General features: G+C 40.4%; 86 protein-coding genes and 2 pseudogenes (2 of these 88 running past the window's edge). 43 read left to right on the top strand and 45 right to left on the bottom strand.

Annotated elements, in window-relative coordinates:
* Together MJX77_RS18820 and MJX77_RS18815 are read right to left on the bottom strand one after the other, a co-directional pair.
* A protein-coding gene (locus MJX77_RS18820) for a formylglycine-generating enzyme family protein (RefSeq protein WP_252061360.1) crosses the window boundary here: on the bottom strand, positions 1 to 617 show its 5' portion. Its footprint begins 337 nt before the window's first position; 617 of the gene's 954 nt are visible here — the first part of the coding sequence; its start codon is at positions 615 to 617; its stop codon lies off the left edge, out of view.
* A gap of 25 nt (positions 618 to 642) precedes the next feature.
* A complete protein-coding gene (locus tag MJX77_RS18815) occupies positions 643 to 2,328 on the bottom strand; it encodes an arylsulfatase (RefSeq protein ID WP_252060160.1) in 1,686 nt (561 codons plus the stop codon).
* 373 nt (positions 2,329 to 2,701) lie between these two features.
* Here MJX77_RS18815 and MJX77_RS18810 point away from each other — a divergent pair, with 373 nt between their 5' ends.
* The 3 genes from MJX77_RS18810 to MJX77_RS18800 all read left to right on the top strand — a co-directional run bounded on the left by MJX77_RS18810 (position 2,702) and on the right by MJX77_RS18800 (position 7,810).
* On the top strand, positions 2,702 to 4,048 hold the full coding sequence (locus MJX77_RS18810; RefSeq protein ID WP_252060159.1) for an MFS transporter: 1,347 nt from the start codon (positions 2,702 to 2,704) through the stop codon (positions 4,046 to 4,048).
* 31 nt (positions 4,049 to 4,079) lie between these two features.
* Positions 4,080 to 5,360, top strand: a complete 1,281-nt coding sequence (locus MJX77_RS18805) for an OprD family outer membrane porin (RefSeq protein ID WP_252060158.1) — start codon at positions 4,080 to 4,082, stop codon at positions 5,358 to 5,360.
* A 251-nt stretch (positions 5,361 to 5,611) separates the two neighbouring features.
* Positions 5,612 to 7,810: an OsmC domain/YcaO domain-containing protein gene (locus MJX77_RS18800; protein ID WP_216985418.1), complete on the top strand. Its 2,199-nt coding sequence runs from the start codon at positions 5,612 to 5,614 to the stop codon at positions 7,808 to 7,810.
* 65 nt (positions 7,811 to 7,875) lie between these two features.
* Here the strand turns inward: MJX77_RS18800 and choxAB are convergent, their stop codons facing one another.
* From choxAB to MJX77_RS18780, 4 genes are all read right to left on the bottom strand, one after another.
* Positions 7,876 to 9,546, bottom strand: a complete 1,671-nt coding sequence (gene choxAB / locus MJX77_RS18795) for a cholesterol oxidase (RefSeq protein WP_252060157.1) — start codon at positions 9,544 to 9,546, stop codon at positions 7,876 to 7,878.
* A gap of 27 nt (positions 9,547 to 9,573) precedes the next feature.
* Positions 9,574 to 10,467 carry an alpha/beta hydrolase gene (locus MJX77_RS18790; RefSeq protein ID WP_252060156.1) on the bottom strand — a complete coding sequence of 298 codons (894 nt, stop codon included), beginning with the start codon at positions 10,465 to 10,467 and terminating at the stop codon, positions 9,574 to 9,576.
* A gap of 72 nt (positions 10,468 to 10,539) precedes the next feature.
* Positions 10,540 to 11,394: an SDR family NAD(P)-dependent oxidoreductase gene (locus MJX77_RS18785; RefSeq protein WP_017386380.1), complete on the bottom strand. Its 855-nt coding sequence runs from the start codon at positions 11,392 to 11,394 to the stop codon at positions 10,540 to 10,542.
* A gap of 44 nt (positions 11,395 to 11,438) precedes the next feature.
* Positions 11,439 to 12,926, bottom strand: a complete 1,488-nt coding sequence (locus tag MJX77_RS18780; protein WP_252060155.1) for a flavin-containing monooxygenase — start codon at positions 12,924 to 12,926, stop codon at positions 11,439 to 11,441.
* Positions 12,927 to 13,061: 135 nt separating this feature from the next.
* On the opposite strand from MJX77_RS18780, the gene MJX77_RS18775 reads away from it, so the two are divergent.
* Positions 13,062 to 14,075, top strand: coding sequence for an AraC family transcriptional regulator (locus tag MJX77_RS18775; RefSeq protein WP_252060153.1), 1,014 nt, complete (start codon positions 13,062 to 13,064; stop codon positions 14,073 to 14,075).
* Between the two features lie 44 nt (positions 14,076 to 14,119).
* Here the strand turns inward: MJX77_RS18775 and ttdB are convergent, their stop codons facing one another.
* Genes ttdB through MJX77_RS18760 form a run of 3 tightly spaced genes read right to left on the bottom strand, consistent with a single transcriptional unit; the run spans position 14,120 to position 16,972 of the window.
* Entirely contained in the window at positions 14,120 to 14,728 is a 609-nt protein-coding gene (gene ttdB / locus MJX77_RS18770) for a L(+)-tartrate dehydratase subunit beta (RefSeq protein ID WP_000722967.1), read from the bottom strand.
* Positions 14,725 to 15,624 carry a L(+)-tartrate dehydratase subunit alpha gene (gene ttdA, locus MJX77_RS18765; RefSeq protein WP_000356537.1) on the bottom strand — a complete coding sequence of 300 codons (900 nt, stop codon included), beginning with the start codon at positions 15,622 to 15,624 and terminating at the stop codon, positions 14,725 to 14,727. The genes ttdB and ttdA overlap by 4 nt, the downstream gene beginning before the upstream one ends.
* Positions 15,625 to 15,673: 49 nt before the next feature.
* Complete coding sequence (locus tag MJX77_RS18760) at positions 15,674 to 16,972, bottom strand: MFS transporter (RefSeq protein WP_252060152.1); 1,299 nt, start codon at positions 16,970 to 16,972, stop codon at positions 15,674 to 15,676.
* A 238-nt stretch (positions 16,973 to 17,210) separates the two neighbouring features.
* Between MJX77_RS18760 and MJX77_RS18755 the strand changes: the two genes are divergently transcribed.
* Positions 17,211 to 18,131, top strand: coding sequence for a LysR family transcriptional regulator (locus MJX77_RS18755; protein ID WP_252060151.1), 921 nt, complete (start codon positions 17,211 to 17,213; stop codon positions 18,129 to 18,131).
* Between the two features lie 57 nt (positions 18,132 to 18,188).
* Here MJX77_RS18755 and MJX77_RS18750 read toward each other — a convergent pair whose 3' ends face one another.
* The 4 genes from MJX77_RS18750 to MJX77_RS18735 all read right to left on the bottom strand — a co-directional run bounded on the left by MJX77_RS18750 (position 18,189) and on the right by MJX77_RS18735 (position 22,585).
* Positions 18,189 to 19,067: a class I SAM-dependent methyltransferase gene (locus tag MJX77_RS18750; RefSeq protein WP_252060149.1), complete on the bottom strand. Its 879-nt coding sequence runs from the start codon at positions 19,065 to 19,067 to the stop codon at positions 18,189 to 18,191.
* Positions 19,068 to 19,180: 113 nt separating this feature from the next.
* Complete coding sequence (locus MJX77_RS18745; protein WP_252060147.1) at positions 19,181 to 20,704, bottom strand: flavin-containing monooxygenase; 1,524 nt, start codon at positions 20,702 to 20,704, stop codon at positions 19,181 to 19,183.
* Positions 20,705 to 20,726: 22 nt separating this feature from the next.
* Positions 20,727 to 21,560 (bottom strand): SDR family NAD(P)-dependent oxidoreductase, encoded by an 834-nt coding sequence (locus MJX77_RS18740; protein ID WP_005299298.1) that lies wholly within the window; start codon positions 21,558 to 21,560, stop codon positions 20,727 to 20,729.
* 65 nt (positions 21,561 to 21,625) lie between these two features.
* Positions 21,626 to 22,585 (bottom strand): metal-dependent hydrolase, encoded by a 960-nt coding sequence (locus tag MJX77_RS18735; RefSeq protein ID WP_005299295.1) that lies wholly within the window; start codon positions 22,583 to 22,585, stop codon positions 21,626 to 21,628.
* A 522-nt stretch (positions 22,586 to 23,107) separates the two neighbouring features.
* Here MJX77_RS18735 and MJX77_RS18730 point away from each other — a divergent pair.
* Positions 23,108 to 23,728: a TetR/AcrR family transcriptional regulator gene (locus tag MJX77_RS18730; protein WP_002163161.1), complete on the top strand. Its 621-nt coding sequence runs from the start codon at positions 23,108 to 23,110 to the stop codon at positions 23,726 to 23,728.
* Between the two features lie 76 nt (positions 23,729 to 23,804).
* Here MJX77_RS18730 and MJX77_RS18725 read toward each other — a convergent pair whose 3' ends face one another.
* Positions 23,805 to 24,527 carry a pirin family protein gene (locus MJX77_RS18725; RefSeq protein WP_192455780.1) on the bottom strand — a complete coding sequence of 241 codons (723 nt, stop codon included), beginning with the start codon at positions 24,525 to 24,527 and terminating at the stop codon, positions 23,805 to 23,807.
* A gap of 572 nt (positions 24,528 to 25,099) precedes the next feature.
* Between MJX77_RS18725 and MJX77_RS18720 the strand changes: the two genes are divergently transcribed.
* The 3 genes from MJX77_RS18720 to MJX77_RS18710 all read left to right on the top strand — a co-directional run bounded on the left by MJX77_RS18720 (position 25,100) and on the right by MJX77_RS18710 (position 28,082).
* Entirely contained in the window at positions 25,100 to 25,327 is a 228-nt protein-coding gene (locus MJX77_RS18720; protein ID WP_013198505.1) for a hypothetical protein, read from the top strand.
* A gap of 320 nt (positions 25,328 to 25,647) precedes the next feature.
* Entirely contained in the window at positions 25,648 to 26,967 is a 1,320-nt protein-coding gene (locus MJX77_RS18715; RefSeq protein WP_004793782.1) for an NCS2 family permease, read from the top strand.
* A 116-nt stretch (positions 26,968 to 27,083) separates the two neighbouring features.
* Positions 27,084 to 28,082 (top strand): adenosine deaminase, encoded by a 999-nt coding sequence (locus tag MJX77_RS18710; protein ID WP_252060145.1) that lies wholly within the window; start codon positions 27,084 to 27,086, stop codon positions 28,080 to 28,082.
* A gap of 44 nt (positions 28,083 to 28,126) precedes the next feature.
* Here the strand turns inward: MJX77_RS18710 and MJX77_RS18705 are convergent, their stop codons facing one another.
* Positions 28,127 to 28,684, bottom strand: coding sequence for a cytochrome b (locus MJX77_RS18705; protein WP_252060143.1), 558 nt, complete (start codon positions 28,682 to 28,684; stop codon positions 28,127 to 28,129).
* Positions 28,685 to 28,921: 237 nt separating this feature from the next.
* Here MJX77_RS18705 and MJX77_RS18700 point away from each other — a divergent pair, with 237 nt between their 5' ends.
* Entirely contained in the window at positions 28,922 to 29,311 is a 390-nt protein-coding gene (locus tag MJX77_RS18700; RefSeq protein ID WP_004793775.1) for a hypothetical protein, read from the top strand.
* Between the two features lie 70 nt (positions 29,312 to 29,381).
* Complete coding sequence (rnhB, locus tag MJX77_RS18695) at positions 29,382 to 29,948, top strand: ribonuclease HII (protein WP_250374526.1); 567 nt, start codon at positions 29,382 to 29,384, stop codon at positions 29,946 to 29,948.
* A 67-nt stretch (positions 29,949 to 30,015) separates the two neighbouring features.
* Here rnhB and csrA read toward each other — a convergent pair whose 3' ends face one another.
* From csrA to alaS, 3 genes are all read right to left on the bottom strand, one after another.
* Complete coding sequence (gene csrA / locus MJX77_RS18690) at positions 30,016 to 30,270, bottom strand: carbon storage regulator CsrA (protein WP_004793773.1); 255 nt, start codon at positions 30,268 to 30,270, stop codon at positions 30,016 to 30,018.
* Between the two features lie 245 nt (positions 30,271 to 30,515).
* Positions 30,516 to 31,796, bottom strand: a complete 1,281-nt coding sequence (locus MJX77_RS18685) for an aspartate kinase (RefSeq protein WP_004793772.1) — start codon at positions 31,794 to 31,796, stop codon at positions 30,516 to 30,518.
* 65 nt (positions 31,797 to 31,861) lie between these two features.
* Positions 31,862 to 34,498, bottom strand: coding sequence for an alanine--tRNA ligase (gene alaS, locus MJX77_RS18680; protein ID WP_252061359.1), 2,637 nt, complete (start codon positions 34,496 to 34,498; stop codon positions 31,862 to 31,864).
* A 270-nt stretch (positions 34,499 to 34,768) separates the two neighbouring features.
* On the opposite strand from alaS, the gene gap reads away from it, so the two are divergent.
* The 5 genes from gap to MJX77_RS18655 all read left to right on the top strand — a co-directional run bounded on the left by gap (position 34,769) and on the right by MJX77_RS18655 (position 39,985).
* Positions 34,769 to 35,788 (top strand): type I glyceraldehyde-3-phosphate dehydrogenase, encoded by a 1,020-nt coding sequence (gap, locus tag MJX77_RS18675; protein WP_252060141.1) that lies wholly within the window; start codon positions 34,769 to 34,771, stop codon positions 35,786 to 35,788.
* 311 nt (positions 35,789 to 36,099) lie between these two features.
* Positions 36,100 to 37,266, top strand: coding sequence for an ATP phosphoribosyltransferase regulatory subunit (locus tag MJX77_RS18670; RefSeq protein ID WP_003652693.1), 1,167 nt, complete (start codon positions 36,100 to 36,102; stop codon positions 37,264 to 37,266).
* A gap of 63 nt (positions 37,267 to 37,329) precedes the next feature.
* The gene (locus MJX77_RS18665) at positions 37,330 to 38,649 is read left to right on the top strand and encodes an adenylosuccinate synthase (protein WP_151767711.1); all 1,320 of its coding nucleotides are present in this window, start codon (positions 37,330 to 37,332) and stop codon (positions 38,647 to 38,649) included.
* 120 nt (positions 38,650 to 38,769) lie between these two features.
* The gene (locus MJX77_RS18660) at positions 38,770 to 39,087 is read left to right on the top strand and encodes a hypothetical protein (protein ID WP_005299047.1); all 318 of its coding nucleotides are present in this window, start codon (positions 38,770 to 38,772) and stop codon (positions 39,085 to 39,087) included.
* A 115-nt stretch (positions 39,088 to 39,202) separates the two neighbouring features.
* Complete coding sequence (locus MJX77_RS18655; RefSeq protein ID WP_005299044.1) at positions 39,203 to 39,985, top strand: M48 family metallopeptidase; 783 nt, start codon at positions 39,203 to 39,205, stop codon at positions 39,983 to 39,985.
* A 53-nt stretch (positions 39,986 to 40,038) separates the two neighbouring features.
* Here MJX77_RS18655 and MJX77_RS18650 read toward each other — a convergent pair whose 3' ends face one another.
* Together MJX77_RS18650 and crp are read right to left on the bottom strand one after the other, a co-directional pair.
* A complete protein-coding gene (locus MJX77_RS18650; RefSeq protein ID WP_252060139.1) occupies positions 40,039 to 41,088 on the bottom strand; it encodes an NADP(H)-dependent aldo-keto reductase in 1,050 nt (349 codons plus the stop codon).
* Between the two features lie 159 nt (positions 41,089 to 41,247).
* On the bottom strand, positions 41,248 to 41,955 hold the full coding sequence (crp, locus tag MJX77_RS18645) for a cAMP-activated global transcriptional regulator CRP (RefSeq protein ID WP_004793675.1): 708 nt from the start codon (positions 41,953 to 41,955) through the stop codon (positions 41,248 to 41,250).
* A gap of 241 nt (positions 41,956 to 42,196) precedes the next feature.
* Between crp and MJX77_RS18640 the strand changes: the two are divergent.
* The 3 genes and pseudogenes from MJX77_RS18640 to MJX77_RS18630 all read left to right on the top strand — a co-directional run.
* Positions 42,197 to 42,259 (top strand): annotated as a pseudogene (locus MJX77_RS18640) (hypothetical protein); the annotation flags it as partial.
* A gap of 135 nt (positions 42,260 to 42,394) precedes the next feature.
* Entirely contained in the window at positions 42,395 to 42,817 is a 423-nt protein-coding gene (locus MJX77_RS18635; protein ID WP_252060137.1) for an OsmC family protein, read from the top strand.
* A gap of 95 nt (positions 42,818 to 42,912) precedes the next feature.
* Entirely contained in the window at positions 42,913 to 43,338 is a 426-nt protein-coding gene (locus tag MJX77_RS18630) for a GNAT family N-acetyltransferase (RefSeq protein WP_252060135.1), read from the top strand.
* On the opposite strand, the gene MJX77_RS18625 is transcribed toward MJX77_RS18630, so the two are convergent.
* The gene (locus tag MJX77_RS18625; protein WP_252060134.1) at positions 43,335 to 44,144 is read right to left on the bottom strand and encodes a M23 family metallopeptidase; all 810 of its coding nucleotides are present in this window, start codon (positions 44,142 to 44,144) and stop codon (positions 43,335 to 43,337) included. The genes MJX77_RS18630 and MJX77_RS18625 overlap by 4 nt on opposite strands.
* Before the next feature lie 343 nt (positions 44,145 to 44,487).
* Between MJX77_RS18625 and MJX77_RS18620 the strand changes: the two genes are divergently transcribed.
* From MJX77_RS18620 to clpB, 3 genes are all read left to right on the top strand, one after another.
* A complete protein-coding gene (locus MJX77_RS18620) occupies positions 44,488 to 45,306 on the top strand; it encodes a Dyp-type peroxidase (protein WP_252060132.1) in 819 nt (272 codons plus the stop codon).
* Positions 45,257 to 48,397 (top strand): pyruvate formate lyase family protein, encoded by a 3,141-nt coding sequence (locus MJX77_RS18615; RefSeq protein ID WP_252060130.1) that lies wholly within the window; start codon positions 45,257 to 45,259, stop codon positions 48,395 to 48,397. The genes MJX77_RS18620 and MJX77_RS18615 overlap by 50 nt, the downstream gene beginning before the upstream one ends.
* Positions 48,398 to 48,721: 324 nt before the next feature.
* A complete protein-coding gene (gene clpB / locus MJX77_RS18610) occupies positions 48,722 to 51,301 on the top strand; it encodes an ATP-dependent chaperone ClpB (protein WP_252060128.1) in 2,580 nt (859 codons plus the stop codon).
* A gap of 49 nt (positions 51,302 to 51,350) precedes the next feature.
* Here the strand turns inward: clpB and MJX77_RS18605 are convergent, their stop codons facing one another.
* Complete coding sequence (locus MJX77_RS18605) at positions 51,351 to 51,845, bottom strand: CinA family protein (RefSeq protein WP_252060127.1); 495 nt, start codon at positions 51,843 to 51,845, stop codon at positions 51,351 to 51,353.
* A gap of 268 nt (positions 51,846 to 52,113) precedes the next feature.
* Between MJX77_RS18605 and MJX77_RS18600 the strand changes: the two genes are divergently transcribed.
* Positions 52,114 to 52,530, top strand: coding sequence for a hypothetical protein (locus MJX77_RS18600; RefSeq protein ID WP_151768662.1), 417 nt, complete (start codon positions 52,114 to 52,116; stop codon positions 52,528 to 52,530).
* Between the two features lie 18 nt (positions 52,531 to 52,548).
* Here MJX77_RS18600 and rlmKL read toward each other — a convergent pair whose 3' ends face one another.
* Entirely contained in the window at positions 52,549 to 54,759 is a 2,211-nt protein-coding gene (gene rlmKL, locus MJX77_RS18595; protein WP_034596304.1) for a bifunctional 23S rRNA (guanine(2069)-N(7))-methyltransferase RlmK/23S rRNA (guanine(2445)-N(2))-methyltransferase RlmL, read from the bottom strand.
* 239 nt (positions 54,760 to 54,998) lie between these two features.
* On the opposite strand from rlmKL, the gene MJX77_RS18590 reads away from it, so the two are divergent.
* The 5 genes from MJX77_RS18590 to MJX77_RS18570 all read left to right on the top strand — a co-directional run bounded on the left by MJX77_RS18590 (position 54,999) and on the right by MJX77_RS18570 (position 60,234).
* The gene (locus MJX77_RS18590) at positions 54,999 to 55,343 is read left to right on the top strand and encodes a hypothetical protein (protein WP_151768661.1); all 345 of its coding nucleotides are present in this window, start codon (positions 54,999 to 55,001) and stop codon (positions 55,341 to 55,343) included.
* A gap of 122 nt (positions 55,344 to 55,465) precedes the next feature.
* Positions 55,466 to 56,482, top strand: a complete 1,017-nt coding sequence (locus tag MJX77_RS18585) for an aspartate carbamoyltransferase catalytic subunit (RefSeq protein WP_003652674.1) — start codon at positions 55,466 to 55,468, stop codon at positions 56,480 to 56,482.
* Between the two features lie 12 nt (positions 56,483 to 56,494).
* Positions 56,495 to 57,730, top strand: a complete 1,236-nt coding sequence (locus MJX77_RS18580) for a dihydroorotase (protein ID WP_224973383.1) — start codon at positions 56,495 to 56,497, stop codon at positions 57,728 to 57,730.
* 213 nt (positions 57,731 to 57,943) lie between these two features.
* A complete protein-coding gene (locus tag MJX77_RS18575; RefSeq protein WP_252060126.1) occupies positions 57,944 to 59,359 on the top strand; it encodes an OmpA family protein in 1,416 nt (471 codons plus the stop codon).
* A 95-nt stretch (positions 59,360 to 59,454) separates the two neighbouring features.
* A complete protein-coding gene (locus tag MJX77_RS18570) occupies positions 59,455 to 60,234 on the top strand; it encodes a Rossmann-like and DUF2520 domain-containing protein (RefSeq protein WP_252060125.1) in 780 nt (259 codons plus the stop codon).
* Between the two features lie 13 nt (positions 60,235 to 60,247).
* Here MJX77_RS18570 and MJX77_RS18565 read toward each other — a convergent pair whose 3' ends face one another.
* Positions 60,248 to 60,874 (bottom strand): glutathione S-transferase family protein, encoded by a 627-nt coding sequence (locus tag MJX77_RS18565; protein ID WP_252060124.1) that lies wholly within the window; start codon positions 60,872 to 60,874, stop codon positions 60,248 to 60,250.
* 510 nt (positions 60,875 to 61,384) lie between these two features.
* Between MJX77_RS18565 and MJX77_RS18560 the strand changes: the two genes are divergently transcribed.
* Both MJX77_RS18560 and MJX77_RS18555 read left to right on the top strand, forming a co-directional pair.
* Positions 61,385 to 77,401 (top strand): DNA/RNA non-specific endonuclease, encoded by a 16,017-nt coding sequence (locus MJX77_RS18560; protein ID WP_252060123.1) that lies wholly within the window; start codon positions 61,385 to 61,387, stop codon positions 77,399 to 77,401.
* Between the two features lie 3 nt (positions 77,402 to 77,404).
* On the top strand, positions 77,405 to 77,803 hold the full coding sequence (locus tag MJX77_RS18555) for a hypothetical protein (RefSeq protein ID WP_252060122.1): 399 nt from the start codon (positions 77,405 to 77,407) through the stop codon (positions 77,801 to 77,803).
* A gap of 280 nt (positions 77,804 to 78,083) precedes the next feature.
* Here MJX77_RS18555 and trmB read toward each other — a convergent pair whose 3' ends face one another.
* Positions 78,084 to 78,800, bottom strand: a complete 717-nt coding sequence (gene trmB, locus MJX77_RS18550) for a tRNA (guanosine(46)-N7)-methyltransferase TrmB (protein WP_004642023.1) — start codon at positions 78,798 to 78,800, stop codon at positions 78,084 to 78,086.
* Positions 78,801 to 78,945: 145 nt separating this feature from the next.
* On the opposite strand from trmB, the gene MJX77_RS18545 reads away from it, so the two are divergent.
* Both MJX77_RS18545 and MJX77_RS18540 read left to right on the top strand, forming a co-directional pair.
* Positions 78,946 to 81,384 (top strand): ExeM/NucH family extracellular endonuclease, encoded by a 2,439-nt coding sequence (locus MJX77_RS18545; protein ID WP_252060121.1) that lies wholly within the window; start codon positions 78,946 to 78,948, stop codon positions 81,382 to 81,384.
* Between the two features lie 207 nt (positions 81,385 to 81,591).
* Positions 81,592 to 82,203 carry a glutathione binding-like protein gene (locus tag MJX77_RS18540; protein WP_005303579.1) on the top strand — a complete coding sequence of 204 codons (612 nt, stop codon included), beginning with the start codon at positions 81,592 to 81,594 and terminating at the stop codon, positions 82,201 to 82,203.
* Positions 82,204 to 82,271: 68 nt separating this feature from the next.
* Here the strand turns inward: MJX77_RS18540 and MJX77_RS18535 are convergent, their stop codons facing one another.
* Together MJX77_RS18535 and ahpF are read right to left on the bottom strand one after the other, a co-directional pair.
* The gene (locus MJX77_RS18535) at positions 82,272 to 82,616 is read right to left on the bottom strand and encodes a hypothetical protein (RefSeq protein ID WP_005303582.1); all 345 of its coding nucleotides are present in this window, start codon (positions 82,614 to 82,616) and stop codon (positions 82,272 to 82,274) included.
* Positions 82,617 to 82,788: 172 nt separating this feature from the next.
* The gene (ahpF, locus tag MJX77_RS18530; RefSeq protein ID WP_252060120.1) at positions 82,789 to 84,354 is read right to left on the bottom strand and encodes an alkyl hydroperoxide reductase subunit F; all 1,566 of its coding nucleotides are present in this window, start codon (positions 84,352 to 84,354) and stop codon (positions 82,789 to 82,791) included.
* A gap of 267 nt (positions 84,355 to 84,621) precedes the next feature.
* Here ahpF and MJX77_RS18525 point away from each other — a divergent pair, with 267 nt between their 5' ends.
* Together MJX77_RS18525 and MJX77_RS18520 are read left to right on the top strand one after the other, a co-directional pair.
* Positions 84,622 to 84,840, top strand: coding sequence for a DUF1653 domain-containing protein (locus MJX77_RS18525; protein ID WP_049837791.1), 219 nt, complete (start codon positions 84,622 to 84,624; stop codon positions 84,838 to 84,840).
* A 45-nt stretch (positions 84,841 to 84,885) separates the two neighbouring features.
* Positions 84,886 to 85,473, top strand: a complete 588-nt coding sequence (locus tag MJX77_RS18520) for an O-methyltransferase (protein ID WP_252060118.1) — start codon at positions 84,886 to 84,888, stop codon at positions 85,471 to 85,473.
* On the opposite strand, the gene MJX77_RS18515 is transcribed toward MJX77_RS18520, so the two are convergent.
* Positions 85,465 to 86,499 carry a helix-turn-helix domain-containing protein gene (locus MJX77_RS18515; RefSeq protein ID WP_252060115.1) on the bottom strand — a complete coding sequence of 345 codons (1,035 nt, stop codon included), beginning with the start codon at positions 86,497 to 86,499 and terminating at the stop codon, positions 85,465 to 85,467. The two genes, MJX77_RS18520 and MJX77_RS18515, sit on opposite strands and share 9 nt — an antisense overlap.
* 120 nt (positions 86,500 to 86,619) lie before the next feature.
* On the opposite strand from MJX77_RS18515, the gene MJX77_RS18510 reads away from it, so the two are divergent.
* The gene (locus MJX77_RS18510) at positions 86,620 to 87,813 is read left to right on the top strand and encodes an alkane 1-monooxygenase (protein WP_252060113.1); all 1,194 of its coding nucleotides are present in this window, start codon (positions 86,620 to 86,622) and stop codon (positions 87,811 to 87,813) included.
* A 51-nt stretch (positions 87,814 to 87,864) separates the two neighbouring features.
* Here MJX77_RS18510 and MJX77_RS18505 read toward each other — a convergent pair whose 3' ends face one another.
* Together MJX77_RS18505 and ahpC are read right to left on the bottom strand one after the other, a co-directional pair.
* Entirely contained in the window at positions 87,865 to 88,074 is a 210-nt protein-coding gene (locus MJX77_RS18505; RefSeq protein WP_004793625.1) for a KTSC domain-containing protein, read from the bottom strand.
* 253 nt (positions 88,075 to 88,327) lie between these two features.
* Positions 88,328 to 88,891 carry an alkyl hydroperoxide reductase subunit C gene (ahpC, locus tag MJX77_RS18500; protein ID WP_003652649.1) on the bottom strand — a complete coding sequence of 188 codons (564 nt, stop codon included), beginning with the start codon at positions 88,889 to 88,891 and terminating at the stop codon, positions 88,328 to 88,330.
* Positions 88,892 to 89,243: 352 nt separating this feature from the next.
* Between ahpC and hrpA the strand changes: the two genes are divergently transcribed.
* Both hrpA and MJX77_RS18490 read left to right on the top strand, forming a co-directional pair.
* On the top strand, positions 89,244 to 93,101 hold the full coding sequence (gene hrpA / locus MJX77_RS18495) for an ATP-dependent RNA helicase HrpA (RefSeq protein WP_252060111.1): 3,858 nt from the start codon (positions 89,244 to 89,246) through the stop codon (positions 93,099 to 93,101).
* A gap of 95 nt (positions 93,102 to 93,196) precedes the next feature.
* The gene (locus MJX77_RS18490) at positions 93,197 to 94,303 is read left to right on the top strand and encodes a beta-ketoacyl-ACP synthase III (RefSeq protein ID WP_013198471.1); all 1,107 of its coding nucleotides are present in this window, start codon (positions 93,197 to 93,199) and stop codon (positions 94,301 to 94,303) included.
* Between the two features lie 103 nt (positions 94,304 to 94,406).
* On the opposite strand, the gene MJX77_RS18485 is transcribed toward MJX77_RS18490, so the two are convergent.
* The 7 genes from MJX77_RS18485 to benA all read right to left on the bottom strand — a co-directional run bounded on the left by MJX77_RS18485 (position 94,407) and on the right by benA (position 102,568).
* Positions 94,407 to 95,663 carry an OprD family outer membrane porin gene (locus MJX77_RS18485; protein WP_252060110.1) on the bottom strand — a complete coding sequence of 419 codons (1,257 nt, stop codon included), beginning with the start codon at positions 95,661 to 95,663 and terminating at the stop codon, positions 94,407 to 94,409.
* Between the two features lie 44 nt (positions 95,664 to 95,707).
* A complete protein-coding gene (locus MJX77_RS18480; protein WP_198307166.1) occupies positions 95,708 to 97,066 on the bottom strand; it encodes an aromatic acid/H+ symport family MFS transporter in 1,359 nt (452 codons plus the stop codon).
* Between the two features lie 475 nt (positions 97,067 to 97,541).
* Entirely contained in the window at positions 97,542 to 98,735 is a 1,194-nt protein-coding gene (benE, locus tag MJX77_RS18475) for a benzoate/H(+) symporter BenE (protein WP_077168210.1), read from the bottom strand.
* Between the two features lie 57 nt (positions 98,736 to 98,792).
* Entirely contained in the window at positions 98,793 to 99,578 is a 786-nt protein-coding gene (locus tag MJX77_RS18470; RefSeq protein WP_252060108.1) for a 1,6-dihydroxycyclohexa-2,4-diene-1-carboxylate dehydrogenase, read from the bottom strand.
* A 21-nt stretch (positions 99,579 to 99,599) separates the two neighbouring features.
* Positions 99,600 to 100,616: a benzoate 1,2-dioxygenase electron transfer component BenC gene (gene benC, locus MJX77_RS18465; RefSeq protein WP_252060107.1), complete on the bottom strand. Its 1,017-nt coding sequence runs from the start codon at positions 100,614 to 100,616 to the stop codon at positions 99,600 to 99,602.
* Between the two features lie 72 nt (positions 100,617 to 100,688).
* Positions 100,689 to 101,189 carry a benzoate 1,2-dioxygenase small subunit gene (gene benB / locus MJX77_RS18460; protein ID WP_004702723.1) on the bottom strand — a complete coding sequence of 167 codons (501 nt, stop codon included), beginning with the start codon at positions 101,187 to 101,189 and terminating at the stop codon, positions 100,689 to 100,691.
* Positions 101,186 to 102,568 carry a benzoate 1,2-dioxygenase large subunit gene (gene benA / locus MJX77_RS18455; protein ID WP_004793610.1) on the bottom strand — a complete coding sequence of 461 codons (1,383 nt, stop codon included), beginning with the start codon at positions 102,566 to 102,568 and terminating at the stop codon, positions 101,186 to 101,188. The genes benB and benA overlap by 4 nt, the downstream gene beginning before the upstream one ends.
* A gap of 106 nt (positions 102,569 to 102,674) precedes the next feature.
* On the opposite strand from benA, the pseudogene MJX77_RS18450 reads away from it, so the two are divergent.
* Positions 102,675 to 102,804: pseudogene (locus tag MJX77_RS18450) on the top strand (hypothetical protein).
* Between the two features lie 44 nt (positions 102,805 to 102,848).
* Positions 102,849 to 103,808 (top strand): LysR family transcriptional regulator, encoded by a 960-nt coding sequence (locus MJX77_RS18445; protein ID WP_004702719.1) that lies wholly within the window; start codon positions 102,849 to 102,851, stop codon positions 103,806 to 103,808.
* A gap of 48 nt (positions 103,809 to 103,856) precedes the next feature.
* Here the strand turns inward: MJX77_RS18445 and MJX77_RS18440 are convergent, their stop codons facing one another.
* The 7 genes from MJX77_RS18440 to MJX77_RS18410 form a co-directional block, all read right to left on the bottom strand.
* Positions 103,857 to 104,738, bottom strand: a complete 882-nt coding sequence (locus tag MJX77_RS18440; protein ID WP_252060105.1) for a SphA family protein — start codon at positions 104,736 to 104,738, stop codon at positions 103,857 to 103,859.
* A 185-nt stretch (positions 104,739 to 104,923) separates the two neighbouring features.
* Positions 104,924 to 105,985 carry an NADH:ubiquinone reductase (Na(+)-transporting) subunit F gene (locus tag MJX77_RS18435; protein WP_252060104.1) on the bottom strand — a complete coding sequence of 354 codons (1,062 nt, stop codon included), beginning with the start codon at positions 105,983 to 105,985 and terminating at the stop codon, positions 104,924 to 104,926.
* A gap of 14 nt (positions 105,986 to 105,999) precedes the next feature.
* The gene (locus MJX77_RS18430) at positions 106,000 to 106,362 is read right to left on the bottom strand and encodes a phenol hydroxylase subunit P4 (RefSeq protein WP_031966456.1); all 363 of its coding nucleotides are present in this window, start codon (positions 106,360 to 106,362) and stop codon (positions 106,000 to 106,002) included.
* 59 nt (positions 106,363 to 106,421) lie between these two features.
* On the bottom strand, positions 106,422 to 107,948 hold the full coding sequence (locus MJX77_RS18425) for an aromatic/alkene/methane monooxygenase hydroxylase/oxygenase subunit alpha (RefSeq protein ID WP_000211828.1): 1,527 nt from the start codon (positions 107,946 to 107,948) through the stop codon (positions 106,422 to 106,424).
* A gap of 45 nt (positions 107,949 to 107,993) precedes the next feature.
* Positions 107,994 to 108,260: an MmoB/DmpM family protein gene (locus tag MJX77_RS18420; RefSeq protein ID WP_000049450.1), complete on the bottom strand. Its 267-nt coding sequence runs from the start codon at positions 108,258 to 108,260 to the stop codon at positions 107,994 to 107,996.
* A gap of 11 nt (positions 108,261 to 108,271) precedes the next feature.
* On the bottom strand, positions 108,272 to 109,273 hold the full coding sequence (locus MJX77_RS18415; protein WP_252060103.1) for an aromatic/alkene monooxygenase hydroxylase subunit beta: 1,002 nt from the start codon (positions 109,271 to 109,273) through the stop codon (positions 108,272 to 108,274).
* A 21-nt stretch (positions 109,274 to 109,294) separates the two neighbouring features.
* On the bottom strand, positions 109,295 to 109,582 hold the full coding sequence (locus MJX77_RS18410) for a phenol hydroxylase subunit (RefSeq protein WP_077168217.1): 288 nt from the start codon (positions 109,580 to 109,582) through the stop codon (positions 109,295 to 109,297).
* Positions 109,583 to 109,951: 369 nt separating this feature from the next.
* Here MJX77_RS18410 and mobR point away from each other — a divergent pair, with 369 nt between their 5' ends.
* On the top strand, positions 109,952 to 111,622 hold the full coding sequence (gene mobR, locus MJX77_RS18400) for a phenol degradation transcriptional regulator MobR (protein ID WP_252060102.1): 1,671 nt from the start codon (positions 109,952 to 109,954) through the stop codon (positions 111,620 to 111,622).
* A 57-nt stretch (positions 111,623 to 111,679) separates the two neighbouring features.
* Here the strand turns inward: mobR and MJX77_RS18395 are convergent, their stop codons facing one another.
* On the bottom strand, positions 111,680 to 111,880 hold the full coding sequence (locus MJX77_RS18395) for a heavy-metal-associated domain-containing protein (RefSeq protein ID WP_077162564.1): 201 nt from the start codon (positions 111,878 to 111,880) through the stop codon (positions 111,680 to 111,682).
* Positions 111,881 to 112,047: 167 nt separating this feature from the next.
* Here MJX77_RS18395 and MJX77_RS18390 point away from each other — a divergent pair, with 167 nt between their 5' ends.
* The 3 genes from MJX77_RS18390 to MJX77_RS18380 form a co-directional block, all read left to right on the top strand.
* Positions 112,048 to 114,519, top strand: coding sequence for a heavy metal translocating P-type ATPase (locus MJX77_RS18390; RefSeq protein WP_252060101.1), 2,472 nt, complete (start codon positions 112,048 to 112,050; stop codon positions 114,517 to 114,519).
* Between the two features lie 75 nt (positions 114,520 to 114,594).
* Positions 114,595 to 114,996 carry a Cu(I)-responsive transcriptional regulator gene (cueR, locus tag MJX77_RS18385; protein WP_004642046.1) on the top strand — a complete coding sequence of 134 codons (402 nt, stop codon included), beginning with the start codon at positions 114,595 to 114,597 and terminating at the stop codon, positions 114,994 to 114,996.
* Positions 114,997 to 115,025: 29 nt separating this feature from the next.
* Positions 115,026 to 115,343, top strand: partial view of a GFA family protein gene (locus MJX77_RS18380; protein WP_252060100.1) — the 5' portion only. 90 nt of this gene lie beyond the right edge of the window; only the first 318 of its 408 coding nucleotides appear in the window; the start codon lies at positions 115,026 to 115,028; its stop codon lies off the right edge, out of view.

Genomic DNA, 115,343 nt, shown 5'->3' with positions numbered 1-115,343 from the left:
CAGAAATTGGCTACAATATGGCCTTCATGGGTCGGGCCAATATCGGAATTTTGCTGAAAACCTTTGGCTGCATATTCCCATTCAAGTTCGGTCGGTAAGTCATGACCCAGCCAATTTGCATAAGCGTAGGCATCATTCCATGTCACCATGCGAACAGGCTCATGAGGTGCAGGTTGTTTAGGGTTGTTTGGGCCCCATGGATGTTTCCAATTGGCCCCTTTTTCAAATTTCCACCATTGTAATTCTTCAACTGGATGATCTGGTTGTACAAACATAGCTGCGCCGCCTTGCTTCTCTGCATCGGTGACATAACCCGTTTGTTTAACAAACTCTTGAAATTGAGCATTGGTGACTTCAGTCGCATCAATTAAAAAAGCGGGAACTGAAGTTGCCTGTAAATTTAATGGGCGTTCATCTTCATAACCTTGTGTGGTGCCTAAAACAATCTTTCCTTGATGAAGTTTGACCATGCCTGCTTCTTTATTTTTAGGCCAACCCGAAGGAAGGCCCGAATAAGAATTACATTTAGCTTTACTGCCTAAGTCAGGCAAGGTGGTCTGTTGTAGTTGAGGTGTGGTTTTTTGGCATGCACAAAGTAAGAGGAACGATGAAAGCATCATGATCTGTTTCATCTGGTTTTCCCTACTTTTTATTGTATTGCTCAAAATCCACAACACCATTTTCATCAGCATATCTTAAATATTTGTCATTTAAGACTTTAACGATTTCAGGATGTTCTGCGTAAACATTATGTTGTTCATTAAAATCTGTTTTTAAATTGTAGAGTTCCCAACCATGGCTCTTAAATTTAGAAGGTGAGTTTTCAACAAGTTTCCATTCGTCAGTTTTAGCGTAGCGGCTGCCATGTAATTCTTTAAAGTCATAATAATTAACAGGACGAATACGGGCAGTATTATCTTTAAACGCAGGGATCAGACTAAAACCAGATGGTTTAATTTTGGTGCTTGAAGTTGGATAAACCTGACTATTTTGAATACCAGCTAGCTCCATCACAGTTGGGAATATATCTCTGACTGTCGCAAAGTTATTGTTAATTCCATGTTGTTTAGAAACCTGAGTTGGTGATTTAACAATAAATGGAACTCGAACTCCGCCTTCTGAAGCAGCTGACTTCCAGTACGTAAATGGAGTGCTGCTCACTTCGGCCCAGCGTGGTCCCATGTAAACATATGAGCTGGCGTTGCCTATATTTTCATAGCGATTGTCGGCATCACCCATTGGAAAATTATGATCACCACCTTCAGCGCCGTTATCTGACATAAACACAATCAAAGTATTGTCATATAAATGATGCTTTTTAAGATATTGAATGACATCGCCCACACGGTCGTCTAACTGGGTAACCATGCCAGCATAAACTTCCATTTTACGCGCTTCATATTTGCGCTCTTGTGGGGTGAGTTCATTCCAGCTTTTGGTACCTAAAGCTTGATTGCCACGTTCGACTGGATATTCTGCATTTGCAGGAATTAATCCTAGTTGCTTTTGTCTCTCAAAGCGTTGCTTGCGAATTGCATCGTAGCCTTGATCATATTTACCTTTATATAAGTCTCTGTAATGAGCGGGTGCCTGTATCGGCCAGTGTGGAGCAGTATAGGCTAGGTAGGCAAAAAATGGTTTTTGCGATTTATTTTTGTCTAAGTACTCAAACGCTTTTTGTGTAAAAAAGTCGGTTGAGTAGTAGTTGTCTGGCAATGTAACCTTTTGACCATTTTCTGTGTATTGAGTATTACGCGGATAGTTTTTAGGCTGGTCTTTAAAGTGTAAATCGAAGCCATCGAGTAGAGCAAAAGATTGATCAAAACCACGGGCTTTAGGGTTTTGGTCGGGAGCATAGCCTAAGTGCCATTTACCGACCATGAAAGTGTAATAATCTTTTGTCTTTAAAATCTCTGCGAGTGTGTAAGCATTTTGCGTTAAGTGTCCTGAATAGCCATCAATTTTGAGGAGTGCATGAGGGCTATCGGCTCCAACTAATTGTTCTTGTCGTTTTGAAGTTTCATACATCGCACCTAAACCTACCAAGTGGTTATCGGCACCTGTCATAAGCTGTGCACGAGTAGGTGAACACATTGATGAAGCATGAAAATTAAAAAGCATTTTTCCTTGCTTTAACAGGCTATCAATATGAGGGGTTTTAATTTCACCACCATAAGCACCGATATCTGAAAATCCAAGATCATCGGCCAAAATAATCATGATGTTAGGTGATTGTTGATTTTTTGGAGGTGCTGCTTGCGTTGTGTAAAACAATTGGCTGGCAAAAAAAAGTCCCAATGTAAGCTGACTTACTCTTTTGAGTTTCATAACAACAATCCTTTGATGTTTCATAAATGCGTCTTGCATTTCCTGGAAATAAACTGAGCTTTTTTTGGCTAAAAAATGCTCTGTAATCGATCATAATGGATTTTTTAATATGGATCCATAAAAATATTCAAGCATTCTAATTTTATGTTTTTAATAATTTTATACTTATATAATTTATGTATTTATATACTTTTTAATAATCTGTTTATAATTTTAGTTGATTTTTTGGATCCAAATATTCAGTATAGAAAAAGAGCAGGATGCTCAAAAAACAAATATTCCTCTAGGTCATTATGGATACGGATGTGCATAACCACCCAATCGCTCATATCAGCAATGTCGTGTGTATGTCTTATCCAAGGGAGATACACAAATGGAAAGAGACGTTCTAAGTGAGATTAATCAAAACAACATGAGCCGCTACCAATGGTTCGTCATTTTGATCTGTATTTGTCTCAATATTATTGATGGCTTTGACGTGATGGTAATGGCATTTACCGCTCCATCTGTTTCGGCAGAATGGTCACTTTCAGGCGCACAAATTGGCTTGTTGTTAAGTGCTGGCCTTTTTGGAATGGCTGCCGGTTCCATTTTCCTCGCGCCTTTAGCCGATAAAATCGGTCGTCGTTTACTCATCTTAGTTTGTCTTGTTATTGCAGGTCTGAGCATGTTGGGCTGTGCTTTTGTACAAAGCCATGGCATGTTGGCAGCACTTCGGTTTATTACCGGAATTGGGGTAGGCGGAATTCTTGCGAGTAGTAATGTGCTGGCAAGTGAATATGCCAATGCTCGCTGGCGCAGTCTCGCAGTGAGCTTAATGTCTACAGGTTATGGAATTGGCGCGACACTGGGCGGAATACTATCACTAGCATTGATTGAGCATTTGGGTTGGCGTTCAATCTTTTTAGCAGGTGGGGTGACTACCATTGCAATGCTACTGATCAGCGCATGGTTATTACCTGAATCTTTAGATTATTTACTCGCGAAACGACCAAAACAGGCACTAGAACGTATTAATGCAGCTGTAAATCGTATGGGGCTTAACGAATTACCAGTTATGCCGCGTTATGAAAAGATCAGCACGCAAAATGGCAGTGAACTGGGCAAATTATTTGCTGGACAACTTAGATTTCAAACACTTTGTTTGTGGTTTGCATTCTTTTTAGTGATGTTTGGCTTTTATTTCGTGATGAGCTGGACACCAAAAATTCTTATTTCAATGGGGATGTCGCCACACCAGGGCGTAAGTACAGGCATTTTAATTAGTATTGGCGGTATTTTCGGGGCAGCTATTATTGGTTTATTGGCATCACGCATGAAAATTTTCTATGCCTTAAGTCTATTTTTAGGGCTAACCTCGGCATGTGTTTTCCTATTTGTCGCAGTCTCATCTCAAGTCAGTATTGCACTCATGGTGGGGTTATTACTTGGCACTCTCATCAATGGCTGTGTAGCAGGTTTATATTCGATTTCTCCAACAATTTATGATGCTGAAATTCGTAGTCGTGGCGTGGGCTATGCAATTGGTTTTGGACGAATTGGGGCAATTTTATCGCCAACGGTCGCAGGCATTTTTCTGGATAAAGGTATAGCACCCGCAACGCTTTATGCCTATTACGGTGTGGTGTTTATTTTGGCTATTTTCCTGATTTTAAGTTTGGGTAGTGCTTTTTACCGCAGTCAAAAAGAGCAGAACTACTCGCTTAAAACAGCACCTTAATCCATTAAAAATTAAATAGTTGAGATAAAAAATGAAAAAGACACCAGTATGGGTGGGGGTATGCTTGTGCCCATTATTTAGTCAAGTTGTGCATGCCGAATTTCTTGCAGACAGTAAAGCTGAGCTAACACTACGTAATTTTTACTTTGACCGAGACTATAAAAAGGACCCATATCCCTATACAGCAGGTAGAGATTGGGCGCAGGGTTTAATTTTTAAAGGACAGTCTGGCTATACTGAAGGTGCGGTTGGGTTTGGTGTTGATGTACTGGCAATGGCAGGTTTTAACCTGATGGGAAGCCGTGCTGATGACTATGCGCGTAGTGGCTTATTACCAGTGAATACCGATAACTCGCGTGATGATTATTATGGAAAAATAGGCATTACTGGGAAGGCTAAATTTAGAAAAAATGAGCTTTTTGTGGGCGATTTAGTTCCGCAATTACCGACCATATTTTCATCGCCAGCGCGTTTGTTCCCTCAGACTTACCGTGGTATCCGCTTTGTTTTAAATGAAATTCCAAATCTTCAACTCGAAGGCTTTTATGTCGATGAAGTGCGCCAGCGCGATTCAATTCGTTATACCGATGTTGGAACAGACAATATCAACCATCGTTTTGACAAAGCGGCAACTACCGATTCTTTTTATACATTAGGTGGAAGCTATCAGTTAAAGGATTACCGTTTACGTGCTTATCATGCTGAACTCAAAGATATTTATCAGCAACAGTTTTTAGGTTTTAACGGCAAACAGCCTTTAAATGACCAGCTTAACTTTTTAAGCGACGTGCGTTTTTTTAATAGTGAAGAAACTGGAAGTAAAAAAATAGGAGAGGTCGATAACCGACATATTAGTGGCTTATTTGGTTTGAACTATCAAAACCATACAGTTTCTTTGGGCTACATGCAGTCGTTTGGTTCAACTGGTCTGCCATTTTTGTCGGGAACTGAAAGTCCAGTCGTGCTTGATTTTATGAGTTCGGACTATTCAAATAAAGACGAAAAAGTCTATTCGATTCGTTATGAATATGACTTTAAAAATGCGCGGATAGGTGATATTTCATTAAATGGACTACGCTTTATGTCTCGCTACGCAAAAGGTGAAGATATTGATTTATTGCAATATGGCGACCAACGTTTTAAAGAAGAGTCGATGGAATTTGATTTGGGCTATAAAATTCCTGAAGGTAAGTTAAAAGGTTTGGGAGTGCGAGCTCGTTTTTCTCACTATCGCAACGATATGCCTACCAATATGACCTTTCATTCGACCAATGAAACGCGGTTGAATATTGATTACACTTTTAAGTTTTAACACTCAATATTTATTAAATTAAAGACAAGTTAAAACATTGTAAGCAGCAATGTTTTAACTTTAGTTATCAACTGCACAAAATCCCTCTATAATACCGCCAATCTTATTAAAGCCACTTGAGTCGTTCATTAAACACATGGCTTTAATCTCTCATTTTTTTAAGTCAATTTCTTCGCTGTGATTCGGCTTATTTTTCAATATTTAGAATTTTATGTGTCTGTGCTGACACATAAAAATATTTAGGTGCCAGCATGGAAATCAAGGTTAATTATCTCGACAATCTTCGACAGGAAGCTAAGTTCGATGACTTTACGGTAATTGCCGATCAACCAATTCGCTACAAGGGTGACGGTTCGGCACCGGGCCCATTTGACTATTTTTTAGCATCGTCAGCATTGTGTGCAGCGTACTTTGTAAAAGTGTATTGTGCCGCTCGAGATATTCCAACCGATAATATTCGTTTATCGCAAAATAATATTGTTGATCCTGAAAACCGCTATAAGCAAACCTTTAAAATTCAAATTGAATTACCAGCCGATATTTCAGAGAAAGATCGCCAAGGGATTTTACGTTCGATTGACCGTTGTACTGTTAAAAAAGTGATTCAAACGGGTCCTGAATTTATTATTGAAGAAGTTGAAAGCATCGATGCAGATGCACAAGCATTGTTATTGCCAAGCCTAACTTCAGAAAGCCATACTTTTATTCAAGGTAAAGACCTGCCGTTAGAAGAAACCATTGCCAATATGTCTGCCATTTTGGCAAATTTAGGCATGAAGATTGAAATCGCGTCTTGGCGTAATATTGTTCCAAATGTATGGTCGTTACACATTCGTGATGCACAGTCTCCGATGTGTTTTACCAATGGTAAAGGTGCCACCAAAGAAAGTGCTTTAGCATCTGCATTAGGCGAGTTTATTGAGCGTTTAAACTGTAACTTCTTCTATAACGACCAGTTCTGGGGTGAAGAAATTGCCAATGCTGAATTTGTACATTATCCAGATGAAAAATGGTTTAAACCGGGTCCAAATGGTGAATTACCTAAAGAAATCCTAGATGAATACTGTCTTGAGATTTACAACCCAGATGATGAGTTACTTGGCACACATTTATATGACACCAACTCAGGCAACGTAGAGCGCGGCATTTGCTCGCTACCTTTTGTGCGCCAGTCTGACGATGAAGTTGTCTATTTCCCATCAAATTTAATTGAAAACTTGTACTTAAGTAATGGTATGAGTGCAGGCAACACTTTGGCAGAAGCCCAAGTTCAATGCTTGTCAGAAATTTTTGAACGTGCTGTAAAACGTGAAATTTTAGAAGGTGAAATTGCACTTCCAGATGTTCCTGAAGACGTATTAGCAAAATACCCAAGTATTGTTGCTGGTATTAAAGGTCTAGAAGAGCAAGGTTTCCCTGTATTAGTTAAAGATGCATCGTTAGGCGGTCAGTTCCCTGTAATGTGTGTAACTTTAATGAACCCGCGTACAGGTGGGGTGTTTGCATCTTTCGGTGCACACCCAAGTTTTGAAGTTGCGTTGGAACGTAGTCTGACCGAATTACTTCAAGGTCGTAGTTTTGAAGGCTTAAATGATTTACCACAACCGACTTTCCAAAGTAATGCGGTCACTGAGCCGAACAACTTTGTTGAGCACTTTATTGACTCAAGCGGTTTGGTATCTTGGCGCTTCTTTAGCTCTAAATCTGACTATGACTTTGTTGAATGGGATTTTTCTGGCGAAGGCGAAGAGTCGAATGCAGAAGAAGCTGCAACATTGTTCGGCATTCTCGAAGAGATGGGCAAAGAAGTATATATGGCAGTTTATGAGCACTTAGGTGCGACTGCTTGCCGTATTTTAGTACCGGATTACTCAGAAATTTATCTGGTTGAAGATTTGATTTGGGACAATACCAATAAAGCACTTTCATTCCGTGAAGATATTCTAAATCTGCATCGTTTGGATGATGAACAGCTTGAGGCATTGGTTGAGCGTTTAGAAGAATGTGAGCTAGATGATTACACTGAAATCACCACGCTGATTGGCATCGAATTTGATGACAATACAGTTTGGGGGCAGCTCACAATCTTAGAGTTAAAGTTGCTGATTTATGTTGCTTTACAACAGTTTGAAGAAGCAAAAGAGCTTGTCGAAACTTACTTGCAATATAACACCAACACCGTTGAGCGTGGCTTGTTCTATCAGTGCATGAACGTGGTGCTTGAAGTGATGTTAGATGAAGAACTAGAGCTTGAAGACTACCTGACTAATTTCCGCCGTATGTTTGGTGATACACGAATGGATGCAGTATTAGGTTCTGTCGATGGTAGCGTTCGTTTCTATGGCTTAACACCAACAAGCATGAAACTAGAAGGACTTGATCGCCATTTACGTCTGATTGAGAGCTATAAAAAATTGCATGCAGCTCGCGCTAAAGCCGTAGCGATGTAATTTAAAAAGCGAAATAAAAAAGCCTATTTTTAAATAGGCTTTTTTTTATAAAACAACTTGCTGGTTTAAGCAGAAGCTTTGGTGATCTCTATGGTTTCTGCATCTACTCTATGATCTTGCTGCTCATCCAAAGTATGTTTAGCTGGAATATAAGACATTGCACGTTCCGCAAGAGCTGTAATGGTAAGGCTTGGGTTAACCCCCAAATTTGCACCTAACATTGAGCCATCTACAACATATAAGTTTTTATAGTTAAAGACACGGTTTTGTCCATCTACCACGCCACGTTCTGGACTTGAAGCAATTGCACAACCTCCCATACAGTGGGCTGTAAAAGGTACGTTAAACAAAATTTCGGTAATGGTCGTCATTGGGTGACCATTAAACATTTTGGCAACTTTTTCGGTAAATGCATTGGCCTGCGGAATATACACAGGTAGCTTTTTACCTTCGCTCGATAACACCTTACCAAAAGGCCAGAACCAATTACGTTTCAAGCGCATGTTAATTGAGGCATCAGCTGTTTGCATCACCAAGAAAATTAAAGTCTGACGCGCAAAACTGACAGGATTACTCATGCGAAGAAAAATAAATGGATGGCAGATTAAAGCCCATAACCAAAAGAAGATACGCGTCCAACCCGGTTTGCCTTTAGCCATGTAAGTACACATGAGGCCCATGGCATCTGAACCAGTTTGGTAACGAGTCGCTTCAATGTGAGTGTCATGGTCAAGGTAAATACTTGAACCAATCGCAACCCCTTTACTCATGTCGACATCTTTACCAAAAAAGCGAACGCCTAAAATCGACTCGGCATTGGTACGAACCCGATTGCCCAAATCATCAGAGATATTTGGCAGTGAACCAGACTGTTTTAAACGGAATAACATCTCTTGCGTACCTAAAGACGATGCCGAGAAAATCACATTTCGAACACCCCATGTACGACGCTGTTTGTTAAACCATGAGCTTGAACATTCAGTCGTAACTTCATAGCCATCGCTGCCATCGGCTTTACCATTAAGTGGTTTAACGTCAACGACTTTGGTTTCTTCGTAAACCTTGGCACCATTTTTTTCGGCAAAGTACAAATAGTTTTTATCTAAAGTATTTTTTGCGTTGTGTTTACAGCCCGTCATACAGCCGCCACATGCAGTACAGGTTCCGCGGTCTGGACCTTCGCCATTAAAATACGGATCAGGGTAGGTCTTTCCACCTTGCTCACCTTCGGGTGGAAAAAAGGTTGCAACACGAGTCGGTTTAAACGTATGTCCCACCCCAACTGCATCGCCCATTTTTTTTAGCATGTGGTCGGCAGGGCCAAAAATTTTATTATCCGTCACCCCAAGCATACGTTCTGCTTCAGCATAGTGCTGTGGCATTTCATTTTTCCAGTCTGCTGCATCTGCCCACGTGCCTTCATCCCAAATATGTTCAGGTGGAACAAGTAGGGTATTGGCGTAGGTGATTGAGCCGCCACCTACAGCATTACCGCAAATAATGGTGACATGGCGAAAAAAACGCATGTTGAAATAACCGAAAAGTTTCATGCCCGGGCGCCAAATCCAACGACGGGTATTCCAGTTATTTTTAGCAAAATCTTTAGCTTCCCAGCGTCGCCCCATTTCCATTACAGCAACAGAGTAGCCCTTTTCGGTTAGACGGCAAGCAGAAACACTACCACCAAAGCCTGAACCAATAATGAGGTAATCATAGTCATAATTGTTTGTTGTCATGCCGAGGACTCCTCTCTGGCGATATTTTTATATTGACTGTGTATGTTTATCAATGAATTGCCCAATGCGCTCAATCGAGTCATTAGATTCATTTAGTATACCCGCGTGGAACTGAAAAACATGTCCGACTCGGTCATAAACCTTCAAATTCGTCGGAATACCATACTTTTCGGTTTGTTTAGCAAGCCGTTTTGCATCGTCTAATAATACTTCTTCGGTACCGACATGAATTAAAACAGGTGGTAATCCAGTTAAGTCGGCATAGAGTGGGGAACAGGTTGGATCGTTTGCCGATTTTTGTCCGCAATAGTTTTTTGCACACCAAACTAACCAGTCTTCTGACAGCATTGCATCTTGAGCAGCATGAGTTTTGATGCTACTTCCAGAAAGGCTTAAGTCAACCCAAGGTGAAAGTAAAACTAACGCCGCTGGTAACGGTAACCCTGCATTCCGTATTGCAATTGCAGTACTTAAACTCAGTCCGCCACCAGCTGAGTCACCAGCGATTACGAGTTTTTTCGGGTCTTGCCCTTGGGCAAGTAAAGCTTTGTAGACTGCAACTACATCTTCAATAGCAGCAGGGTTGGTATGCTCTGGGGCTAGGCGATATTCAGGTAACCAGACTTGTGCTTGAGCTGCATGTCCAATTTGAGCAGCAAGCTTAGTGTGACTTTTTGAGCTACCCACCACATAGCCACCGCCATGTAAATACAAGATGCCGAGGCCTGATTGAGTCATTTTGGGTTGAATGTGAACTGTCGGTACTTGAGCAATTGTTTGCTTTTTTGTTTTATAGCCACGTGGCCCAAGCACAATAGCACTGGCTGCATCGCTACAAAAACGTTGTAGCTTAAGTGGTGTTTTAGGGGATAAAGCTGGACGTAGCGTGGTACGAATAGTCCATGCAAGAAGCTGCTTCATAATAAGGACTCATACTGAGCAATTAATGTCAGTCAGCATCTCTTAAAATGAAGAGTATGCTGACCAGTGTTTTTATTTTGCTGATTTGTTGAGTAGACGAGTTTGCAAGGCAGTCGCAGTTGCAAAAATCTTTTGGTAACCCTGCGGAAGAATACGTTGAATCACATCAACGGCTTTCGCATCGGCTCCAATGAGTAAGCGGCGACGGTCTTTACGAACAGCTTCTAAAATTTGTTGAGCAGCATCATCCGCAGGGGTACGAAGTAATTTATCGAAAGCATCCTGACTTTTTAAAGGATCCATTCCTAAAGACTGGACGCTATTATTCATGCGGGCAGCTTTGGCAATATTGGTACGAATACCACCTGGATGGACACAGGTCGCACTCACTCCAGCATTTTGTAGATCGAGTTCTTGGCGCAATGATTCAGTAAAACCACGAACGGCAAATTTACTAGCGTTATAAGCACTTTGAGTTGGTTGAGCTGTTAAGCCAAACATACTGGAAATATTAATAATATGTCCGTCACCACTTTGCTTTAAGTAAGGCAAAAATTCTTTAGTGCCATAAACCACGCCCCAAAAATTAATCCCAATGAGCCATTCAAGATCTTCATAGCTCACACCTTCAGCCGTACTACCTATTGCGACACCAGCATTATTAAAAATCAGGTTAACTTGGCCATGTTCATCGACAACGGCCTTTGCCCAAGTTGCAACTTCATCACGCTTAGCCACATCGACTTTTTGTGTAGTTACTTTGACTGAATAAGGCGTTAACAGTTCGACTGTTTTAGCTAATCCAGCTTCACTAATATCGGAAAGTGCCAGATGGCAACCTTGTTTTGCGAGAGCTATAGCAAGTGCTTGTCCAATACCAGAGCCAGCACCTGTCACAGCTGCGACTTTATTTTTAAAAGACTTCATAAAATTCTCCGTTTATTTTTCTCATTTCCTATGGTGAAGCTTGTTTAAGAAATAGCCGAAACCTGAGTGTAGTTTTCAACATCGAAGCGACGAGTACGTTGTCGATATTCAAGGGTAAAACCCGGCCAGTTATTGGTATTTTTGCCATCAGCAGTTTGATACCAACTGGTACAACCTTGTGACCAGACAGTTTTTTTCATTTTTTCTTGAATGCTTTGATTAAACTCATGTTGAACTTCTGCACGAACATTGGTGAACAGAAGTTTGTTTTGTAGGGTTGTTTGAACGGCATCTAAAATATAATTCACTTGGCTTTCAATCATATACACAATTGAGTTGTGCCCAAGATTGGTATTTGGACCATAGAGCATAAAGAAATTTGGAAAGCCGCTCACAGTTAAACCGAGATAAGCTTCTGCACCATCTTTCCATGTGTCTTTTAAGGTGCGACCATCAAGACCTGTAATCTGCATTGGCGCCATAAACTCTGTTGCGGCAAAGCCCGTACCATAAATAATGGTATCGATTTCACGCAGCTTTCCTTCCGTATCTAAAATGCCGTTTTCGGTAATTTCTTGAATGCCCGTATTAATCACATCGACATGAGGTTGAGTCAGTGTTTCATACCACTGGTTAGAGATTAAAATACGCTTACAACCAATTGGATAATCCGGCATTAAACGGTGGCGTAATTTCCCATTTTTAACGACTTTACGAATGTGACGTTGGAATAAATATTCCACCAAAGGCATTTCATTTAAAGAAGTTGTAAAAGCAAGTAGGCGAATTTCATGATGACCATATTGCAAAGCACGATCTAGACTTTGCAAAATAGGTAATTTACGGAAAGCCTTTTTCTCTAAAGGTTGGTAAACCCGATCTGGTTTTGGAATCACGTAAGGTGCTGAACGTTGATAAACGTCTAGATGTGCTACTTGTTTTGCAATTTCAGGTACAAATTGAATTGCGCTTGCACCTGTACCGATCACTGCAACACGTTTGCCAGTTAAGTCATAGTCATGATCCCAACGTGCTGAGTGAAATGCCTTACCTTTAAAGTTTTCAATACCTTTAAGTTTTGGATAGGCAGGGCGGTTGAGTTGGCCTACAGCGCCTACTAAGAATTCAGCTTCAAACTGTTCACCAGTTGTACTTTGGATGTGCCATACACCTTGCAGCGCGTCAAATTCGGCACTGGCTATTTCAGTATTAAATTGAACATGTGGACGAATGTCATATTTATCGGCACAGTGACGTAAATATTGATAAATCTCTTGAGATGTACCGTAGCGATTTTTCCAACCTAGCTCTTGTTCAAAAGAAAAAGAATACAGATGAGAAGGCACGTCGCATGCAGCGCCCGGATACGTATTGTCACGCCAAACACCACCAACATCGGCAGCTTTTTCAAATAGGGTAAATTGTTCAAAACCTGCTTGTTTGAGACGAATGGCAAGTCCTAGACCACCAAAGCCAGTGCCAATAATGGCGATGCGTACATTTTTATTTGAATTAGTCGACGAATTAAACATAGGCTGCTCTAAATCCTTAAAAACAGTGGGCGAAAGAATCGCAATTTCCTGTATGCAGAATAGACGTTTATTAACTTGATTTAGAGGATGGATGAGGACAAAATATTGTGATTCGAGGACATTTTGGAAAGTACAGTGACGTACGCTTGGGCATTTGAACGCAGCATACATAGTGTCCGACTCATGGCTGATTTTGCAGTAGAAGCAGGTACTTCTTATCAGACCATTTTAGATGGAACAGGATTGAGTCAGCAGCAGTTGCTTGACCCGAATATGGTGGTGTCAGGGCAACAGGAATTACAGCTCATTCATAATCTGGTTGCACAGTTTCCAGACCGACCAGTGTTGGGTTTAGAAGTAGGTACACGCTATCATTTCACAACATTTGGGCCATTAGGTATGGCACTGATGAGTAGTGCTAGCATTCGTGAAGCACTAGATTTAGCTCTCACTTATTTTTCACTTACTTTTGCGTTTACCCGTTTTTTAGTTTCAGATACTGATGCAGGAACACGTGTCGATATTGAAGATGAAGGAATTCCATCTTTGGTTAGGCAATTTATTATTGAACGCGATGCTGCGGCTCTTATTACGGTACAACGCGACTTAGTAAAAGATAACTTTTGCCAATATTTGGCTTTTTCTTTTGAACCTATAGATCATTTAGAAGCTTATGAAAAATTATTTGGGGTGATGCCTAAATTTGGTTCTAGCAAAAGTTTTGTTCTGCTTGATGCACAGAAAATTAATCAAAAGCTGCAAATGGCAAATGAGCTGGTGCTACATACAGCCGAAGAACAATGTCGACAAATTTTAGATAAACGTCAAACCCAAAAGAAATTTATTAATTTAGTACAACAGCAATTGATGACTGTGCGAGGTGAAATGCCTTCTATGGAAATCGTGGCTGAACGTTTGCATTTAAATGTCCGTACTTTACGCCGTCACTTGGCATCTGAAGGAATGACTTTTATTCAAATACGTGAAGAAGTGAGGCAAGTTTTAGCTGAGCAATATCTAGCTTTGCCTAAAGTATCTATCGAGCAGATTGCCGAGTGGTTAGGCTATGCGGAACCTGCCAGTTTTATTCATGCCTATAAAAGATGGCATGGGAAAACACCTCATGCCATGCGTTTAGTACAAAAATAAAAAAGATGAAGGGTGCTTTTGCTTCCCTTCATCTAAAGAGTGGTTTATTTAATAAAGCTCAGTTGTTTGCTGATTTTTTCTAAAATCGGGGCTTTCTTGGCTTGAAATTCAACTTTGTTTTGTTGAATCAGGTTATTACCTTTAGTGTCGATAGAAATAATGAGCGGACCAAATTCTCTTACACGATTTATCCAAAGAGTTTCTGGCATTCCTAAATCCTGCCATTCAGCGCCTTCAATCTCTTCAACTAAGGTTGCTGCGAGTACTGCGCACCCACCTGGGAAAATCGCATGAACGGCAATATTTTCCTGACATCCAGCAGCTGTTTCTGGTCCCATGCCACCTTTACCTACAATAAGCTTTACGCCAGTTTGCTTGATAAATTCCCGTTCGAATTTCTCCATCCGCATACTGGTTGTTGGACCAATCGAAACCATTTCGAAGTCGTTTTCACCTTTCTTACGCACAATAGGGCCAGCGTGAAAAATCGCTCCGCCTTCAAGGTTAACTGGTAGTTCTCGACCTTGTTCGATCAGTCTACGATGGGCAACGTCACGACAAGTTACCAAACGGCCAGTCAAATAAACGACATCACCGACTTTAAGGTCTAAAAGATCTTCATCTTTAATAGGAGTTGTCAGAATTTTTTTCATAGTACAACTCCTTCATGAGATAAGATTTCATAAGACATATCTGGGTTAATCTTAATTTTGCCACGACGATGTGCCCAGCAACCTGTATTTACGGCAACCCCAATGGTTGATGGGTGGCGTGCTGAAGATTCAATATTGACTCCCATCACACTGTTATTACCTGTGAGTCCTTGCGGGCCAATACCAATTTCATTAAGACCTTGTTCTAACAGTTGTTCCATTAAGGCAGCGCGTGGGTTCTCACTTGTTGAGTCAACCGGACGCATAATCGCGAGTTTAGAAAGACGAGCTGCGGTTTCAACCGAAGTTGATACGCCAACACCAACCAGTAACGGTGGACAAGCATTTACACCGCGTTCGGTAATAACATCCATCACAAATTCAGCAACACCTTCGTAGCCTTGACCTGGCATTAAAACTTTTGCTGCACCCGGTAGGGTACAACCACCACCAGCCATATAGACATCAATGGTACAAGTGTCGAGTTCAGGCACAATACGCCAGTCTAACCATGGAATTTGGGTACCTGTATTGGTGCCCGTATTTTTTTCATCGAAGGTTTCAACAGCGTTGTGACGTAATGGACCTATGCGTGTTGCTTCAGCAGTTGCTTCGCTCAAAATATCTTGAAGTTCACCAAGCAAAGGGAAGTTAGCACCTGCTTCAACGAAATATTGAATGACACCCGTGTCTTGACAGCTTGGGCGGTTGAGCTTATCTGCTGCTTGCTGATTTTCCTCCATCGAATCATAAACTGATTTAGCCAAAGGATTAGTTTCTAAAGTACGCAGTTCAATTAACTTGCTTTTCACATCTTTAGGTAGGCGTTTTCCAATATAAGCCGTAAATTTGGCCATGGTGTCCGTAAGGGACTGGACTGCAATATCTTTGTCCATGTTGTGCTCCTTGAAGAAACTTGTTCAGATCTAATTGATGTAAATAGGGTTAGTGGGTGGCTTTGGCAGTGTTTACTTTCACTTTTTGGGAGAAGCTCAGCACTAGTGTCAGTAAGGTCGAGATAATGAGTAGTCCGGCAACAAAATAGAGTCCACCTGTGAAATCTCCAGTTTGATCTTTAATCCAGCCGATCATGGCAGGGCCTGCAAACCCACCTAAATTTCCAATTGAGTTAATCGTGGCAATGCCTGCTGCTGCGGCTGATCCTGACAAGAACATGGTTGGCATGCTCCATAGCGGTGGTTTGGCACAGCTAATACCGACATTCACAATGGTAAGTGCTGCAATTAATCCAATGACGTTGTGTGTGCCTGCTGCAATTGCGAGACCAACCGCTGCGGTTAAACACGCAAGAGCAACATGCCATGTACGTTCATTGGTGCGGTCAGAGTGTCGAGACCATAAAACCATGGCAATGACAGAAACGATTGGTGGAATGGCATTTAAAAGCCCCACAGTCATAGACGTTACGCCAAGCTGTTTAATAATTTGTGGTGCCCAGATACCGAGGGTATAAAGCCCAGCCGATGTTCCGAAATAAATCAACGCAAGGGCAAGTACCCGTGGGTTAGCAAGACCGCGAAGAATGCTGTGATGCTGAGGTGCATTTTTCCCGACATCTTCTTCTTTCATGGTTTTTACAAGCCATTCGCGTTCATCCTGTTTTAACCAAGTAGCTTGTTCAGGGCGGTCAGTCATATATTTAAAAACCACAACGCCTAAGATGAGTGCTGGTATTGCTTCAATAATGAACATCCATTGCCAGCCAGCGAGTCCCCAAATTCCATGCATTTCAAGTAACGCGGCTGAGATTGGTGAACCAACTGCTGTGGCAATTGGGGCGGCTGCCATAAATAAAGCAATCACACCCGCGCGATGGCGTGCAGGAAACCAGTAAGTTAAGTACAAAATAATGCCGGGAAAGAAACCTGCTTCGGCAACACCGAGTAAAAATCGCATAACGTAAAAGCCGGTTGAGCTTTCTACAAATGCCATGCCTGCTGCAATCAGACCCCAACTCACCATGACTCGAGCAATCCAGATACGGGCACCGACTTTATGCAAAATAATGTTGGATGGGACTTCAAATAAGAAATAGCCCAAAAAGAAAATTCCGGCACCAAACCCGAGAACTGAGGCAGTAAAGCCTAGATCTTCTTTCATGGTGAGTGCTGCAAAGCCAATATTGACGCGGTCGATATAGGCTACAAGGTATAACAACATAATAAACGGTACGATTCTCCATGTGATCCGACGTAACGTTCGCTTTTCAATATCCATTTCCATGTCATGACTCCATATTCATGACTACCAATCCTGATTGGTAGTTTTCGCTTTCTTTACCGCTATTCATTCGGTTAGATGGCTTTTTCCCGTTCATCCACAGCATTCCTTCTGCGGACGTTTTTATGCTCTTAAACAAGAGGCGACTTATGTCGGGAAACAATGAAATGGATGTTAATCCCTTTAAAAAACTGATGAATCGATATAAAGTTAAATCACTATTGCAAAAAACTTAATAATCATGAACGCAGATACGGAATTAGCTTTCTTTTGTTTATTGGTTAAACAAGGAAGTCTTGTGGCGACGGCTCGAGAGTTAAACTTGACTCCACCTGCGGTTTCTAGACGTTTAACTCAACTTGAAGAGCGTTTAGGAGTAAGGCTTTTAAATAGAACAACACGGCGAATTAGTTTAACCAGTGAAGGTGAGATCTACTTTGAAAATGCAGTTCGTATTTTAAAAGAGATTGATGAAATGGAGCGCTTGGTTTCAAGTAGTCGGGCAGCACCCAAAGGGGTATTGCGTGTGAATGCTCCTTTAGGCTTTGGTCGTTCTTATATTGCGCCAGCGATTTCTACATTTGCCAAAATCTATCCTGATGTCGATGTCCAACTGCATTTAACTGACCGCCCGATTAATCTGCCAGATGAAGCCATTGATGTGTCAATCCGCTTTGGCGAAATACCCGATTCACGTCTCATTGCCAAAAAATTGGCAGCCAACCGCCGTTTATTATGTGCATCACCTAGCTATTTAAAAATGGCAGGGCAACCGCTCACTCCCCATGATTTAACACAGCATCAGTGTATTGTGATTCGGCAAAATGATTCTGCTTATGGTAATTGGCGGTTAAGTCATGGCAAACAAGTTGAAACTGTTAAAGTTCATGGGCAACTGAGTACGAATGATGGGGCAGTCGCATTAAATTGGGCTTTAGAAGGCTACGGTATTTTGATGCGAGCAGAGTGGGACGTAGCAAAATATTTAAGAAGTGGCAGATTGGTTCAAGTGCTAGAGGATTATGAAACACCACCAGCAGATGTCTATGCGGTGTATTTAGAGAGACTGAATTTGTCACCTAAAGTCGCGCACTTTTTAGATCATTTACGTCAATTTTTAAATCAGCATGTCGATGGGCCAGAGCCGCGTTCAAGCTGGTGATGATGGTATTCACCTTGATTAAAAAAGCCAACTTAAAGTCTAAGTTGGCTTTCAACATTATTTTCTATTTAAACGTAAATGTAATAAGCGTGTTGCTGAGGTGTGGCGAATTTCATCGATTCGTGCATTAAAATATCGTTCAGTAATGGCTTCACCTGAAAGATCTTCGACCACTTCAAATCCCATCTGTTCCACTGCATGATGTAAATCTATTGGTTTAAATTGACCTAATAAAGGTTCTTTCAGCAAATGGGTAAACTGTGCAACGCCCATACTTCCAAGTCGCTCAATACCGTTTAATTCCTGAAAATCAGTCGAATAGTCGAGTACCATTTCACTACCGTTTGCAGCAAATTCGGCAATACTTTTTAAAGTTCCTAAGGTCGTTTGCGGGTTTAAATAGTGAGTTGTGCCTAACCATGAAAAAAATGCAGGAGCAGATGAATCATAGACACTTCTGGTCAGGGCTTCCGAAATAGACTCTTTTTCAAAGTTAATCGCGACAAACTCAACGGTAGTAGGAATATTTCCTAACTTTTTTAGCTTGGCTTGTTTGGCCGCTTGAGTATCAGGATGATCGACTTCAAAAATTTTCAAAGTAGGGTAATGGTGTGATTCACGTAGTGCAAAAGAGTCTAGACCAGCACCGACTAACACATATTGTTGAATATTTTGTTGAACTGCCTGATCAAGTAAATCTTCGGCATAACGAGAGCGTCCGACCACTTGCCCAGTAAGTAAACCTAAAGTGCGGTTTAAAACCGAAGAATTCATGACTTTAACAATCAGTGGGTTAGAGAGCAGTTTTTTCCAGCCTTTACTGGTTAGTTCAAAAGCATAAGGGTCTGAAAATACAGGGTTCTTCGTATTTTGAAAATGATTGGCCCGTAATGCAGCAGCAGCTTCGGCGGTACGACTTGATTGTCCTTCTTTCATCTTTATCCTGTTTTTTTATTTCTTGAAGATACTCAACGAAGAAGGCAGTGTATTTCATGAAAGTCAAAAATACACTGCCTATTTCTTACAACGGATTTGATCGAAACTACAAATTAGTGAGTTTTTGTCGTTTGATACGTCACTTCATAATCTTTCAAATCTACTTTTTTCAAACGTTGTTTAAGTTTTTTCAGTGACCAAGGCCATGCAGCAAAGTTACGACCGTTGGCATCAAGGTAGTAACTCTTACAGCCGCCGCTATTAAATACAGTCGTTTGTAAGTGCTTTTGCACTAAATCGTTATGCTTTTTAATCACATCAGATTTAACATTTAATTTGCTAATTCCTTTGTTTTTAATTTTCAATAAGCCATCTACGATATAGTCGAGCTGCGCTTCAGCCAAACCAATGAAAGAGTCATAAACCAGTACATTCGGTCCCAAAACTAAAAATGCATTTGGTACATTTTCAATGTTGGTGCCTAAGTAAGCTTCTGGTGAACTATTTTTCCAGATATCTTGTAAACATTGACCTTTTTCATTGTGAACACGTTTACCAATTGGTGGGTGGGACACTTCAAAGCCTGTACCCCAAATAATCACATCAACTTCGTGGCGTTCACCGTTAGCAGCAACCACCGTATTGCCTTCAACTTTCACTAAACCATGAGGGATTAGGGTGGTGTTTGGTGCTTGTAGCGCTGGATAATAATTGTTAGCGAATAAAATACGTTTACAACCAATATCAAAGTTTGGCGTTACGTTTTTACGTAGTACAGGGTCATTAATTTGCAATTTAAGTAATTGCTTACCCAATACATTGACTGGTTTTAGGGCAAGTGGATTGCGTAAACCAAAGTTAATTGCATTCAGCGTTAACGCTACACTTTTACGCCAGCTCGCCTGAATAGACGGATATTTAGCAATGACTGATTTACTAAATTCACCCAAGTCGGTATCTGGTTTCGGTAGTACCCAAGGTGCTGTACGTTGAAACACAAAAAGCTCTTTCGCTTTTGGTTGAATTTGTGGCACAAACTGAATAGCAGATGCACCAGTACCAATCACGGCAATGCGTTTACCAGTTAAATCATAATCATGGTTCCATTTAGCAGAATGGAACATCTCGCCTTTAAATGTTTCTAAGCCTTCAAGACGTGGAATTTGAGCTTCGGTAATTGGACCTGTAGCAAAAATAACGGTTTTAGATAAATATTGACCAGTCGTGGTATCCAGTACCCACACATGACGTGAGTCATCCCATGCTGCGTTGAGCAGTTCGCTATTAAACTCGATTTTAGACGTAACATTAAACTCGTTACTCACATCTTCCAGATAACTTAAGATTTCTGGTTGGCGCGCAAATAAATGGCTCCATTTTGCACTTGGTGCAAATGAATAAGAGTAAAGAGCAGAAGGTACATCACAACCACAACCTGGATAGGTATTTTCACGCCATGTTCCACCAACACGGCCAGCTTTTTCAATAATCTTATAATTGGTATAACCAACTTGATCTAGGCGAATAGCAGCGGCAATACCTGAAATGCCAGCACCCACAATAAAAGTATCGAAAATATGGTTTGGTGATTTGACAGCTTTTTTTGCTGAAGCATTTGTTTTCATTTGAGCAGTCATATGTGTACTACCTATAAATTTCTTATTTAAATAATTTGTACGATGTGCCAAGGAACTTGTTATACAAGCTTGGAGATGCACGTTTCATGAGCCAGAATAACTTCGCATCAATTTGAGGAATGGTATACAGCTCATCCTGATCAAGGCGATTAAGCGTTAATCTTGCGACATCATCACTTGTCGTGAAGGCATAGTTCATCAGCGCATGGTCTGCTAGCTTTGAATAGCGTCCTGGAATTCGACCATTTTTAATGATATTGGTTGGAACCAGCGTCGGGCAGAGTACATTCACTTTAATATTAAACTTATGCAGTTCAGCTGAAAGCGTTTCTGAAAGCGCACGCACACCCGCTTTAGTCACGTTATAAGCGGTCATTTCTGGTGCAGCAGTGTAAGATGCAGCAGATGCCACATTAATAATCGCACCGTAACCTAGCTTTTTAAACTTGGGAACAAATGCATGGCAACCGTGAATAACACCCCAAAGGTTAATATTCATAACCCAGTTCCAGTCTTCTAGGCTTAGCTCGTCAAACTTGCCACCCAAACCCACACCAGCATTATTAATGACAAGAGTTACAGGGTGTCCAAGTAAGATTTCAGCAGTTTCAGCTAGATGATTAACCTGTTCAGCATTACCCACATCACAACGCATAGCAAAAGCTTTGGCACCTTCTTGTTCAAGAAGTTTTACTGTTTCTTCAGCAGCTTCGAGATTAATATCTGCACACACTACGCTGCCACCACGTTTTGCCAGTTCAAGTGCAAAACTTCGACCAATCCCACTGCCTGCACCCGTCACTACGGCATAAGCTTTTTGGCTTGGTTTAACTTTCTTTTTGCCAAATAAAATCATGATTCATCCATAAATAGCTTGAAGAGATACCAGCTATCTGTTCGATAGCTGGAAATACAGGACGATTAAGACATGCGTACTGGTGGGGTAAATTCTTTAACAAAGTAAGGTGCAATCGCACCGCCTTCGTTCAGTAATTTCTGTTTGTAATACTCAAGATATTCAGTCGTATCATGATCATTTGGATGAAAATCTGGACGTAAGTAGTCAAGAATTTGACCAATCGTACTGCCAAACACACCATCTTTTGGACCAAAAATTAAGCCTACACCACGACGAGCATCTTTCCAGAATTTTAAGGTCAACATCTCTTGTGGCTTTCTTAACACAGGGACAAATAATGTAGTCGCAGGGATTAAGCCTAAAATCGTAAATAGTGCAAGGAAAAAACCAGATGCGCGCAGTGGATAGCTACCATTTAATATTTGATAAACATCGTAGGCAATGTCTTTATGTTCAGATTCTTCAAGCATATGCCACATCCACAACGCACGGCTTTTTGCATCATCTGAATAATAGAAATTCTTTTCATGCTTCATCATGTATTCAGCAAGTACCGCAGTAAAGTGCTCAATACCCGCCATCATTGACAATTTTAGTGGTTGTGGAAATTTCAAAAATACATATTTAAAGAAGTTCGAACCAAGAAAGCGATATAGCGCAACAGGATATTCAGCATCTTGAAGAGCATCGTTATATTCATTGTGCAATTTAGAATGAATTGCTTCTTGGCCAATCAGTGAGGTAACACGTTGCTTTAAAACTGGGTCTTTAATAAATTCGCGGTGATGGCGAGCGGTTTCAATAACCAGATCTTCACCATAGGTTAAAAACACCGAAAGTGTGGCAAAAAACAAAGTAGCAAATTGATTGTCCATATAGAATCTGACATCAATTTCCTTTCCATCAAAACCAATATTTAAATGTCGGATTGGAATTGAGCTTTTGCTAGAAAAATCCGGTAACTCAATTTCACGCTGAAATTTAAGTTTGTTGAATGATTTTTTAACTGCGGTCGAGATCATGGCGACACCCTGAGGCAAAGTAGTGGTGCATTTTGATGAAAATCAATAAACTCAATGATCAACAAAGCACTGTAAAATTCCATTTTCAAAAGCAGATGATTCTCTGCATTGACTACGGTGTTGTTGCTCCGTTATTTGTTTGATTATTTGGCTGAATAACGGAAAGAAGAGTAGAGATAGACAAACTATTTAGTGACTCTTCTTTAATTTTTTCATATTAATCTGACTTTATGTTCGGATTCAATTCGGGTAAATTTTTAAAAATATCAAAGTATTTTATAGACATTCTTTGTAATAATAATTTTAAATAAATTTGATTTATATTTTTGAAATATAATAAATTAAATTTATTTCTGATCTCGGAAAATAGTAAATAAAAGCATCCATTGATTGATAAGTTGAGATCTGTTTTTCTCGGTTTTTTGACTAAGTTTGACAACTATTCGGATTTTGTTTTTATATTTCTTCTGAGTCAAATTACATGCTAATCTGACTTTATGTTCGGATTATTGATTAGATCGTATGACTACGCGTAAACCTCGTCAAACTCGAGCCAAAGTCACTGTCGACACGATTATTGAAGCAGGTTTTATTGCAGTGGCACTTCACGGACCGAGTGGCACTACAACACGCCATATTGCAGAGATTGCAGGGGTGAGTGTCGGGTCTTTATACGAATATTTTAAAAATAAAGAAGAAATTTATGATGCGATGAATCACTTTTTTGTTCGGGAAATTCTGGACATGATTACAGAGCTTACACCGACGATTTTACAGTTGGAGTTAGAGCCTGTCATCGAAATGATTTTTTATACTTTTAGTGATTTATTAAAGAAAAATAATGACCGCTATTTGACTGTTTTGCGTTATGCAGGGGAGTTACAGTACGACAAATACATTCCCAAAATTGAACAGGCTTTAATGGAAGTGATCATGAAATATATGATGCACAATCCTAAATACCTAAAAATCAATAATTTGCCTGTAATTACCTACATTTGTATCAATAGCGGAATTTTTAATGTCGCGCGGCATCTTATTTTGCCAAACCCTTATATTAGTTTTGATGAAATGGTGCAGGGGCTAACCACGATGATTATGAGCTATATCAATACAGAGATGGCACGTTCAGAAGAACATTGAGCTGAGTAAGAATTTTATAAGTCCGATCAACAATAAAAAAGCCCTCGCATAAATTTTATGCGAGGGCTTAGTTACATTATGGCATGGTTGGAACTTCTTCAGGACGCATATCGAAAATCAAAATTTCGGCGTTATCACCATTGGTAAACGATAAACTTCCGCCTTCACGAATACGTGCAGCATCGCCAGTGTTAAATGTTTTACCATTTACATCAACACGACCTTTGGCAACGTGTAGGTAAACATATCGATCCTCAGGAATCACAAATTCAGCAGTTTCTTCACCGTCAAAAAGACCTGAGTAAATATTAATGTCTTGTTTGATCGATAAAGTTTTCTCGCCACCTTTCGGTGAGATGATCAAATGCAATTTACCGCGTTTGTCTGCTTCATCAATATGAACTTGTTGATAGCCCGGATCTGTATTCACTTCATTTGGAACAACCCAAATTTGCAAGAAATGAACGCCTTCTTGAGCTGAATGGTTAAATTCACTATGAGCAACGCCACGACCTGCACTCATGAGCTGAATGTCACCCGGCACAATAACCGAACCTGTACCCATTGAGTCTTTATGCTCTAATGCACCTTCAAGCACATAGGAAATAATTTCCATATTGCGGTGAGGGTGAGTACCAAAGCCTTTAGATGGAGCAACGTTATCATCATTAATTACAAGTAGATCAGAAAAACCAACTTGTTTAGGGTCCCAATAGTTAGCGAATGAAAAGCTATGTTTTGATTGTAACCAACCATGATGTGCTGCACCACGCTCGTGAGATAAACGCATATCAAACATGATGTATTCTCCTGATTTAATTTTCTATCTGAGCGTAGTTTATCGTAGCGTTTATCGTAATAAAGCACTGAAAATGGAAAGCTTGGTACGATTTTTAGAACGATTAAATGAAAATTATTTGTTAACTAAGAAAAAGAGCTCTTTGGGTTAAAATTGAAATTTTACTTTTAAAGCTAAAGATGAAAATCGAGAAATAGCGAGATCGCCAAACACTTTTAAATAGAACAATTGAAAGAAAAATGAATCTTTTTATCCTATTTAATTGGTAGAAAATTTAGAGATATTTCATGCGATATACACATTAGTCTACCCTGTGTCTTTAAATGAACTTAATAATAAAAATGAATGAAAAGCTAATATTAAAAATAACTAAAGCTAAACTGTTTTGAAATAAAGTTACTTTTCAATGGAAATGTTTTGTATTTATCACATATTGAAATGATGAATTTAAAATCACCTTTCTTTTCAATAATTTGAGTAAGAGTGTATTATTGTAAATAAATGTGAAAATATTCACAAAGCTATAATTTTTTGTTAAGATCATTAACATTAAAAACATAGAGATAATAATAATGATCAATAAAGTATTAATAGTGTTGTGCGTGGGTATCGTCTTTGTATTGGGATATTGGGCCTATTTAGATACTCAAAATAAAAGACATCAAGAGCTAATGCGGATCATTCAAGAAGCAGAACAAAATTTACAAAGTATCGAACGCAATCCTAATCATGCTCACCACAGCAATTTGGCTTCTTATAATTTGCAAGGATATATAAGTGAGAAAAGAATTATTTTCTAAAAATATTGAATGATAAATTTCTGAATTTTACTTTGTCATTGGTCATATCTTTTCATAAATTTTGATCATGTTTCTGTTGAATCTGTTAAACTTATTTAACGTATAGTAAAAAAGCTGCATAGGGGTTATGCAGCTTTTTTGTGTTTCAAGAGGGGCTGTGGCTATTTCCTATGTAAGAACTAGAAACCAAATGAGTGGCATATTTGTTGCTTCATAAGTTTGAGATTCTTGTTTATAGGGCTGAACAGAAAAACAATATTGTTCAGCGACCTATATAGACGTAAATATTCCACAGTTCAGATTTTGCATAGAGGCTACTTATGGCGGCGCCCAATTCTTCGGCAGGCTGGTTAGAGCGTTTATTTAAGTTAAGCGACAATAAAACCACTTTCCGAACTGAAGTTCTTGCTGGTGTAACTACATTCCTAACGATGTGTTACATCATTATTGTCAATCCACTCATTTTATCTGAAACCGGCATGGATCATGGTGCCGTATTCGTTGCGACCTGTTTGGCAGCAGCAATCGGATGTTTAGTAATGGGGATCATTGCAAATTATCCAATCGCACTGGCCCCTGGTATGGGTTTAAACGCTTACTTTACCTACTCGGTTTGTATGGGGATGGGCGTGCCGTGGCAAACAGCTTTAGCGGCTGTTTTTGTTTCAGGCCTTGTTTTTCTTGCAATTAGCTTCTTTAAAATTCGTGAAGCGATTGTCAATGCGATTCCGATGTCACTTAAGTTTGCAATCGGTGGGGGTATTGGTTTATTCCTGGCACTGATTGCACTAAAAAATGCTGGAATCATTGTTGATAACCAAGCGACATTAGTTGGTTTGGGCGATATCAAACAACCTACAGTATTGTTAGCGCTTTTCGGATTTTTAATGATTGTAGTTTTACACCAGTTGAAGATTCGCGGTGCAATCATTATTAGTATTTTAGTCGTTACAGGCATTGCTACTGCTTTAGGTCTAAACGAATTTAAAGGTGTAGTGGGTCAAATCCCTTCAATTGCACCAACTTTCATGCAAATGGACTTTAAAGGTCTATTTACAGCAAGTATGGTCGGCGTCATCTTTGTATTCTTTATTGTCGATTTATTTGACAGTACGGGTACTTTAGTTGGTGTTTCACACCGGGCGGGTCTTTTACAAGACGGTAAATTACCTCGTTTGAAGAAAGCATTATTTGCAGACTCTACTGCAATTGTTGCTGGTGCTGCATTAGGTACATCTTCAACTACGCCATATATTGAATCAGCTTCAGGTGTAGCAGCGGGTGGACGTACTGGTTTAACTGCTGTTGTGGTTGCTGTCCTATTTATCTGCTGTTTATTTTTAGCACCTCTTGCTCAATCTGTACCAGGTTTTGCAACAGCGCCAGCTTTATTGTTCATTGGTGTGTTGATGATTCAAGGTATCACTCATATCGATTGGGATGATATTACTGAAGCTGTTCCAGCCTTTTTAACTATTGTATTTATGCCATTTACCTATTCAATTGCTGATGGTATTGCAATGGGCTTTATTAGCTATGCATTAGTTAAATTATTCACGGGTAAGGCAAAAACTGTACCGTACATGGTATGGATTATTGCTGCACTTTGGGTATTTAAATTTATCGCGTTTGGCGGTTAATATGATTTTTTATAATTTTCTTCTTGAGCTATCTTAGTCATAGTTTCTAATAAGAAGAAAGTTATAGAAGGGTGTGATTTTGACCACACCCTTTTTTCTTTAGATGTGGAGTTAATATGAATCAAGTCGAGCTGATTCGCGCCTTACCAAAAGCCGAATTGCATGTGCATATTGAAGGGACTTTTGAACCTGAATTAATGTTTGCAATTGCCCAGCGCAATCAGATTCAGATTCCTTACAAATCTGTTGAAGAAGTAAAGCAAGCTTATAACTTTCATAATCTTCAATCATTCTTAGATATTTACTATGCTGGTGCGAATGTTCTTGTACATGAACAAGACTTTTATGATTTAGCATGGGCCTATTTTGAGAAATGTGCCGAAGATCATGTCGTTCATACAGAAATGTTCTTTGACCCGCAAACTCACACTGATCGTGGTGTTGCGTTCTCAACAGTGATTAGCGGTTTAAAGCGTGCTTGTACAGATGCTAAAGCTAAGTTTGGTATCAGCTCTCAACTGATTATGTGTTTCTTACGTCATTTAAGTGAAGAAGCTGCATTTGAAACACTTGAACAAGCTTTACCATTTAAACAAGACATTATTGCTGTCGGCCTCGATTCAAGTGAAGTAGGGCATCCGCCAGCTAAATTTGAACGTGTTTTTGCTAAGGCTCGTGAAGAAGGTTTCTTAATCGTTGCCCACGCTGGCGAAGAAGGTCCACCTGAATATGTATGGGAAGCTTTAGATCTACTCAAAGTGAACCGTATTGATCATGGTGTACGTTCTGAAGAAGACGAACAATTAATGGCGCGTTTAATTAACGAAAAAATGCCTTTAACTGTTTGCCCTTTAAGTAACTTAAAGCTATGTGTTGTTAAGGATATGAAAGATCATAATATCCGTCGTCTATTGCAAAAAGGCGTACACGTGACGGTTAACTCAGATGATCCTTCATATTTCGGTGGATATATGAATGATAATTTCTTTGCTATCCAACAAGCTTTAGACTTAAATAATGATGAGTTGAAGCAACTCGCAATTAACTCTTTTGAAGCCTCTTTCATTTCAGATGAAGAAAAACAAAAGTGGATTGCAGAAATCCAAAAAATCTAAATAAAAAAACCGCCTATCTTAGGCGGTTTTTTTATACATACGTTTTATTTAGGTTGTTTAGTCATGCTATTTAAAATATTGTCTTTATCAACAAAGTGATGTTTTAAAGCTGCAAGCACATGCCCAACAATCAGCAAGCCTGCAAACCAAGAAATATAAACGTGTAATGGTTTAACAACAGCTAAAAGTTCTGGGTTATCTTGTACTAAACGCGGAATTTCAAATAAATATAAAACAGGCGCAGGGTGACCAGCGCTCCAGCTAAATAAACAACCAGTGACAGGTAAAGCCACCAAAATCACATAAAGCAATAGATGACCAATGTGAGCCAAAGTTTTCATCATTGGAGACATGCTGTCAGGTAGTTTTGGAGCTGGGTGTGTGTAGCGCCATAAAATCCGGATAATCACCAAAAAGATAATGGTGGTCGCAATATTTTTGTGCAGCGTAATGACATCGCCTTTAAAGGGACCATCAACGTCATAACTTAAAAAATTTCCACTATAGAAACCAATAGCCCATGCTGCGATGAAAATGATTGCCATCACCCAATGCAGGATTTGTGCGGTACGGGTGTAATACTGAGATGAAACAGCAGGCATAAAAAACCTATTTTTTTGTCGTTTTGATTTTCAATTTTATGAGAAAGCACTGATTTTGAGAAATGTTTTAAATGTAACAGAGCGTGCTAAAAACAGAACGTTTAAGGAAAAATGCATTTGATGAGCTGAGTTATGCTGGGGAAAAAAGATTGCATAAATGCATCAAATTATTTGTTTCTTCTAAAGTCGAGTTTAGGCACAATACGCGCTGCCAACGTTCAATCAAAGGAAAAAATGATGAAAAAATTGATGCTCGCTCTAGCGCCAGTTGTTTTAGCTTTAACAGCGTGTGCAACGACTACAGGTACGGGTACAGGCGCTACTTCTGCACAAACAACAACTCAGCAGTTGGGTGTGGCTGCATTAAAAGTTGCTGTAAATGCGAAATGTATTACAGAGATTAATAATGTTGCCGCTTGGAAAACAGCAACAAAGCTTATGACTGCTGAGCAACGTGATAGCATTCAAACTAATGTTTGTGGTTGTGTGAGCGAAAAAGCACCAAATAGTGTAACTGCAGTAGAATTGGCAGCGGCTGCATTTGATGTAAATGCACGTGCTACAATTGTAAACCAAGTGGTTTCAAAAACTGTAAATGAGTGTGTGGCAGAAGCTTTACAAAAGTAATTAATGATTTTTGTATTAAAGAAGGCTGATTACTATTGATCAGCCTCTTTTGTTTAAAGGTGAAGAGTAAATGTTTATTGCTGGTGTAGATGAGGCGGGACGTGGCCCATTAGTAGGTTCCGTTGTGGCAGCGGCTGTTATTTTAGATCCGAATAATCCAATTGAGGGATTAAATGATTCTAAAAAATTAACTGAAAAGAAACGTGAAAAGTTGTTTATTGAAATACAAGAAAAAGCCTTAGCTTGGTCAATTGCAGAAGCAACGCATGCTGAAATCGATGAATTAAATATTTTACAAGCGACTTTTTTGGCCATGCAGCGCGCAGTTGATGGTTTAAAAGCTCAACCACAAAAAGTGATTGTAGACGGGAATCAAATTCCAAAAGGAATCATTATTCCTTGTGAAGCTATTGTTGGGGGAGATGCGAGTCATCCAGAGATCAGTGCTGCGAGTATTCTGGCAAAGGTTACACGTGACCGACAAATGGAGGAATTAGATCAGCAATATCCATTATTTGGTTTTGCCAAACATAAAGGATACCCAACTAAAGCGCATTTTGAAGCGATTGCAGCGCATGGGGTAATCGATCAGCACCGCCGTAGCTATGCTCCTGTTAAACGTGCTCTAGGTCTATAAATACAAAGTCCTAAAAAATTTAAAGCGACTAGAAAGTCGCTTTAATTAGGGAGAGAATAACTTCATATTAACGATTGAAGTTTTTCTGTGCATAATTATCATCTTCAAAAGAAACTTGATAATCTTGATCAAGATGTTGAAGGTGTTCATGCATTGCACGTTCATGTTGAATACGTTGATAAATTTCTTCACGATGAACAGAAACCTCTTTTGGTGCATTCACACCAATACGAACTTGGTTTCCTTTGACGCCAAGCACAGTAACACTGACTTGATCCCCAATCATTAATGTTTCCCCGACACGGCGGGTCAGAATCAGCATGTTTATCTCCTTGCTAAACGCTTAAAACTGCAATATTGGTACCCAAATAAAAGCTCAACCTCAGTTTTCAGTCAGATTCTAACAGAAATATGAGAACAAAGTCATATTTTGATAATCACTGCCAAAAAACTTTCCGTTTAATATAACAGAGCCGCTATAAAAAAAACTATAGCGGCTCTGTGTTTTCTTTGATTATTGTCGGACAAGTAAACATTTTTTAATGAATTATTGACCGTTTGGTAAAATTAAGCGCGGGCGCTGCTTTCACCATGTTCACGATCTAAACCAAAAGCGGTATGTAGACAACGAACAGCAAGTTCAAGATATTTCTCGTCAATAATGACAGAAACTTTAATTTCAGAAGTTGAAATCATAAGAATGTTGATGCCTTCGTCAGCTAGGGCAGTGAACATTTTGCTCGCTACGCCTGCATGTGAACGCATACCTACACCTACAATAGACACTTTAACGATGTCATCACGTGTTGAAACTTCACGTGCGCCAATATTTTTGGCAGTTTCATTTAAGATTTTTTCAGCTTTCGCTAAATCAACACGGTTTACAGTGAAAGTGAAATCTGTTGTGCCATCTTCTTCAACATTTTGCACTATCATGTCGACTTCAATATTGGCATCACTTACTGGTGATAAAATTTTAGAAGCAATACCTGGTTCATCAGGTACACCTAAAATCGTTAATTTTGCTTCGTCACGGTTAAAAGCAATACCTGCAATAATTGGCTGTTCCATAGTATCTTCCGCCTCAGTCGTAATGAGTGTACCTACATTTTCTTTAAATTCTTCGTCAAACGCGCCGTCGTTATCATTATCAAAACTTGATAATACACGTAAAGGAACTTGATATTTCCCGGCAAATTCTACTGAGCGAATTTGTAAAACTTTTGAACCTAATGAAGCCATTTCTAGCATTTCTTCAAAAGAAATACGGTCGATTTTTTTAGCTTTAGGAGCAACACGCGGGTCAGTGGTGTAAACGCCATCTACATCAGTGTAAATTTGGCATTCATCTGCTTTTAGAGCAGCAGCAAGAGCAACACCAGAAGTATCTGAACCACCGCGACCTAGCGTTGTGATATTTCCGTTAGCGTCAAAGCCTTGGAAACCTGCAACAACAATAACACGGCCTGCATCTAGGTCATTGGTCATGACATCTGTATCAATAGACTCAATACGCGCCTTGGTAAATGCACTGTCAGTTTTAATACCGACTTGACGTCCGGTATAGGATTTAGCTTCCACACCAATCGAATTAAGTGCCATAGCTAACATGGAAATCGTCACCTGTTCACCGGTTGAAACCATTTGGTCTAACTCGCGTGGGTCAGGTGTTTCGGTAATGGCTTTAGCGAGAGCAAGTAAGCGGTTTGTTTCACCACTCATTGCAGATACGACCACAACAACCTTGTGACCGTGATCATGCCAACGCTTAACACGACGAGCAACATTTAAAATGCGCTCGGGGGTACCCATAGAAGTACCGCCATATTTTTGAACGATTAATGCCATAGTTTTTCCATATAAGCCATGACCCTGAGAGGCTTTTCAGGGTCAGTTACACAAAAAGTGAAGTCTTATTTTTGTTCAAGCCATGCAGGTAATGCAGTAATAACTTGTCCAAACTTCTCGTTAAGTGGCGCGCCACCTTGTGCTAAGTCAGGTTTACCACCACCTTTACCACCTAACTCGGTTGCTAGATGTTTGATGATGTCACCTGCTTTTAGATTTGCAGTGTATTGTGATGCAACTGAAGCAAGTAGGCTAACTTTGTCACCCTCTACACCAGCTAACACAATAACTGCATTCTCTAATTTTGATTTAACACTGTCATGTAAGTTGCGAAGTGATTTCGCGTCTACACCTTGAACAGTGGTAATAAGCGTTTGACGACCAGAAATCGTTTGTACCTGATCAATCAATTCTGACGCTTGGAAGTTTGCCAATTTCTGATTGAGCTGTTCAATCTGCTTTTGTAATGCAGAAACAAGTTCTACATTAGCCTGTACACGCTCAACAGTTTGGTCTTTCTGTGCTTTTAGTAAGCCATTAATGTGCTGGATATCAGCATCAGTTTTTTGTACTACTTCTAAAGCTTTAGTACCAGTCACTGCTTCAATACGACGTACACCAGCAGCTACACCGCCTTCAGAAGTGATTTTAAATAAACCAATATTACCTGTACGCTTAACGTGAATACCACCACAAAGTTCAATTGAGAAGTTTTTCTCATCAATCACTGAACCCATAGCGAGAACACGAACTTCGTTACCGTATTTTTCACCAAATAACATCATTGCGCCTTTTGCTTTTGCCGCTTCAATGTCAAGGAGTTCAGTGGTTACAGCTGTATTTGCAATAATTTCTGCATTAACTAAACGCTCAACCTGTTGTAACTGTTCAAAAGTTACAGGTTGATCGTTAGCAAAGTCAAAACGTAAGATATCACTTGCAACTAAAGAACCTTTTTGTTGTACGTGTGAACCTAAGATTTGACGTAGAGCAGCATGTAATAGGTGAGTTGCCGAGTGGTTGCGCGCAGTAGCTTCACGAATATCTGCTTTAACAATTGCTTCAACGTTTTGATCAGCTTTAAGGTTACCAACAGTCACAATACCTTGATGAACAAAGGCACCGCCTGATTTCTTAGTATCTTGAACTTCAAAAATACCAGTTTCGTTTTTGAAGATACCTGTGTCACCAATCTGACCACCACTTTCTGCATAGAAAGGAGTCTGGTTTAAAACGATAAGTGCTTCGTCGCCTTCAGAAACTTCATCAACTTGTACGCCATCTTTGTAGATCGCTACAATTTGGCCTTGACCAGTGGTGTTGATGTAACCGTCAAACTGAGTTTCGCCTTCAACTTGTACAATGCTGTTATAGTCAATAGCGAATTTACCAGCATCACGAGCACGTTGACGCTGAGCAGCCATTTCTACTTCAAAACCAGCTTCGTCAATAATAAAGTCACGTTCACGTGCAATATCAGCAGTTAAGTCTGTTGGGAAGCCGTAAGTGTCGTAAAGTTTGAAGACTGTCGCACCAGGAATAGTCTTGTCTTTTAACTGAGCAAGTTCACCTTCAAGTAGTTTTAAACCTTGCTCAAGTGTTTTAGCAAACTGTTCTTCTTCACGAACTAAGGTTGCTTCAATCACATCTTTACGAGCTGCGAGTTCAGGATAAGCCTCACCCATAACTTCGATTAAAGGTTGCAACATTTTGTAGAAGAATGTACCAGTTGCACCAAGCTTATTACCGTGACGCACAGCGCGGCGGATAATACGGCGTAGTACATAACCGCGACCTTCATTGCTTGGGTTAACACCATCAGCAATTAAGAAACAGCATGAACGCGCATGGTCTGCAACAACACGTAAAGAAGGCTGACCTTCGTCTTCAATACCAATAATGTTTGCAGCAGCTTTTAATAAGTGTTGGAATAGGTCAATGTCGTAGTTTGAATTAACATGTTGCAATACAGCAGAGATACGCTCTAAGCCCATACCTGTATCAACAGATGGAGCAGGGAGTGGGTGAAGCACGCCATCAGCAGTACGGTTAAACTGCATGAAAACGTTATTCCAGATTTCAATGAAACGGTCGCCATCTTCTTCAGGTGTGCCTGGTAAACCACCCCAAATGTGATCGCCATGGTCAAAGAAAATTTCAGAACATGGACCACATGGACCTGTGTCACCCATTGCCCAAAAGTTATCAGATGCGTATTTTTCGCCTTTATTATCACCAATACGGATAATACGTTCAGGCGCTAAACCAATTTCTTTATTCCAGATGTCATAAGCTTCATCATCAGTGTGATAAACGGTCGCATATAAACGGTCTTTAGGGAGAGCTAACCATTCATCGCTAGTCAAAAATTCCCAAGCGAATTTAAGTGCATCACGTTTGAAATAATCACCAAATGAGAAATTACCTAACATTTCAAAGAATGTATGGTGACGAGCAGTGTAACCAACGTTGTCTAAGTCATTGTGTTTACCACCAGCACGTACACATTTTTGTGATGTAGTTGCACGTACATAGTCACGTTTTTCAAGACCTAAGAAGCAGTCTTTAAACTGGTTCATCCCAGCATTTGTAAATAATAAAGTTGGGTCGTTGGCAGGAACAAGAGAACTCGACGCGACACGTGTATGCCCTTGCGTCTCAAAGTAGCGCAAAAATGCTTCACGAATTTCAGCAGATGTCATTAAACGAGTACTCACAACCAAGTCACTCCATATTTTCGAATTTGGCTAAATGTATCAATGCTTGTTTGTTTTATGTCAAACCTTAGCATGTGATACGGGGCTTATTTTTTAAAAACGCTAAATTGTAGCGGAAAAACCCCACCGAACCAACGATTTTAAAAGGAATATCTTACAAAACTGTGATTTGGCTAAAAATCTATATTCAATTGGGCGTGACGTGCTTTACTATATGCCTTCTTTAGCCTGTAGTTTTGTAGATAAGGATAGGTCATGCAACGTATCGCCATTAATGGGTTTGGCCGAATTGGACGTAATGTGTTACGTGCCTGGTTTGAGAGCTCAAAACAATTTCAATTTGAAATCGTGGCGATTAACGATATAGCAGATGTGCAAACATTAGTGCATTTATTTAAATATGACTCAACACATGGTCGCTTCAATGGAAATGTGGAAATATTCATTGAAAATGAAAAAGTTTTTTTGAATATTCAGTCAAATCAACGAGCGCTAAAAGTTGAGGTTTTAAAGCAGAAACAACCTGAACTTTTACCATGGTCTAGTTTAGATATTGATGTGGTACTTGAGTGTACAGGACTGTTCCGTTCTCACGCTGATGCAACGCGTCATCTACAAGCAGGGGCGAAGCGGGTGATTATTGGGGCAGCGCCTTTTGATCATGTCGATGCAGCCATTGTTTATGGTGTGAACCATCATGAAGTCAAAGTGACTGATCAGATCATATCAAGCGTTTCATGTACTACGCAGGCTTTGGTTCCATTGGTAAAAATCATTGATGATGCTTTTGGTATTGAAACTGCGCTTATGACCGAAATTCATGCAGTAACGGCAGACCAATCTGTACTCGATCACGCACATCGTGATTTGCGCCGCGCTAGAGCTTCAGGGCAAAATATTATTCCGACCACGTCTAGTGCACTCGGTGCATTAAAACGTGTTATGCCTAAAATGGAAGACCGTATAGATGGTTATTCAATTCGGGTACCTACTATTAATGTAGCTGCAATTGATTTAACTTTTATCGCGCAATCTCCAATTACTGTGCATCATATTAATGAATTGCTAATTAAAGCATCTCAAACAGACTATGCAGAAATTATGGCAGTGACTGATGAGCCTTTAGTTTCAAGCGATTTTAACCATTCACCTTATTCACTTATCGTTGATTTAACTCAGACTATGGTCGTTGGGCATCAAGCTAAAGTATTTGCTTGGTACGATAATGAATGGGGCTATGCAAATCGATTATTAGATTTGTGCGATTCTTTTTAAATTTAAAATAACTTAAGAAAGCTATTCAACAGTCAAGGTCGGTTAATTGCAAACAGGGCGATAGTTCAGATATTGGCCCTTTCTTTGCTCGAAGAACTTTTGACTATGATATAAATAAAGCAGAGTAAGATATTGAATATTATTATTAATTGTTTAAATCTTCTTTTTGACTCTAGAGTTTATTAAGAAAGATTTATGCAAATTGTCAGGTGCATGGCAGAAAGTATCATGCTACACTAAGAGAAATCGGGTGTGTTCCCGATTTTTTTATGTGGGGTCGTTCCACGTTGATCAGATTTTAGGCTTGAAATATGACCATTTCAGAGACATGGTTGCTGCCTGACGGGGTAGCAGATGTATTGCCGGAACAGGCACAAGTCATTGAAAAACTTCGCCGTGAAGCTTTAGATTTCCTCGCGGTGCGAGGTTATCAATTGGTATATACACCATTTATCGAATACATCGAATCGTTGTCTTCATTATCAGAATCAAATCAAGACTTAGATTTAGTAACTTTTAAGGTTATTGATCAGCTCTCAGGCCGTTTACTCGGTGTTCGTGCTGATATGACGCCACAAGTTGCACGTATTGATGCACATGTAAGACCAGTTGAAGGTGTTGCACGTTACTGTTATTCAGGGACTGTATTACATACTAAACCACAAAATTTCAATGCCACACGTGCACCGTTGCAATTAGGTGCAGAGTTATATGGCCACGATAGTATCGAAGCTGATGTCGAAATGGTCGATGTCATGTTAGGACTGATTGAGAACATCTATACCTTACAAGGCGCGCATTTAGATTTAGGTCATGTAGGCTTGTTCCGCAGTCTAGTGAAGTATGCTGGCCTGTCAAAAAATGAAGAACATGAACTGTCTGATCTTTATCAAAGAAAAGCATTGCCAGAGTTAGCAGAGTTTACTCAAAGCCTTAACATGGGTTCTGATTTCTATGCGCTTGGTCGTTATTCTAGTGATTTAGAAGCATTGCAGACCAATTTAAGTGCCAATATTTTGCAAGATGCTGAATTTAAGTCAGCATTAGATGCACTAAAGACGACGCTTGAGCAAATAAAAGGTCGTTGGCCAAATCTCAATATTGGTATTGATGTTGTAGAGCTACGTAGTTATCACTATCACACTGGCTTAATGTATGCAGTATATGCGCCGAACCGTGCTGCGCCGTTAGCGCAGGGTGGCCGTTACGATGGTATTGGTGAGCACTTTGGTCGTGCACGTCCTGCTACAGGCTTCAGTTGTGATTTATATGCCTTAGGTGCAAATCAGTTCGCCGAAATAGAAACTGTTGTTGCTCCAAAAGGGTCAGAACAAGATTTACTCTCAGCAATTTCGAATGCACGCGCTCAAGGTTTACGTGTCGTTCAATTGTTAGGTAATGATGATTTAAGTTCTATTCCATACGCGACCCATCAACTCGTGGCGCAAAATGGTCAATGGAATATTGAAAAGATTTAAACGCCAACGGTAAGTTTTTACTGATGGTTTCCAATTTTAACAGCATGATGTAATGAGGCTATTATGGGCAAAAATGTTGTGGTACTTGGTACCCAATGGGGCGACGAAGGTAAAGGTAAAATCGTCGACCTGCTCACAGATCAGGCGGCTGCGGTAGTACGTTATCAAGGCGGACATAACGCAGGTCATACTCTTGTCGTAGGTGGTAAAAAGACTGTATTGCACCTCATTCCATCAGGCATTTTACGTGAAAACGTATTGTGCTTAATTGGTAATGGTGTAGTACTTTCACCAGCCGCGTTAATTGAAGAAATGGGAATTTTGGAAGCGGAAGGAGTTCCTGTTAAAGAACGCCTACGTATTTCTCCAAACTGTCCACTCATTTTGCCTAACCACATTGCACTTGATCAGGCACGTGAAAAGAAACGTGGTAATGCTAAAATCGGTACTACAGGTCGTGGTATTGGTCCTGCTTACGAAGATAAAGTAGCTCGCCGTGCAGTGCGTGTTGCTGACCTTGTTCGTGGTGGTGCAGCATTAGAAGAAAAACTGTCTGAAATGCTTGAGTTACATAACTTCCAATTGACTCAGTTCTACGGTGTAGAAGCTGTTAAATTTGAGGATGTATTGGCTCTTTGCAACCAATGGCGTGAAGTTCTTGCTCCATTAGTGATTGACGTGACTAAAGTGTTACATGACTACCGCAAAGAAGGTAAGCCTGTAATGTTTGAAGGCGCTCAAGGCTCACTTTTAGACATCGACCACGGTACTTATCCGTATGTGACTAGCTCAAATACAACTGCTGGTGGCGTAAGCTCTGGTTCAGGTATGGGACCTTTACATCTTGATTATGTATTAGGTATTACTAAAGCTTATACAACACGTGTAGGTGCTGGCCCATTCCCAACTGAATTGGTTTACGATGCAGCTGCTGATGCTGGTGACCCAGTGGGTAAACACCTTGGTACAGTTGGTCATGAATTTGGTGCTTCTACTGGTCGTCAACGTCGTTGTGGTTGGTTTGATGCTGAAATCCTTCGCCGTTCTGTAGATGTAAACTCACTTTCTGGTATTTGCTTAACTAAACTAGACGTTCTAGATGGTTTAGAAGAAGTAAAAATCTGTGTGGGCTATGAAAATACAGATTCAGGCTGTGTAGGTTCTTCTGATGCGGTTTCTTTTGAATGCTTGAAACCAATTTATGAAACTATGCCAGGTTGGAGCGAATCGACTGTTGGTTTAACCAGTATCGATCAATTACCAGCAAATGCTTTAGCTTATGTGAAGCGTATTGAACAATTAATCGAATGTCCGATTGATATCGTTTCAACTGGTCCAGACCGTGCAGAAACAATTGTTTTACGTCATCCATTCTCTGCTTAATTAGCAAAGATTAAAAAAGGCCTCCTGAAAGGGGGCTTTTTTATACCCGACTAAAGTGCAGTTTTCGTTTTATTCGATTCAGATTAAAACGTTAGATAGATAAGGAATGATGGGCTCAGGATGAAGCTACAACCAACTATTTCGAAAACAATTTTTTATTCTTTTTTATTCGCTATTGGTGGTTCACCGACACTGGCGATGTTAGTTATTTATGGTCAAGAGTATCATGAAGATTTCTTCATGACCGCGTTTATGAGTTTGTCAGTATTGTTCGCATGTGTGTTAATTCCTGTGGTGCTCATACAAAATAGTTATTTACTCTGGAAAAGAGAAAGCCCTAATCTTGAAGAGAAAGTTAAGTTTTTAAGTTATGTTTATCTTGGCTTAAATGTAATATGTTTAATTTTCTGGATTTATTTGATGACTTTATCGGCTTGATCGTTACATAAATACTATGATCATGAAGAAATGAGACATTCAAAGTGTGAGTGGTATTTCTTATAATAAGTGCAAAAGAATAAACAGCTTTTTCTCGATTTAGGTGATCCATGTTATGAATAAAAAACTCTTTTTAAGCTTGTGTGCGGCAAGTGTGATGACCATTTCTGGCTGTGCAACAGTAGCGGACATGGCGGGTGCAGATACTGCAACCTTAAATGCTCAGTCTGCTCAAGGTTTTAGTAAGATGGTGCAGGAAGCGCGTGGCAAAGGAACGCTGGACACAAGTTCAAGTACCTATAACCGTATTAATGCTGTTTTTAACCGTTTAAAACCGTATGCAAACCAGATGAACCAAACTGGTCAGCCTTTTAGTTGGCAGTTGGCAGTACTGAAATCAGACACCATTAATGCTTATGTAGCACCAGGTGGTAAAGTGGTGTTCTATACAGGCATTGTAAATAAATTGAACCTGACAGATGCTGAAATTGCAGCTGTTATGGGGCATGAAATGACACATGCTTTAGAAGAGCATGCAAAAAGTAAAATTGGTGCTCAAGCTTTAACTGATTTAGCATTAAATATTGGCTTAAGTCAGATTAATGGTGGTAATGTGGGGCAACTAGGGTCGGCTGCGGCTCAGTTAGGTTCACAAGTCGGTGTAGGCTTACCATATTCGCGTAGCTTGGAAAGTCGTGCTGACCAAGGTGGCTTAATGCTAATGGCACGTGCAGGTTATAATCCAAATGCAGCGATTACACTTTGGGAAAAGATGAATAAACTTGAAGGTGGCGGTGGTTCATCATTCTTGTCTACTCACCCTTCTAACTCTCAGCGTATTAGCGATATGCGTCAAAACTTGCCTGCAGCAATGGCTATTTATAATAGCCGTAAATAAGATATAAATTTTTTATAAAAGAAAACGGATGCTTAAGCATCCGTTTTTTTTATTTAAGGAGCTGGGTTGGGCTGTTGAACATGAATGGCTTCAATGCCTTGTAAGACTTCAGCAGGCAGTTCAATTTCAAATGCCTGAATATTTTCTTTAAGTTGCTCTAGATTAGTGGCACCAATAATTGTGCTGGTTACAAAGAATTGTTGTTTGATAAATGCTAATGCCATTTGAGTTAAGCTTAACCCATGTTTCTCAGCTAGCTGTGCATATTGTTCAGTTGCCCACTCACTTTGAGGGTTACTATAGCGGCTAAAACGTGGAAATAATGTGACACGAGCATTAGCGGGACGAGCGCCATTTCTAAACTTGCCAGAGAGGTAGCCAAACGCGAGAGGAGAGTAGGCGAGTAAGCCAACATCCTCATATTTAGCAATTTCAGACATACCTATTTCATACGTACGGTTGAGAAGGCTATATGGGTTTTGAACACTTACAAACTTACTGACACCTAGCTTTTCAGCCAAATGTAAAAATTTCATAGTGCCCCACGGCGTTTCATTCGATAAGCCAATATAGCGAATGCGTCCTCGGTTAATCTCTTCTTGTAGAGCAAGTAATGTTTCTTCTAGAGGAGTGGTATCGTAATCATTTTGTGCTTGTTGGTTGCCATAAGCTAGCGTACCGAAAAAGTTGGTATTACGTTCAGGCCAATGCAGTTGATAGAGGTCGATATAGTCGGTTTGGAGACGTTTCAGGGAGCCATCTAGGGCTTTAGCAATATGATCGCTGTTGAAGCGCGTATGGCCTTCTCTGATGTGTGTTCCTCCAAAGCCTGGCCCTGCAATTTTAGAGGCAAGAAAGACTTTGTCACGTTGACCATTTTGGGCAAACCAATTGCCAATAATCGTTTCAGTTGCACCATAGGTTTCAGGTTTTGGCGGAACCGAATACATCTCTGCCGTATCCCAAAAATATAAACCGTGTGCTAGAGCATAATTGAGTTGTTCAAATGCTTCTTGTTGGGAGTTTTGCTCACCGAATGTCATGGTGCCTAAACAAATTTCTGGAAGTTTGAGGCCTGTGCGACTAAGTGGGTTAAATTGCATACAGCGGAATCCTTGGAAATTTTGAGTTAGCCTAACGGAGAATATGTATTCAACTTAAATCATAAAATTAGAATAGTTTGTAAGTTTTGTGTATTAACTCATTGTTGCATATAAAAAAAGCAAACCGAAGTTTGCTTTTTATTAAAAATTTAATAAATATTATTCTTCATCATCATAATCTTCATCAGAAACAGGTGCTTCTTCTAATGAAACATCAAAAATAAGAATAGCTTTACCATCTGTCTGGATCATGCCTTGATCTTCTAAGGTCTTGAGTACACGGCCAACCATCTCACGTGAACATCCCACAATACGGCCAATTTCTTGACGAGTAATACGAATTTGACGACCGTTTGGCAAAATCATTGCTTCTGGCTGTGAAGATAAGTCAATTAAACAACGTGCAATACGTCCAGACACATCAATAAACGCAAGATCTGTCATTTTACGAGTTGTATTTTTTAGACGGCGAACAAGTTGTGCAAAAACAGCATAACTTAAGTCCGGATATTGTTTGCTAAGTTCGTGGAAGTTGTCATAAGAAATTTCTGCAATTTCACAGACATCACGAGTACGGACTTCAGCTGTACGTTGAGGGTTCGGTTCGAAAAGCCCCATTTCCCCAAAAAAGTCGCCCGGATTCAAATACGCAACAACAATTTCACGTTCGTCATCTTCACGTAAAATAATTGAAACTGAGCCTTTTAAAATTAAATATAAAGATTTCGACTCTGTTCCGGCATCAACAATTGTGGTTCGTTTTGGATATCTGTTGATGTGAGCACGTTTTAATAATGCTTTAACGGATTCAGGTAGTTGCCCCGGAGATAAAGCATCTGTGCTGAGTTGTGAAAAATTTGAAGTCATGCTTAATATGTTCCGAATAGGGTAAACAATTCACACAAGCCCGAGATGAGCTATTACACAGAAGAGATGAAATTCCTTATCAACTCATTTTATGTTAGTGTACAAAACAAGGGTCTGTTGACATTTCACAGATGGTTGCGACATAAGACAATTCTTTTAGACGTTACCAAGCAAGAGCTATGAAATTTAGCCATTCTAAATAAATAGATCTTAACAACGGAACGTACAAAATAACATGGTCTTGCGCTGTGCCTGCGCTGCTTAAATGGCAACTCAGATTATGGCTGAAATTTCACAAACTATATAACAAAACTGGACAAAGGATTGCCATTGTCTGGGTTTTGCGTCTTATTTGGATTAATTTTTAGCTCTAACGCAATCCATAGATGAAATGTCAACAGACCCTGCTTAAATTTATAATTTTTTTTAGGTAGTTGCAATGCAAACAAGTGTACATTGGCTAGAGAATGTTGCTTTTGAAGCGAAATCAGATAGTGGGCATAGTGTCATTATGGATGGCTCACCTGAGTATGGTGGTGAAAACCGTGGTCCACGTCCTATGGAATTGCTATTAATGGGACTTGGTGGGTGTGCTTCGTTTGATATTGTGACCATTTTAAAGAAATCTCGTCAAGATGTGACGAATGTTGTATGTAATTTAAAAGCTGAGCGTGCTGACACAATTCCGGCTATTTTTACTAAAATCCACTTACACTTTGTGGTAACGGGTAAAGCTGTTAAAGAAAAACAGGTTGCAAAAGCGGTTGAATTGTCTGCTGAAAAATATTGTTCAGCGAGTAAAATGCTTTCCGATGGTGGTGTAGAAATTACCCATGACTTTGAAATTATTGAAGCGGAATAAGACAATTTTTTGATAGCTAAAAATTAAAAGAAGCTGACATTAGGGTTGGCTTTTTTATTGTCAAAAATAACTAAAAAAATAAGAGGAGGGATGAAATGAATATTCGTACTGCCAAATGGGAAGATACTCAAGCAATATGCGATTTACTTAAACAGATGGGCTACCCACAGACACTCACTCTTATCCAAGAAAAATTTGAAATATTGCATAATGACGCTAACTCACAAATTTTGGTTGCTGAAGAAAAGGGCAAGATTTGTGGTTTTTTATCTCTTTATTTTATTCCTCAAATTGCCTTAGAGGGTGACTTTGCCAAAATATGCTATCTGTGCGTTGATGAGAATATGCGTAGTAAAGGTGTAGGGCGGTTACTAGTACAAGAAGCTGAGCAACAAGCCAAGCGCCGTGGTTGTGATCGAATGGAACTTCATTCTGGAGTGCAAAGACCTTTGGCACATCAATTTTACCTAAGAGAAGGCTATATCGAAGCACCAAAGTATTTTCGTAAAGCTTTAAATTAACGAGCTGTATTTAGAAAAAGCTGAGGATCTACCCGAGCATTATTAAGGCTCATGCCCCAATGCAGGTGAGGGCCTGTCACACGTCCAGTTTTGCCCACTAAACCAAGTGTTTCTCCTTGGCGGATATGTTGGCCTTTCTCTACTTTAATTGCGCTTAAATGGCAGAACATGCTGACTAGGCCTTGGCCATGATCAACCAATACGGTTTGACCATTAAAAAAATAAGATCCAGTTTGGATAACGACACCATCTGCGGGTGCAACAACTTTTTGTCCTATTGGCGCAGGGATATCTAAACCTGAGTGGGGAGCACGCTCTTCACCATTAAAAAAACGCTTTCGTCCAAAAGAGTTAGAAAACTTCCCTGAAGTCGGGCGTATAAATGCTGGTAAGGTTTGCCATGAACTCTTCGTAAATGAGCTATACACATCATTTTGTTCTTTAGCTTCTTGAGCATAACGGTCTAACTGGCTTTGGTTCGGGTTCACATAATCTTGGTTAGTGACTTTAATCCGTTGCTCCGCATAGGGATAGGGCTTAATTTCTATTTGAATAGGGGTTTTATTCGTGTCGAGTTGTACATTGCCAAGTGGGGTAGATAAGGGAATACCCACAACAGCATAACGCTGCTGACCTTCCTGACTAATTAAAACTGGCTTTTGTTGAAAAGTGACCTGAGTAATATCAGCGGTTAATGGGACAACTGCGATGCCACCGGGTCTTCTTGAGTCTTGTGGGAGCTCAGCAAAGCAATAAAAAGGTATGGATGTAAAAAGTAACGAGGAGATGAGCTTTTTTATAAACATGGTAACCTTAGTTCTTATGCAAAGAATAATGAAGATTATATCAATAAGTTTTAATTAAAAGTTATTTTAATTTTTTTAAAGTAAAGGTTTGTTTGTTATTTTATTTTAACAGTTGATTGTTGAAATTGTATATTGCTCTTTATTTTGTTGGGTTTATTTATTTTATTATTTTAATTTTTCTAAATTTTATTTTTTTATGGTTTTTTTAGATTTTAATTCCTACTATTTTCTTTGGTTTTTAAAGATCTTGTTATTTTAATTTTTATTGTTAATAATGATTTGTTGGTTGAATTTATAATCAAAATTTTAATTATTATATAAATATTTTAAAGGACTTAATATAATGTTAGATATCTTTTATGAAGATCGTTTTACTGAAATATGGAAATATATGCAACGAGGGTTGGTTTATCCAGCCCCCCATGCAACTTTTAGTACGGTTTGGCTTAATACAGAAATTACACGTGAAAAAATTCGTCAATTAATGATCGCTGTGCGTCAAGAGATTAATAAAAATCCTGCACTTTCTAGTAAAAATACGACTTTGGCTGTCGGTGTATCTTTTGATAACTGGGATCTGATTTGTGAAAAAGATGGTTTATCACGACCAAAAGGAATGCAATTACATTATCCAAAGCGCCATCATCCAAATATCTCTAAAGTTTTTGCTGATTCTAATGGGAGTTTTAAAAACTCGGAAGGTGATATTTGGTTGCATGTAAAAAGTGATGATGCTAATGCATGTACAGTATTACAAGAATATATTGAGAAATTTTTAGCGTTAGATATTAAAGAAATAGTGAGTCAGGTGACTGCTTCACAATCTAAAAACGGTCGTAATGGTAAGGTTTTAGGATGTCGTTTCTCTGAAAATTTAAATAATCCATCTGATCCTATTTCACTGGCAAAGCATACTTTAATTGGTACTGAAGATATTGAGCACTTTGGTGGCTCATACGTTCTATCTCAACGGTTTCTAATTAACTGGGATCAAATCAATATGATGTCAGAAGATCAAATTGAAGATTTGATTGGACGTAAAACTGACGACACAATTATTCCCGATCGTGATAGCCGTTCGCACATTAAAGCGTCTCGTGTGCAAGATGAAAATGGAAATACAACACCTGATGCGTCTGGGCTTACCGTTCGGCCGTGCTGAGTCAAATTCAAGTTTTAGAGTGCCAAAATCGGTCACTAAAGCAGATGAAGCCGGAATTTATTTTGCTGGCTTTGCAAAAACTGCTGCCATTTTAGAAGAAGTAATGGCAAGTCAGGTTGGAGCAATAAAAGGTTTCATGAATGACAGATTATTCAATAATCTTCACTCAGACTTAGGCGGTATATTTTATGTTCCAAGTTTAAAAGATTTGGCATTAGATGATGCTCCAGAATATTTAAATGATTTTAGTCGGCTGGATAATGATAACTGGAACTTTTTCCCAGGGATGGATTGGACCCGATTTGATCGCCATTATACGAACAGTTCTGATAATGGTTTGATGTATTACAACCATAGTAATTACCTTTTTAATATGGCGACTGGGCTAAACCCTCATAGTGAATTTTTTAAACCACCATCAAACCGTATTTTAAGTCTACTTGAGAATACATTTTCTTTATGGCAAGACAACTGGTATTTCAACCGTAAACAAGAAGAGATTGAGCACGGGATAGATTATTACATTAACCAGTTCGATATCCTTGATAAGCCTGAAAATATTATGGGTTTATCAATTATGCTACGAAAAGGCTGGGCTATTCGATTAAGTCTGCAATTATTCTCATCAGAAAATTATGGTTTCCGTGGACGGAAAATATTATTAAAAGAAACGGGTGAAATGGTTCCATATTCGAGCAGACTTGAATGTCAAGGTAAGGTCATTTATGGATCGGACACTTATCGCATCATGCCTGATGAAATTATTGTAGGAGCCATGCCAAACTTGACCTTGGGTGAAGGTCGCTATGTCATGAAATATTTATCTGAAGAAGAGCGCCTTCAGGGTTTCCTGCGTAACTTAAGTGAAGCATCGGGTGTGGGGCATGTTATCCCAAATTATAAAAAAGCATTAGATTTAGGTTTGGCTGGTTTACAACAAGAAATTGCTAAACATGCAAATAATGCACAGACTCAAGAAAAGAAAGATTTCTATGAAGCTTCTGCATTGGCATTGATTGGTATTTCTGAATATTTCTTAAACTACTCAAAACTTGCATTTAAAATTGCAGACCGGATGCAAGAAGGACAGCAATTCGAAAAAGATAACTTAACTGCGATTGGTCGACGCATGGAAAAGTTGTCGAAAGATAAACCAGAGACATTTCTTGAAGCAGTTCAATTCATTTTTACATTACATAGCTGTCTGCATTTGAATGGTGAACCAACCGCATTTGGACGAATGGATCAACTGTTGCAACCTTTCTTTGAACAAGATGCGATCCCGCTTGAAGAAGCTCAGGAAATTATTGATGCGTTTTATATTAAGCTAGATGAAAAAGTACAACAAAACCGAATGTTTATGGAAGACCATCAACCTTTCGGTAATCTTGCGATGGGTGGTAGCTCAGGCCCTTATCCTCAAGGAGCATCTTTGGGGCAATGGATTCAGCAGATTACAGTCGGCGGTACAAAAGTTGACGGTGAAGCAGACTTTTCTAAAACTGAGCCTGCTTACAATGATGTGACACGATTATTCATTCGTGCATCAGGTCGTTTACCATTAAATGCTCCGTGTTTGTCTTTAAGAACTCGTAAAGATATTCCTGAAGATATTTTAGAAGAAGCTGCACATGCAATTTTATCTGGTGGCGCTCACCCGATTTTATTAAATGATGAAAAGCTTATTCCTAGTCTTCACCAGAGTGGAAATGGTGTAGGGGGAGATACACTCACTAATTTGTCAACTTGGAACTCTAAAGTCGATATTCGTTCAGCGCAGAATTACGCTTGTGATGGTTGTTATGAACCACAATTTCCGGGCGAAAACTGGTTCTCTTTAGGTGGCTTCTCGACATTACAGCCTTTGGAATGTGCATTAAATCAGGGCAGAACAATTTCAAGTGCAGGACAAAGCTATTTGTTTGGACAAACTGTTTCATTAAATACGAAACCTGCTGATCAGATTGAAAGTTTTGAAGAACTCTTAAAGCTCTATGAGCAACATTTTGAATTACTTAACCGCAAAGCTTTTAATGGCCAAATTCTAGGTTATGGTGCCAATACAGATATTTGCCCATCTCCAATTTTAAATGTATTGATGGATGATTGTTTGGCTAAAGGGCAAGATTTTTATAGTGGTGGGGCTAAATATAATATTTATGGACCGTGCTATATCTCTTTAAGTAATACGATCAATTCACTATATGCCATTAAGGCAATGGTATTTGATCCATTAACCGCAGTAACCACATTGCCTGAGTTGTTAGAGTGCTTGTGTTGTGACTGGGGATATAAAATGACCGAGCCATTTATTAGTAATTTAGCTGGTCATGCTCGTATTGCTGCACAAGCTGATCGTTATAAGCGTTTACGTGAGATTGCTTTGGCACAACCACGTTATGGGCGGGGGAATTCTGAAGTCGATAAACTAGGTGATAAAATTGTTCAAATGATTGCTGAAATATCAGTTAAAACATTTACCAATCCATGGCCCCAATTTGCACAAAGTCTTAAAAGTTTGGCTGAGCGTTATGGTTCAGAAGAGCATCCTTTTGGTATTCAAATTCAACCTGGCGTAGGAACTTTTGAAAATCATGTAGAGATGGGGGCTTGGAATGGGGCAAGTGCTGACGGTCGCCGTTTAGGTACAACTGTCGCATCTGATTTAAGTCCGTCACCAAGTCCAGCAGATTTAGCAATTGATCATCAAACAGTTGAATTCAGTCGTGCTTTACAAGGTTTTGCTGGTGTCGGAACAGATTTAATGGCTGATGGCGCACCTACAGATTTTAATATTGGTGAAGACTTTGGCGTTAAAGAACTTGTAGCCATCTTAAAGCAATTTAGCCAAGGTGGATCATCCAATATTTTAACAATAACGGTTGCTGACCCAGAAACATTTGCTCAAGCTGTAACATCACCTGAGCAATATAATCTGTTAAGAGTACGTACTGGTGGTTGGTCAAACTTCTTTACATCTGTGTTCCCTATTATTCAAGATCAACATCAGCGTCGTCCAATCTCTACGCCAGATCTTCCAGAAGAAAAAACAGAGCAAGCTAAATGTCCGTTCCACCAATGGCATAACTGATTATCTGTTTTGTAAGGTAGTCTTTCAAATGAAGGGCTACCTTTAATTATTTTAAAATTTAACAGTGATAACTATTAAAAAAATGGTAGTTTTAAAATTGCCATTTTTTGCAGAAATTCAGATAAAAACTTGGCCTTTTTGTTTTCTCTTAAAAATTATACAAAATATACTTGAAATAGATCATTCATAAACCCATATTATAATGGAGTTTTACTCATTGTTATTTTAATAACATTATGAAAAATATATAAAAATTTATTTGAAATCCGAAGAAATGTTCCCATCTATTAGACAAGTACAAATTTGTTGTGAGGAATAACAAGAATGCGTTTTGAAAAATTTACAAACCGCTTGCAGCAAGCCCTTTCACATGCTCAATCTTTAGCGATGGGTAAAGACCATACCGCGATCGCGGGTATTCATATTTTGAGTACCCTTTTAGAAGAGCCATCAAATATTAGTTTGTTGCAACAAGCAGGTGCACGGTTACCTGAACTTAAACAAAAGCTTGAGCAAGCTATAAAAGATGCTCCGACCATTGCGAATCCGACTGGGGATGTCAATTTAAATCCTGAAGCTGTTAAGGCGCTTAATCTGGCAGATCGATATGCGCAAAAAGCAGGTGATGAATTTTTGTCAACTGACTGGGTGCTATTAGGTTTAGCAGAAACAGGCGAAACTAAAAATATTTTAAGTGCCGTAGGTGTAACTCCCGACAGTCTACGTAAAGTAATTGAACATATTCGAGGTAGTGACAAAGTCATGAGTAATAATCACGAAGATCAACGTGACTCACTTAATAAATATACGATTGATTTAACTGAGCGTGCCTTATCTGGAAAACTTGACCCGGTGATTGGGCGTGATGATGAAATCCGCCGTACGATTCAGGTTTTATCACGTCGTACAAAAAACAACCCTGTACTCATTGGTGAACCGGGTGTTGGTAAAACCGCTATTGTTGAAGGTTTGGCACAGCGTATTGTCAATGGTGAAGTACCAGAAGGCTTAAAAAGCAAACGTGTTTTATCATTGGATTTAGGTTCATTACTGGCTGGTGCTAAATATCGCGGTGAGTTTGAAGAACGCTTAAAAGCTGTTTTAAAAGATTTGGCAAAACACGAAGGCGAAATCATCCTATTTATTGACGAACTACATACGCTTGTAGGCGCAGGTAAAGGCGATGGCGCTATGGATGCAGGTAATATGTTAAAACCTGCATTGGCTCGTGGTGAATTGCGCTGTGTGGGTGCAACAACTTTAGATGAATACCGCCAATATATTGAAAAAGATGCAGCTTTAGAGCGTCGTTTCCAAAAAGTGTTGGTTGATGAACCAAGTGTTGAAGATACCATTGCAATTTTACGTGGTCTAAAAGAGAAATATGCTACTCACCATGGTGTGCAAATTTTAGACTCAGCGATTATTGCAGCAGCAAAAATGTCTCATCGCTATATTACAGATCGTCAATTACCAGACAAAGCAATTGACTTGATTGATGAAGCCGCTTCTCGTATTAAGATGGAAATTGACTCTAAACCTGAAGCACTTGATAAGCTTGATCGTCGTTTAATCCAGTTGAAAATGCAATTGGAAGCTGTGAAAAAAGATGAAGATGTCGGCAGTAAAGCTGAAGTTAATCATCTTGAAAAACAGATTGCTGAAGTCGAGAAAGAATACAACGATCTTGAAGAAATCTGGAAATCTGAGAAGACTCTTGTCGAGGGTACTAAACAGGCTCAGGTTGAACTTGATAAAGCACGTATTGCTTTTGAAAAGGCTCAGCGTGAAGGAGATTTGGCTGAAGCAGCGCGTTTACAGTATGGCGTTATTCCAGAATTGCAAAAACAACTAGAGCAAGATGAAGTTGCTGAAGAAAACGAAGAGCCAAAACTCATTCGTACTAAAGTGACTGAAAACGAAATTGCCGAAGTTGTGAGTGCTGCAACAGGTATTCCAGTTGCGAAAATGATGCAAGGCGAGCGTGAAAAACTCCTTAATATGGAAGAGTTTTTACATGACCGTGTTGTAGGTCAAGATGAAGCAGTCGTTGCGGTATCGAATGCTGTTCGTCGTTCACGTGCAGGCTTGTCTGACCCGAATCGTCCTAGCGGATCATTCTTGTTCTTAGGTCCAACAGGTGTTGGTAAAACAGAGTTGACTAAAGCATTGGCTAACTTCTTGTTTGACAGTGATGATGCCATGATTCGTATCGACATGAGTGAATTCATGGAGAAACATTCGGTTAGCCGTTTGGTTGGTGCACCTCCAGGATATGTGGGTTATGAAGAAGGTGGTGTTTTAACTGAAGCTGTTCGCCGTAAACCATATAGTGTGGTGTTGTTTGATGAGGTTGAAAAAGCGCATCCAGATGTATTCAATATCTTGCTACAAGTGTTGGATGACGGTCGCTTAACAGACTCACAAGGTCGAGTAGTAGATTTTAAAAACACTGTAATTGTGATGACCTCGAACTTGGGTTCACAAGATGTACGTGAGCTAGGTGAGGGTGCAACAGACGATGAAGTGCGTACCATTGTAATGAATGCGGTAAGTCAGCATTTCCGTCCGGAATTTATTAACCGGATTGATGAGCTTGTGATTTTCCATTCACTCAAAAAAGCACAGATTCGAGGCATTGCTGATATTCAGTTGGATCGATTACGTTCACGTTTGGTTGATCGTGATATGAGTTTAACTGTAGATGACACTGCTTTTGATTTATTGATTGATGCTGGTTTCGACCCTGTCTATGGCGCGCGCCCATTAAAACGTGCGATTCAACAACAGATTGAAAACACATTAGCGCAAAAAATCTTGTCGGGTGATTTTGTCGCAGGTGATACCATTTTAGTGAAAGGTGAAAATGGTCATTTAGTCTTCGATAAAATGAAACTCAGCTAATCTTGTTCTGCTAAAACCGAAAAGAGAATATGGAAACATATTCTCTTTTTTATGGCGAAGCTATTTGAGTTTTTGATGTGAGTAAAGCAATTAGGGTGTCTGAAACTTTCTGAGTTAATGTCTTTAACTTTTGTTCGGGATGGCCAGATAAAAAATAATGGTAATGATAAATACGTTCTTGATAAGAAATGCAGATAAAAAAGGTACCTACAGGTTTTTCTGAGGTTTCACTTCCCCCAGATTTTAATAGCCCAGTACAACTTACAATAATATCGGCTTGTTGAAATAACGTTTGTCCCAGCTTGCACATTTCCTCTGTAACTTGTGGTGACTCAGCTGTGTAAGTCTCTATTAACTTGGGATTAATATTTAAAATGCTAATTTTAATGCTGGGGTCATAACTCACTAAACCACCGAGTAAAATGTCTGCACCGCTATTTTTATGAATAGAAAATTGACTGGTTAAATAACCGGAACTTGCACTTTCAATAAAGGCAATTTTGAGTTGAAGATTTTCTAATAGTTGGCAGCAGTGCTGAAGCATTATTTCACCTCGAATGGTGTTTATTTATAAAAAAATCAAGTTACAGATAAATTATAAAATTACAGTAAGTGATTTAAGGGTGTCATTCAAGTCTGGGATAAAAATCTATAAAACTGCTTGAATATTCATAAAATGCCTGTGAAAAAAATCCGGTTTTAAAATGATCAATGTTAATTGTCGGGAAGTTTATTTATAACATTGCGACATACGTAAAAAATTGTTAATTTTGTTCGATATAACGAACAATAACAATTTTAGGATGAATGAAATGAACAATAAGCAAGGGTATATACTGGGAATTTTAAGCGGTGTATCTGTATTATTATCAAACACATGGGCAGCACAACCTATGTCAGAAAGTGCGCTTGCCACTCAAACAGGGGCGATAACCGCATCTTTACCCGTAATTATTGCTAAAGCTCAGGATGATGCTAAAAAACCTGCGATAGAACAAAAACAAGTACAGCAGGCGTTAGGAGATAACTATTTACAGCAAGTTCGATGGGATGCACTTAGAACCAGCGTACTTTCTCCGTATCAAGAACAAAAACAGAATCATGTTGTTGATAGTAAAGAAAAGAAGAAGTTAGAAATGATTGCGTTACCGGAAAGAGCAGATCGTTTTACTAAATATGATTTTGAGTCAAAAAATGTTCATGGTGAGGTTATTATTACCGTGAAGTAATAATAACCTCTAGTCTCATTAATACTGATCTAAACCAGGGTGCTGAATTTTCCATGCACGGTGGATTTTTTGATTACGTTTAAAATCAAGGCCAATGGTTTCAGATGTGATTTCTTCAACCTGAAAAATAGCCTCGATCTCTTCGTCCATTTCAAAACCGCGATAGTTATTCGAGAAGTAGAGCGTACCTTCACTGTGTAAACGGTTCATTGCGCGTTTAATAAGTGAGATGTGGTCACGTTGTACATCGAATGTACCATAGAATTTTTTCGAGTTTGAGAATGTCGGCGGGTCAATAAAAATAAGGTCGTATTGTTCATGCCCTTCTTTTAACCACTCAAAACAGTCACTGGCAAAGAACATGTGCTGTTCATCTGCATGATCTACAGTTAAGCCATTTAAAACGAAGTTTTCTTTTGACCAGTTCAAGTAAGTGTTAGATAAATCAACACTTGTTGTACTTGCAGCACCGCCAAGAGCAGCATGTAAGCTTGCAGTAGATGTATAGCTATATAAGTTCAAGAAGTGTTTACCACGTGCTTCTTGAGCAATACGTAAACGCATTTGACGGTGGTCAAGGAATAAACCTGTGTCTAGGTAATCTGTGAGGTTAACTAAAATTTTAGCTTTACCTTCTTGAACGATAAAGCGTTTTGAAGCTGTACTTTGCTTCGTATATTGAGTTGTACCAGTTTGGCGTGCACGTGTCTTAATAAAGATGGCATCACGGTTTAAACCAGTAACAGCGCGAATTGCAGCAAGCGCTAAATTAAAACGTTTTTTAGCTTTTTCTGGATCGATTGTTTTTGGTGGTGCATATTCCTGAACGTGTAAACGGTCACCATATAAGTCAACAGCGACATTAAAGTCAGGTAAGTCTGCATCATACAATCGTAAGCAATAAACATTTTCTTTCGTTGCCCATTTTTTCAAGGCAGTCATATTTTTTTGCAAACGATTAGCGAAGTCTTGAGCTTCTTCCATTTCAATAGGTTGAGCTTGCCAAGTTGCTAAAAATGGTTGAGTTACTTTTTCAGGTTTGATTACACCAAAACGAATATAAATTGGTAATTTACCATTCATTAAGCGTAAGGTTTCAGGCGCTTCAAATGCTAGAACATCAGATTGTTCAATTTGAGCTGCAATAACTGCTGCATATTGATTTGGAAAATGTTTTTGTAAAAGCGCTGATAAACCTAAGTATAGAGAACGGTTTGATGCTTTTTCACCTAAACGTTCACCATAAGGCGGGTTAGTCACAATAAATGCAGTTTTGCCTTCAGCAGCAAAATCTGGCCAGTCCGCTAAAGTACGCTCTTCGATTTGAATCTGACCTAATAAATTTTCAAAGCCTGCCGCAATAATATTTTCACGGGTTGCTTTAATTGCTTCCCAATCTGCATCGTAGGCATAAAATTTAGGTAAAGGTAATTGAAGTGCTTTTTCGTGACGTTCTGCTGCTTCTGCTTTAAGTGAAAGCCAAAGTTCACGGTCATGACCATGCCAGCCATTAAATCCAAAACGACGAACAAGTCCCGGTGCACGGTCAGTTAAAATCATTAATGCTTCAATGATGAATGTGCCTGAACCACACATTGGGTCAAGTACAATCTCTGGATTACGCTGTTTGAGCTGAGCTTTTTGTAAAATTGCCGCAGCAAGGTTTTCTTTAATTGGCGCATCGGTCATGTAACGGCGGTAACCACGCTTATGGAGCGAATCACCTGATAAATCTAGACAGTAAGTATGTTCAGTCTTACCTGCCAAAGCATAGATCGTAATTTCTGGTTGTTTGGTATCAATGCTAGGACGGCGACCTACAGCTTCCATAAATGAATCAACGACACCATCTTTTACACGCAGTGTCGCAAATTGCGAATTGACCATGATTTCACGTTCTGCATGCAAGCGAATTGCAAAGGTACTTTGTGGTGCAAAAACAAGTGACCAGTCAAAGCTCATTGCACCTTCGTAGAGTTCTTCTGCCACATCACGTGCATCGTGCGTAAAATCAAGTTCATAAGTATGAATAGGAAGTAAAACACGAGAAGCGAGACGCGACCACATACAAATGCGGTAAGCTTGTTCAAGCGTTCCTTCAATGATTAAACGTCCTGCTTTACGTTCTGTCACTTTGGTGCCAAGTTGTTCTATTTCTTCTTGTAAGAGGGGTTCTAAACCATCAGCACAAGTAATCCAATAGTGGTTTAAACGTAAAGAGGTATTCATAAACTCGATTGACCAAAACATATAAATATTAACGATGCAAAGTTTAACTTATTTTGATGTCTAAAGGTTTTTAAATTATTGCAACCTTTCATTTAGCAACCAATAATCTGATTTTTAAAGAGTAATACCTTGTAATTGGTATGTATTTTGCTAGACCAAGATAATTGATGGTTATTTATTTAACAGACAAAGTCGATTTTTAACCATTTTTATAATTTTAATGGGTGGGGACGTTATAAATGAAAGACATGATGGGGAATGGTTTTATTACGAATGCGGATGCTTTCTCAGTGGCTACACAAATATATGTACGTATGCGTCGGGTCACGGGGCGGGTAATAGATGCAATGTATGTGATTCAAAATAAAGATTATGCAAAATATGTAATTACAGTGGCGTTAGAAACAGAGGATGATGAATTAAAACGATGTGTTGAGCGATTAAGATCGTTAGTTGACACACTGCCAGAACCTCCTCAAAAAGAAACGCTCGCTGTTGCTAAGGTCGATGAAGAGCCAGAAATAACAGCCGAAGACATTTATCGAGCACAAGTTCCACATCATTATATTGGTGCTTTAAGGTAATCTCGAATAAGACCTTAAATTTTGGTCAATTTAGGGTCTTATTCTGTAAAGTTCTTCTGCGAAAAGAGCGGAATTCAGCTACACTATGCACGTTTTCGCGATTCGACCCATAGGAATCCATTATGCATATTGCAGCGTTGCATCAGCCGAGCCAGGTTCAGCTCAATCAGGACGGAAATTTAAAACATTTTTTAACGATTGAGGGACTTTCAAAAGAAAACCTCACGAAGATTTTAGATACCGCACAAAGCTTTTTAGATGATAATAATAATTTAATTAACCGTCCGCTCTTAGAGGGATTGACGGTTATGAATCTTTTCTTTGAAAACTCCACCCGTACTCGTACTACTTTTGAAGCAGCAGCAAAACGCTTGTCTGCCAATGTATTGAATATTGATATTGCACGTTCAAGTACTTCAAAAGGTGAAACGCTACGAGATACGCTTTGGAACCTTGAAGCAATGGCTGCCGATATTTTTGTTGTACGCCATTCATCTTCGGGCGCTGCACATTTCATTGCTAAAGATGTATGTCCAAAGGTCGCGATTATTAATGCTGGAGATGGACGTCATGCTCATCCAACGCAAGCGATGCTTGATATGCTTACTATTCGCCGTGAAACAAAAAAACCTTTTGAAGAGTTGAGTGTTGCCATTATTGGAGACATCAAACACTCTCGCGTAGCACGTTCGGATGTGGCTGCATTACAAACTCTTGGATGTAAAGATATTCGCGTGATTGCACCGAATACATTATTGCCAGTGGGCTTTTCAGAATATGGCGAACACGTTCGCTTGTTCAATAACATGGATGCTGGGATTGCGGATTGTGATGTGATTATTGCTCTACGTATTCAAAATGAACGTATTGACTCTCCAGCATTATCTTCACAGTCTGAATTCTACAGAATGTATGGTTTAAACAAAGAGCGTCTTGGTTTAGCTAAACCGGACTGTATTGTCATGCATCCAGGGCCAATGAATCGTGGTGTAGAAATTGACTCAAGTGTTGCGGATGGGGACCAATCAGTTATTTTGAAACAAGTAACCAATGGTATTGCTGTTCGTATGGCTGTGTTGGCGCTGTCAATGCAAGGCCAGCTCCAAGAGCAAGGTTTAATTGAAGCGATTACGTTGTAAGGAATGGATCACATGAGTATTGTAAAAATTGAAAATGTACGTGTGTTAGACCCAATCCAAAAAACAGACAACGTACAAACTGTATATATTCAAAATGGCAAGTTGGTTGCTCAAGCCGAGCAAGTTGAACAAACCATCGATGGTCAAGGCAAATGGTTAATGCCAACCATGGTTGATTTGTGCGCGCGTTTACGTGAACCGGGTCAACAGCAACATGGTACCCTTAAGTCTGAAGGGAAGGCCGCACGTGCTAATGGTATTTTGCATGTGATTACTCCGCCAGACTCAAAACCGATTGTGCAAGACAATGGTGCGCTTATTCATGGCTTGATTGAAAAGGCATGGCTTGATGGCGGCATTCATATGCATATTATCGGTGCTCAAACCCAAGGTCTAAATGGTAAACAACCTGCAAATATGGCGGGTCTTAAAAAGGGTGGTTGTACTGCTGTTTCAAATGCCAACGCTGCTTTTGAAAATGATGATGTGGTTATTCGTACTTTGGAATATGCAGCGGGTCTTGGCTTAACGGTTGTGTTCTATGCCGAAGAACCACAAATTGCTAAAGATGGATGTACACACGAAGGTTTTATTGCTTCTCGCCAAGGGTTGCCAATGATTCCGGCGCTTGCTGAAACTGTAGCGATTGCAAAATATTTGCTTATGATTGAAGCAACTGGCGTAAAAGCCCACTTTGGTTTGTTGTCTTGTGGTGCATCGGTTGAGTTAATCCGTGCAGCAAAAGCAAAAGGCTTACCTGTGACTGCTGATGTTGCAATGCACCAGTTACATTTAACTGAACACTTAATCGACGGTTTCAATTCACTTGCACACGTTCGCCCACCATTGCGTTCTGAGCAAGATAAAGAACTTTTACGTCAAGGATTAAAAGAAGGCGTAATTGATGCAATTTGTACGCACCATGAACCTTTAAGCAGTTCGGCAAAAATGGCGCCATTTGCTGAAACTCAGCCGGGTATTACCGCTTTTGATACTTATGTCTCGTTAGGTATTCAACTCATTAATGAGGGTTTATTTGAACCTTTAGAATGGGTTGCTAAAGTTACTAGTGTGCCAGCGCAGGTTGCGAATATGACCTCGCGTTGGGAAGATGAGGCTGGCTGGGTATTGGTAGATCCTGCTTTAAGCTGGACAGTAAGCAAAGATACTATTTTATCGCAAGGAAAAAATACCCCATTGTTGGGTCAAACCTTGACGGGTAAAGTACTTCAAACTTTTGCTAACTGATAAAGTGCTTAGTTAAAGTAAATTTAAAATATGAACAGGTAGATCAATATGATCTACCTGTTTTGTAAATACTAGATGGAAAATTGTATATAAATTATATAAAAAACAACAAAAGATTGAAGGAAGACTAGAATAAAAAACTATCAGCAAAGAGAAGTATTTGAATAATCAAAAATTGCTGGTTACGACGTATAAGATTCGGGAGAATAACCAATGTCGATAAACCCTATAGAATTGCTTAAAGAAAAAGTATCTTCAATATTATTAAATGAACAGGATGGATACCTAGGCGAAAAATCGAATGCTTTATCTAAGTTTTATCCAATTTTACTTTCATTATTAGCTGCTAAACCTGATCTTATCGGACAATTGAAAAATAGTTTGGCTCCTTCCTTGTCAGACCTTTTTTCTCATAATGACCAAATCAAAAATACTGTGCTTACTCATTTAAGTGGTACAGCACCAAATAATGAAATTGAAAGCACGCTCAACAGTGCAATTAAACCCAGCCTTAATGCAATTTCAGATGTTGCCGGAAATGACCAGCAAAGTATTATGAATTACTTGCGCCAGCATGCAGATACTATTCGTTCATATTTACCAGCATGGGCAGTGGGTCTATTAGCTCCGCTAGGACTTGGTGCAGGTTTATCTTCTGTCACGCCATCAACTGCACCTCCACTTGCAGCAGCAACTGAAAATACAGGTAAGTCTCGTGGATTCTTACCGATTATTGCCCTCATTATTCTGGGGCTGATCATTGCTTGGTTATGGCGTTCTTGTCAGCATAAAGAAGCTGTACCAGCCCCAGAACCGACCGCTGCCAGTGGTGTTGAAGCTGCTGCTGCACCAGCTAGCTTAACTTTAAGTACCAATGATAAAGGCGCAGTGAGTGAGTGTCAGGCTGGAATTGGCGATCAAGGCTTCTTGGCAACGCTACAAACCAGCGTTAAAAAAGTTTTTTCGACAACTCAAGATTGTAAGGTGGATACAAGCCAAACTTATGCAGCCTCATTTACCGACAAAGATGCGCTTGCAGGTGTGTTAGGTGCATTAAAAGGTGTACCAAATGCATCTTTAGAATGGGTAGGCGACAAAATTACTTTGAAAGCGGGTGATGCGGCAGCATTAGAAGCATTAACTGCAAAAGTAAAAGCATTGGTGCCACATACAGAGGTTGTCGGTACAGCACCAGTAACAGCTGAGCAATCTGTAAGCAATAGCTTAACTGCTTCGCAAACTGCTCTAGGATCAATTGATCCGAACAATGTCGATGTAAATGCTTTGGTGAAAGCACTTAACTTGCAAATTATTAATTTTGCGAGTGGTTCAAGTGACATACCTGCCGATAACAAAGCCATTCTTGATCAAGCTGCAACGCTTTTAAATAAAGTGTCTAGCGTCAAATTAAATGTGGGTGGTCATACTGACTCAACTGGTAACGCTGCTGCAAATAAAGCTTTGTCTCAACGCCGTGCTCAAGCAGTTGTAGATTATTTAAAATCTAAAGGTGTAGATGCTTCTAAATTAGTTGCAGAAGGCCATGGTTCTGATCAGCCAGTTGCAGAAAACACAACAGAAGAAGGTCGCTTTAAAAACCGTCGTATTGAGTTTTCAGTAGCCCAATAATCGACTGATTTATGAAAAATTAGTTATTTTAATTTGAAAAAAGCTTCTCATTTTGAGAAGCTTTTTTTTGTTGAGACAAATAATGTTGGATTGATATGAAAATCAGTTTGGTGGGAAGTGGGCGAGTGGCCTTTCATTTGGCAAAGGCTTTATTGGGCCAAGGTCATAACATCGTACAAGTCTATGCGCGTGATTTTGATAAAACCCAAAAATTTGCAGAGAAAATTCAAGCAAAAGCATGCCAAACTCTTCGCGAATTTCAACCGACCGATCTCATCATTCTTGCGGTTTCAGATAGTGCAATTGCAGAGCTTGTAAAACAAGTTCATGAATTCTTTCCTGACACACTCATTGTCCATACTTCGGGTAGTACTGATATTGAAGTCATCCGTCACGTACATGAAAAAGCAGGGGTATTTTATCCATTACAAACATTTAGCTTAGAAAGAGATGTTGATTGGACTTCAACGCCGTTATTTGTTGAAGCAATAACAGATGTCGACCAGAAACTACTTTCAGATTTAGCAAATAGCCTAAGTAATCGAGTATATCAATACACCTCAAAACAACGTTTAACTTTACACTTAGCGGCTGTGTTCGCTTGTAATTTTAGTAATTACTGTTTTGATATGGCAAAGCAGGTTGTAGATAAAGAGCAGGTGGACTTTGGCTTGCTCTATCCTTTAATTTTGGAAACAGCTAAAAAAGCGACTGAAAATGATCCGAAACAAATGCAAACTGGGCCTGCAGTAAGGGGAGATCAGAATATCTTGGCAATGCATCAAGACTTATTGGCTCAAGCAAATCAAGATGATTTAAAACAGGTTTATCAACTTTTAAGTGATGGCATCGTGAAACGCCATCACTCGGACTAAAAGTGATTTAAAATTAAGGTTCGCCGTTATTTCCCCATTTTAAGAAGCCAGCACGTTGATTTAAAAGTTCAAAATATTGGTCGACATGCTTAAGCGTTGGATGGTCAAAAGGAGTGGCCTTCCAGCGCTGTACAGATAGACCAATTGGAATATCCGCTAGAGTGAACTCAGTACCTGCAACATAGGCCTGAGTTTTTGCGAGTTGTTGATCAAGAATCTGCATATGATGATTCCAGTCATCAATACCTTGCTCTAACAACTTTGGATCTTGATGATCTGGTGAGTGTCTCAAGAGAGACATAATTGTATAAGTCCAACTGTTATTCAGCTCGATCGCTTGCCAATCAATCCACTGATCGACAAAGAATCTTTCTTTCGCTTGAGAAGGGTAAAGCTGATGTTCTTTATCGTAAGCATTTGCCAAATAACGGATAATACTATTGGACTGCCAAAGGACTAAATCGCCATCTAAAACAACAGGAATTTGACCATTGGGGTTTAATTGTAAATATTCAGGTGATTGAGCAGAGCGAAAGCCTCGTCCCCAGTCTTCTCTTTCATATTCAAGATTTAGTTCTTCACACAACCATAAGACTTTGCGAACATTAATGGAGTTATCGCGCCCTAAAATTTTTAACATGTGTTGTCCTTAGCAATTTTTAGTATGGCAAGTACCAGTTTCTATAAATAGCTAGATTTGGCTCGATTGGCAATCATTAACTGGGTAGTGTGTTACGATTTATCTTTATTATTAGTAAAAAACTAATTTTAAAAGTTCTATTTTTTATTGATACGTTAAATTATATTTTTTCACTAATTGAAGAACAGGTGTCTTAAATTACATGAAAGTCTACTCTTTTAATAAGTGAGTTTGAATGTGAATTGTAGAAAATTAAATTATGCATATTGAATGCATAGTAAAAAACTGAAGCTATATTAATATCTTTTTTATAAAAAATATTTATCAAATACACTATAAAAAAATATATTAAGTATGTATTTAAAAAGGTATTAAAAATCATTAGACTATGGAACTTGTGTGGGGTTTAACTAAACTTAAAATCAAGTTGTGATATTAATTCTTTAGAAGAGCTTACATATATAAATACTTTCTTAATTTAATACTTAAAAAATAAGAAGAGGCTGCATCATGGTTGCGATTGTATCAGGTAATGGTTTAGGTTTATCAAATAGCTCATTAAACCAGCTTGGGAAACGAGGGGTACAAGGAAATGCAAGCTTTGGGCAAGCCCGAATAGAAGATTATATTAATATTGCCGATGGCAATCTGGTGATTCGCCAGCAGGGCTATAATCTGGCAGGAATAGGTCAGGATATTCAATCGGTCCAGACCTATAATTCTAAAGGTTTATTAAATAATAATGCTCAGTGGAGTGGCGAGTGGAGCAGACGACTCAGTTTAGTCGGTAACTTAAATGAAGCGGGCAGTAAAATTATTGTTACCTCTGAAGATGGTCACGAAGTCACTTTTAACTTTTCCTCTGCCAATAACTATATTTCTAAAGAAGGCGATGGGGCATACGATAAGTTGGCAATTTCAGGAACGACCTGGACCATCACTGATGGAAAGACCCTTGCTCAAGAAAGCTACACCTATGATGCAGTCAAAAAGACAGGCCGCCTCACCAGTATTCAAGATAACAATGGCACCAACCTAGTATATAGCTATGACAGCGCAGATCGTCTGATTTCTATTAAGGATAGTAGCAGTTTAAATGAGCTGATCTATCAATATGACGGAACCAGTAACCGTATTAAAAGAATTGATACGAAAGTTGGCGGGGTGGTCAGCCAGAATGTCTATTATGAATATGACACGGCCAATCGCCTGACTAAGGTCATTAGTGACCTCACACCAAGTGATAATCTGATTACCGATCAAAAGGTGTATACCACCACTTATGCTTATGATGGCAGCTCTTCGCGTATTGCAAGTATCACGCAAAGTGATGGCAGTAGCGTACAGTTTGGCTATGAGCTGGATACGGCAAACAATGTTTACCGGGTAACAACGGTAAAGGACAGCCAGGGCACCACCACCTTTAGCTATGCTGCTAACAAGACCACGGTGACCAATAGCTTACAAGAGGTATGGGAATATAGTTACGATGCCAATCGGCAGTTAACCAGCATCAAGAATGCCAATGCCGAGGTATCCAGCTTTAGCTATGATGCAGATGGCAATGTACTGACCATTACGGATAATGAAAGTAATAAGCTCACTTACCGCTATGATAGTAATGGCAACTTAACCGAAGAATATGGCCCGACCGGTAAAGCGATTAAATATAGCTACACCAATAATACCCAGCTTGCCACTGTCACCGAATATCTCACGCTCGCGGTGAAAGATGCCAGTGGGAACTTGGCGTTACCGGCGACAGGTGAAACCAAGATCACCCAGTATCTGTATGATGCCCAACGTCTGCGCTTTGTGATCAGTGCGGAGGGTACGGTCGTAGAATATATCTATAATGATAAAGGCCAGCTGGTCAGTAAAGGCGGCAACTATCAGGCCAAATATACCAGTACCATGACATATAAGGATGTGGATACCTGGGTAAAAAAACAGCTAAAAAAAGAACTGAGCAGCTATGAATATGATGTGTATGGCAACTTAAAAAAAGAGATCCATTATAGTTCAATTGATGCTACAGCAGATGCTACAACAGGCGTGATCAAGAATCTGGGGATTGTGGATGATGCAGCTGAGCTGATTGACTATGTCTATGATGCGCGTGGTTTATTATTGCAGAAGATCACCCGTCGTGGTGCGGACCGCACCACTGCCGGCACAACGGCAGCATCGAGTGTGCAGTCGTTTGCCTATGACGGGATGGGACGTGTGCTTTCTGAAGTGGGAAGTACCGGCACCACCAGCTATAGTTATGGTGCCAGTAAAATTACCGTGACGAACGCAGCGGGTTTAAGTACCGTTCAAAGCTTTGACAGTTATGGCCGTTTAACCAGCACTGTACAGACTGCCACCAATCTACCGGATCGTACCACCAGCTATCTGTATAATGAAGCGGGACGTCTGATTTATAGCAAGCAGCCGAGTGGTTATGAGCAATTTAATTTCTACGATAAAAAAGGCCGTTTAACTGGTGTGGTCGACAGCTCAGGTCTGTTGACTGAATATGTCTATAACAAGAATGATTTACAAACCAAAGAAATCCGTTATGCCACTGCAGTGAGCAGTGCAGGATGGCTTGCCAACGGGGTGGTGAGTAAAAAACGCGTCGAAGAGATCCGTCCTGCAGTTGCTGGCCTTGACCGGGTGGTGGAGAAGAGTTATGACAGCAGTAGCCGACTGATCAGTGTTAAACAGGCCAATGGTTTAATCACTGAATATAGCTATGACAGCTATGGCAATATCACTCAAACTAAAGCGGGCGACCGGATCAGTCGTTACTTCTATAATAAAGATAACCTGCAGGTGGCTGCCTTAGATGCTGAGGGCTATCTGGTTGAAACGGTTTATAACAGTGCCGGCCAAAAAATCCAGGTGAACCGTCATAGTAAAGTCACAACCGAGAGCTTGCGTGCGACCGGGACGTTGGCACAGCTCAAACCAACTGGTACAGATAACACGATACTGAGCAGTTTCTATTTCTATGATGCGCAAGGACAACTGATTGGCACAGTGGATGAAAAGAAATTCGTCACGGCCTATTTATATAATCAAAAAACCAATAGCGTAACTACACGGCAGTATGCCTTGGCAACGACAGCAACGGTGGCTAGTACCAGCGTGTGGACGGATATTATTAAGTTACCTGCAGGTAATACCTATCAAGACAGCATTAAATCTTACGATCTTCAAGGGCGTTTGATAACAGTGGTCGATCCCCGTCAGGGAACTACCAGCTATGTCTATGATGAGGCGGGTCGTCTGATCAAGGAGACTCTAGCTGCAAGTACAGCCAATGAACGTGTTGCCTATACCCGCTATAACGCTTTTGGTGAAGTCACTCAGGTATTAAGAGGCGAAGCTGCTAATCAATTAACGACCGGGATGACGGCTGATCTGGTTGAACAGACCTATAACCAGTATGCGATTAAATCCTTCTATGACGCTGCGGGCAGAAAAACCCAGGTCATGAGTGCAGCAGGGCAACTCACTACCTTCTATTATGATAAAGCAGGCCGCCTGACCCATCAGATCAATGCCGAAGGTAATGTGGTTGAAACCGGCTACAGCCTGTTTGGTGAAGTTGCCAGCAGCACGCAATATAGCAAGAGCCTGACTACGACAGCTACGGATCTGGCGGGTGCAGCAGTTCCGAGTGCATTGGCGAATGCGGTGGGTATCGGTAAGAGCCTCAAAGGGGGTGAGCTGACCACGACCTTTAGTAGTTTGGTGACTGCGATTAAAGATGCGACCAAGGATCGTATTGAAAAGCTTGAATATGACAAGCTGGGCAAGGTCAGTAAAAAGACCGATGGGCTCTCTAATAGTATCGCATCAGTTTATAACCTGTATGGTGAACTGGAACAACAGACCCAACAGGTGACTTTAGGAACGACCAAAACCACACTACAAAGCAGTTATGTCTATAGCAAACGAGGTGAGTTGAAGAGCACCATTCTAGACACCAGCGGCTTAAAAAATACCACGCTTAAACAGTACGATGCCTATGGCCGTGTGATCACGGAAACCGATGCCAACGGCAATGTTACCCGCTTGGATTATAGTCAGGATCAGGGTCGTACCATCCAAGTGACCTCAGCGGATAATGGGGTAACTAAAACCACTTATGATGCCTGGGGACGCCAGCTTAGCGTCAGCGTAAATGACAACCTGACCAGTTATACATACAATGATCAGACGAAGACTCTGACAGTTAAAAGCCCGGAAGGCTTGCAAACCACCACTCAATATAATGAGTTTGGTGATGTGATGCAGGTCACACAAGCCAATCAGGGTAAAAGCACTTATTTATATAATGATGATGGACAAAAGATCAAAGAGACCAATGCGGTAGCGGCGATCACCAACTATGTATATGACAAGAAAACAGGATTATTAAGCGAAAGCACCGATGCGGTCGGGGTGAAGACCAGCTATTACTATGACAATGCCAACCGGATTATCTCTCAGATTGTTACATTGTCTGCAACTGAGAGTCAGGAAACCAGCTATAGCTATGATGGCTTAGGACAGCGTCTTGAAGTCACGGAAGCCAAGGGCAGTGCCAATGAGCGGGTAACCCAGTATGGCTATGACAAGGCCGGGAAGCTGATTTCAGTTACTCAGGATGCCAAGGGCCTCAAACTGGTGACCAGCTATGAGTATGACGAGACTGGACGTCAGGTGAAGGTAACCGATAAGGGCCTGACCACGGTGTATACTTATGATGCGCTGGGACGACGGATTTCCGAGGTGAAAGACCCGACGGGTCTGGCCTTAAAGGTTGAGTACCGTTACGATGCCAATGGCAATGTCACGCGTAAGATTGATGAGGCGGGCAATAGCAGCTGGTATGTCTATAACGCGATGAACCAGTTGGTCTATACCATTAATAGTCTGGGCGTTGTCAGCGGATCTGTTTATGATCTCAATGGCAAAGTGATTGCCCAGTATCAATATACCGCCTTACAAGATGTGAGTAGCTGGACGACCAAAGATATCGTGACTGCTGCTAATGTAACGGTCAGTAAAACCACGGCCAACCTGACCCGCTTTGTTTACAATAAAGATGGGCTGGAAATCTACCGGATTGATGCCGAAGGTGCAGTGCTTGAAACCCAATATAATGAGCTGGGTAAAGTTGCACATGCCATTCGGTACGATAAAGTTGTTAACCTGACAGGTGAGGCATTAACTGCCGATACGATCAAGACGGCCCTCACCACTGCCAAAGCGTCTGCTCAAACCCAGTCTTACTATTACGATGCCTTGGGCCGGGTGATTTACAGCATGAATGCGGCGGGTTATGTAACCCGTAATGACTATGATAAATTGAATCGTATTATTAATGTGCTGGACTTTAGAGTTGCGACTACATTGGCCCGTAGTAGCACTTTGGCGCAGATGGATGCGGTCTATAAAGTCAATCCATTGCCCGCTTATTTTATCCACTATATGTATTATGACAAGCTGGGCAGAAAGATCTATGACTTGGATAAGAATTCGGTTCTGACCCGTTATCGCTATGATGAACTGGGTAACCTGACTGCTAAAAAAGAAACAGCCATTCTTTATACATCCCTACTTGATTTACTGAAAACCAAAGATGCAGCAGGTAACTTAAGTGCCCGACCACCTGCCACCATTGAAAACTATGATGCTGGCTTGGCGTTGTTGACCGATGCCCAATACCGCGAGACCAATTACTATTATGACAAGGTCGGCCGGATTGCCTACCAGATCGATGCGTTGGGTAATGTCACCCGATATAACACCAATGCAGCTGGACAGATTACCAATACTGTCAAGTACACCACTGCTTTGGCGGCACCGCTAAGCCGTAGCAGTACGCTGGCCGAGCTGAATACCCTCTATCTGTCTTCAACGCCACCCGCCTATACGGTGACGGGTACCTTCTATGATGCGGTAGGACGTAAGGTCGTTGATTTTAACGAAATGAACCTGGTGACTCACTATAGCTATGATGCTTTAGGCAATGTGGTGAGTCAAAAAGTGACGACAGTCACTGTCGGGGAATTATTAGATCTGCTCAGAACTAAAGATGCCAATGGGGTCTATACTTCGGCCAGACCGGCTACCACACTTGCGAATTGCAATGCGGCAATCTTGCTGTTACCTGCGAACAAAATGCAGGAAACTCAATATTTCTATGACAAGGCGGGACGACGCAGCCATGATGTTGATGCGCTAGGTTATGTCACGGCTTATAGCTACAATGCACAAGGCCAGCAGACCTCGGTTAAACAGACTGCCCTGAACAGTGATGCCATTTTAGATTTACTCAGAACTAAGGATACGGCAGGTAACTTTACGGTCCCGCGTCCGGCATTGACAGCAGACAATCTGGATAAGGGCATTAAACTGCTGGCTGCGACCAATTACCGGGAAACCAGTTCTTATTATGATAAGGATGGACGACTCAGTTACCAGATTGATGCACAGGGCTATGTGACCCGTTACAGTTATGATGCCTTTGACAATATAATAAGCACGGCACGCTTTAATGCAGCAACCAGCTTAAGTCGTAGCAGTACACTGGCACAGCTGGATGCCAGCTATAACATAGCGACTTTACCTGAGCATGCATTCACCCAGTATGCTTATGATGCACTGAACCGTAAGGTCAAGGAAACCGATGCGCAGGGTAATACAGTTGAAACCGGTTATGATGCCTTTAACAATGTCATCTGGGTCAAAGATAAACTCGGCAATAAGGGCTATTTCTACTACGATGGCCTTAACCGGAATACGGCAAAAATCGATCCTGAAGGTTATATCACTTACTATTATTACGATACATTTGGTAATCAGACCATTGAACGAAAATACTTATCACCAGTGAATGCACTGGATAAGATTGAAGGCAGCAATGGTTTATATACTAGCGTTAAGATACTCGCAAGCAGTACGGAAGTTGCACCCACCACTCAGCCTTATTTGAACTTTGGTACTGTATATACGCACGTCGTTTACCAGTATGACAAGTTAAACCGTAAGATCCGCATCACTGATGTCTCGGGGGCCTATGAAGCCTATACCTATACGGATGGGTCAGCTCAGCCTGCCACTTACCGCAATAAACTGGGTGGAGTGTATAACTACAGCTATGACAAACTGGGTCGACTGATCAAGGAAACCCTGCCTGAGCCATCGGCAGGTAACCCGGTCACGCATCTGTATGAATACGATGCCTATGGTAATAAAACCAAACAGGTGGAAGCGAGCGGGCTGACTGAGCAGCGGGTTTCGGTCTATCAATACGACAACCTTAATCGCCTGACGGCCAAGATTGCAGAGGCAGTCAGCACGGTTCAGTTACAGGTCAAGGATGCGACTAAGCCGTATTTAAAAGGCAAGGTTGAGACCACAAGTAGTGTTGCACAAGAAAGCTATCAATATGATGGTTATGGCAACCAGATCTTAAAAACCGAGGCCAACGGGGCCAAGACCTTTAGCTATTATGATAAGAATGCGCGCAAGATCGCAGAAGTAAATCCGCTGGGTGGCTTGACCCGCTGGGAATACAATGCAGCGGGGTTAGTGACCAAGCTGCAAAGCTATGAAACGCCGGTCAGCTTGCCAGCACAGGCCGGAGGTGCTGTACCAGTGACACCATCAGGCAATGTGCGTGTAGTTGAATATGGCTATGACAAGGTCGGCCGCCAGACCAGCGTGCTTAGCCCGAATATCGCAAGCTATGAATATGATAGTCAGGGCAAGGGTGCACTTATCACCCAGAGTGCGATTGAAAAGACCTATTACGATGGCAATGGCAATATCATTCGGGTTGAGGATGGCAAAGGTAATAGTAGTTATGCGTACTATGACAAGGCAGGTCGCAAGATTCTGGCTATTGACCAGGAAGGCTATGCGACCAGCTGGAGTTATGGCAATGACACGACGTCTCAACTGAATATCCTGACCGAGATCAAGTATGCCAAGAAACTGAGCCGTGCTGTCACGGGTACAGATACCTTAACGAGTCTGACTGCTTTGCTGGTTAAAGATGCAGATAATGACCGCACCACCGTGAGTACTTATGACAAGCTAGGGCGGGTGATCAAGACCGAGCTGCTTAATGTCAGTTATAGTGATGGTGGTGTGCTTAAAACAGCCAACAGCGTGACGTACTTTACCTATAATGCACTGGATAAGCTGCTCACCAAGAAAGAGGGTGCAGGCGAAACCCTCAATATCACTTATGACACGCTGGGCCGTGAGAGCATTCGGACCTTCGGTAGTTATACTGACAGTAAAGGTGTTACTCTCAAGCAGCGCATCTCCAGTGTCTATAACGGACTGGGACTGTTATCAAGCAGTGCAGTACTGGGCAGCAATGATGCGGTCAGTACCGATGACCGGGTGACCCAGTATAGCTATGACAAGCTGGGCCGACTGACCCAGGAAACCGATGCCAGCCTGAGCCATAGTGTCAACTATGGCTATGACCTGATGGGGAACCGCACCTGGACCAGCAATAGCCGTAAGGCCAACGATGGCATAACCAAGTATGATGAAACACTGATTGAATATAACCTGCTGGGTAAGGAGATTACCCGCCAGACCAATGAAGGTAGTCTCCCGACCGGTGCGACTGCGATCAGCTGGAAGACCCTGGAGGAACGTGAAACCCGCTATAACGTGTTTGGTGAGATTACCGGCAAACGTCTGGTCAAGACGGATAGCACTACCAAGAGCACGGACTCATGGCAAGAAGTCACTGAATATAACAATCAGGGTAAGGTGTGGAAGAGCAATGCCAATAATGGCGTGACCCGTTATTACTTATATGACCGCAATGGCAATGCGACCTTGCAGCTGGATACCACGGGTACGGGCATCACTGCCAAGAGTGCTGATCAGCTTAAGGATCTGACCGGGGTCAGCTATACCGAAACGGTGTATGACAAGCGTAACCAGGTGGTTGAGGTTCGGGAGCCGAAGTTTAACCAGGACAAGCTGGACACCAGCTTAAACCTGTTTGGTCAGACGGTTTCACGGACGGTGGACAAGTCGACGGTGAGCCTGACCGACAGTGCCAGCAAGCTGAGCTTTAGTGCCGAGACCCAGAAGCTGAGCATTCAGGCCAATGCCCAGGCGAAGCGTGTGATGATCAAGTACTGGCCGAAGGGTAGTACGGCTACCGTGAGTAATACCCTCACTGTTGATATGCAGGCAACCACCACAGCAGGCCAGTTCGTGCTGGATATTGGGGCGATTCAGGCCAATATCGACTATAGCTATAGTTACAGCAGCAGTGATGCGACCGGTAAGGTACTGGACAGTGGTACAGGGGCGATCAAGCGCTCTGTGAATGTGGTGGATGTATTCTCGGGTGGGACGGTAAGTGCTAATCCGGCTGCCACGGCGACGGGTAACGGTGTGGCGAACACCATGGGCGTGGTGGCAGTTGATGTATTTAATGATTATAAATTACCGATTACCTTGATAGGCAATAAAGGAGAAAAAGTTACTGACAGTACTGACAAGCACGAAACTTGGGTTACGGTTTATTATGAAGAAGGGATTGTATTAGAAAAAATTCAGGTTGCTCTTCCATCACAGTTAAAAGGCTTTGGGGATGGGAACTTTGAGGTTGAGTTAAGCATTGATGGGCAGGTGTATAAAAAGAGTGTTGCCTCAGGCAGCAGTCTGGTCGAGATTGCGCTAGATAACAATACCGATAAATTCCTGGGTGGAAAAACTTATACCGTCAAGATTTATAAACGGACTTCGGCGACTACGACTGAACTGGTGATGAACACCACCAATAAGGTGACTGATAAGATCGCATCTTCAATTGCGAGGAAATCACGTTGGAGTGAGCAGCCTCCATTGTATTATGCAGAGATTGGACAGTTACTGATCTGGGAACCTAGAACAATTGAACAGGAAGGCACCTTAAATAATTATAGTCAGTTAATGATGAAAAATATCCCGACCGGGACCAGTCGGGTTGAGGTGAAATATAAGGTTGCTGGGGCAAGCCAGTGGAGTACCTTAACCAATAGTGCCACTTTATATAATAATACCGCTGGATGGTACAAAGCCGGGTTAAATACGTTAGAGAATAACACGTTATATGACTATCAATATTTGGCGTATAGCGCGAAAGGAGAAATTTTAGGGGGTGGGCAAGGTGTTATTAATACTGCACTGAATCAGGCTACGATCACCCAGAAGGCACTGGCTGCTACAGATTTGCCGAGTGTTTATATTGATAAGAAAGAAACAGTGAATACTAGGCAAGATGTTACTGCTAAATTCTCCTATTCAAATAATGATTTTAAAAATAATTACCATAAAGTTAACTCATCTATTATTACAACAAATCAAGATATATATCAGGGAATTCCAAAATTTAAGATAAGGTATGAGGTTAATACCGAGTCTTTGAAGGGGTATGGTAGTAATTTTATTTTAAAAGCTAGTCCAATATATAATGGATCTGATATAGCAGTATCAACTAAAACTAGTTTGAGTTCGAATTCTACAACCTTATTTGAAGTTGAACTTACTGATGAAGATTATCATCAAAATTTAAATAAAGAAGGCGATGGAAGTGCAATATTTGTTACTACCCTTATGGTCGAAATTAATGGTAGTTATATACCAATAGGTTCTGGACTTGAAATAGTTGACTCGTTGGTAGAATATCCTGCTCCAGAATTTCCTCTATATAGCTATCTTTCAAGACCAAATAATTCTTTAACTATGTTCGGTCCTAGTTATAAGGCATTAAGAATTATTAATCAACCAGTTGAATCGACGCATGCGATTTTTTACTACAGAGAGTTTGGTACAAATTCTCCCTTTTCTATGTCCTTTGCTGGGTATAGTTTTGATTTAAAGCCCGATGGTGTTTTTGATTTTTATATTGATAATTTTGCAGAAAATAAAAAATATGAAATCCAATATCTTATTTATAAAGGTGTTACGATTGTTAATCGACAACAAGGAGTGTTAGAAACTACTGAGGATGGGGTAAAGGCTAGTCTGACTCCACTTAATTATGGCGGAGATGGCTTTGCTTTGTTTGCCGAATCTCGTGTGAACTTTATGGATCAATTTTTAGCAAATAAGTACAATAACCAGTTTGCTAAACTCAAAGTAAGAAAAATAGGCACAACTGATTGGGAAAATATATCCTTAACAAGTTATATGCCAACACAAGACACAAGAATTTTTAACTCTTTTGCTTGGAACTATGGAACTCGTACAGGTGACTACGAGTTTCAGCTAGATTCATTTAATGGCACCACTGAAACCACACCATCGGGCAGTATCATCGGTAAATTGCGCTTGGGAAGTCAACCCAAAGTTCTGAGTTATATCCCTAAATCTTTTGTACAGAACCAGATTACCTTTGCAGGCCAGCCTACCGGCAGCAGTAAAGTGACCGTTAAATATGGTACAGCCGCAGGTTTGCTTAATAAAACCGCAGTATTAACCGTAGGAAGCGATGGTAAAGCCATTCTGGATGCCACCGATCTTGCTGAACAGAACCTGTTAGGCAGTACCACGGTTTACTATAGCTATGAAACCACCAATGACTCAGGCAAACTGCTTAACCGTGCCACAGGCTATGTCAATGTCGGGGTGGGTGCTGGTTCAGGCCAACATACTAACCAGCTGAATGACAGCTGGCTTGACTTCCAGCCTGCCCAGAACAACGGCAGCAAGATGGAACTGTTCTACCGTAAACGTCAGGTCGATGCCAGTGGTAACTTTGTTTCAGATCTGGTCAGTGCTGATATCAACAGCGATGCCTACTGGGCCAGCAGTAACCAGTTCCAGAAAGTCAGCCTCACTCCTTCAAGTGGCATTTATCGCTGGAACTTAAATGATCTGGTGCCAAAGTCAGGCTTTGAAAACTACGAGTATTTCTACCAGCTCTATGACAGTGCGGGCAAGGTAATCGCCTTTGTACCGGGTAAGCTCAGTATTGACAGTAAGGGCAACGGTAGTAGCCAGCAAAACAAGTGGGTGATTAATGGATCCGGTGACCGTGCCAGCCAGATTGTTAAATCACAGGCCTACAATGCCTTTGGTGAAATCATCAGTGAAACCGATGGCAATGGCAATACCAGTAGCCTCAGCTACAACACCATGGGTAAACTGATCAAGAAGGTTCTCCCTACAGTCGATATCCGTAAGTCAGATGGTACGGTTGTACAAGGCACCCCAACCCTTGAGTATGGCTATGACTTAAGTGGCCGCTTACTGACCAGTAAAGATGCCAATGGCAACATCAACAAGCAAAGTTACTTAAACGGACGTAACCTTGAAACCGGGGATTGGCTGGTTGAGAAAGAAACCCATGCCGATACTGGTGAGGTCAGTAATTTATATGATGTTTATGGCAACCTGATTGAACAGTCCAATGCACTGGGCGTTAAAACCGGCTATAGCTACGATATCAATGGCAACCTGATCCAGATCACCCGTGCAGCACGAACCGCGGGGACAGTAGGTGCGACGCACATTACTTCGGGTGGAGTACAAACCAGCCTTATCGACACCTTCACCTACGATGAACTAGGGAATCGCCTGAGTGCAACCAATGCACTGAAGAATACCACCACCACAGATTATGATGCCTTAGGCCGTGTGGTACAGAGTAAAACCGCTGAAGGGGTAACTACCAAAGTCGATTATGTTTACGATGCGACAATTAGCAATCTTAATAGTAGTAAGGGCGGCATTAGACGCACGGAAACAGATGGGCTCGGTAAAACCCTGGTCGATGAACAGGACTACTTTGGCCGGACCATCAAGCATACCGACAAGGGTGAACATGTCTTTACCTATACTTATAGCGCAGGTGGCTGGCTTACTAGGCAAATTAACAGCCAGGGCCAGAGCCTTGACTATAGCTACTACAGCAATGGTTCGCTCAAGGAAATACGGGATACCGCACTCAACCTGTTAACCTCTTATCGTTATGATGATAACGGTAACCGGATTGAAGAACGCTATCAGGAACTCAATGGCAAGGTGGGCGAGCCACGGGTATTCCAGAATGCCTTGATCAACTACGATAGCTTAAACCGTAAGATCAGTGTGCAGGACCAGTCCTTCAATATTCATTATGAATATGATGGCAATGGCAATATCGTGCATATGCTGGCGAACTACCGTGATGCTGTAAATGCTGCACCGAAGATTCAGGATTTCTGGTACAGCTATGACAGCATGAACCGCTTTATCATCAGCATGGGTGTGCTGAATAGTACAGCGAAGAAAGTAGAGCGCGGCAATACTGGTATTGCGATTAGCTATGACAAGCTGGGACAACGCTTGACAGCAGATTATGGTAAAGATGCACTGAACTCGACCAAGGCACATAAAGAAAGCTATAGCTATACCACTGATGGCTACCTTGAAACGGTGAAGAATGCAGATTACTCAAGCACAGGTACTCTAGGTACCCAATACACGATATCTACCCGTTATAACGATGCCTTGGGCCGGGTAACCCAATATACCGATAACAATGAAAACAGTGCGACGGTCTATCAGACCACCACGACCACCTATAGCAAAGATAACCAGATTACCGAGCAGAAAAAAGAAGGCGGTACTGGTGCGGGTACAACGAAATATACCTATCTTGCAGATAAGGCGACCCTTGACAAGACGGTGATGACCCCGACTTCAGGTTCCATCCAGACCACTCAATATGCTTATGAATGGTGGGACAGTGCCAAGCAAAGCAAAATCACCACCACGGTAGATGGTTTAAAGGGTGAAACTAGCCTGAGCTATAACATCAATGGCCACCTGAGCGGTTTTGTGGATGACAAGAATACACAGAATAAACGGACAGCAACGTATATCAACAACTCACAAGGGATGGTGTTACAGCGAAACGAGCTGATCAATAACACCATGAACCGTTACCGTAACTTCTACTATGTCAACGGGCAACGTGTAGGTGACTTGAGTAATGATGGTCCATCGCGTGAAGACTACGTACAGAACCTGCAAAACAACCGTGCGACAGCCACTCAGGCCAAAGACTTTAAACCGATTTCATCGGCGGACTTTGACCAGAACTTTGAGCCGATTAATGCGCAGTATCCATCGAGTGCATCGACCAGTTATGTGGTGAATAACGGGGATACCTTACAAAGCATTGCGTTGTCGGTTTGGGGTGATGCTTCGATGTGGTACATGCTGGCTGATGTAAATGGCTTGAGTGCGACGGACAAGTTAACTGCAGGACAGGTATTAACGGTTCCGAACAAGGTCACCAACATCCATAACAACAGTGAGACGTTCCGGCCTTATAACCCAGGAGAGGCGATTGGGAATACCCAGCCGACAGTACCGAGCCCGCCACCGCCACCGAAGCCGAAGAAGAAGTGTGGTGGTATTGCCCAGATTGTAATGATCGTGGTGGCGATTGTGGTGACCATTTATACCGCAGGGGCTGCATCAGCAGCATTAGGTGTATTGGCTAGTGGAGGAACCATGGGAGCTGCTGCAGGGGCTGCAGGAGCTGCAATAACAAGTGGCTCAGCTTTTGCATTGGGAAGTACAGCTTTACTTGGAGGAGGGCTTGTAGCTGGTACTACTACAACAATTTCTTTGGGTGCAGCAATTGGCGGATCTATGATAGGTGCAGCCGTGGGAAGTGCTGCATCTCAACTGGCTGGTCAGGCAATGGGTGTTGTGGATAGTTTCTCATGGTCACAAGTGGGTATTTCTGCTCTTACAGCAGGTGCTACAGCAGGCGTTGGCGGAGCATTGGCTCCTGTAGCTGGAACAGCTGGAGCAACTGCGACACAAGGTAGTTGGGCAAGCGCAGCGAAGACGGCTATTAATAATGGTGGTTGGGTCGCTAAAGGAGCTGTGTACGGGGCTGTCAGTTATGGATCAACGTACCTTGCCAACCAAGTGTTTGGGAATAACCAGAGCTTTAGCTGGGCATCACTAGGTTCATCGATTGTAGGTTCAATTGCAGCAGCTGGAATGGGGGCGAAAGGAGTATTTAATAGCCTAGGAGCTACAGCAAGCCCATATGCCTACTCTTTAGCAGGTGCTAATGCAGCAGCAGTGATTGATGATAAGTGGTTTGGTGGAGCGAAACCGGATTACTTAAATGTATCAATGGCAGCGATCGCAAATACAGTAGGGCGCCAGTTTGGGGAAAATGCTGATGGATGGTTTGCTGATAGTAAGACTAATGATTTGGTTGCTAACTTTAATGAAGAAGAGTTCCTGCGTCAGGAAGCTATTCGTTCCAAAACTAGACCTTTATTAGTGGATGCCAGTTATAAAAGTGGAACGGCCTCCGACACAGTATATATATTACCGACTATCCAGGTCTCAGCTAGTGAGAAAACACCATGGATAGATGATGATAATATGCTTTATGCGCTTGAGGGAGCTAAAAGCTTCTTCCAAAATCGTGCACAAGCATTAGAGGAATGGGGTAGCGCTTCTGTACCATTTCAATATTCATGGGCTACACCAACAATAAATACAGGTAATCCTAGACTGGATCGATATTATTTCCAGCCGATAAATAATGCATTTAATACAGTATTAAATGCTGGATGGAACACCTTAAAATTGGCAGGTAATACAGCAGCAATTGTATCAAATTTACCTGCTGCTGGATTTAGTATCATTAGCGGTGATTATGAAGCATCCCAACAGTTTTATGAGGATTTGTACTTATCTAATCCTTTGACAGCTTCTATTGGTGGCGTAAGGAGTGGACTCAGATATTTAGGCGATGTAAGGGAATTTAATAAAGCTACTGTTATTGGCCGAACCATTGGAGCTAACCAAAGAGGTAGCGCTAGCCTTGGTTTGTTGAATGACATTCCAGTTGGTAGTACCACTGGTGAAGTGTTGACAGCATCAATGCCAGCTCCTCCAATAAAAGCTTTATATCCAAGTACAGCAAGTACACGAGTTAAAGCACCATTTGTTAGTACTGCATCACGTACTTTACATTTCGACAATATTGATAGTTTTAATAGGGCAGCGAATAATCCAGTTCCAAATACGTCTTATAAATATGGTGGTGTTACATGGACTACAGATAGCCAAGCTCGTGTTTCAATGATTGAAGGGGAGGTTTCATTGAAGAATCATAGACGTTATGTTACTTCTGGTGAACCAAATGCAACAGTAATTGGCTATAATGGTGCTTTGGAAGATGTTGGTTTTCATTTTATTGGTAATCAATTTGATGGGCCAATAAATAGACTGAATGTAGTTCCTGGGAGTGGCCGTTCTGTTACACTATCAGATGGAACTTCATTGAAAAACTTAAATCAGAGTCGTTATAAAACAGACTTTGAAAATCCTGTAGCTGAAATTTATAGGCAAACAGGTAAAAATGTTCCTGTTAAGATTGAAGTGGTATACAAGCGTAATAATACCTCTGATAGGCCTGATGGATTTGTAACTATGTACCAAAAAGCAAATGGTAGATGGGAAGATGTATCATTTGAAAATAAAGCTGGGGGATAAATTGTGAATTTATTATATCAATCAGAGCTTTTAAATATAATTGTCCAAGAAATTGCTTACGTTGCCCCTAGAAACTGGGAGCAAGTACTTTATTACACGGAGAGATTAGACGATCAAGATATTGGGATAAGGAATAAATCTACTGCCGAATGTTGGATTGGCAAAGAGAAGACACCTTATGATAATTCGAAAGGTCCCCCATTAAGAGCTTCTATGGAGCTATTTGAAGCAATAAATAATTTATATAAAGAAGCTCACAACTGTGGAAATATATGGTGTGGCTTACTTTTGACCATTAATAAAAATGGTAAATACTCTTCTAAGTTTTATTATGAAGGAACTCCTCTTCTTGATGGTAATGATAAGGAATTAGATGAAAGAATGAATGATTTAAGATCTTAATTAATTAAATTTAGCCTAAATATCTTTTTTAAAATTTTTAGATATTTAGGCTTTTTTATATACCACAATTTAATTATTTCATGGAAATAAATAATATTTTACTATTCTAAATAACTAGATGTGTAAACTATTACTTCTATTAATTTTTTAAGAGTAGAAAAATTTTACTAATAAATGCATGTTTATTAATAATTCAATGAACTATTTTTAATTTTTAAAAATTATGGCACTAAGTCATTAAAACTTAATGCCATAATTTTAAATAAAAACAATAAAATTTTTACTTAATTTTTTTAAAGATAAAGTCATTAATCTTATGACCTGACTCAATACCACGGCGTTCAAACTTAGTCACTGGGCGCCAGTCTGGACGTGGGTAGCTATTGCCTTTACCTGCCAAGTTTTCAAGATCTGGACGATTATCTAATACATCTAGCATCCATTCAGCATACGGTTCCCAATCTGTTGCAGCATGGAACGTACCACCAAGCTCAAGCTTTTGTTCAACCAATGGCATACGCTCATGAGCAACAAAACGACGTTTGAAATGACGTTTCTTTTGCCAAGGATCTGGGAAGTAAAGCTGAACACAGTTAATGCTGTTGTCTGGCATTTCACGTAGAACCTGAATCGCGTCTGCATCAAGTACACGTAAGTTTTTAACTTCTGCTATACCTGCTTCATATAGGCATTGAGCAATACCTGGTACATGGACTTCAATACCCACATAGTTGCGTTCAGGGTTCGCTTTTGCCATAAGTACTAACGAACGACCCATACCAAAACCGATTTCAACAGTTAATGGACGCTCTGGGTGTTCGAAGTGTTGACGTAGGTCACCAACAGGATATTCCAAAATTAAATCGCGATGTTGTTCTAATGCCGTGCGTTGAGACGTATTAAGTGGTGCTGAACGACGCATAAACGTCACAATTTCACGGTGTTCAGGCAAATTGTCTAAGTCTGCAATTTGCGTTTCTAACTGATCGATCGACATAACCTTGGCAATATTGAAATTCAAATGCGGTATTTTAAGTCTTCATGGGATCAAGTCAAATGTTTCGGTGTTTTTCTTCATGTAGATGTCATGATCAATATTTACTCTAAGAGACTAATTAAAACTCATATGAACACTTTTACTCATGAAAACTTTTCAATTAAGAACACTTTCGGTCTTTTTAAGTGCATTAGGTGCATTTTCATATAGCTCAGTTGCTCAAGCACAGCTCATGTTTAGCCAATATGTGGATGGCAGCAGCAATAAAAAAGGCTTGGAAATTTATAATCCAGATGGCGCTACAGTTAATTTAGCCGATTATGAGATTCAACAGTTTAATAATGGTGGTACAGCAAAGACTGTGGCTTTTCGTTTACAAGGCACGCTCGCGAGTAAGCAGAAGTTTTTAGTGGGGCGCTCAGAGTTACAAACTGAGCTTGGAAGTAAAGTAAATCAGGTCGCTGCTTTATCTTTTAATGGAGATGATGCGGTTGTACTTGTTTATAAAGGTACGCCTGTAGACCGTTTTGGCCGTATTGGTGAACGTCCAGCAGCGGGATGGGGGACGGCAGTTTCAAGCTTGGGAAATAGTTTTAAGCGTATTGAAACAGAGAATCCAGCTTTAAGTGTTGATGCAACCGCAGCATTTGATTTGGATCATTCATGGTCGGCTTGGACAAACCGAAATGATTTTTCAAATTTATCGGGTTCTACAACTCAGCCTCCTGTTGAAACAGTAAGTTGCTCAAGCTCAGATACAGCCATTGCTGACTTGGCGACAGCAACTCAAGACCAGACTTATACTGTGCGTGGTGTGATTACAGCTGATTATCGTTATGCCAATGGCTTCTCTGGTTTTTATGTTCAGACGCCAGACACTAAAGCACGTGCAAATGTCAGTAATGCCATTTTTGTTTATATTCCAAATAGTAGCGCTGTAAAAGGTGGGCAAGTTGGCGATGAAGTTATTTTACGTGGTCGTTTAACATCTTATCAAAATCAGCTACAAATAGATCAATTACAACAAGATATTCAAACCTGTAATAGCAATATGGCAAATCAGGTTCAGCCGATTAGCCTCGAACTTCCGTTTGCTAGTTTAACAGGTGGCTCAGTTAATTCGCCACAGCGTTATCAAGGTATGTTGGTCAAATTACCTCAGACTTTAACGGTGAGTGAGAACTATAATTATGGTCGTTATGGTGAGTTATCGCTGAGTTTAGGCCGTTTATATATTCCAACCAATTTATATCCAGCGTTATCTCCTGAAGCTAAAGCTCTAGCTCAGAAAAATTTATTATCGAAAATTATTTTTGATGATGGTTATAACAATCAAAACCGTACACCATGGTTACCAAGCAATTTTAGCGCTGCCAATACGCTACGTTCGGGTTATCAACTTAAAAATGCTGAAGGTATTTTAGAATATCGTTTTAATGGTTGGCGTGTACAACCTGTGCTTGGACGTAATCAGCCTGAAGTTATTACTCAAACAAACCCGCGTCAAAGCGTCCTTACTAAAAATGCTAATCACATTCGTGTAGCTTCATTTAACGTTTTGAACTATGACAATGGCGCAACAGGTTTCCCAACAGAGCGTGGTGCGACAACACAAGCTGAGTTTGATAAACAGCATCGTAAAATTGTGAGCGCATTAAAAGCGATTGATGCCGATGTTTACGGTTTAATGGAAATTGCGAACAATGGTTATGGGCCTAACAGTGCAATTGCCAATTTGACCAAAGCTTTAGGTAGCGATTGGAAATATGTGGTTCCTGAAAATCTAGACCGTTTAGGTGGTGATGCAATCGCAGTTGCTATTATCTATAACAGCAAACGTGTTAAGCCTTTAAATAAACCTGTTGTGCTTGATTTAGGCGACAAGAACCGAACAACTTTGGCGCAAAGTTTCCAAGCAGTTCGTGGTAATAAAACATTTACTGTTATTCCAAACCACTTGAAATCAAAAAGCTGTAGTGGGGTCGATGCTAGCTCTACTGACGCCGACCAAAAAGATGGTCAAGGCTGCTGGAACCCAACTCGTGTGAAAGCCGTTGATCAAATTGTGCAGTGGCTCGCGAAAAATCCAACTCAAGTGCAAAAGCAAAATGCCTTACTTGTAGGGGATATGAATAGTTACGCAAAAGAAGAACCTATTTTGTCATTTGAAAAAGCGAACTATAAAGTTTTACTTAATGACGCTAAGGTCGGTCAGGGTACTCAGGCGTATAGCTATGTGTATGGTGTTGCGAGTGATGCCAACGGTAATGGTGGAGCAGGTAACTTAGATCATGCAATTGCTGATGCAGCTTTATATCCAAAAGTGGTTCGAACCTTTGCATGGCATATCAATGCAGATGAGCCAACGGTTCTAGATTACAACGAAGAATATAAAACGGATGAGCAAAAGGCATTATTCTATGGTGAAGATGCTTATCGTTCTTCGGACCATGACCCTGTAATTGTCGATCTGGATTTAAATGGAAAAGACTCAAGTCATCCTGACGATGATAAGAAAAATGGGATTTTTGATTTCTTAACTGAATTAGTGAATTGGCTTAGCCAGCTTTTTAAGCGTAATTAACGGAAAAATTGCGTGACGCAAATGTGTTTTATCATATTTTAAACAATCGTCACGCAAGACAACTTGCAAGGAATGACTTTTTGAAGAATATTAGATGGTGTAAGTATTTTATAAGTTTACGCTTTTTTACAATTAAAGAATTGTGCAAACCTTGCAGGTTTTCTAGAAGCAATTTAAAACGTTAATATGAGATAACAAGGATCAGATATGAAATTATATTATTCGCCAGGCGCATGTTCTTTAGCTGCACATATTATTTTAAATGAAATTAATGTTGATTTTGACTTAGAACGGGTAAATTTAAAAACTCATAAAACAGAAAAAGGCGCAGATTATTACGAGATTAACCCAAAAGGATATGTACCAGCTTTAGAAATTAATCCGGGTTTAATGTTAACTGAAAACGTTGCTATTTTACCGTTCCTTGCTCAGCATGATCCTAAACAAGACTTAATTCCTCCATCAGGGATGGGCCGTGCGAAAGTATTGGAATGGTTGGGATATTTGAACTCTGAATTACATGATGCATATGCAGTCTTCTTTGGGGCGCCGTTAACGACTGATGAAAAAAACAAAGCTTATGCAGAAATTGATCGCCTTTTAAAATATATCGATAACTATTTGGCTGAGTCTGATTATGATTATTTGGTAAATGATAATTTCGGCCCAGCAGATGCTTATCTATTTGTTTTAACAAACTGGTCAAACTCAATTGAGCATGATTTAACGCCATATAAACATATTATTGCTCTACGTAATAAGGTAGCAGAACGTCAATCTGTACAAATTGCGATGCGTGATGAAGGTCTAATTTCTTAATCAGTTTTTTAGACTTTAATATAAAAAAAGCCCCTGTATGAACAGGGGCTTTTTTATGCTAAAGATGATTAGTGTTGAGCATCTTTTTTCACATCAGCAGCAGTATTTTCAACAGCTTGGGCAGCATCAGCAGTTGCCTTACGAGCAGTTGCTTCAGTTTTTGCAGCAGCTTCAGCGGTTGCATCAGCAGCATGGTCAGTTGCAGCATCGATTTTTGCAGTAGCATTATCAGTTGCAGTAGCAATATCGCTTGCAGCTTTGTCACCAGCTGATTTGATATCTGCAGTTGCTTGTTGAGCAGCATTTTCTAAGTGTTCACCCGTTGTCGCACCTGTTTCTGGAGCTTTATCTTTATTACATCCAACAAGGGCAACGGTCGCAGCAAGACCTAAAGCAACAAGTAATTTATTCATTGTGTTTTTCCTTCTAATTCATGGCATCCAAATATGGATGTATAAAATATAAACATAAACTAACTGATTAATAAAGATCGAAAATTGTTAAAGAGTTGTAACTCTAATATTAAAAAAGCCTAGCATTTTGTAATGCTAGGCTTGGGTTAAATCATAGTGGTTGGACTAAATTTTATTGCCCAGAACGGATGATGTAATCAAACGCAGAGAGTGATGCTTTAGCGCCTTCACCTGTGGCAATAATGATTTGCTTGTAAGGCACTGTTGTACAGTCACCCGCAGCAAATACACCTTTGACATTGGTTTCATTACGGTCATTCACAATGATCTCACCACGGTTGGTTAACTCAACTTCACTGTCTTTTAAGAAGTCAGTGTTTGGTAATAAACCAATCTGTACAAAGATCCCTGCAAGCTCGACCACATGCTCTTCATCAGTCGTACGGTCTTTATACTTAAGACCAGTCACTTGTGAGCCATCACCTAACACTTCTGTACTCAAGGCATTCATAATTACCGTTGTATTTGGCAAGCTATGTAGTTTGTTTTGCAAAACTTGGTCAGCACGTAATTTTGTATCGAACTCAACCAAAGTTACATGCTCAACAATCCCTGCAAGGTCAATTGCAGCTTCAACACCTGAGTTACCACCACCAATCACCGCGACACGTTTGCCTTTGAATAATGGACCATCACAGTGTGGGCAGTACGCAACACCACGGGTACGGTATTCTTGCTCACCCGGTACATTCATTTCTCTCCAACGCGCTCCTGTTGAAAGGATCACTGTTTTTGATTCAAGTTTCGCACCGTTTTCAAGTTCAACTTCAACCAAGCCATTGATCGTTTGGTTTGCACCGGTGATTTTGCTAACACGTTGCAGGTTCATGATATCCACATCATATTCACGAACGTGTGATTCCATCTCGGCAGCAAACTTAGGACCTTGAGTCTTTTGCACAGATGTGAAGTTTTCAATGTCCATGGTATCCATCACCTGACCACCGAAGCGTTCAGCTACGATACCAGTGTTAATACCTTTACGTGCAGCATAGATTGCTGCTGTTGCGCCCGCAGGTCCACCACCAATCACCAATACATCAAAAGCTTCTTTGGCATTGAGTGCTGCTGCATCTTTTTCAGCTGAGTTGGTATCAAGTTTTGCCACAATCTCTTCAAGGGTCATACGACCTTGGCCAATGTGCTCATTGTCTTGGAACACCATCGGGACAGCCATGATTTTGCGTTGTTCAACTTCGTCTTGGAAGAATGAACCATCAATCATGGTTGCTGTGGTGTTCGGGTTATAAATCGCGATCAGGTTAAGCGCCTGTACCACATCCGGACAGTTATGACAGCTTAAAGAGACGAACACATCAAAGTTGGCTTTGAGGTTTAAACCTTTAATCTGGTTGAGCACTTCATCAGAAACTTTTGGTGCATAGCCAGACACTTGTAACAGTGCCAAGATCAAAGATGTAAACTCATGACCCATTGGTAAGCCTGCAAAGAACACACGAGGTTGTTCACCTGCTTTAGCTACACCAAAGCTTGGACGACGTGTATTGTTGCCATCAAAACGGGCAGTCACTTTATCAGAAAGCTCAGCGATTTCTGTCACTAACTCTTTAATTTGAGCAGCTTTATCTGATTCATCTAAAGCTGCAACTAATTCGATTGGACTTTCTAAACGTTCTAAGTAAGCTTTTAATTGAGTTTTAATGTTTTGATCTAACATCTGTTTTTACTCCAATGCATCCAAATTCTTTCAATAGATGCATAGTACGTTAAAACACAGAATAGGTGAAACAGTATGTTTTTATAGATTTGATCGGTTTTTTGAATGTTGATTGGCACTTATAAATAATATCAAGAAGTTAAAGTGGAATTTGTCTTTAGGTCGTCTTTATTACTCTTTTTTATCTTTTAAAGTGAAAGTGTTTAAAAATTTATATATGTTATATGGCTGTAAAGATTTTATGTCATAACATTAAAAGGTACTTTCATGTCATTGCAACGCGGCATTTATCAGCATTATAAAGGTAATCTCTATCAAGTTTTTTCTGTGGCAAAACACAGCGAGACTGAAGAGCAACTCGTGGTTTATCAGTGTCTTTATGGTGACTATTCAACTTGGGTACGTCCGCTTGATATGTTTACTGAAACGGTTCAAATGGCTGATGGAAGTATCGTGCCGCGATTCAAGTTAATTCAAAGCACTTAACTCAAACGGCTGTCATATAAAATAACGATTTTAAAGGGTGAAGATATGCCAAATACTTTTTTCTTACAAAGAGTTGCAGATTTATATGACACCTTTAAACGACATGATGCCCAGCAGTCAGATCGCTTGCTACGCTATCGAAATATTGAGGCTGAATCTGCAAAACTTCTGTCGCAATTTATCCGAATGCAGCAAGCCAAATCAATTTTAGAAATTGGTACTTCAACGGGTTATTCTACTCTATGGCTTGCTGAGGCTGCACAATCGACTCACGGAAAAGTAACCACGCTTGAAATTGATGCCAATCGTAGTACTGAGGCGAAACGCCATGCGACTGAATTAGCATTAGATGAAGTGGTTGATTTTTGGATAGGGGATGCTGCTGATTATTTAAAAGAAACTCAGGAAACTTTCGATTTTATTTTGTTAGATGCTGAGCGTAATGCTTACGAAAATTATTGGCCCGATTTAAAGCGTCTGATCAAGCCCAAAGGTGGTGTTCTTATTATTGATAAGGTGATTTCACATGCGGTTGAAGTCAGTTCATTCTTATCTTTAATTAAAAAAGATGAAAATTTTATGAGCAGTATTTTGCCAGTAGGCGCAGGTTTAAGTCTGGTGATTTTAAAGTAGATTCGCTTTCTTGATATATTCTTGGCGATAAGCTTGTGGACTACAGCCCTTTACTTTATTAAATGCACGGGTGAAATTGGCAGGATTAGAATAGCCCAGTTCATAGGCAATATGGGTAATGGTAAAGGTAGAGTTCTCTAATAAATCAATGGCACGCTCAGTGCTGATCTGTTGCTTTAAATTTTGAAATTCAACGCCTTGCTGTTGTAAATAGCGTTGCAAAGTTTTGGTCGAAATATTTAATACTTTGGCACATTCCATTAGGGTTGGGACTTGATTGGCTTGTCGTAACATCATGCTAACCCATTCAACAATCTCACCTTGATGATAGATCTTCTGGATTTGTTCCTGACAGCGTTGTTCAACTATTTTTAGACTATGTGCGTCAGCTAGAGGCAAGGGTAGTGCTAATTGTTGCTGATCAATCACCACGCGTATACCTGAAAGCCACGTATAGTTAAAGTGAAAATTAGCTTTTACTAAGGATATGTAACGTTCTTGATAGCTCGGCTCTGGAACACTCAAATACACTTGGTAGCGTTGTAATTGCTGACCAGCCAATTCTAACAGGCTGTAGTAAAAGGCCACGGCAATCGCTTCAATATGAAAAGCCAAACATTGCTTATTCATCTGCAAAATCGGTTCAAATAATAGTTCAACCTTTTGCTGATTGGTCGGAAACTGAATGCTGAGCTTAAAACTCGGCATAATCAGTCTAAAATATTGTGCAATTAGCCTAAGTGCATGTTCCAGATTAGGACTAGTCATTAGTGCATAGCCGACCAGACTATGTGAGCTGAGTTTGATATTTTTACCCAGTTCAAAGGCTAAGTCTTGAGTGTTGGGCAGACTTAAACCCATCTCAATGAATTGTTCAATTTGTTGAATTGATAATAATTCTGTTTTTGCCAGTTCTTGCTGGAATGCCGTCAGTAAATCATTATTGTATTGATGTGTGCCGATTAAAATTTCAATCAGTCGTAAATAATAACGTGATGGAATAACAGGGATCTGTTGCTTCTGCACAAGAAAAACTCAGCAAAGTCTTAAAATGATAATAGCAAGTCTTAAAATGATAATATAGAGGGGCTATGTGCGAGCACAATCAATTCAAGCAAAAAATTTTGTGTTTGATTGGAGTCTCTAATGAATATGCATACTCAACTGGATGTCGAGCAAGCGACAACAACATTTAAGGATAAGAAACGTCATTTATGGCTACTGGGTTTGGCTGTACCGACCATTGCAATGGGTGGGTTAGCAGGCTATCAATTTGGTCCTAAAAAAACTAAAAAATTCTTCGCTTCATTTGGGCCATTATTTATTCATGGCGTTATTCCAGCATTAGATAAACTGATTGGGGAAGACAAGGAAAATCCGCCATTAGACGCAATCGCGGATTTAGAAGCAGATCCGTATTACGCTCGCATTGTTAAACTTTTTATTCCTTTGCAATATGCGACCAATATTTATGGAGCATATTTAGCCAGTCGTAAAAATACACCTCTTGCTGATCAGGTTTTACTTGGAACTTTGGTGGGAATGGTCAATGGGATTGCCATTAATACGGCGCATGAACTTAGCCACAAGAATGGGCAGCTTGAACATTATTTATCTCATTTAGCTTTAGCACCATCGGGTTATAACCATTTCCGAATTGAACACCCTTATGGACACCACCGCCGCGTTGCGACACCTGAAGACCCAGCATCTTCACAATTTGGTGAAACCTTTTGGAAATTTTTACCGCGGACTGTAATTGGCAGCTTTAAATCGGCGATTGAAATTGAAAAAAATCGTTTAGAACGTAAGAAATTGCCTTTCTTCTGTAAGGAAAATGAGCTGATTCATGGCTGGGCAATGTCTGCTGTTTATCATGCAACCATGTTTGCTAAATTTGGTGCGCGTTCGATTCCATTTCAAGTTACTCAAGCTGCTTATGCAGTAACTTTATTTGAATCGGTGAATTACATTGAACATTATGGTTTAAAGCGTGCAAAGAAAGAAAATGGCCAATATGAACGTACTTTGCCAGAGCACAGCTGGAACAATAATAATGTGGTCACCAATCTGTTTTTGTATCAATTACAACGCCATTCAGATCATCATGCCAATCCAACTCGCAGCTTTCAGACTTTACGTCACTTTGAAGATGCGCCGCAATTACCAGCAGGTTATGGTGCAATGATTTTGCCTGCATTTATTCCCTCTTGGTGGTCAAAAATTATGGATGATCGCGTTGTCGAGCACTATAAGGGTGACCTTAGTAAAATCAATATGCATGTTGATGTGAAGGAAAAAATGCTAGAGAAATATATTGGTCAAAATGACGCGGCTTAATAGCCAAAAGATATAAAAACAGATCAGCCCAAGCGGGCTGATTTTTTATAATTAAGCAGAAATACGGAGTCTGTTAAAATGCAGATCAAACTCAAGATATTTGTGAACAAATGCAGTTTTATCATTGGTACGTAACAAATTATTGTAGATAAACTCTGGAACTGGATGGTAGAGCTCACCTGAGCCATTGCTATAGAAAATTTTTAAATAGCGTGAAGAAACATCGTATTTCCAAGAGGTTACAACAACAGATTTTTCCATATAACTACTCCTACTTTTGTTTGATCTTTTAATACATATATAAAGCTCTTTTGTTTCATAATTCGACAGTACTCTAAGTTAAGCAAGCTGACAATTCATAAATGAATCTTGCTATAAATTTATAAGTATAAGAATTGTAAAAAATTAGCTATAAAATTTGAGTAGAGAGTAGGGCTTGGATTTATAAAAATAACCAATAAAAAAACCACCCTAAAAAGGGTGGTTTTCAGACGTATTGGTCTAATCTAAAAAATTAGATTTTACCAACTAGGTCGATAGATGGAGCAAGAGTAGCTTCGCCTTCTTTCCATTTAGCTGGGCAAACTTCACCTGGGTGAGCGTGTACGTATTGAGCAGCTTTTACTTTACGAAGAAGTTCAGACGCGTCACGGCCGATACCACCAGCGTTGAGTTCAACGATTTGGATTTTACCTTCTGGATCGATAACGAAAGTACCGCGGTCAGCTAAACCTTCAGATTCAATAAGAACGTCGAAGTTTTTAGAAAGAGTCCAAGTTGGGTCGCCAACTAATGGATATTGGATTTTTTTGATTTCTTCAGAAGTGTCGTGCCAAGCTTTGTGAGTGAAGTGTGTATCAGTAGATACAGCATAAATTTCAACACCAAGTTTTTGGAATTCAGCGTAGTTGTCTGCTAAGTCACCAAGTTCAGTTGGACAAACGAAAGTGAAGTCAGCTGGATAGAAGAATACAACAGACCACTTACCTTTAAGGTTAGTTTCGTTAACTTCAACAAATTGGCCGTTGTGGTAAGCAGTTGCTTGGAATGGTTTAACTTCAGTATTAATCAAGCTCATCATTGTCTCCATGATTGAGGTTTATATTTAAACTTGTTTACGAGATGTAGAATAAATAAAAATTCTTTATTGGGGAAATAGTATTTTTACATGACTAAAATCGGAAAATTGAATAAGTGATAAATTTACGATTTTTAAGTCCCCAAACACTGTATTCGATTTGACTGCAAAAACATGTAAATCAAATGACAGTTATAGTAAAAGAAACTTGCATAACAACATGAAGTCTACTTAGTCAAAATTCAAGGGTAAAATTTTAAAAAATTAAAAATATATAAAAAACCAAGTGTTTTACCTGAAGGGCATTAGAGCGTAAAATAGAGGATTGTTGTATTTTCAGGAAAATTTGTCTGTGCAGAATGATTTAAATATTGATCAGTGGGTAATGGCAAGAGATCGTTACCGTTTAAATCGTTTGCGTAAAGATAAAAAAGCCAATACAGCAGAGATTGAAAAATTATTTGAACAATCTAATGCCAAAGTAAGGCAGCGATTTGAACGCCTTCCTAAAATTAAACTGAATCAGGAATTACCTGTTTCTCAATATGCTGACCGTTTAATTGATGCGATTCAAAAGCATCAGGTCATTATTGTGGCAGGTGAAACAGGTTCAGGTAAAACCACTCAGCTTCCTCAAATTGCAATGCTAGCAGGTCGTGGTTTAACGGGTATGATTGGGCATACTCAGCCACGTCGTTTAGCTGCACGTAGTGTTTCTCAGCGTATTGCAGAAGAAGTCGGCGAAAAGCTTGGTGAATCGATTGGTTTTAAAATCCGATTTAATGAACAAGGTTCGCAAGATTCAATTGTACGGTTAATGACCGATGGTATTTTGCTTGCCGAGTTAGGCAATGACCGTTTCTTGTCTAAATATGACACGATCATTATTGATGAAGCGCATGAACGCTCACTCAATATCGATTTTATTATGGGTTATTTAAAGCAGTTACTACCAAAACGCCCAGACCTAAAAGTGATTGTGACTTCGGCCACTTTAGATGTAAATCGTTTCAGTAATTACTTTAATAATGCACCTATTTTTGAAGTAGAAGGGCGTAGTTATCCGGTCGAAGTGCTTTATCGTCCAATTTCAGAAATGAATATTGGCGGAAGTGATGACGATGAATTTGATGATTTCGAAGAAAACTTACCTCGAGCAGTCGTACAGGCAGTAGAAGAATGCTTTGCTGACGCAGAAGCAAAAGGTCACCCCGAACATGCCGACATTTTAATTTTCTCAAGTACAGAACAAGAAATTCGTGAGTTGCAGGAAACCTTGCAAAAGTATGGGCCAAGACACACCGAAATTTTACCTTTGTATGCGCGCTTAGCTGTTTCAGAACAACAAAAGATTTTTAGTCCGGGTGGAAAAGGGCGTCGTATTATTATTGCGACCAACGTGGCCGAAACCGCACTTACAGTTCCAAATATTCGTTATGTGATTGATAGCGGTTTTGCCCGTATCTCTCGTTATAACTACCGTTCACGTGTGCAGCGTTTACCAATTGAAGCAATTTCTCAAGCTGCTGCCAATCAGCGTAAAGGGCGTTGTGGTCGTATTGCTGCGGGTGTGTGTATTCGTTTATATAGCGAAGAAGATTTCGTAAGCCGCCCTGAATTTACCGAACCTGAAATTAAACGAACCAATTTAGCGTCTGTTATTTTACAAATGCACAGTTTAGGTTTGGGTGAGCTAGAAAACTTTGATTTTATTGAGCCACCAGATTTCCGTCTTGTAAATGATGGTCGTAAGTTGCTCATCGAGTTGGGGGCACTTAACGAAAAGAAAAATGAGCTGACTAAAGTCGGGCAAATGATGGCACGTATGCCAATTGATCCACGTTTGGCCCGTATGATCGTGGGCGGTGCTCATTTCGGCGTGCTCAAAGAAATCTTAATTGTAGTGAGTGCTTTAGCAGTTCAAGACCCGCGTGAGCGACCAGCCGACAAGCAAATGCAGGCTGACCAAAAGCATGCTTTGTTCAAAGAAGCCGATTCAGATTTTCTGTTTTATTTGAAACTTTGGGATACTTTAAATCCTAAAGGTGAAGCTGGCATGTCTGAAAACAAACGACGTCAGTTTGCTAAGCAGAATTTTTTAAGTTGGTTACGTTTACGTGAGTGGAAGCAGACACACCAGCAATTAGTTGAGTTAGCAGAAGGTTTAAAACTCAGCTTTAATGAAAAAGCTGCGAATTATGAAAACTTGCACCGTGCATTGCTGACAGGCTTATTGTCTTTTATTGCCAATAAAACAGATGAACGTAATACCTTTATGGCAGTGCGTCAGCAAAAAGCTAAAGTTTTTCCAGCAAGTACTTTGCACAAAACCAATACCTCTTGGGTGATGGCTTTTGAGATGGTCGAAACCTCTCAAGTGTACTTACGTACTTTAGCCAAAATTGACCCTGAATGGATTTTGCTTGCTGCACGTGACTTATTGAAATATCACTATTTTGAGCCACATTGGTCTAAGAAAGCTGGGATCGTAAATGCGTATGCACAAATTTCGCTGTTTGGTTTAATTATTGAACCAAAACGCTTAATTAATTTTGAGAAAGTTGACCAGCCCGCTGCACATGAGATTTTCTTACGCGACGCATTAACCACAGGTAATTTGGGTACGATCCCACCATTTTTAAAACACAACTTGCTTAAACTTGAAGAAGTGGAGCGAGTTGAAGATAAATTGCGTCGCCGTGATTTAGTGGTCGATGAAGAAACGATTTATCAGTTTTATGCCTCTAAGATTCCTGAAGAAATCGCAAGCCGTCGTAGTTTTGAAGACTGGCGCGCGACGGTAGAAGCAAATCATCCGCGTTATTTATTTATTGAAGATGATTCACTTTGGCTAAATGACAGACCAACAACGCAGCAATTCCCAGATCATCTACACAATGGGCAACTACGTTTAGCAACAACATATCATTTTGACCCGAGCCATGATGAAGATGGTGCAACTGTTCAAATTCCTGTGCAGGCGCTACCTCAAGTTGATGAAAATATCTGGTCATGGGGAATTCCGGGTTGGCGCCAAGATTTAATCGAGGCATTACTTAAAGCTTTACCTAAAGATAAGCGTCGTAATGTAGTGCCTATTCCTGATACTGCTCGCAAGCTCATGCAAGGCATTGATGCTGTACATTTACGTGAACATATCTTTAGTTATTTAGCTTTTGCCTTACGCGGTGAGCAAATTACTGACAAAGATTTCTCGTTTGAACGCATTGATCCATATTTGGTACCTTTCATTAAGGTTATTGATGAAAAAGGTAAGTTGATTGCAAAAGGCCGTGATTTACCTGAATTAAAAGCGCGTTGCCGTGTGGAAACACATCGTCCAGTAAAACAGCAAAAAGGTGAGTTTAAGGACTTTCCTGAAAACTTTACTTTTGAGGCTTCTCATAAAGTTACGGGCGTTGTAGTAAAGCAATATCAGGCTTTAGTCCCGACAAAGGCTTTTGCCGAAATTGAAGCTAAAGATGACTCAGGCGTTGTTATTCAAACTTTTAATGATCAGGCCGAAGCCATTAAGCAGCATCGTGAAGGGATTATTCGTCTGGTCCATATGCAACTTGGCGATTTGGTTCGCCAGTTGAAAAAGCAGATTTCAAAACCGCTTGCTTTGGCATATTCACCTTTGGGCGATAAAGCTAAGCTTGAGCAGATGTTAGTCTATGCAACATTGCAAATGGCAATTACAACTTTGCCAATTAATGCAGATGAATTTAATAAACTGCTTGAGCAAGTTAAAAAGCAATTTTTGACCCATGGTCAGCAAGCACTTGAGCAACTAAGTGATATTTATATTCAATGGCAGCAAATTCGCCGTCAGCTTTTAGTGCTTGACCGAGACATATTTGGCCGTAGCGTTGATGATATTGAAGATCAGCTAGATTTAATGTCACTTGGTAATTTTGTTTACTGCCAACCAGTCGATCTTTGGCAGGAATATCCGCGATATTTAAAAGCGCTGCTATTGCGTTTAGATCGATTGCCAAATAATCTACAGCGAGATCATGCCGCTATTGATGATGTCGATCCATGGATGGACAAGGTATTTAAATTCAAAAACGATCCAAAAATCAAAGAATTGTATTTGATGTTGGAAGAATTCCGCATTTCTTTATTTTCTCAACCGATGAAAACCAAGATGCCTATTTCACCAACTCGACTGCAAAAGTTATGGGATCGTTTGGGAATCAGTTAAGATAGATCGGGGTCTGTTTATGTTGTTGTTTAGCCTACAACGCAATTTATAAATGAAAGATTAACAGACCCTATTCATTTTTTTAGGAGTTTTACATGGGCATTCGTATCACAGGTACTGGGTTATTTCACCCAACAGAAATCATTTCTAATGAAGAACTGGCCGACAGTTTAAATGCTTATGTGGAACAATATAACCAAGAGAATGCAGAGAAAATTGCAGCAGGTGAACTCGAAGAATTACGTGGTTCTAGTGCTGAATTTATTGAAAAAGCGTCTGGTATTAAGCGTCGTTACGTGATTGAGAAATCAGGTATCCTCGATCCAAATCGTTTGCGTCCTCGTTTGTCTGAACGTTCAAATGATGAACTTTCACTTCAAGCAGAGTGGGGCGTGATTGCTGCGAAACAGGCAATGGAAAATGCGGGCGTAACTGCTGAAGATATCGATGTTGTGATTTTGGCATGTTCAAACATGCAGCGTGCTTATCCGGCAGTTGCAATTGAAATCCAGTCAGCACTTGGTATTCAAGGTTATGCCTACGACATGAACGTTGCATGTTCAGCTGCCACTTTTGGTTTGAAACAAGCAGCTGATGCAATTCGTTCGGGTGCTCGCCGTGTTTTATTGGTGAACGTTGAGATTACATCGGGTCACCTAGACTACCGTAACCGTGATTGTCACTTCATTTTTGGTGATGTTGCTACAGCTTCTATTATTGAAGAAACCACTACTAAGACTGGTTTTGAAATTTTAGATATTCATTTATTTACTCAATTTTCAAACAACATTCGCAATAACTTCGGTTTCTTAAACCGTAGCGAAGATGCAGTGGTTGACGACAAGTTATTCCGTCAAGATGGTCGCAAAGTCTTTAAAGATGTTTGTCCGTTAGTGGCAAAAATCATTAATGCGCAGTTGGAAAAAATGCAGTTAACTGCAAACGATATTAAGCGTTTCTGGTTACACCAAGCCAATGCCAACATGAATGAACTAATCTTGAAATATGTGGCTGGTAAAGAGGCTGATCTAAGCCGTGCCCCAATTATTCTAGATGAGTTTGCTAATACCTCTTCAGCAGGCGTTATTATTGCTTTACACCGTACAGGCCATGAAGTAGATAATGGCGAATATGGTGTAATTTCATCTTTCGGCGCCGGTTATTCAGTAGGTTCGATTGTTGTACAAAAGCATGTTGCTTAAGCTACAAGATTAATTAAAAAACGCTCGTAAGAGCGTTTTTTTATGAGCGAAATAATATAAAAGCGGGCCAAAACTAGCCCGCTTATGATTGAATTAAAAGTTATTAAAACTTTTTAGTGTAGTTTACAAACAAGCGGTCTTCACCAAAGTCATTGCCATGTTTTACGTTGTAATCAATTCGAATGTATTGCAGGGCAACGCCTTTTAAGAATGGCTGTTGAAACGCATAGTTTAAAATCACATTCGACTCGGTTTCATGGTTTTTCTCACCATTGGCTGCTTTAAAGTCATGGCCGTAAACATATTTCACCATCGCATTTAAACCCGGAACATAATCTTTAAAGTCATAGCCGTACATCACATGATAGGACTTTTCATCTTCTTTAAAGAAACCTGTTGCATTCCAGTTAATGAAATACGTCTCTGGTAAGAAACCATCTGGTAATGGATAAGCTGACTCACCCATAATCTGTTGGTAGCCCAAACCAAAGGTATGATTTTTTACTTTAAGTGTTTCTAACACCCCAATGTTTTGCGCATCAATATCAAAAGTATTGCCGTCATCTTTTGCATTGAAATATTTAAACTTAGACGTAAGAGCGAAATTAGGTTGTTTCCAATTATGCTCAAGCCCTACATAGTGTTTATTGTAGAGGTCTTCTAAATTACCAAAATAATATTCGCCCTTTAAAGACGGCGTAAATTGATAGCGCAGGTCAATATAATTTAAACCATCAGATTCTTTAGTGATTCCATTTGAAGTGAACGAAAACTTTTTAAAATCTTCTTCATTTCGTGGAGAGACTTTTTCAACTCGGCCAATTTCTGCATAAAGCTGATCTGAAAGTTGCGACTTAAGATTGGTTCCCCAATATGAAGCAAGTAATTGTCGGCTTGCATCCACAGCCGTTACAGGCAGGTCTAACCAGAGTTCACCGACACTTAAAAGGGTTTTGTCATAGCCTAATTTTAAAGTGGCGCCGTATTTTAAGAAGTCGGATGCTTGTGACTGAGTTTCTTTATTAAAAGGCAAAACCGTGTCAGCAACGTGTTTGTCTGAACTCAAGCGAACGGCGTATTGAACAGAAGCATCAGCCCCAATCGTGATTGGTTTGTCTGCAATTTGCAGTGGGGTGTCATGCATTTTCGATTTATAAAATAATGAGGCTGCCTGAGACCAGCTACCCGTATCTTTGAGTGCATCATTATCAAAATTACGGTTGATATAGGCATTTTTTAGCGTGAATTTCCATTCATCTTCGGGCTGCTGATTTGGATTTGCAGCGAATGAATTGCCACACATCAACACTAAGGTCGCGAAAGTTAAAGCACGTGGCTTAAAGTGGTGTAATAATTCCATAATCCATTTCCAAAAAGATGCGCCAGTCCTCGGCGCATTTATATTTACTGCTGGGTAAGCGTGTTTTGAGGGTTAAAAGTTGATGGCGTTTGTGCAGCAACAGAGGCTTTTAGATTGACCATAAATATTGCAAGTGCAGCAATCACACCCGGAATTGCAATCGCTAAGAAATTCATTTGGTGAGGAAGCTCAAGTGTGAGAAGGGCTCCTGTTAAAACTGGTCCAATAATCGCACCGATACGACCAATGCCAGATGCCCAGCCCATGCCAGTTGAACGAAGTGCTGTCGGATAGAACTGTGCAACGAAGGTGTAGAGTAAGATTTGTGAGCCAATTGTGGCAGCACCAGCAATCGCAATCAGGCTATATAAAATAAATTGTGGGCTATTAATACCAAGCAGAATTAAAGCTGCTGATCCCACAATAAACATGATTGTAATAACAGGTTTTAAATGGAATCTGTCCGCTAAAGCACCGCCGCCAATTGCACCGACCATGCCGCCAATATTGAGTGCAAACAGGAATAACATGCTCGCACCTAATGAGTAGCCAGCTTGAAGCATAAGTTTAGGTAACCAGCTTCCTAAGGCATACACCATGAGTAAGCACATAAAGAAAGCAATCCAGAACATAAATGTGCTGAAGGTACGGCCTTGTTGGAAAAGCGCACGGACAGGTGCATCTGTGGTTGTGCTTTCGTTTAATACCAGTTGTGTATTGGCGTTTACCTGCGTTTCTGGCGCAATTTTACAAACAATACTTTTTGCCTGCTCGCTATGGTTTGATTTCACTAAAAAGGTGAGAGATTCAGGTAAAAATTTCCAAATGAGTGGGAGCAATAATAGGGGAATACCTGCAATTAAAAACATGATTTGCCAGCCCATGTCTTTCACGAGCCATGCACCGAGTAGAGCAGATGTCATACCGCCAATTGCATAGCCACTAAACATGATTGCGACCAATGTACTGCGGATTTTTTTTGGTGCGTATTCGGTCATAAGCGCAACGACGTTTGGCATAACGCCACCAATACCAAGGCCTGCAATAAAGCGCAAAATAGCAAACTCAGTTGGTCCTTTGGCAAAGGCACCAATAAAGGTAAATCCACTAAATAAGGTGACACAAATCAGGATGGTTTTTTTACGTCCCAGTTTGTCTGAAAGTGTGCCGAAAATCATGGCACCGAACATCATCCCGAATAGAGCAGCACTGGCGAGTAAACCAGCTTCTACCGCAGTTAATGACCATTGCTGCATTAACAGAGGAAGAGCAACCCCATAAATAACTAAATCATATCCATCAAAAATAATAATAAGTAAGCACCAGATTAAAACTTTCCAATGAAAAGATGTAAAACTGGCCTTATCAATTAACTCATTAATATTTACCTTACTCATATCCATTTTCTTCACCTCCAATTTGTGAAGCATCGCGTTATTTTTTAATAAACTATTTTGTTATTGAATTAGAGTCAAAAACCTAATTGATATATCTTTATGTCTTTAAGGTATTGTGCTTTTATTAGTTTAATTATTTGAAAAATATATATTTATTTTTATTGTTCTAGCTGGCTGTGTTGTGTCTTTAAAATGGGGTTAAATATTGTATGATGAGAATTTTAAGTATTTTATAGATGTTTTTTTAGAGATTTTGTTGGTAATAATCACAGCTAAAAATATTGTTAAATTTATATTATGAGTTGAAGTGAAAATATAAAAACAAAATACTAAAGTCTATTATTTAATTATTTTAGAGATTCATCTTAAAAATGAAATTTAATCTATATTCAATAAAAAATCGCTAAATCAGAATTAGCAAATTATTTGCATCCTGATTTGGCGATTGGGGTTTTATTTTAGTTGGGGAGTATTTAAAAAATTAATTTGTGGCTGGCGTTGAGCGTGGTGTAAGAATGAAATGGGCGATTACACCAATACAAATACCCCAAAAAACTGAGCTTAATCCAAGGAAATGCATGCCTGATGCGGTAGCTAAAAAGGTAATAAGTGCAGCATCGCGTTGACTATCATTTTTCATAGCAACAGAAATATTGGTGGCAATCGCTCCAAGTAGGGCTAAACCTGCCAGTGCTGCCACCAACTCTTTAGGAAGTAAACTAAATAACATGACAATACTGCCAGCAAATAGGCCTCCTAAAATATAAAAAATTCCGTTGGCGATTCCTGCGATGTAACGTTTTTCTTTCAATTCATGTGCATCTTTACCCATACATAAAGCTGCGGTAATTGAGGCAAGTACAATGGTAATACCGCCGACACAGGCAACAGCTAAAGAGGCAATACTAGTGACAGTAATAATGGGTTTGGCTGGGGTGTCGTAACCGCTGAGTTTCATAATCGCCATACCCGGTAAAAATTGGCCGGTTAGGCTGACTAAAATGAGAGGAACAGCGAGATTCAGTGTTGAGTTCCATGTCCATTCTGGGCTAATCCACTGTGGAATAGCTAAACTAAAACTCACATCAACCGGATTCATTTTGCCTAAAAAGAGGCTTAATAAAACTCCGGCAGCTAACACCCAAATCATGGTGTAGCGCGGCATTAAACGTTTGGCAATTAAAAAGACAATAAGCATGCTAAAAACAATAAAAGGCATGCTATCAGACGCGGTAAACAGACCAATACCAAATTGAAAAAGAATACCTGCCATCATGCCCGCAGCAACATCTTGGGGAATCCACTTCAGTAACTTGTCGAAGTAACCTGTAATACCAATTAAAAAAATAACGATAGCGGAAGTAATATAGGCGGCTACCGCTTCATTCAACGAGACATTGGGAAATAGGGTAACTAACAGGGCAGTACCCGGTGCAGACCATGCAGTTATGACAGGCGTTTTATATTTAATTGAAAGATAAATACCTGAAACGGCGGCACCAATTGAGATTCCCCAAATCCATGACACCATCATGTCGGTGGAAACATGGGCACGCTGAGCAGCTTGGAAAAAAATAATCAGTGGGCCTGAGTAAGAAATTAAAACCGCAAGAAAGCCAGCAACTGTTGCTGATATGGACCAGTCATTTTTTAATGTCTTGAACAGGGTTGCCATGTGTGATTGCCTCCATGCAAATCATGTTATTTACCCAATCATGCAAAAAGATCAGGGTTAACCCTGATCTCCACCTCCGACTGAAATAACCGAGCCAGTCATATATGATGCTTCGTCTGATGCAAGAAATAAAATTGCATTGACTTGTTCTTGAATTGTGCCATAACGGCCCATAAATGTTCGATCTATGGTTTGATCAACCACTTGCTGCATCCAGTCTTTTTCATTTTGACTTAACGGATTGGCATTTCGTGGTACTTTGCGAGGCGGGGCTTCGGTTCCACCCGTCGCAACGGCATTGACTCGAATTCCATCTTTAGCATGTTCAAAAGCAAGCGATGCTGTTAAAGCATTTACACCACCTTTAGATGCTGAGTAGGGAATACGGTTAATACCACGGGTTGCAATTGAAGATACATTTACAATCACACCCGACTGTTGCTTAATCATTGTGGGCAACACAGCGCGGCAACACCATAACGTTGGAAACAACGAGCGATTCACTTCCTTAATGATCTCTTCTTCAGAAAACTCTTCAAAAGGTTTCATCCAGATCGCGCCACCTACATTATTAATCAGGATATCTACCCGACCATAGTGTTCAATGGCTTTTGCAAAAACTGCTTGTGCACCTGCATATGTTTCAAGGTCAGCATTAATCGTGACAGCATCACCGCCTGCACTCTGAATTTCTTTGAGAACTTCTTCAACATATTCAGAGCGGTCAGCCATGATGACTTGGCCGCCTTCAGCTGCAACTTGTAGTGCTACGCCACGGCCAATACCTTGGGCACTACCTGTGACAATCACCACTTTATCGGTAAATCTTTGACGGTTTGACATAGATAACTTCTCCACCTTGAGTTAGTTTGCAGAGAATTTTTCAAACAAGAAACTAGCAGGTTTGATATTTTCAGTTTCTAACCAGCCACGTACAGCCTCTACCATTGGAACGGGCCCACATAGATAAACATCGACGTCACCACCGTTTAACCATTCACTTTCAATATGACCAGTGACATAGCCTTTGCGTTCATGGTTGCTCTCAGGGCTTGCAACTACAGTTCGATATTCAAACCAAGGGAATTTTGCCTGCAATTCATTGAGTTTTTCTAGAGCCACCAAATCAAAGTCATTGGTTACACCAAAGACTAAACGAACTGGCTGTTCTGAACCTTTTTCTTCAAGCACTTGTAACATCGACATAAATGGGGCAATGCCAGTACCGCCTGCCAGCATCAGCACTGGACGTGCTACATTACGTAAATAGAAGCTACCGAATGGGCCGGTAAATGTCATTTTGTCGCCAGCTTGGGCATTTTTGCTCAAGAATTCACTCATTTTGCCATTCGGTACGTTACGGACCACAAAGCCTGTTAAACGATTGCCCGGTTTTGAGCTAAATGAATATGAACGTGTTTCACTAGTTTCAGGAATAGCAACATTCACATACTGACCTGCAAGAAAATGAATATCCGGTTGACCTTCATCAAGTTGAATATCAAATGTGATGGTTGAGTCTGACAAGTTTTCAACGCGGGCTAGGGTGCCTTGGAAGCTATGAATTGCAGTTTTGCAAACATCTGATGATGCTTGAATCTGGAATACCGCATCTGAAGTTGGGCGACATTGGCAAGCAAGAATATAGCCTTGCTCAGCTTCTTCTGGGGTTAGTGCATCTTCAATATAGGTTTCTTCTGGCATGTCATAACTGCCGGATTCGCAAAATGCGCGGCAAGTTCCACATGCACCGTCACGGCAATCCAAAGGAATATTAATTTTTTGGCGATAGGCTGCGTCAGATAGGGTTTCGCCTTGAGCTACGTTAATGAAACGTGTAACACCATCTTCAAATTGAAGTGCGATATTGTGGTTTGACATGGCATGTATCCTACAAAATATTTGAAACTTTTACCCTCAGCCAACAGTCCGTTTAACTGAGGGGGGTATGTCTTAAAGGTGGTAGATATCAATGACTTGATTGATGTAGTCATTTTTCAAAACGACATACTTGCTCAAGATCTTTGGTTGATCACCTGAAAAATCGATCACATAACGTGACATACCGAAATAGCTGTAATTTGTCTTGTAACGGAAACTCAAGGTATTCCAGTTAAAGCGCACAGTAACTTTGTCGCCATCGCGCTCTACGACTTCAACGTTGGCAATATTGTGACTTGTGCGTGTGTCTGGCATGGTTGCAGATGAGCGCTCGGTTTTAATACGGAACACGCGATCTTCTAAACCTTGACGGTCTGGATAATAAATAAGTGAAATTTCAGATTGCGGATCTTCAGTCAATCTATCGTCGTCGTCCCAAGCTGGCATCCAGAAAGAAGCTTCGGGTGCATAGCATTCAATCCAATCTTCCCATTGTTCATCATCTAAAAAGCGAGCTTCACGATAGAGAAACTGAGCAATATTTTCTAAAGTTGCTTTGTCTTGAGCACTCATGCTGTTTCTCCCTGATCAGCAATTTCTTTCTCTGATGCAATCGCGTGTTTCATGGTGTGTAACCAATATTGATGTTGGGCAAGATATAAGCCTTCATCTTCAGTTTTAATCCCACTTAACATTGGTTTTAAACCGATTTCATTCGCTGCATCGTCTGGTCCATAAATCCAGTGTTTTGAACCGCGGCACATGTCATTCCACTCAAGGGCAATACCTGCGTAGCCTGCCTGACAAGCACGGAATTCTTCTAAATCGTCTGGTGTTGCCATGCCTGAAGCATTAAAGAAATCTTCATATTGACGGATACGACGTGCGCGAGCTTCGGGTGCTTCGCCTTTAGGTGCGATACAGTAAATGGTGACTTCGGTTCTATTGACAGAAAGTGGGCGAAGTACACGAATTTGCGAACCGAACTGATCCATCAAATAAACGTTTGGATAGAGACACAAGTTACGTGAACGCTCAATCATCCATTTCGACATCGCTTCACCGTATTTTTCGGTGTATTCGTCTGCTTTCGGGAAGTTTGGACGGTCTTCTGGGTTTGCCCATTGTGTCCAAAGCAACATGTGACCATTTTCAAAGCCATACGAGCCACCGCCTTGTTTACCCCAAGAACCTGCACTCATCGCACGGATGTTATCGGCAGCTTGTGTTTCTTTGCGGTGTTGCGTTGTTGCTGCGTAGTTCCAGTGAACAGCAGAAACGTGGTAACCATCGGCACCATTTTCAGCGGTGAGTTTCCAGTTGCCTTCGTAGGTATAGGTAGATGAACCACGTAAAACTTCAAGGCCATGTTCAGACTGATCAACAATCATGTCGATGATTTTGGTGGTTTCACCCAAGAATTCTTCAAGTGAAGGAACATCGGGATTTAAGCTACCAAATAAGAAACCTTTGTAGCTCTCAAAACGAGCCACTTTTTTAAGGTCGTGTGAGCCTTCTTGGTTAAAGCAGTCCGAGTAACCAGCTTCGCTTGGATCTTTAACCTTGAGTAATTTACCTGAGTTGTTAAACGTCCAGCCGTGGAAAGGGCAGGTATATGTTGCTTTGTTACCACGCTTGTGACGGCAAAGTTGTGCTCCGCGGTGTGAACACGCATTGATCATGGCATTGAGTTCGCCGTTACGGTTGCGGGCAATAATGACCGGCTGACGACCAATGTGAGTGGTGTAGTAGTCATTATTATTCGGAATTTGGCTTTCGTGCGCTAAGTAAACCCAATTACCTTCGAAGATATATTTCATTTCGAGGTCAAATAGGGCTTCGTCAGTAAACACTGAGCGATGAAGTTTAAATTCACCTGTATCGATATTATCTACAAGTAATTCATCAATACGGTCAAGATGGCTAGTATTGATTACAGGAATACGTGGCATGTCCGTTCTCCGACTTTCCAAAAGTGTGGAAGTCACCAAGGCCTTAGCTACGATCTACAAGGTCTTGATATCCTAATATTGTCAATGAAGCGCATGAGAGCGCTGGGTGTTTAACCGTGAATTGATGAAGATGAATCACTGGAAGATTGGCAAGAAGGCTTTTTCACAAAGCAATTCATCACTTCATCGGTTTGTTGCTTGTATATACCTTAAAAGAATGGTTAAACTGTGTCTAAGACTGAATTTGCATTTTTTTATATCTTAAAGGTATGGAAGCCTTATGGAACTAAGACATTTACGGTATTTTGTGGCTGTTGTTGAAGAGCAGAGCTTTACAAAAGCCGCAGAAAAACTATTTATTGCTCAACCACCTTTGAGTCGACAGATTCAAAATTTGGAAAGTGAGCTTGGAATTCAACTGTTTGAGCGCGGAAGCCGTCCTTTACAGACAACCCCAGCCGGACATTTCTTTTATCAGCATGCCCTTAAACTTTTGTCGAATGCTGAAGAAATAAAAAGTATGACCAAACGTATTGGTCTGATTGAACGCAGTGTGACGATTGGTTTTGTCGGATCTTTACTCTATGGTTTACTGCCTCGAATCATTTATTTATTTCGGCAACAACAACCTCATTTGAATATTCAATTGATGGAGTTAAGTACGACTGAGCAACTACAGGCATTAAAAGAAGGGCGTATTGATGTTGGATTTGGACGTCTAAGAATTAGTGATCCTGCGGTGAGACGTATTTTGCTACGTAAAGAACGTTTGGTGGTTGCTGCACATACGAGTCATCCCATCGCTCAGCGTACCGAAGGGGTATATCTGGCCGATCTCATTGATGAAAAGATGTTTATGTATCCCACTTCTCCGAAACCGAATTTTTCGACCCAGCTTTTGAACATTTTTGCCGAGCATAGTTTGGTTCCAAAAAATATGCATGAGATACGGGAAATTCAACTGGCTTTGGGCTTAGTGGCAGCGGGTGAAGGTTTGTGTATTATTCCTGCCAGTGCCGATACCATTCGATTCCCACACTTAAACTATATTCCGATTTTAGATAACGGCGCAGTCAGTCCGATTTTTATTACTGCTCGTGCAATGGACCGAAGTGAAGACTTACAGCTTTTATTTGATTGTATTTATCAGGTTTATGATCTTGAAGGTATTCCATATAAACGCACCGTTTTCACGCTCGACCAAAATCCAATAGATGATTCAGACGGTATCGACTTTTAAATAAAGCAGGGCATAGCCTCAAAAGCTGAAGCTATGCGTTGATGTGTTTTAGAAAGCCCAAATCAATTTTAGCCAGCTGGTATGTCCTTCGGGACGATATTCGACTTCGGTTTCTTTTAAAAATTTAGCTTCAATAGACCAGTTTTTATCGGCATATTGAATGCCTGGGCCAATTGCAAAAGCTTGTCCTTTAAGCCCAATGTCACTTCCGTTTACGTTGTCATCTGTAGTTTGTTTAAAAGCATAGCCTTCAACTGCAACTTTGAGTTTGGGGTTAATGCGGTAACCTAAGCTATAGTCACCCGCAATGTATTGTCCAGACTTATAGTCGGTTGCGTCGTTACGTGTATTCCAGCTATAAGACAGTTTCGTAGAAAGATCTAAGCCTGCCGCGTTGGCATAACTATAGGCAATAATCGGTCGAATGGTGTGATAGTTTTTCCCGAGATTGGCTTCAACTGGATGTGTCGTACTTGGAGTGTCGTATTCACCTGTCCCAAGTACCGTTTCGAGGGCTGCAATCCAGTGATGATTTCCTTGATGCCAGCCGAGCATACCACCCAAAATCAAGTCTCCGAGACCTTGGTTTGAGTCAGCCATTCCATTTACTTTAAGGCGTAGATCAACCAATGGCTGGGCTGCATAAAACCCGAGTTGTCCATCCATAATTTTTTGATCGGTCATCCAGACCAACCGCGGAACCACAGCGTTGACATCAACATGGAACTGGTCGGGACCATTTTGAAAATCTGATGCGTGGTAATTTTGATAATAACTGAGTAGATAGACCCCAGCAGGTGGTAAGGCACCCGCCATCATACCTTCGGCACCTAATGCAAAAGAGTCTGAGCCATTTTCTGTCGCAAATGCAGAGGGAAGGTAAAGGCTGCTGATTACACCACATATGATTGCAGCAATTTTGTTATTCATAGAATGTCCTATTCTGTGTTGTTTGGCTTGTCACTAAAAAAACGTTATTCCTTAACGGTCTTTAAAAACTTAAGTCTGTTTAACCTGTAAATTTTGAATGCAGAACTCCTGTGAGCCTTGTATTTACTTTCTAAATTACAAATACAAAGCTCATTTGAAAAAGTGGTGTGCTTAACGGTTTATCTTTAAATATGTTTGAATAAAGCCGAACGTGACTGTCCAGCAGCACCATCGGCTGCACTTAAGAAACGTTCAGTGTGAATGTCCCGTTCGAATAAGCGACTTTGCATGAGTGTTGAAATTGCAGAGTCGATCATGATTGGTGGGCCGCACAAATACGCTTTGTGTCCACCACATCGATTTTCAAAGTAATCGGCAACAGCCTCGTGCACAAATCCGGTAAATCCAGTCCATTGGTCTTCTGGTTTTGGTGCATTCAGGGCAGGGATATAGCGGAAGTTTGGATAGTCTTTTACGAGTTGTTCAAACAATTCTCGGTTGTACAGCTCTGCCAAGTCTCGTGCTCCTTGGAAGAGGTAAATGGTGCGACTATCTCCAGACTCAAGTAAATCTAAAATCATCGATTGTGGACTTGAAAGACCTGAACCACCTGCAATGAAAATGGCATTTTGATCATCTGACTTACGTACAAAAAATTGACCATAAGGGCCTGAAATATCGAGCTGATCACCTGTGGCAAGTTGTTCATGTACATAAGTCGTCGCGGCACCGCCTTCAACTTTACGAATATGCAACTCAACAATGCCCACTTCATTTGGTGAATTGGCAATTGAAAACGCACGAGTTCCTTCAATATCTGGGAACTGGACATTGATATATTGGCCAGCTTGGAACTCGATTGGGCGATCTAGTTGTAGTCGGATTCCTTTAATGGTTGGCGATAGGTCTTTTATTTCAATGACGGTCGCTTGATAGTCTTGAACCAAATGACCTAAGAAATCTGGGTCTTCATCGACATCGGCTTCAATGACCATGTCGGACTGTGGTTTGCAGCAGCAGGCAAGCACCTTATTTTCATCACGTTCAATATCCATGAGCGCAAATGGTGAAGCTTCACCAACATCGTAAAAACCATCGGTGACTTGAACCTTACATGTCCCACAAGTGCCATGACCACAGGCAAAGGGTAACCAAACGCCTTGGCGTAAAGCGGCATCTAAAATTGTTTGGTCTTCTTCTACTTCAATCGTTGTTCCGATCGGTTCAATGGTGACTTGATAACTCATGACACACCTCCGAGTTAAACGTAGCTGTCGTTATAGCCATTTAACTCTGGCGTAACGAAACGAAGTAATGACTTATGACCAAAACCAAGCTCTGCCAAGCTTTTTGTATTCTCTGGTTCGATTGTTTGACCATCTAATGTGTATTGCACTTTTGACCAATCAATTTTGGCAAAATCTGGATGTTGGGCAAAACCACCTGTAATTTGTTGCTCAATCAACTGTTCAAAAGTTTGTTGAGGTGAGGCAAGCATGGCATGTGCCGAGCAAAAAAGGGTGTGATGATCCCAACCCACGTAAAGTAAGAATTGATCGCCATAATTTTTTTGCAGATCAAGTGGTTCAAATTGATAGTTGTTGTGTATCGCGCGAACAGTCATGTTCAATCTCCTTATTTCCGATCAGGCAGCTTGATGACTGCCTGAACAATTCCTTGTGCTTAAGCTGCGTTGCCTTTCCATTTTTTCCAGCGCTGTTGGTCTGGTGAACCTTCAATATCTAGATTGTCGGCACCCACATTCATACGGTAATAATCGCGGAGCATGGTTTCGAGGTCACCGCCACCACAGTTGCCTTGCAAAATTTGATTTACAGGTAACCATGCTTGTATATATTTCTCAGGCTCACGCTCGAAAATGTCATGACAGCCATCTGAACAGGTGTGGTAGCGTTCGCCTTGGTAGATGCTATGGCGATAACTAAACTGAGTCGGATCATCGCCCATTTCGGTAAAAGTCATTGGAATCTGACAAACCTGACAAAGCTGTGGTAAACCTGCGCTATAGAAGCGTTTACCTTCGGCTTCCATTTTGCGAGCCAACTCCCATTTTGGTCGGTAATATTTATCAAAAGTGTCTGGATATTTAGCCGATAACCAATCCATTTCTTCGTCGGTTGGAATCCATGTATGGAAACCAGCAGCATGACCAAAGTTATAGAAAATCCACCATGCCTGATGTGAGACATGCTCTTTTTCTTTCACAATGACATCGCTATATTTCGGCATACGAATGCCATAACGGCTCAAATCTTTAAATAGCGCACCGCCTGCCTGTTCAAAATAAACTTCCCAAGCTTCTTTCCACGACATCACTTTGTTTGGCAGCATGTAATCCATCATCATGCCCACAATTGAAAGCAAACGAGTTCCACGCCAGAACCATTTATCAATCCATTCCTGCACAATCGGTACGTTGTCTTCATGTTGTTCGAGCAAGAATTTTACGATTTCAAGACCGAGTGTCATGTGGCGCGCTTCATCTGACTGTGCACTAAAACCAAAGGTCACGGTTGCCATATCGCCGTTATAAGCTGCACCCGACATAAACGGCACAAATAGCAAGTTGGTAAGTACATATTCAAAAGCAAAACTAATGGCTAATAAAAATTCGAAAGGGCCAGCAGAACGGGCGTCTTCAAAAAATGATTTAGGCACAGACAAATACCAAACGCGGTCATGCATGTGTGCCCAGTCCTGAAAACCATCAAAGAACTTGTTGTAATGGCTCATGGCATGAATTTGAGTTTGTACATGACGCAGCTCATCAATCGACTGCATCTGAGAAGCAATACGTGCTCCAATTCCACTAAACTGGCGGCCTACATGTGCATAACCTTGATAAGCTTGATATTCAAGTGGGGTCACCGCTGTTAAAAAGAGTTTGATCGCATTTAAGTAGCGTTCATTGCTGACATTCATCTGACCATTGTTTTGAGCAAAAGCATCAAAAATCGCATAAAGTTTTTTCTCTTTTTCTGCCTGATATTTCCAGTAAGCATCCATGGTTAAACGGAAAGGATCTTCCCATTTAGACCAGTCCGTAATTTTGATGCCTTCAAACTCTTCATAAGGGAACGCGTCTTTACGGTCAGCATAGGAAAAGTCCCAGTCCAGATCACGGGTTAATGCGCGGTAACGATCTTTAGCATTTAACTTTTTGCTGGTTTCTTTCGTTTGAGTTGTCATGATTGATCATCCTTAAATTTTTGTTAAACAACGTCTATGTTGTGATTAATTCCAGTGAAGGCGGAAAGTATCGTCATCTTCTTCGACATTGCCGCCCAGCGTAATCATGTTGAGTTGTAACGATTGGATGTCCCAATCTTGGCCTAGCTTTTCAGATACGGTTTCAGCTTTAATCACCAAATCAGTTTCACTTTCAATGCGAATCATAGCGGGTAAATACTGAATTGAAGCTTCAGGGTTATCTTCTTCAATCGCTTCGAGGATGTAGCGTGAAGTATCGTTGTCTTGTAATGCGAGATAGACTTTAGACATGTTGCTTCTCCTTAAGCTTTTGCCAGTTCTGGTTGTAGACCGAGTTTTTTTGCGCGATCAATCATAACTTGTTCTGCTTGATCAATTGCCTCTGCTGTTAAGGCTGCTGTTGCCCACGGCGTAAAAGCTGCTTTTACTTGAGCTAAAGACTGAGTGAACCATTCATTTAATAGCTGTTTGTTATGATCGGACTCTGCTGCGGCAGTTTTAATGACGGTGTCTGACCACTTACGTAAATCACCTAAAGTGTCTTTCATAAACTCAGTCAGCATGGCTAAGTCACGAGCATTTTGAGTGACTAACCACTGATCAAACTGTTGATAGACAAGCTCTGTCACAAAACCGTCAATCACAAGATTTTGTAATAAGAAAAGTTTGAAGTAGTCTTGCTCGGTGAGGCTTTCTTCACACAGACGGCGTAAGCCTTGCCATGCAGGATGTTGCATCCAAGCCTGTTTTGCCTGCTGTAGTGAGTCGCCGCTATTACCATCCAAAGCTAGACCAATACGTGAGATGTACTGCGCAATTCCTAAATGATCCATCGCGGCATAAATACAAGCTTGGGTAAGTACCGTGCCATAACCATAGGCACTGCCAGACATCATGTGTAAGTTTGCAGTTTGTTCAACGTGGCGAAATGGCAATAGGCATTCAATGACCTTAGCTTTGACTTCATCAGACAAATGTTCTGCAAGCTGACGTTTTTCAAAAAAAGCAAAATTACTTTCGGCGGTGTCTTGTAAACGCGCACGGTGTTGAACATAAGTTCCATAATAGAATTGACGTGGATCTTTAAATGCATACCAATCTTGCATTTGCAGGGCAGTATGGGTTTTATCATTTAAGGTTTTTTCAGGTTTCCACAAAGGACGATAGTGAAAGTTAGTTTCTGCCTGTACATCAAAACTGACTTCTTGATATCGGGTTGCTGGCTTACTACCAAATCGTCTTTCGATATAGGCGTAGTTCTGGCGGATAGGTTCGACATTTGACGTTTTGATTTCTAAAGTCATGGCTTTATCTCCTTATATTTTTTACATCAGATCATCGTGATCGTTGCTATTACGTTGCGTGCCGACTAAGGTTGCTTCAGTGCCATAGCGCCATTTTTCTTCCTGAGCATCATTAAAAGCTTGCTGCTCTTGGGTCATTTCAACCACTTGATTGGTCTTACAAAAATCATTAAATGCATGTTTAGGTAAAACCAGTTCCACAAATAGACTTGGGTCGTGAATGGCAAAATCGAATTCGATAAACTCTGCGTTTAAGTCACCAGTGACCCGAATATATTTGGTTAATGCTTCGACTTGAGGTTGCGTCATGCTGTACTCCATCAAGACATGGTCTTGAAATTGATGAATGCTCCTTGCTCTCGCTATAAGCTTTACAAAAGCTATGCCAACTTTATTTTTATAATTAAAAACAATTGCTTAGTATTTTTATTGAAAGTGCAGCATTTTTAAAATTCACCATTTCATGAATTTTTTTGAATGGTGAAATAGAGATATTCATGATTTGATGAAGAGGGTCGTAAAAATTTCTTTTTAGATTGTTTGGGGCATTAAAAGGAGAGATTTAGAAATACTTTTTTAGTATGAAGTTATGTCTTTAAGGTACTAGGACATTTATCTTGTTCTTCGATAAGATGAGATAAAACCCAAATGTGTTTAATGGATTAAAACAGATCACTCATGGCTCGAGTAAAATACGATAAAACGGGACGATACGCAGATCATCCGCAAGAAATTCACGATTTGCTATCTAAACTGAACTTTGATACTGCCCACGGTCAAATCTGGTTTGATGAATATCGGATGCTACTTTTACACACCAGCATTATGGGATATTTGCGTAAAGATTTAGCGCACATGATTGGACTTGAACGAACTAAGCGTTTTTTTATTCGATTGGGGTATCAAGCTGGGTTAAAAGATGCAGAAGTTACAACAAAAATGCGTCCCGATTTAAATGAACACGATGCTTTTATGGCAGGCCCACAAATGCACGCCATTCGTGGAATGGTGCAAGTACAGGCCAACCAGCTCAATTTAAGCCACGATAAAAAACAGTTTTATGCCGATTTAAATTGGCTTAACTCTTTTGAAGCTGATGTGCATTTAGAGCATTTTGGCCCAAGTGATGAACCTGCATGCTGGATGCTTCTGGGTTATGCATGCGGCTACAGTAGTTTTGCGACGGGCATGACCATTATTTATCAAGAAATAGAGTGTAAGGCCTGCGGTGATGAGCATTGCCGTATTATTGGTAAGCCTTTAGAAGAGTGGGAAAATGCTGATGAGCTGATTCAGTTTATGTCACCCGAACCTATGGAAAAAGAACTGATTGCGTTACAGGCTGAACTTTTTGAATTAAAAAAATCAATTTATAGCGACAGTGAAGCCGATTACCAATTATTTAGTTCTGTGGGTAAGTCAGCATCTTATAAACAGGTCTGTGCATTATTAACAAAAGCAGCAGGTTCGAAAGTTTCTATTTTGCTACAAGGCGAAACCGGCGTTGGTAAAGAGGCTTTTGCACGAGGTGTCCATGAAAATAGCCAAAGAAAAGACCAACCTTTTATCGCGGTGAATTGTGCAGCGATTCCACCAGAGTTAATTGAGTCTGAATTATTCGGCGTAGAAAAAGGTGCCTATACAGGAGCGCATCAATCTCGCTTGGGTAAGTTTGAACGAGCTAATGGCGGTACTATTTTTTTAGACGAAGTGATTGAGCTTTCTCCTCGTGCACAAGCAGCACTATTACGCATTTTGCAAGAAGGTGAATTTGAGCGAGTTGGAGACTCACAAACTCGTATTTTAGATGTCCGTGTAATTACAGCAACCAATGAAGACCTTGAACAAGCTGTGAAAACAGGACGATTTCGGGCAGATTTGTATTATCGCTTAAATATTTTTCCAGTTCAGATTCCGCCTTTGCGGGAGCGCCGTGAAGATATTCCTTTACTGGTTGAACACTTTCTTCATCGCTTTGAAAAAATGTACGGTAAAACCATTCAGGGTGTAAGTGAAAAGACCAAAGTTTTTATGCAGCAATATGAATGGCCGGGCAATATTCGTGAGTTGGAAAATTTATTAGAAAGGGCGGTTTTATTAACGGACGATCAGCAACTGATTAAGTTGAATGCCATTTTCCCACAGATTAAGCATGACCCAGAACAGGCTGTAGCTGTTGAAACTGACTTTGAAAAATTATTACAACCAGAGTTTAATTTAGAAGAACACGAGAAGCAGTTAATTTTAACGGCTTTAAAAAAGGCAAATCATAATGTGTCAGAAGCGGCACGCTTATTGGGACTAACTCGGGCAGCACTGGATTATCGAATTAAAAAATTTCAGCTTTGAGTCAATATCAACAAGCTCAAAAATAAAGGCCTAACTTTAAATGTTAGGCCTTATTCATTATTGCACTTGAGCTGGGAAACCATCTTCTTCAAGTGCTTCAGTAATTTTATCGACGCTTTCACTGCTTTCAACAGTCACGATTTTTGTCGCTAAATCTACATCTACTTTTGCATTTGGGTCGATATCTTGAATCGTCGCAGTCACGCCACGAGCGCAGCCACCACAAGTCATATTTTCAATAAGTAGTTTCATGTTCATACTCCATCAAGAATGAGATATTTGTTTGGATAACACTGAGTCTAAACCTTGTCATGATTGTAAGGTCAAGACCAAATTTTTAAAAAAAATATGCTTGACCTTCCCATGATGGGAATCTGTATGCTCAATACAGATTATTAAATTTTGCAGATTTGCAGAGGTGTTTGATGGACTCAAAAAACACAAAATTGCCAGCATATAGTGAAACACTTCCAATCGAAGGCATGACCTGTGCCTCGTGTGTAGGTCGTGTCGAAAAAGCACTTAAGAAAGTTGAAAATGTAGAGATTGTCAACGTTAATTTGGCAACAGAAAAAGCCGTTGTTTATTCAAATCAACCGATCCACCGTGAAGCCTTGGTTAAAGCAGTTGAACGAGCAGGTTATGATGTTCCAAAAGCCGCACCAGTAGAGTTGTCTATTGAGGGCATGACCTGTGCATCTTGTGTTGCACGTGTTGAAAAAGCCCTTAAAAAAGTAGACGGCGTTCAAGAAGCTACCGTCAACTTAGCAACAGAGCAGGCTTGGGTACAGGCAGATAATTCAGTCAATGTCGAAGACTTAATTCGCGCTGTAAAAAAAGCAGGTTACGACGCGAAAGCATCTGAAAAAAATCAAGATGAGCAGCTCGACAAAAAAGCGTCAGAGTTAGATCAGCTTAAAAAAGATTTGATCATTTCGGTTGTATTGGCCTTACCTGTGTTTATTTTGGAAATGGGTTCACATCTCATTCCCGCTTTTCACATGTGGGTCATGCACACCATTGGTCAATACAATAGCTGGCTTTTACAATTTGTTCTAACAACCTTAGTACTCATTTTTCCTGGTCGCCGTTTTTACCAAAAAGGTATTCCAGCCTTATGGCGTTTAGCGCCAGATATGCACTCGCTGGTGGCTGTTGGAACCTTAGCCGCCTACAGTTTTTCAGTCGTGGCAACCTTTATGCCGCAGGTACTACCACAAGACACGGTAAATGTTTATTTTGAAGCGGCTGCCGTTATTGTCAGTTTAATTTTGCTTGGGCGATATTTTGAAGCAAAAGCTAAAGGGCGTACTTCACAAGCAATTCAACATTTAGTTGGAATGCAGCCCAAAACAGCTCGTATTCAGCGTGACGGTCAAGTGGTAGAAGTTGCTGTTGCCGAAGTAGTCAGTGGAACTATTGTAGAAATTCGCCCGGGTGAACGTGTGCCAGTCGATGGGGAAGTAGTCGAAGGGCACAGCTATATTGATGAATCTATGATTACGGGTGAGCCTGTTCCTGTTGAAAAAATAGTAGGCCATCAGGTGGTCGGTGGTACGGTCAATCAAAACGGTACTCTAAACATTCGGGCAACCGCTGTTGGTTCTTCTTCTGTACTTTCACAAATTATTCGCATGGTTGAACAAGCCCAAGGTTCTAAACTTCCGATTCAGGGTTTAGTTGATAAAGTCACTATGTGGTTTGTACCGGCTGTCATGCTAATTGCGACGATTACTTTCTTGGTCTGGTTTATTTTTGGGCCAGAACCTGCGTTGACTTTTGGTTTGGTGAATGCTGTTGCGGTACTGATTATTGCGTGTCCTTGTGCGATGGGACTTGCAACACCAACTTCTATTATGGTCGGTACTGGACGTGGTGCTGAGTTAGGTGTTTTGTTCCGTAAAGGTGAAGCTTTGCAGCTTTTACAAGAAGCACAAGTGGTTGCAGTTGATAAAACGGGCACACTTACCGAGGGTAAACCGACACTGACAGACTTTAATGTGCAATCAGGTTTTGAACGTGAACAAGTACTGACTTTAGTTGCTTCGGTCGAAGCCAAGTCTGAACATCCAATTGCTCTTGCGATTGTTCAAGCAGCAGAAAGTGAAGGCTTAAACTTATTACCCGTGACAGCATTTAACTCGATTACCGGTTCAGGTATTGAAGCGGAAGTTTCAGGCCAAAAAGTACAAATTGGCGCAGACCGTTATATGCACCAACTTGGTTTAGACACTAGCTCATTCCAAAAGATTGCTGCTCAATTAGGTGAAGAAGGCAAAACACCACTTTATGTCGCTATTGATCAGAAACTTGCTGCAATTATTGCCGTGGCAGACCCAATTAAAGAAACAACCTATGCTGCGATTGAGGCCTTGCATCAATTAGGTCTCAAGGTTGCCATGATTACAGGAGACAACCGTCATACGGCGCAAGCAATTGCCAAAAAGCTGAATATTGATGAAGTTGTAGCAGAGGTTTTACCTGAAGGCAAAGTCGACACAGTTCGCCAACTGCAAAAACAATATGGTCGTTTGGCCTTTGTAGGTGACGGTATTAACGATGCACCAGCCTTGGCGCAAGCAGATGTCGGCTTAGCCATTGGTACAGGAACAGATGTTGCCATTGAAGCTGCCGATGTTGTGTTGATGTCAGGTAGTTTAAAAGGCGTACCGAACGCAATTGCATTAAGTAAAGCAACGATTCGAAACATACGTCAAAACCTGTTCTGGGCATTTGTATATAACGTTGCACTTATTCCAATTGCAGCAGGTGCGCTTTATCCAGCATTTGGTGTATTACTTTCACCAATGTTTGCAGCAGGCGCGATGGCACTTTCTTCGGTTTTTGTTTTAGGCAATGCATTACGCTTAAAACGTTTTCATGCACCCGTACAGTAAGGGTGCTGAAAATCAACTTTTGGTTTAAGATCATGACACCAGGTCTTAAACCAAATTTAATATTTGAGGTGTGAGATGAATATCGGTCAGGCATCCAAACATTCGGGCATTTCGGCGAAAATGATTCGCTACTATGAAGAAATCGGTTTACTTGAAGCAGCTCAGCGTTCTGCTTCTGGCTATCGCATTTATTCAGAAACAGATCTTAAAACTTTAAATTTTCTTAAACATGCCAGAGAGTTAGGTTTTTCATCAGAACAGATGAAAGAACTTATTTCGCTTTGGAAAAACACGGATCGGCAGAGTGCAGAGGTGAAAGCCTTAACCGTCAAACACATTGCCGAATTAAAACAGAAAATTGCGCATCTCCAAGAAATGGTCAATATTTTACAGGCTTCAGCCGATGATTGCTGCGGCAACCAGCAAGCTTCTTGTGCCATTTTAGATCACATTGAAAAAGGTGTGGGTGTAAGCTAAGTTTCATTAAAATAAAAAAGGAAAAAATCATGGCTTATACAGCCTCTTGTCTTTGTAATGGGATTCAACTGCAAATTAATGCTGAATTAGAACCCATCATGGTTTGTCATTGCACGCAGTGCCAAAAAGCCCAAGGTGCTGCTTTCGCTGCCATTACTCAAGTACAAAAAAATGACTTAAATATTGTGCAGGGTGAAAACCTGTTACAGGCTTATTTTGCATCACCTAATAAAAAGAGAGTGTTCTGTAAAACCTGTGGTTCACCGATCTGGAGTGAGCGTTTAGATAAGCCAGCAGTGGTACGTTTAAGAGTAGGGCTTATTAATGAAGAAATATCGACATCTGTC

Origin of the sequence: Acinetobacter sp. AHP123, from assembly GCF_023757925.1 — a bacterium.
Classification (GTDB): Bacteria; Pseudomonadota; Gammaproteobacteria; order Pseudomonadales; family Moraxellaceae; genus Acinetobacter; species Acinetobacter oleivorans.
Note: the sequence above shows the minus strand (reverse complement) of the source record. Positions and strands in the feature narration are given on the sequence as shown.

Bases quoted from the DNA above. Each gene is read 5' to 3' on its own strand.
- MJX77_RS18790 (WP_252060156.1), bottom strand. From the start codon at position 10,467: ATGAAGCAGCTTCTTGCATGGACTATTCGTACCACGCTACGTCCAGCT.
- MJX77_RS18420 (WP_000049450.1), bottom strand. From the start codon at position 108,260: ATGTCTAAAGTCTATCTCGCATTACAAGACAACGATACTTCACGCTAC.
- MJX77_RS18435 (WP_252060104.1), bottom strand. From the start codon at position 105,985: ATGAGTTATCAAGTCACCATTGAACCGATCGGAACAACGATTGAAGTA.
- MJX77_RS18430 (WP_031966456.1), bottom strand. From the start codon at position 106,362: ATGACTGTTCGCGCGATACACAACAACTATCAATTTGAACCACTTGAT.
- rlmKL (WP_034596304.1), bottom strand. From the start codon at position 54,759: ATGAATACCTCTTTACGTTTAAACCACTATTGGATTACTTGTGCTGAT.
- MJX77_RS18785 (WP_017386380.1), bottom strand. From the start codon at position 11,394: ATGAAGTCTTTTAAAAATAAAGTCGCAGCTGTGACAGGTGCTGGCTCT.
- benA (WP_004793610.1), bottom strand. From the start codon at position 102,568: ATGCCACGTATTCCTGTAATCAATACTAGCCATCTTGACCGTATTGAT.
- MJX77_RS18745 (WP_252060147.1), bottom strand. From the start codon at position 20,704: ATGACTGCTCAAATGAAAACAAATGCTTCAGCAAAAAAAGCTGTCAAA.
- MJX77_RS18630 (WP_252060135.1), top strand. From the start codon at position 42,913: ATGAATATTCGTACTGCCAAATGGGAAGATACTCAAGCAATATGCGAT.
- MJX77_RS18650 (WP_252060139.1), bottom strand. From the start codon at position 41,088: ATGCAATTTAACCCACTTAGTCGCACAGGCCTCAAACTTCCAGAAATT.
- MJX77_RS18560 (WP_252060123.1), top strand. From the start codon at position 61,385: ATGGTTGCGATTGTATCAGGTAATGGTTTAGGTTTATCAAATAGCTCA.
- MJX77_RS18635 (WP_252060137.1), top strand. From the start codon at position 42,395: ATGCAAACAAGTGTACATTGGCTAGAGAATGTTGCTTTTGAAGCGAAA.
- MJX77_RS18485 (WP_252060110.1), bottom strand. From the start codon at position 95,663: ATGGAATTATTACACCACTTTAAGCCACGTGCTTTAACTTTCGCGACC.
- csrA (WP_004793773.1), bottom strand. From the start codon at position 30,270: ATGCTGATTCTGACCCGCCGTGTCGGGGAAACATTAATGATTGGGGAT.
- MJX77_RS18470 (WP_252060108.1), bottom strand. From the start codon at position 99,578: ATGTCAAACCGTCAAAGATTTACCGATAAAGTGGTGATTGTCACAGGT.
- MJX77_RS18440 (WP_252060105.1), bottom strand. From the start codon at position 104,738: ATGAATAACAAAATTGCTGCAATCATATGTGGTGTAATCAGCAGCCTT.
- MJX77_RS18670 (WP_003652693.1), top strand. From the start codon at position 36,100: ATGACCATTTCAGAGACATGGTTGCTGCCTGACGGGGTAGCAGATGTA.
- MJX77_RS18600 (WP_151768662.1), top strand. From the start codon at position 52,114: ATGAACAATAAGCAAGGGTATATACTGGGAATTTTAAGCGGTGTATCT.
- MJX77_RS18540 (WP_005303579.1), top strand. From the start codon at position 81,592: ATGAAATTATATTATTCGCCAGGCGCATGTTCTTTAGCTGCACATATT.
- MJX77_RS18665 (WP_151767711.1), top strand. From the start codon at position 37,330: ATGGGCAAAAATGTTGTGGTACTTGGTACCCAATGGGGCGACGAAGGT.
- MJX77_RS18590 (WP_151768661.1), top strand. From the start codon at position 54,999: ATGAAAGACATGATGGGGAATGGTTTTATTACGAATGCGGATGCTTTC.
- clpB (WP_252060128.1), top strand. From the start codon at position 48,722: ATGCGTTTTGAAAAATTTACAAACCGCTTGCAGCAAGCCCTTTCACAT.
- MJX77_RS18490 (WP_013198471.1), top strand. From the start codon at position 93,197: ATGGGCATTCGTATCACAGGTACTGGGTTATTTCACCCAACAGAAATC.
- rnhB (WP_250374526.1), top strand. From the start codon at position 29,382: ATGTTTATTGCTGGTGTAGATGAGGCGGGACGTGGCCCATTAGTAGGT.
- MJX77_RS18800 (WP_216985418.1), top strand. From the start codon at position 5,612: ATGGAAATCAAGGTTAATTATCTCGACAATCTTCGACAGGAAGCTAAG.
- MJX77_RS18710 (WP_252060145.1), top strand. From the start codon at position 27,084: ATGAATCAAGTCGAGCTGATTCGCGCCTTACCAAAAGCCGAATTGCAT.
- MJX77_RS18730 (WP_002163161.1), top strand. From the start codon at position 23,108: ATGACTACGCGTAAACCTCGTCAAACTCGAGCCAAAGTCACTGTCGAC.
- MJX77_RS18700 (WP_004793775.1), top strand. From the start codon at position 28,922: ATGAAAAAATTGATGCTCGCTCTAGCGCCAGTTGTTTTAGCTTTAACA.
- ttdA (WP_000356537.1), bottom strand. From the start codon at position 15,624: ATGGACAAAGATATTGCAGTCCAGTCCCTTACGGACACCATGGCCAAA.
- choxAB (WP_252060157.1), bottom strand. From the start codon at position 9,546: ATGACAACAAACAATTATGACTATGATTACCTCATTATTGGTTCAGGC.
- MJX77_RS18520 (WP_252060118.1), top strand. From the start codon at position 84,886: ATGCCAAATACTTTTTTCTTACAAAGAGTTGCAGATTTATATGACACC.
- MJX77_RS18715 (WP_004793782.1), top strand. From the start codon at position 25,648: ATGGCGGCGCCCAATTCTTCGGCAGGCTGGTTAGAGCGTTTATTTAAG.
- ahpC (WP_003652649.1), bottom strand. From the start codon at position 88,891: ATGAGCTTGATTAATACTGAAGTTAAACCATTCCAAGCAACTGCTTAC.
- MJX77_RS18705 (WP_252060143.1), bottom strand. From the start codon at position 28,684: ATGCCTGCTGTTTCATCTCAGTATTACACCCGTACCGCACAAATCCTG.
- ttdB (WP_000722967.1), bottom strand. From the start codon at position 14,728: ATGAAAAAAATTCTGACAACTCCTATTAAAGATGAAGATCTTTTAGAC.
- crp (WP_004793675.1), bottom strand. From the start codon at position 41,955: ATGACTTCAAATTTTTCACAACTCAGCACAGATGCTTTATCTCCGGGG.
- ahpF (WP_252060120.1), bottom strand. From the start codon at position 84,354: ATGTTAGATCAAAACATTAAAACTCAATTAAAAGCTTACTTAGAACGT.
- gap (WP_252060141.1), top strand. From the start codon at position 34,769: ATGCAACGTATCGCCATTAATGGGTTTGGCCGAATTGGACGTAATGTG.
- MJX77_RS18510 (WP_252060113.1), top strand. From the start codon at position 86,620: ATGAATATGCATACTCAACTGGATGTCGAGCAAGCGACAACAACATTT.
- MJX77_RS18660 (WP_005299047.1), top strand. From the start codon at position 38,770: ATGAAGCTACAACCAACTATTTCGAAAACAATTTTTTATTCTTTTTTA.
- MJX77_RS18625 (WP_252060134.1), bottom strand. From the start codon at position 44,144: ATGTTTATAAAAAAGCTCATCTCCTCGTTACTTTTTACATCCATACCT.
- MJX77_RS18805 (WP_252060158.1), top strand. From the start codon at position 4,080: ATGAAAAAGACACCAGTATGGGTGGGGGTATGCTTGTGCCCATTATTT.
- MJX77_RS18505 (WP_004793625.1), bottom strand. From the start codon at position 88,074: ATGGAAAAATCTGTTGTTGTAACCTCTTGGAAATACGATGTTTCTTCA.
- MJX77_RS18570 (WP_252060125.1), top strand. From the start codon at position 59,455: ATGAAAATCAGTTTGGTGGGAAGTGGGCGAGTGGCCTTTCATTTGGCA.
- MJX77_RS18580 (WP_224973383.1), top strand. From the start codon at position 56,495: ATGAGTATTGTAAAAATTGAAAATGTACGTGTGTTAGACCCAATCCAA.
- MJX77_RS18575 (WP_252060126.1), top strand. From the start codon at position 57,944: ATGTCGATAAACCCTATAGAATTGCTTAAAGAAAAAGTATCTTCAATA.
- MJX77_RS18740 (WP_005299298.1), bottom strand. From the start codon at position 21,560: ATGATTTTATTTGGCAAAAAGAAAGTTAAACCAAGCCAAAAAGCTTAT.
- MJX77_RS18445 (WP_004702719.1), top strand. From the start codon at position 102,849: ATGGAACTAAGACATTTACGGTATTTTGTGGCTGTTGTTGAAGAGCAG.
- benC (WP_252060107.1), bottom strand. From the start codon at position 100,616: ATGTCAAACCACAATATCGCACTTCAATTTGAAGATGGTGTTACACGT.
- trmB (WP_004642023.1), bottom strand. From the start codon at position 78,800: ATGTCGATCGATCAGTTAGAAACGCAAATTGCAGACTTAGACAATTTG.
- MJX77_RS18390 (WP_252060101.1), top strand. From the start codon at position 112,048: ATGGACTCAAAAAACACAAAATTGCCAGCATATAGTGAAACACTTCCA.
- mobR (WP_252060102.1), top strand. From the start codon at position 109,952: ATGGCTCGAGTAAAATACGATAAAACGGGACGATACGCAGATCATCCG.
- MJX77_RS18810 (WP_252060159.1), top strand. From the start codon at position 2,702: ATGGAAAGAGACGTTCTAAGTGAGATTAATCAAAACAACATGAGCCGC.
- benE (WP_077168210.1), bottom strand. From the start codon at position 98,735: ATGGCAACCCTGTTCAAGACATTAAAAAATGACTGGTCCATATCAGCA.
- MJX77_RS18545 (WP_252060121.1), top strand. From the start codon at position 78,946: ATGAAAACTTTTCAATTAAGAACACTTTCGGTCTTTTTAAGTGCATTA.
- alaS (WP_252061359.1), bottom strand. From the start codon at position 34,498: ATGACATCTGCTGAAATTCGTGAAGCATTTTTGCGCTACTTTGAGACG.
- MJX77_RS18565 (WP_252060124.1), bottom strand. From the start codon at position 60,874: ATGTTAAAAATTTTAGGGCGCGATAACTCCATTAATGTTCGCAAAGTC.
- MJX77_RS18615 (WP_252060130.1), top strand. From the start codon at position 45,257: ATGGAAATACAACACCTGATGCGTCTGGGCTTACCGTTCGGCCGTGCT.
- MJX77_RS18720 (WP_013198505.1), top strand. From the start codon at position 25,100: ATGATCAATAAAGTATTAATAGTGTTGTGCGTGGGTATCGTCTTTGTA.
- MJX77_RS18395 (WP_077162564.1), bottom strand. From the start codon at position 111,880: ATGAACATGAAACTACTTATTGAAAATATGACTTGTGGTGGCTGCGCT.
- MJX77_RS18685 (WP_004793772.1), bottom strand. From the start codon at position 31,796: ATGGCATTAATCGTTCAAAAATATGGCGGTACTTCTATGGGTACCCCC.
- MJX77_RS18750 (WP_252060149.1), bottom strand. From the start codon at position 19,067: ATGAAAGAAGGACAATCAAGTCGTACCGCCGAAGCTGCTGCTGCATTA.
- MJX77_RS18655 (WP_005299044.1), top strand. From the start codon at position 39,203: ATGAATAAAAAACTCTTTTTAAGCTTGTGTGCGGCAAGTGTGATGACC.
- MJX77_RS18605 (WP_252060127.1), bottom strand. From the start codon at position 51,845: ATGCTTCAGCACTGCTGCCAACTATTAGAAAATCTTCAACTCAAAATT.
- MJX77_RS18480 (WP_198307166.1), bottom strand. From the start codon at position 97,066: ATGGATATGAGTAAGGTAAATATTAATGAGTTAATTGATAAGGCCAGT.
- MJX77_RS18780 (WP_252060155.1), bottom strand. From the start codon at position 12,926: ATGTTTAATTCGTCGACTAATTCAAATAAAAATGTACGCATCGCCATT.
- MJX77_RS18425 (WP_000211828.1), bottom strand. From the start codon at position 107,948: ATGACAACTCAAACGAAAGAAACCAGCAAAAAGTTAAATGCTAAAGAT.
- MJX77_RS18585 (WP_003652674.1), top strand. From the start codon at position 55,466: ATGCATATTGCAGCGTTGCATCAGCCGAGCCAGGTTCAGCTCAATCAG.
- MJX77_RS18415 (WP_252060103.1), bottom strand. From the start codon at position 109,273: ATGACTTTAGAAATCAAAACGTCAAATGTCGAACCTATCCGCCAGAAC.
- MJX77_RS18620 (WP_252060132.1), top strand. From the start codon at position 44,488: ATGTTAGATATCTTTTATGAAGATCGTTTTACTGAAATATGGAAATAT.
- MJX77_RS18760 (WP_252060152.1), bottom strand. From the start codon at position 16,972: ATGGAAATGGATATTGAAAAGCGAACGTTACGTCGGATCACATGGAGA.
- MJX77_RS18725 (WP_192455780.1), bottom strand. From the start codon at position 24,527: ATGTTTGATATGCGTTTATCTCACGAGCGTGGTGCAGCACATCATGGT.
- MJX77_RS18815 (WP_252060160.1), bottom strand. From the start codon at position 2,328: ATGAAACTCAAAAGAGTAAGTCAGCTTACATTGGGACTTTTTTTTGCC.
- MJX77_RS18755 (WP_252060151.1), top strand. From the start codon at position 17,211: ATGAACGCAGATACGGAATTAGCTTTCTTTTGTTTATTGGTTAAACAA.
- MJX77_RS18535 (WP_005303582.1), bottom strand. From the start codon at position 82,616: ATGAATAAATTACTTGTTGCTTTAGGTCTTGCTGCGACCGTTGCCCTT.
- MJX77_RS18735 (WP_005299295.1), bottom strand. From the start codon at position 22,585: ATGATCTCGACCGCAGTTAAAAAATCATTCAACAAACTTAAATTTCAG.
- benB (WP_004702723.1), bottom strand. From the start codon at position 101,189: ATGAGTGCTCAAGACAAAGCAACTTTAGAAAATATTGCTCAGTTTCTC.
- MJX77_RS18525 (WP_049837791.1), top strand. From the start codon at position 84,622: ATGTCATTGCAACGCGGCATTTATCAGCATTATAAAGGTAATCTCTAT.
- cueR (WP_004642046.1), top strand. From the start codon at position 114,595: ATGAATATCGGTCAGGCATCCAAACATTCGGGCATTTCGGCGAAAATG.
- MJX77_RS18410 (WP_077168217.1), bottom strand. From the start codon at position 109,582: ATGACGCAACCTCAAGTCGAAGCATTAACCAAATATATTCGGGTCACT.